The following is a 112,679-nucleotide window of genomic DNA, read 5'->3' on the forward strand; positions in this document are numbered from 1 at the left end:
GCGCTGATCCTGGGACCGATCGCGGTGCTGGCGATCTTCTACCTGATCCGCGGCACCATCCGTATCCAGGGCGGCCGGTCGGGGCGTCCGGTGCCGCGCTTCAGCGGCATGGACCGCTTCGCCCACTGGACGACGGCGGTCAGCTTCCTGCTGATGGCACTGACCGGGCTGATCCTGACCTTCGGGCGCATGCTGCTGATCCCGCTGATCGGCCACCCGAACTTCACGATGCTGGCCGAGGCCAGCAAGTACATGCACAATTTCTTCAGCGTGCCCTTCGTCCTCGGCCTGCTGATGATCTTCGTGCTGTGGGTGCGCGACAACATTCCGGAGAAGGCCGACCTCGTCTGGCTGAAGACGCTCGGCGGCGTGCTGAGCAAGTCCGGCGAGCATCCGGAGGCCGGGCGGTTCAACGCCGGTCAGAAGGGCGTCTTCTGGGCGGTGGTGTTCGGCGGCTTCGCGCTGTCGCTCACCGGCTTCCTGCTGATGATGCCCTTCGCCGTCACCGGGATCGGCGGCATGCAGATCCTGCATGTGGCGCACGGGGTGGTGGCCGCGCTGATGATCGCGCTGATCATCGGGCACATCTACATCGGCACCATAGGCATGGAGGGCGCCTTCGACGCCATGGGAAGCGGTGTCGTGGACGAGAACTGGGCCAAGGACCATCACCGCCGCTGGTACGAGGAGCAGCTCCGCAACGGGCAGGCCAATCAGGACGGGCGGCTGCGGCATCATGCGGCGGAGTGAGGCGCGGAACCTCTCGACAGGCGCGCCAGCATGACCGATCCTTCCGCGCAACGAAGTGTGCGTAGGGGGGAGGCATGCCGCTCGACCACCGGGAGTCGCTGTTCCGCCGCATCGCGGCGCGGCGCGACGAGCTTGTCGCGCTGACCCGCGACCTGATCCGCATTCCGACCGTGAACCCGCCCGGCGACGTCTATACCGACTGCGCGGAGTTCCTCGGGCGGCGGCTGGCCGGGCGCGGCTTCGCCGTTGAGTATGTGCGGGCCGACGGGGCGCCGGGCGACAGCGACCGCTACCCGCGCACCAACGTCATCGCCCGCGTCGAGGGGCGTGAGCCCGGCCCCTGCGTGCACTTCAACGGCCACATCGACGTGGTGCCCGCCGGCCAGGGCTGGACGGTCGATCCCTTCGAAGGCGTCGTAAAGGACGGGCGCGTCTATGGCCGCGGCGCCTGCGACATGAAGGGCGGCATCGCCGCGTCGATCATCGCCGTTGAGGCGATCCTGGAGGCGGGCATCCCCTTTCCCGGCGCGCTGGAAATCTCCGGCACGGTGGACGAGGAGTCCGGCGGCTACGGCGGGGTCGGGCATCTCGCCACGCTCGGCTATTTCTCCCGCCCGCGAGTCGATCACGTCATCATTCCGGAGCCGCTGAACGTCGACCGCGTGTGCATCGGCCACCGCGGCGTCTGGTGGGCGGAGATCGAGACGAAGGGTCGGGTCGCCCACGGTTCCATGCCCTTCCTCGGCAACTGCGCGGTGCGCCACATGGGCGCCGTGCTGCACCGGATCGAGACGGAGCTGATCCCCCGCTTGGCCGCCAAGCGCACCGCCATGCCGGTGGTCCCGGAAGGGGCGCGGCAATCCACCCTGAACATCAACGCCATCCACGGCGGCCAGCCGGAGGACCATGGCGGCTTGCCCAGCCCGATGGTGCCCGACCGCTGCCGCATGGTCATCGACCGCCGCTACCTGATCGAGGAGGACCCGGAGGAGGTGCGGGCGGAGATCGTCGGCATCCTGGAGGATCTGCGCCGCGAGCGCCCCGGCTTCGACTATGAGCTGCGCGAGGTGCTGGCCTTCCTGCCCACCCTGACCGACGCCGACGCGCCGGTGGTTCGGGCGGTGGGGGCGGCCATCGAGACGGTGCTGGGCCGCCCGGCGGCGCAGGTGGTGTCCCCCGGCACCTACGACCAGAAGCACATCGCGCGGGTCGGGCATCTCAAGGACTGCATCGCCTACGGCCCCGGCATCCTCGACCTCGCCCACCAGCCAGACGAGTATGTGGGCATCGATGACATGGTCCATTCCGCCCAGGTGATGGCGATGGCCGCCCTGTCTTTGCTGCGGCGGGAGGTGTAGGGGAAAGAGCGCCGGCTACTTCCAGGTGACCCGGCCGCCGACCTCCTCGGCGATGAAGTCCGCCCAGCGTTCGCGTTCGCCCAGGAGGTTCGCCGGGAAATAGTCGTTCAGCTCCACGGACTGCCAGCGGTAGCCGGGACGGTGGAAGAGGTCGCTGCCCTCCGCGAGGAAGCGGGGCACGTCGATGCCGTCGAGGATGTCGTCGCGGTTCAGCTCCTGGTGCGAGAAGCTCTGGATCTTGTGCCGGATGGCGTCGTCGTCGCCGATGTAGGAGAAATGCCAGCCCGCGTGGGGCAGGATGTCCACGTAGGGCGGACGCGTCTCGGGGGTGTAGCGGTCCAGCGTGCCGCGGCTCTCCCGGATCTGCTGCGGCGTGGTCATCCGGGCCATCAGCCCGCGGACGGCGACGGGGAAGACCGAAAAGTTCTCGCCCTCCACGTTCATGAAATTGACCTTGAAGTAGAACAGCGGCACGCGGAACCCCGCGATCATCGCCGAACTGTCGCGCAGCGACGCGACCGAGCGGGCGCGCAAAATCTCGTCCACGTCTGAAACGATGACGATGTCGTCCGGCTCCACCTTGTCCAGCCCGAGCGCGATGGCGTTCCGCTGCGCCCGCTCGCGCACCCAGGGATTGTCGGTTTCCGGGAAGTCGGGGGCGACGACCAGCTTCACCTTGTCCAGGAAGGGCAGGAAGCGATCGCGCTCCTCCATGAAATGCAGCGGCTTGGGCGCGCCGGTGAAGGTCTGCTTGGCCTCGACGATCACGAACTGGTCGACCGTGTCGTACAGCTCGCGGAAGCGCAGCTCCAGAAGGTCGAGTTCGTTGTGGAAGGTGAAGCAGTCGTAGATCTTCGGCTGGCGTCGCTGCGGCGCGGCCACCGCCGGCCAGCGCGACCCCGGCGCCGCCGTCGTCTGCACCGCATCGGCCAGGGCCAGCACATAGTCCCGCTGCACGCCGCTCGTCCATTCGGTGATCTGGGAGCGCAGGAACGTCTCGTCCCGCCGCGCCACCAGCTTGCGGACCATGGAGGCGAAGGGGGCCTTGCGTCCGGACAGCGCGAGGCTGGTCATCAGGTCGGTGTAGTCGCGCCGGTCGAGAAGCGGGCCGTCCATCACCTCGATCCGTTCCTCCAGCGCGCGGTCCCCCAGCACCTTGCCGAAGTTGAACAGGCCGTGGAAGCCGAAGGCCGGTCCCGGCACCGGCGTGCGCTCGAAGGCGAAGCGGTCGGCCACGGCCTCCGGGGCGAAGCGGATGCCGGCCTTCTCCAGCGCCGGGCGCTCGGTCCGGCAGATGACGTGGTCCTCGGGGATGCCGGCTTCGAAGGGCAGGTCGCGCAGCCGGTCGAGCAGGGCGGCGGAGCGCAGGGAGAAGCCGCCGTTCCCCACCGTCATGCCGTCGTCGTACCAGCCCCAGCGGGCGCCGATGTAGTCGAAGGCGCGGAACTCCTCCGTCCATGCCTGTGGGTCGGCGACGAAGCCGTCCCACTGCGCGATCAGGACATGGCCCGTCGTCACCAGCCGGCGCAGGCGGACGTTGATCGTGTCCGAATAGTCGTCGATGTCGTTGATCGGGGCGATGCGGTGGAAATCGACGCCGGGGATCTTCGGATCGCGGTCGGACAGCAGCAGGACGCTGGAGAAGCGGCAGGCGGCGATGCTGTCCCGGATGGCCATCTCGACCAGGGCGTGGTTCGCCGTGTCGGCGAACACCAGCGTGCAGTCCTCGATCCTCACCATCCCGTTCCCCGTTCTGCCGCCGGCGTCGGCCGCCCGCGGGCGCGGATCCTATCACGGCGGTTGTGGGGCTGCCACGGGCGGAGCGCCGTGCGTCTCAGAGCCCGACCTCCTTGACGGGCGGGGGCCGGTCCCTTAGCTTGCGAATGTTCCCTGGGGGGCCTCGCTAGGAGGCTGAGACTCCGCCGGTCCGGCGCTTTCATCCGGACAACGCGGTGACCCATCGAACCTGATCCGGGTCATACCGGCGTAGGGACGGGACTGAAGGGCGGCACGGCGTACCCCCATTCCATCCAGACACCGCTTGTCCCGGCAACAGTTTGTTGGCGTTGCAAAAGGTGTGCGGACGTGACCGAAGCCCGACTTGTCGAAGAGCTGCTGGCCTTCATCGCCGCCGGAGAGGCGGACGAGGAGGCGTTCAACCGCATGGCGCTGGCCGTCTTCGCCCACCAGTTCGAGACCAACGCCCCCTACCGCCGCTTCGCCACCCAGCGGGCGCGCACCCTGCGCACGGTGAAGAGCTGGCGCGACGTGCCCGCCGTGCCGATCAGCGCCTTCAAGGACCTGACGCTGAGCGGCCGCCCGCCGGAGGAATGCCCGCACGTCTTCATGACCAGCGGCACCACCAAGGGCGTGCGGGGCAAGAGCCATCACCCGACGCTGGCGGTCTACGACCGCTCGATGACCGTCAACTTCCGCCGCCGCTTTATGGGTGAGCATGATCGGCTGCGCATGGGCATCCTGTTCCCGACCGAGCAGGCGATGCCCAACTCCTCGCTCGCCCATTATCTGGCGCTGGCCAAGAGCGAATTCGGGACGGCGGAGAGCCGGTATTTCGTCTCCGACGCCGGGCTGGACGTGGACGGGGCCATCGCCGAGCTGTCCCGTGCCGAGGCCACCGGCGAACCCTACGCCCTGCTGGGGGCGAGCTTCAGCGTCGTGCATCTGATGGACGCGCTGGCCGAGCGGGGGCGGAGCTTCGCCCTGCCGGCGGGCAGCCGCATCCTCGACACCGGCGGCTTCAAGGGCCAGTCGCGCGAGATGGCGGCGGAGGAGTTCTACAGCCGCCTGTCCGCGACCTTCGGTGTGCCGCGCCGGCTGTGCATCAACATGTACGGCATGACCGAGCTGAGCACCCAGTTCTACGACGACGGCAACGAGGCCTGCCCGTCGGTGAAGTCCGGCCCGCACTGGATCCGCAGCCGGGTCATCAACCCGCTGACCGGGCAGGAGGTGCCGCGCGGCAGCGTCGGCGTGCTCGTCCATCACGATCTGGCCCATTTCAACTGCGCGTCGGCCATCCTGACCGAGGATGCGGGGGTGGAGGTGGACGGCGGCTTCCAGCTTCTCGGCCGGGCCGACGGGGCGGACGCCAAGGGCTGCTCCATGGCGGTCGAGGACTTCCTCAAAGCGGCACGGGCTTCCTGATGGAGCGCGCCGGGCATTTGCCGGGGCTGTCCGCCGACGCGGTGGACTGGCGGACGCTGACCTTCCGGCGCGGCGCCGAGACGCTCGACGTGGCGGTGCCGGTGCTGACCGAGCCACAGGTCGCTGAATTGGCAACGCGGGTGCGGACGAACGCGCGGACTTACCTGAGACGCCGCACCGTCGCGGAGATCGCCGCCACCATCGACCGCGCCGTCGCCCGGCTGCTCGACCGCGACGACCCGTGGCGGCGGAAGGCGGAACGGCTGCTGCCGCTGGTCACCGGCTACGACGCCGAGATGGTCCGGCTGGGGCTGACCGGCTATCTGAAGACCTTCCGCGGGCCGGAGCTGCGGAAATTCATCGCCGAGGATTTCGCCAACCCGGCGGTGCTCGACGATTTCCAGCCGATGCCCAAGGGCGGCTTCGCCCGCGCCTTCGGGCCGGAACTGCTGCTGCATGTCTGGGCGGGCAACGTGCCGGGCCTGCCGCTGTGGAGCCTGATCTCCGGCCTGCTGGTGAAGGCCGGCACGGTCGGCAAGCTGCCGAGCGCCGAGCCGCTGTTCGCCGGCTGGTTCGCGCAAATCCTGGGGGAGATCGACCCGGAGCTGGCCGATTGCATCGCCATCGTCTGGTGGAAGGGCGGCGACGAGGCGGCGGAGCGCGCGTGGCTGGGCCGCGCCGACACGGTGGTCGCCTATGGCGGCAACGACGCGCTGGAGGCCATCCGGGCGCGGGTGCCGATCACCGCGCGCTTCCTGCCCTACGGCCACAAGATCAGCTTCGGCATGGTCGCCCGCTCCGCGCTCGACGCCGGGAAGGCGGGGGCGGTGGCGCGGCAGGCGGCCTACGACGTGGCGCGCTACGACCAGCAGGGCTGCTACTCGCCCCAGACCTTTTTCGTGGAGCGCGCCGGGCGGGTGTCGCCGCGGGAGTTCGCCGGCTATCTGGCGCACGAGCTCGACGCGCTGGGCAGCAAATTCCCGCGCCGTCCCCTGTCGATGAGCGAGGCGGGAAGCGTCGCGTCCTGGCGCAACGCGGAAGAGACGAAGGGCTTTGCCGACCCCAGCCGCGCCCTGCTGGGCGATCCGGCGGGAAGCTGGGCCGTCGCCTACACCGACGCGGCGGACGGCCTGAGCCCTTGCGGGCTGAACCGCACGGTGACGGTGGTGGCGGTGGACCGGCTGGCCGACGCGGTGCCGGGGCTGGCGCCCTACCGCGCCTTCCTCCAGACCGTGGGCATCGCCGCCGCGCCGGAGGAGCTGTTCGCGCTCGCCGGAGCGCTGGGGGCCGTGGGTGTGACGCGCCTCTGCGCGCTCGGCCGCATGACCGCGCCGGAGGCGGGATGGCACCATGACGGGCGGTTCAACCTGCTGGACCTCGTCACCATGACCGAGATCGAAGGATCGGCGGAACGGGCGGCGGACACCTTCGCCCCCTACACGGATTGAGGCGCCCGGCCATGCCCTTCGTCAGCATCGAACAGGCCGGCTACGGCGTCCCGAGCGGCGGCACCATCCTGGACCGCATCGACTGGGCCATCGGGGAGGGCGAGTTCCACGCGCTGGTCGGGCGCAGCGGCTGCGGCAAGACGACCCTGCTGAAGCTGGTCGCCGGGCTGCTGGCCCCCTCGACCGGAGCCGTCCGCATCCAGGGGCAGCCGGTGCAGGGGCCGGGCGCCCAGGTCGGTTTCGTCTTCCAGGCGCCGACGCTGCTGGAGTGGCGGACGGTGCTCGACAACCTGCTGCTTCCGGTGTCGCTGACGCGTCGTCCGCAGCCGGCGGACCGCCGCAAGGCGGAGGAGCTGCTGGACCTCGTCGGCCTGACCGGGCTCGAAGGACGCTACCCCAGCCAACTGTCGGGCGGGCAGCAGAGCCGTGTCGCGCTGGCCCGCGCGCTGGTCACCGAGCCGCCGCTGCTCCTGCTCGACGAGCCCTTCGCCGCGCTCGACGCCATCACGCGCGAGGAGTTGCAGGACGACCTGCTGAATCTCTGCGCCCGGCACCGCACCACCGTGCTGTTCGTCACCCACGACATCGCGGAGGCGGTCTATCTGGCCGACCGGGTGGCGGTGATGGAGGGCGGGCACCTGCGCCACGCCCTGCCGGTGCCGCTGGCCCGCCCGCGCGGGCGCGACGTCCGCTACAGCCCGCGCTTCAACGCCTTGTGCCTGGAGCTGCGCCACGCCATGGACGGCTCTAAGTCCGACGTGGCGCTGGAGCGCGCGTCGTGATGGTGCGCCTCGCCTCCGCCCTGCTGCTCGTCCTGCTGCTGGCGGGGTGGGAGGCCTATTGCCGGGTGGCGGGGGTGTCGGCGCTGGTCGTGCCGCTGCCGTCGGCGGTTCTGCGCACGCTGTGGGACGGGCTGGCCGGCGGCTATCTGCTGCCGCACCTCTGGGTCACCACGGCGGAGATGGCGATGGGCCTCGCCGCCGGCTGCACCGTCGGCTTCCTCGCCGGGGTGCTGCTGGCCGAGGTGCCGGTGCTGCGCCGCCTGTTCTACCCCTACATCCTGGCCAGCCAGGTGGTGCCGAAGCTGGCGCTGGGGCCGCTGTTCATCGTCTGGTTCGGCTTCGGCATGACCTCCACCGTGGTCATCACGGCGCTGATCTGCTTCTTCCCGCTGCTGGAAAACACCATGACCGGCCTTCAGCAGGTCGATCCCAACAAGCGGGAGCTGTTCCGGATGCTGCGGGCGACGCGCCTGCAGACCCTGCTGCGCCTGAAGATTCCCTCCGGCCTGCCGGTGATCCTGGCGGGCTTGCGCGTCGCCGTGGTGCTGGCGCTGGTCGGCGCCGTCGTCGGCGAGTTCATCGGCGGCCGGCAGGGGCTGGGCGCCTCGATCATCGCGGCGCAGGGGATGATGGATTCGACCATGATGTTCGCCCTGTTCATCGTCATCACGGTGCTGGGCATGATCGTTTATCAGGCCGCCGCCGGGCTTGAGCGGTGGCTGCTGCGCCGTCCGTGGAAAGGATAATCACACGATGTTCGGGTTCCTGCGCACTTTGGGTGCCGTCGCCGTTTCCGCCCTGCTCCTGTCTTCCCCCGCGCTGGCGCTCGACAAGGTGACCGTGGCGGGCTGGAGCCAGCCGATCAGCGAGATCACCAACCTGCTGGCCGAGCCGGACAAGGGCTTCTTCAAGGCCAAGGGGATCGATCTCGGCTATATGCCGGGGACCGGCGGCGGCTCGGCCATCCAGAACATGCTGACCGGTCAGGCCGACGTGGCCTTCACCGACCCGGCCTCCTTCTACCTCGCGCTCGACAAGGGCGAGAAGCTGATCGCCATCTACAACATCTACCCGCAGAACGTCTTCAACGTGGTGTCGCCGAAGGAGCGCAACATCACCAAGCCCGAAGACCTCAAGGGCAAGCGCATCGGCGTCTACAGCCTGTCCAGCGGCACGCGCCAGAACCTCCAGGTGCTTCTGCATCAGGTCGGGCTGAGCGAGAAGGACGTGACCATCGAGGTGACCGGCCTGCTGAACTTCGCCCCCGTCATCCAGGGTCAGGTGGACGCCACCGCGGCGACCGACACCGGCCTCCATGTGGGCATGCAGAAGGGGCTGAAGGACATCAACGTCATCGAGGTCAAGGACACGCTGAACCTGCCCTCCGACATCTTCGTGGTGACGGAGGAGACCTACCGGACGAAGAAGGACGTGCTGAAGCGCTTCCTCGCCGCCTACCGCGACAGCGCCGCCTGGATGATCGCCGAGCCGGAGGAGGCCGCCCGCCTCGCCGTGACCCGCGCCATCAACGGCCGCGACGAGGCCACCAACCTCGCCATCATCAAGCTGCGCAACGCCTCCAGCGTGTCGGAGACGACCAAGGCCAAGGGCCTCGGCCACTTTGATCCGGAACTGATGCAGAAGGGGGCGGACACCTTCAAGCAACTCGGCCTGATCGGGGCGGACCTCGACATGGGCACGCTGGTCCGGTCCGACCTGATCCCCGAGTAAGGAAGGCTTGGCCCGCCATGGATTTCCGCGACAAGACCGTCCTCGTCACCGGCGCCAGCCGCGGCATCGGTGCGGCCATCGCCAAGGCCTTCGCGGCGGAGGGGGCGGCGGTCGCCGTCAACTACCTTCAGAATGCCGAGGCCGCCGAGGCGGTGGCGGCAGCCTGCCGCGATTTGGGCCGCGAGGCGGGCGGCGACGCCTGGGCGGTGCAGGCCGACGTGACCGACGCCGAGGCGGTGAACCGCATGGTGGAGCGCACGGCGGAGGAGTTCGGCAAGATCGACGTGGTGGTCAACAACGCCTTCCGCCCCTACGCCTTCGACCCGGAGAAGCGCAAGCTGTTCTGGGACACCGACTGGGCGGACTACCGGGGGCAGGTGGATGGGGCGCTGCTCGGCACCTACAACGTCTGCCGGGCGGTGCTGCCGGTGATGCGTCGTAGGCCCGGCGGCAGCATCGTGAACATGGCGACCGACCTCGTCGCCCGGCCGACCGTGCCCTATCACGACTACACGACGGCCAAGGCGGCGCTGGTCGGGTTCAGCCGCAATCTGGCGGCGGAGCTGGGGCCGCTGGGCATCCGCGTCAACTGCGTGGCGCCGGGGCTGGTCTACCCCACCGACGCCAGCCGGGCGACGAAGGAGGACGTGAAGGACGCCATCGTCGCCCAGACCCCGCTGCGCCGCATCGCCACGCCGGAGGACGTGACCGGTCCCGTGCTGTTCCTGGCGTCGGGCTGGAGCCGGTTCATGACGGGGCAGGTGCTGTATGTGGATGGCGGGTTGGTGATGGGGTGACCCTTGCCCCCACCCCAGCCCTCCCCCGCTGCGCAGGGGAGGGGGATTCTGGCCCTCCCCTGCGCAGCGGGGGAGGGAGGGACCCGCGAAGCGGGAGGGTGGGGGCAACCGGTGCCGACGCCTACTCCAACGCGATCTCCCCCTTGATCTCATGCTCCAGCCCGATGCCCTCGACGGTCAGCACGACGCGGGCCTGGAGCGTTTCGTTGCCCTTCAGCTTGCCGGCCTCCATCGCTTCGGTCACGGCGCGCTCGATCTCGCGCTGCGAGGTGACGCCGACGACCTTCAGGTACTTCCGGATGCCCATGTTGAAGGTGTCGTGGTCCATGATGCTCCTCCCTCTCTGATCGCTCCCGAAGACAACCGTCGCGGCAACGCTTTGTCCCGTATCCCTTTGCCCCCCGCGGCCCATTCAGGTGCCGTTCAGCCGGCTTTGTGCTAACTGGGAACGTCCATTCGCCCGCCGGTTCCGACCATGAACGCCGTCCCCACCGTCCTGCTGTCCCTGGCACTTCTCGCCGCCACTCTGCCGGCGGGGGCCGACGACGACCGCGACCATGAGCGGGCGCGGGAGGCCTTCCGGTCGGGCCGGGCGATGCCGCTGGAGGCCATCGTGGCCCGCGCGCAGGCCGATTTCCCCGGCGACATCCTGGACGTCGAGTTCGAGGATGAGGACGGGCAGATCGTCTACGAGATCAAGACCATCACCGCCGAAGGCCGTGTCCTGAAGTTGAAATACGACGCCGCCACCGGCGACCTGCTGCGGGTGCGCGGGCGCAATGGGAAAGGCGAGGGCGGCCATCATGGGAAGAGGTGAGCGCCATGCGCCTGCTCGTCGTCGAGGATGATCCGGCGCTCGCCCGCCAGCTTGCCGAGCGGCTGGAGGGCGAGGGCTACGCCGTGGACCGCGCCGCCGACGGCGAGGAGGGGCAGTTCCTCGGCGAGACCGAACCCTACGACGCCATCGTCCTCGACCTCGGCCTGCCGCGGGTCGACGGGCTGACGGTGCTGCGCTCCTGGCGCGCGGGGGGAATCGCCACGCCGGTCATCATCCTGACCGCCCGCGGCGCCTGGACGGAGAAGGTCCAGGGCATCGACGCCGGGGCCGACGACTATCTGGCGAAGCCCTTCAGCATGGAGGAGTTGCTGGCCCGCATCCGGGCGCTGATCCGCCGCTCCAAGGGCCACGCCTCGGCGGAGATCGCCTGCGGCGGGGTGGTGCTGGACACCCGCTCGGGCCGGGTCACGCTGGACGGGCAGACGGTGGATCTGACCGGGCACGAGTTCCGCGTGCTCGATTACCTGATGCATCGCAAGGGGCAGCTCGTCTCCCGCACGGAGCTGACCGAGCACATCTACGCCCAGGATTTCGACCGGGATTCCAACACCATCGAGGTCTTCGTCGGCCGCCTGCGCCGCAAGCTGGGCGCCGACCTGATCAAGACCGTGCGCGGGCTCGGCTACAAGCTGGAGGCGCCGTGAGCGGGGGGGCGCGGCGGCTGACCGGGTCGCTGCGCTTCCGCCTGCTGGCCGGGGCGGCGGTGTGGATCGCGCTGGCCCTGGCGCTGGCCGGGCTGGTGCTGTCCGGCCTGTTCCGGGACCATGTGGCCCGCCGCTTTGAGGCGGAGCTGACCAACCATCTGGACCAGCTCGCCGCGCTGACCGAGCTGGGGGCGGACGGCGCGCCGCTGCTGCGCCAGCCGCTCAGCGACCCGCGCTTCCGCCGGCCGCTGTCGGGACTCTACTGGCAGGTGGGGCCGGGGGACGCGCCGGTTCTCCGCTCCCGCTCCCTGTGGGACGAGGCGCTGACCCTGCCGCCGGACGAGGTGGCCGACGGCGACATCCACCGCCACAGCGTCATCGGCCCCGCCGGGCGCCATCTGTCGGTGCTGGAGCGCGCCGTGACCCTCCCCAACGGGACGGCGCCCCTGCGCATGGCGGTGGCGCAGGACGAGTCGGAGCTGCGGGCGGTGGTGGCCGACTTCAACCGGGTGCTCTGGCTGTCGCTGGGGGCGCTGGCGCTGGCGCTGATCGCCGCGGCGGTGGTCCAGGTGTCGGTGGGGCTGCGCCCGCTGGTGCGGCTGCGCGCTGAGCTGGCCGCGGTGCGGGCCGGGCGCCGGAAGCGCTTCGGCGGCGACTCCCCGCGCGAGGTGCAGCCGCTGCTCGACGACCTGAACGCCCTGCTGGACCATTCGGAGGAGGTGGTGGTCCGGGCGCGGCTCCAGGCCGGCAACCTCGCCCACGCGCTGAAGACGAACCTCGCCGTGCTGGCGAACGAGGCGGAGGGGGAGGCGGCCGCCCGGCGGGTGGCGGAGATGCGCCGCCACATCGACCATCACATGGCCCGTGCCCGCGCCGCCGCTGCCCGCGGTCTGCCCGGCGTCGCCACCCCGGTGGCCGACAGCGCCGGGGCGCTGGCGCGGGTCCTGGAAAAGCTTCAGGGTGGGGGCAGGGGCGGAGGACGGGTGACGGTCACCGTCCGCGTCCCGCGCGAGCATGTCTTCGCCGGAGAGCGCGAGGACCTCGACGAGATGCTGGGCAACCTGCTGGACAACGCCATGAAGTGGGCGGGGTCGCGGGTGGAGGTCGCGTCGCGGCTGGAGGCGGGCGGGATGCTGGCGGTGGTGGTCGAGGACGACGGGCCGGGCCTGCCCGCCGACCGGCGCGACGCCGTGCTGGCCCCCGGCGTGCGGCTGGACGAGAGCACGCCGGGCAGCGGCCTCGGCCTTGCCGTCGTGCGCGACGTGGCGCGGCTCTACGGCGGCGACCTGCGGCTGGGCGATTCGCCGCTCGGCGGGTTGCGGGTGGAGCTGGTGCTGCCGGCGGCGGCGCCCTCCTGACCGGCACAACATTACCGTCACATCTCCGCGCTGGCGGCGGACCGTCCCTTGTGGTCTGAATGGTGCCCCTTCGCGTGCTCCGGAGACGACGGATGACCCAGGCGGACAGCGCCAACGCACCCGGTGTGGACACCGCCGGCCACGGGGTGAGCCTCGGCGAGGCCACGCGGGTTTGGGCGCGGATCGCGGCGCTGAGCTTCGGCGGCCCGGCCGGCCAGATCGCCATGATGCACCGCGTGGTGGTGGACGAGAAGAAGTGGATCGGGGAGGAGCGGTTCCTCCACGCCTTGAACTACTGCATGCTGCTGCCAGGGCCGGAGGCGCAGCAGCTGGCCGTCTACATCGGCTGGCTGATGCACCGGACGGTGGGCGGGCTGATCGCCGGCGTCCTGTTCGTCCTGCCCGGCGCGCTGGCCATCATGGTGCTCAGCCTGCTCTACGCGACGCTGGGAAACACCGGGCCGGTGCAGGGGCTGTTCTTCGGGCTGAAGGCGGCGGTGCTCGCCGTCGTGCTGGAAGCGGTGGTCCGCGTCGGGCGGCGCACGCTGAAGAACGGGGCGATGGTCGCCCTGTCGGCGGCGGCCTTCCTGGCGATCTTCGCCTTCAATGTCCCGTTCCCCCTGATCATCCTGACCGCCGCCCTGATCGGGCTGGGTGGGGCGCGGCTGGGCGTCTCCGCCTTCCGGCCGATGCCGCACGGGCCGGCTGCGTCCACGCACGGGAGCAGCCTTCTGGGCGAGGAGACGCCGGACCACGCGCGCCCCTCCACCGCTTGGTCGCTGCGGGTCGGGGCGGTCTGCCTCGCTTTGTGGCTGGGGCCGGTGCTGGCGCTGCTGCTGACGCTGGGGCCGGACAACACGTTCACCGGCATCGCCGTCTTCTTCTCCAAGATGGCGGTGGTGACCTTCGGCGGCGCCTACGCCGTGCTGGCCTATGTGGCGCAGCAGGCGGTGGAGACCTACGGCTGGCTCCATCCCGGCGAGATGCTCGACGGGCTGGGCATGGCGGAGACGACGCCGGGGCCGCTGATCATGGTGGTGCAGTTCGTCGGCTTTCTCGGCGCGCTGCGCGATCCGGGGGCGCTGCCGCCGCTGCTGGCCGGGGTGCTGGGCGGGCTGCTGACCACCTGGGTCACCTTCGTACCCTGCTTCCTGTGGATCTTCCTCGGCGCGCCCTATGTGGAGGCGCTGCGCGGCAACCGGATGCTCGGCGCCGCCCTGTCGGCGATCACCGCGGCGGTGGTCGGGGTGATCCTGAATCTGGCGGTGTGGTTCGCCCTGCACACGCTGTTCGCCCGCCTGGAACCGGTGTCCGTCGCCGGCATGGCGCTGGACCTGCCCGTTCTCGCCAGCGTCAACCTGCCCGCCCTGGCGCTGACCGTGGCGGCGGTGCTGGCGGTGTTCCGCTTCAAGGCGGGGATGCTGCCCACCCTGGGCGCCTGCGCGCTGGCCGGCGTGGCGCTGCGCATGGCGGGGGTGGCGTAGGGCGCGGGCAGCCTGTCGCCGCAGGCCGCGCCGGGGACGGCGCGGCCCGGGCCCGGCTCAATGCATCTCCTGAACCTGGGCGATGCGTTCGGTGATTCCTTCGAGGCGGCGGGACAACTGGTCCTCGTCCTCCGGCGCGATCTGGCCCTTGCGTTGGGCAAGCCGCAGGGCCGCTTGCGCCTCCTCCAGGCAATCGAGCGTGTGACGCACGTAGTCGTGTTGGGCCATGCCCCCATCCTCCTCAGCCGTTCTGCTACAAAAGCGAAACAGACCGGTACGGATGGGGTTCCCTCCTTTGGCGGGGCCTATCCCGGTCGGACAGATCGGATCGGGAGAGATCGGGCCGGAATTTTCCCGCAAGGATGGTGTGGAAATTCAGAAATCCAGGTCGGCGTAATGGCGGGGCGGCGGGCAGCCGGGGATGCTGTCGGTCAGCAGGCCGCGGAAGCTGGGGCGCGATTTGATGCGGGCGTACCAGTCCTTGGCCTCCGGCACCTTGTCCCACGGCACGTTGTCCACGTAATCGACGCAGGACAGCGCCGCCGCCGCCGCGATGTCGGCCACCGTGAAGCTGGAGCCGGCCAGCCAGGGGCGACGCTCCGACAGGAAGGCGATGTATTCCATGTGGTACTGGATGTTCGCCAGACCGGCGCGGATCGCCGGGGCGTAGGGGTGGCCCTGGCCGGACAGCCGCTTGATCAGCTTCTCGCCGACCAGATTCTCGGTCACCTCGCGGTCGAAGGTCCGGGTGAACCAGTCGACGATCCGGCGTACCTCGGCGCGGGCCGCCACCTCCCGCGGCATCAGGGCCACGTCGGGATAGGCCTCCTCCAGATACTCCAGCACGGGCAGCCCGCCGGCCACGACGGTTCCGTCCTCCTCCACCAGCACCGGCGGCTCGCCGGCGGGGTTGAGCATCAGGAAATCCTCGCGCCGTTCCCACGGCTTCTCGATGACCGTGTCGAAGGGAAGACCCTTCTCGGCCAGCATCACCCGCGCGACGCGGGACAAGGGATGGAGGGGATGGTGATGGAGTGTCCGCATGCCGGGCCGGACTGTAGCGTATGGGGAGCGTGGAAAACAGTCTGCGCTTTGGCCTGTGACGCCGCTCCTTCGGCTTATGGATTAACCGTGCCGAGGGGGTGTCAAAGGGCGGATTTGCGGTAGACCACCAGGGGGTCCGCATCCCCGCCGCCTTCGGCGCCGGGAACCGGGGTCCAGCCGTTGTGCTCGTAGAAGGCGCGGGCCGCCGCGTTGCGCGAGGCGCAGGCCAGTTCGGCGGAGCCGCGCAGCAGGGTCAGCGCCTCGCGCAGCAGCGCGCTGCCGATGCCCCGCCCGCGCCACAGCGGGTCGATGAACAGGGTGTGGATGAAGCGGTCGCCGGCATCGACGGAGACGAAGCCGACGACCAGCCGGGTCGTCGCCCAGGCACCGGCTCCGGCACCGTCCAGTTCGGCCACCAGCACCTCTTCCCCGTCCACGCAGTCGTAATAGTCGTCCAGGCCGAAGCGGTCCTCGGGTTGCCAGGAAAAGGCGGCGCGGCGCCCGTGCAGGAAGATATCGGCGCAGCGCGGCCCGTCGGCCACGGTGGCGAAGCGAATGTTGATGCGCAAGCCGTCCTCTGCCGGCATGACGCCCTCCCGTGTGGTTGCGGATGCCCCCAGGCGGTCCTAACAACCCATTCCGCACCAGATTATTCCAAGAACCGGCGCCATGAAAAGGACGCCCGTGCGACGGCGGGCGTGAAAAACGGCGGCCCGGTTACCCCGGACCGCCGTTCGCGTATGCGCAATCGACCTGAGACTTATTGCTTGGGTCTTACTCCGCCGAGATGGCCTTCGGCAGATGGACCGGGACTTCCAGGCGGTTCAGCATTTCCTTCGGAACGACTTGCCAGAACTTGGTCACCTCACGCGCCCAGTCGTTGAGGATCTCGGCGGCGAAGCGGCTCTGCGTCTCCGCCACATGCTCCTCGATCAGGTGCTTGAGCTGGCTTTCGTAGTGGCCGACCTCGATGCGCTGGAAGATCACGCTCTCGTCGTTGATGTAGAGGGGCAGGCTGTCGTCCAGGTCGTAGACGTAGGCCATGCCGCCCGTCATGCCGGCGGCGAAGTTGTCGCCGACCCGGCCGAGGATGACCGCCGTGCCGCCCGTCATGTACTCGCAGCCGTTGGAGCCGCAGCCCTCGACCACCACGGTGGCGCCGGAGTTGCGGACGGCGAACCGCTCGCCGGCCTGGCCCGCGGCGAACAGCTTGCCCGCCGTCGCGCCGTAGAGGACCGTGTTGCCGATGATCGTGTTCTTGTTGGTCTCCAGCGGGCTGGAGGTCGTCGGACGGACGACGATGGTGCCGCCCGACAGGCCCTTGCCGACATAGTCGTTGGCGTCGCCCATCACCTCCAGCTTGATGCCCTGCACCGCGAAGGCGCCGAGCGACTGGCCGGCGGTGCCGCGCAGGCGGATGGTGATGTGGCCGGGCTGCAGCCCGAACATGCCGAACTTGCGCGTCACCATCGAGGACAGCCGCGTGCCGATGGCGCGCTGCGTGTTGCGGGCGTTGTAGGCGAGCTGCATCTTCTCGCCCTCCTCGAACAGCGGGCGGGCGTCGGCGACGATGCGGGCGTCCAGCGTGTCCGGCACCTCGTTGCGGCCCTGCAGCGTGCAGTAGCGGGCGTTCTCGCCGGGATCGACCTGGGCCAGCAGCGGGTTCAGGTCGAGGTCGTCGAGATGCTCGGCGCCGCGGCTGACCTGATGCAGCAGGTCGGTGCGGCCGATCACCTCGTTCAGCGAGCGGAAGCCCAGGCCGGCCAGGATCTCGCGCACTTCCTCGGCGAGGAAGGTGAAGAGGTTGACGACCTTCTCCGGCGTGCCGACGAACTTCTGGCGCAGCTTGTCGTCCTGCACGCAGACGCCGACCGGGCAGGTGTTGCTGTGGCACTGGCGGACCATGATGCAGCCCATGGCGATCAGGCTGGCCGTGCCGATGCCGAACTCCTCAGCGCCCAGCATGGCGGCGATCACGATGTCGCGGCCGGTCTTCAGGCCGCCGTCGGTGCGCAGCCGCACGCGGTGGCGCAGGCGGTTCAGCGTCAGGACCTGATGGACCTCCGACAGGCCCATCTCCCAGGGCAGGCCGGCGAACTTGATCGAGGTCTGCGGGGAAGCGCCCGTGCCGCCGCTGTTGCCGGAGATCAGGATGATGTCGGCGTTGGCCTTGGCGACGCCCGCGGCAATCGTTCCGATGCCGGAACGGCTGACCAGCTTCACCGTCACTTTCGCATCCGGATTGATCTGCTTCAGGTCATAGATGAGCTGGGCCAGATCCTCGATCGAGTAGATGTCGTGGTGCGGCGGCGGGCTGATGAGCATCACGCCCGGCGTCGAGTGACGCAGCCGCGCGATCATCTCGGTCACCTTGAAGCCGGGGAGCTGGCCGCCCTCGCCGGGCTTGGCGCCCTGGGCGACCTTGATCTCCAGCTCGCGGCACTGGTTCAGGTACTCGGCGGTGACACCGAAGCGGCCCGAGGCCACCTGCTTGATGGCGCTGTTCCAGTTGTCGCCGTTCTTGTCCGGGCGGAAGCGCGCCGGGTCCTCGCCGCCCTCGCCGCTGTCGGACTTGGCGCCGATGCGGTTCATGGCGACGTTCAGCGTGCCGTGGGCTTCGGGCGAGAGGGCGCCCATGGACATGCCCGGCGTGATGAAGCGCTTGCGGATCGCGGTGATGCTCTCGACCTCGTCCACCGGCACCGGGGCCTTGGTGGAGCGCAGCTCCAGCAGGTCGCGGAGCTGCATCGGCGGGCGCTTGTTCACCTGCTCGCTGTACTTCTTGAAGGTGGTGTAGCTGTCGTTGGTCACCGCCTGCTGCAGCGTGTGGATCACGCCGCCTTCCCAGCCGTGGCGGTCGCCCGACTTGCGGAAGCGGTAGAAGCCGCCGACCGGCAGGGCCACGACCTCCTCGTTGTAGGCGGTGGCGTGCTGCTCCAGCACCTTCTTCTGGATGCCGTTCAGGCCGATGCCGGAGATGCGGCTGACCATCGCCGGGAAATGCTCGGCGACCAGCGCGCGGGACAGGCCGATGGCCTCGAAGTTGCCGCCGCCGCGGTAGCTGCTGATGACCGAGATGCCCATCTTGGACATGATCTTCAGCAGGCCGTCGTCGATGGCCTTCTTGTAGTTGGCCATGCCCTTTTCCAGCGGCATGGAGCCGAACAGGCCGCGGCGGTGACGCTCGGCGATGGCCTCCTGCGCGAGGTAGGCGTTGACCGTGGTGGCGCCGACGCCGATCAGCACGGCGAAGTAGTGGGTGTCCAGCCCCTCCGCCGTGCGCACGTTCAGCGAGGTGAAGGTGCGCAGGTTGGAGCGGATCAGGTGCGTGTGCACCGCACCGGTGGCGAGGATCGCCGGGATGGCGGCGCGCGCCGGGCCCATCGCCTCGTCGGTCAGGATGACGTGGGTGGCGCCGCCGCGAACGGCGTCCTCCGTCTCCTGGCGGATGCGGCGCAGCGCGTCGCGCAGGGCTTCCGGGCCGCCGTCGACCGGGAAGGTCGCGTCGATCTCGGCCGCCGTGTCGCCCATGTAGTCGCGCATGGCGCGGAACTCGGCGGTCGTCAGGACCGGCGATTCGAGCTGCAGCAGGCGGGTCTGCGTCTCGTCCTCGTCCAGGATGTTGCCGAGGTTGCCGAGCCGCGTCTTCAGGCTCATCACCCGGCGCTCACGCAAGCTGTCGATGGGCGGGTTGGTGACCTGGGAGAAGTTCTGGCGGAAGAAGTGGTGCAGGCCACGGTACTTGTCGGACAGCACGGCGATGGGGCTGTCGTCGCCCATCGAGCCGATGGCCTCCTTACCGTCCTCCACCATCGGGTGCAGGATCAGCTCCATGTCTTCCATGGTCAGGCCGAAGGCCTGCTGGCGGCGGCGCAGCTCGGCCTTGTCCATGTCCGACGGCTCGCCCTTCAGCGAGGCGGTCTTGACCAGCTCGTCCAGGTGGGTGGTGTTCTGCACCCACTTGTCCCACGGCTTCAGCGTGGCGAGATGGTCCTTCAGCTCGCGGTCGCGGTAGAGCTTGCCGGACTGCAGGTCGACGGCGATCATCTCGCCCGGGCCGAGGCGGCCCTTCTCGATGACCTGGGTCTCGTCGATCTTCACCATGCCCGTCTCGGACCCGCCGATGATCAGGCCGTCGGTGGTGATCGTGTAACGCATCGGGCGCAGGCCGTTGCGGTCCATGCCGCCGACGACCCAGCGGCCGTCGGTCATGGCCAGCGCCGCCGGGCCGTCCCACGGCTCCATGACGGAGTTGCAGTACTGGATCAGCGCCTTGTGGTTGTCCGGCGTGGTCTGCGAGCTGGTCAGCGCCTGCGGCACCAGCATCATCTTGACCATCGGGGCGGTGCGGCCGGCGCGGACCATCACCTCGAACACGGTGTCGAGCGAGCCGGAGTCCGACAGGCCGACGCCGATCACCGGCTTCAGGTCCTGCATGTGGGTGCCGAAGGCCGGATGCTCCATCCGGGTCTCGTGCGCCTTCATCCAGTTGACGTTGCCCTTGACCGTGTTGATCTCGCCGTTGTGGGCGAGCATGCGGAAGGGCTGGGCCAGAGGCCAGGTCGGGAAGGTGTTGGTCGAATAGCGCTGGTGGTAGATGGCGAAGTCGGACTCGAAGCGCTCGTCCAGCAGGTCCGGGTAGAAGGTGGTCAGCTGCTCCGCCAGGAACATGCCCTTGTAGATGATCGAGCGGGCCGACAGCGAGCAGATGTAAAAGTCGTTGATCTGCTCACCTTTCACCGCCTTTTCGATGCGGCGGCGGATGATGTAGAGATCCAGCTCGAACTGCTCGTCGGACACGCCCTTGTTGTTGCCGACGATGATCTGCTCGATCTCCGGGCGGGTCGCGTTGGCCTTCTCGCCGATGATGTCGACGTTGATCGGCACCTGGCGCCAGCCGTAGATGTAGTAGCCGAAGGCCAGGATCTCGGTCTCGACGATGCAGCGGCAGGCTTCCTGCGCGTCCAGGCTGATGCGCGGCAGGAAGACCTGGCCAACGGCCAGCTTGTTGTCCGGCGCGCGGTGGCCGATGACCTTCACATGGTCCTTGAAGAACTTCTGCGGCACGGCGACGTGGATGCCGGCACCGTCGCCCGTCTTGCCGTCGGCGTCCACGGCGCCGCGGTGCCAGACGGCCTTCAGCGCCTCGATGCCTTTCTCGACCACCGAGCGGCGGGGCTTGCCGTCGATCGCGGCGATGAAGCCGACGCCGCAGGCGTCGTGCTCATCCTCCGGGTTGTAGGCGTTGGCAGTGGTCAGCGCCGCGGCGTTGGCGCGGAAGTCAGCGACGAACTGCTCACCCTGGTTCAACTCGGTGGTCATCGGTGGACCCTTTCAGTCAGTCTGTTCGGAAAGGGGACTTCGCCCCTTCACCCCCGCCAGGGGCCGAAATGGACCCCTGGAACCCGCGGAATTATGGATTGGTCGGCTTGGCCCGGCCGTTATTCGGCCGCCTGGGCCAGCGGCGCTTCAGCCTTCGCCCTGGCGTAGGCGTGGATGCCCTCCGCCGCGTCGCGGCCGTCGCGGATGGCCCACACCACCAGCGAGGCGCCGCGCACGATGTCGCCGGCGGCGAACACGCCCTCCAGGTTGGTCATCTTGCTGCGGTGGTCGACCAGCAGCGTGCCCCAGCGGGTGACCTTCAGCTCCGCCTCGCCGAACAGGGCGGGCAGATCCTCCGGCTCGAAGCCGAGCGCCTTGATGACCAGATCGGCCTGGACGGTGAACTCCGACCCCTCGATCACCTGCGGGGTTTGGCGGCCGGTGGCGTCGGCCACGCCCAGATGGATGCGCACGGCGCGCACGCCGGTGACCACGCTGTCGCCGGTGAAGCCTTCCGGGGCGGCCTGCCAGATGAACTCCACGCCCTCTTCCTCGGCGTGGGCGACCTCGCGCTGCGAGCCCGGCATGTTCTTGCGGTCGCGGCGGTACAGACACTTGACCGACGTGGCGCCCTGGCGGATGGCCGTGCGCACGCAGTCCATGGCGGTGTCGCCGCCGCCCAGAACCACCACATGCTTGCCCGCGGCGTTCAGGGAGCCGTTCTCGTACGCCTCCACCGTGTCGCCCAGGCTGACCTTGTTGGAGGTGGTCAGATAGTCCAGCGCCGCCACGATGTTGCCCAGGCCCGAGCCCGGCGCCTTGATGTCGCGCGCCTTGTAGACGCCGGTGGCGACCAGGACGGCGACGTGCTTGCGGCGCAGCTCCGGCAGGGAGGCGTCGCGGCCGACCTCGAAGTTCGGGTGGTAGATCACCCCGGCGTCGGCCAGAAGCTGGACGCGGCGCTCGACCACCGACTTCTCCAGCTTGAAGCCGGGGATGCCGTAGACCAGCAGGCCGCCCATGCGGTCGTAGCGGTCGTAGACGTGCACCTCGTAGCCCTTGGCGCGCAGCTCCTCGGCGGCGGCGAGGCCGGCGGGACCGGCGCCGATGACGCCGACCGAGACGCCAAGCTCACGCGACGGCTTGCGCGGCTTCACCCAGCCCTGATCCCAGGCGGTGTCGTTGATGTACTTCTCGACCGAGCCGATGGTGACGGCGCCGTGGGTGGACTGCTCGATGACGCAGTTGCCCTCGCACAGGCGGTCCTGCGGGCAGATGCGGCCGCAGATCTCCGGGAAGTTGTTGGTGGCCTGGGAGACCTCGTACGCCTCCTCCAGCCGGCCTTCGGAAGTCAGCTTCAGCCAGTCGGGGATGTTGTTGGAGACCGGGCAGTGCACCTGGCAGAAGGGAACGCCGCACTGTGAGCAGCGGTTGGCCTGCTCGTTGGCGCGCTCGTCGCTGAAACGGGCGTAGATCTCGGCGAAATCCTGGCGGCGCTCCGTGGCCGGGCGTTTGTCGGGCATCCGCTGCGCGGTGTGCACGAAGCCCAACATCCTCTGGTTCGCCATAACGCCTGCTCCTTCTTCCCGTGTCCCGTGCATGGGGACGGCGCCGGCGGCCGGGCGGCCCTTTTCGTGCCGGTGGGGCATGGCGAGGGGCGTGGCCGCAGTGAAAACGAAAGCCCGCGGTCACGCGGTCTGAACGTCATATACCGCAAGAGAAGGCGCCGCGCGAGCATATTTTCGCCGTTAGGACAGCATGGCTGACCAAACCGTGACTCGATGTCGCGGACGCCTCCGGGAACGGCCGGAGTGCCCGAAAAACAAGCAAGAAAATTAGGTCCGATCCGGGACTATCGCCCAATTCGGGGTATCGCCCCATGGGTCGTCGCCTTCGCCATGTTGCACTGCTATAAGCCGGACATTGCCCCCCGCAATCTTGTCAGAGGCCCCGCGCCGCATGTTGATCGACCAATATCTGGACGCCGCTCTGCTCGGCCTGATCGAAGGGCTGACCGAATTCCTGCCGGTCTCGTCCACCGGCCACCTGATCATTTTCGACACCCTGCTGGGCTTTGAAGGCCCGCCGGGCAAGGTGTTCGAGGTGGTGATCCAGCTCGGTGCGATCCTGGCGATCTGCACGGTCTATTTCGCCCGGCTGTGGAAGGTGGTCACCGGATTGAAGGACGATCCGGGCGCCCGCCACTTCGCGATGGCGGTGATCCTGGCCTTCCTGCCGGCGATGGTGCTGGGGGCGGCGCTGCACGGCGTCATCAAGGCGGTGCTGTTCAACCCGACGGTGGTCAGCATCGCGCTGATCCTGGGCGGCGTGGCGATCCTGATGGCGGAGCGGCTGGTGCCCGCCCCGCGCTACCACCAGATCGAACGCTTTCCGGCGCCGCTCGCCCTGAAGATCGGCCTGTGCCAGTGCCTGGCGCTGGTGCCGGGCGTGTCGCGCTCGGGCGCGACGATCCTCGGCTCGCTGCTGATGGGGGTGGACCGGCGGACCGCCGCGGAATTCTCCTTCTTCCTGGCGATCCCGACCATGGCCGGCGCCACGGTCTACGACCTCTACAAGAATTGGAGCCTGATGACCGTCGACTCCGCGCTGCTGATCGGGGTCGGCTTCGTCACCGCCTTCATCGCGGCGGCGCTGGTGGTCAAGGTGCTGGTGGACTTCGTCGGGCGCTACGGCTTCGCGCCCTTCGCCTGGTACCGCATCGCCATCGGGTCGGGGATGCTGGCGTTCCTCTATCTGTAAAAAGCCGGCCGTAAAAAGCCGGTTTCCCGCGCGCCTCAGCCCTGTTGGGCGACGGCGCGCGAGGAGGCCGCGGCGATGACCAGGGCCAGCGCGGCGACCAGGGCGAAGGAAAAGCCCACCGTGCTGGCCTCCGCCACGAAGCCGAGCAGGGCCGGGCCGGTCAGCACGCCGGCGTAGCCGAGGGTCGCCACCGCGGCGATGGCCTGGCCGGCCTCTCCCTCCGCCTTGGCGCCGGCGGCGCTGAACAGCACCGGCACCACGTTCGACAGGCCGAGCCCGGTCAGCCCGAACCCGGCGACCGCCACCACCGGCCCGCCGCCGGTCAGCGCGACGGCCAGCCCGGCGAAGGCCAGCACGGCGCCGGCGCGGACCAGCACCGGCCCGCCGAAACGCTGGCGCAGCCGGTCGCCGCAGAAGCGGCCCACCGCCATGGCGCCGGAAAAGACGGCGAAGCCCAGCGCCGCGATCGACGCCGCACCCCCCAGATCCTCGCGCAGATAGACGGCGCTCCAGTCCAGGATCGCGCCCTCGCTCATGAAGGCCAGGAAGGTCAGCGCGCCCAGCAGCAGCGTGCCGCGGTCGGGCAGGGCGAGGCCCGTCGGCTCCGCCTGCTGATCGGCACTTCCGGGCAGGAAGCGGCGGTGCAGCGCGAAGAACAGGGCGAGCAGCGCCGCCGCGAGGATGGACGCCTGGACCGGCGGCGGCAGGACTTGCAGCAGCAGACCGCCCACCCCCGCGCCGAACAGGCCGCCCAGGCTCCACATGCCGTGCAGCGACGACATGATCGGCCGCCCGAGATGGCGCTCCACCAAAGCGCCGTGGGCGTTCATCGCCACGTCCATGGTGCCGCCCGCCGCCCCGAACAGGAACAGCACCGCGCACAGCGACAACAGGTCCGGCATCAGCGCCGGCAGCGGCAGGATCAGGGCGAAGGCCACGGCGGTGAGCCGGATCACCGGGGCGCTGCCGACGCGGCCGAGCAGGGGGCCCGTGCCGACCATGGCGGTCAGCGCCCCGGCGGCGAGGCAGAGCAGGGCGACGCCGAGCACGCCGGGGCTGAGGTCCAGGTGATCCTTGATCGCCGGGATCTGGGTGGCCCAGACGCCGAAGACCGACCCGTTGACGAAGAAGGCCACCAGGGAGGCCAGCCGGGCGCCCGGGGCGCGGTCGGCGAATTCCCGTATGGTGAAATCCTGCGTTGCGGTCTGCATGAGTCCCCACGCTCCTTCCGTCGCCCCGATGAAGGGGCCAGATGCGGCAGGACGGCGCGGGAATCAAGGCCGTGCGCCGCAGGGCACCCTTGCGCGGCTCTTTCGTACGGGATGGCAGGCCCGCGAAACGGCGAAAGCCCCGGCGGCGGGCCGGGGCTTTCGTGTCGATGACGCCAGACCGTTGTAGGCCAGACCGTTGTAGGCCAAGCCGTTGGGGATCAGTGCGCGCCGGAATGGTTGCCGGCGTCGCGCGGCATCGTGTTGGAGCGGCCGCCAACGATGAAGCGCGACAGGTAGGTCGGCAGGATCACCTCGCAGCTCGACAGGTTGGTGATGCCCAGCTCCTTGAAGCCCGGCGCGCCGGCGGCGGCGACGTTGTCGGTCCGCAGCATCTCCACCTGATCGCGGGTCAGCGGCGGGGCGACGATCGGCGGCACCTTCTCCAGCAGGCCGCCCAGCGTCTCCGCGATGTTCCAGGGAACCGGGACGAGGAAGCGCTTGCGGCGGATCTCCCGCAGCATGAGCTGCATCAGCTCCTTGAAGCTGTAGACGCGCGGACCGCCCAGCTCGAAAGTCCGGCCGACCGCCGAGTCCAGCGTCGCGGCGGCAGCGATGGCGTCGGCCAGATCGCCGACATAGACCGGCTGAAACTTCGTCGATCCGCCGATCAGCGGCAGCGCCGGGGAGACCTGCGCCATGGCGGCGAACTTGTTGAAGAAGCCGTCCTCCGGTCCGAAGACGATGCTCGGGCGGACGATGGTGGCGCCGGGGAAGGCCTGCGCCACCGCCTGCTCGCCCGCCGCCTTGGACTTGGCGTAGGCCGAGGCCGACTTGGCGTCGGCGCCGATGGCCGAGACATGGACCAGACGGCGCACGCCGCTGGCCTTGGCGATGCGGGCGATGCGCGCCGGGGCGTCGACATGCACGGTCTGGAAATTCCAGGCCCCGCGCTCATAGAGCGTGCCGATCAGGTTGATGACGGTGTCCGCACCCTGGATGGCCCGTGCGACGGACTGGTCGTCCTTCACGTCGGCGGCCATCGGCACGATCTGGCCGACCGAGCCGGCGGTCTTCAGGAAATTGGCCTTGTTCGGATGGCGCGACACCACGCGCACGATGGCGCCGGTCTTGGCGAGGCGGCGAATGAGATGGCGGCCGACGAATCCCGAACCGCCGAACACCGTGACCACTTCAGAGCGATAGGACATCGACCTTCTCCCGTGCCGTTGGGCCCGCAAATTCTTCCCTGCCGGGCCGCCCGCCAGCGGGGCGGGGCGACCGGATCGGGGGTTGCTTATATAGAAACCTCCTAGAAGAGGCTAGGGCCTGACGCGCCGCCCGCGACCCATTTCGCGCCCGGCAGGGCTTTCGGCGCGAAAGTGAAAAAAAGCTGTTGACGGGTCTCCGCCAGCCGGCTACATAAGCGGCCCACACCGAGCCCAGGTGGCGGAATTGGTAGACGCGCAGGTTTCAGGTACCTGTGGCAGAAATGTCGTGGAAGTTCGAGTCTTCTCCTGGGCACCATATCTACCCGGCTGCGCCGCATGCTACGGACCTCCCCCAGCGGGACGGAAAGGTAGCAGAGCGGCGTTCGTCGTTTCTGGGGTCCGTGGCCGGGGGCCGTCCTATTGAGCGGGAAGCCACCCAATGCCCATCGACCTCCATGACGGCGACCTGCCGGACGGTCTCGACCTGAAGTCCTTCGCCCGCGGCGGCGCCGTCGCCATCGACACCGAGACCATGGGGCTGAACCCCCACCGCGACCGGCTGTGCCTGGTCCAGCTTTCCCCCGGCGACGGCACGGTGCATCTGGTCCAGTTCCGCAAGGGCCAGTACGAGGCGCCCAATCTGAAGCGCCTGCTCACCGACCCCGAGGTCATCAAGCTGTTCCACTTCGCCCGCTTCGACGTGGCGGTGATGCAGGCCTATCTGGGCATCGTCTGCCAGCCGGTCTACTGCACCAAGGTCGCGTCCAAGCTGGTCCGCACCTTCACCGACAAGCACGGGCTGAAGGATCTGGTGAAGGACCTGCTGGGGGTGGAACTGTCCAAGCAGCAGCAGTCCTCCGACTGGGGCGCCGCGGAGCTGACGCCGGAGCAGATGAAATACGCCGCCTCCGACGTGCTGCACCTGCACGACCTGAAGGAGAAGCTGGACGTCATGCTGGCGCGCGAAGGGCGGACGCACCTCGCCAAGGCCTGTTTCGACTTCCTGCCGGTCCGCGGGGAACTGGACCTCGGCGGCTGGGAGCAGCCCGATATTCTGGCGCATTGACGGCTGGCGTCCTGAACAGCGAACCGGTGGAATAGGCCGGGCCTTCCGGACGTTGATTTGACCGGACGCGCGCGGGTGGGCATACTGCCCGCGCGGCGGCTGGCCCGTTGTCGCGGATACGCGCGTCGCCAGTCGGAGTACTCATTTCGGCCTCATGGGCCAACCAGAAGAGGCAAGCACCGCCTTGACGAGCCTGACCGTATCCAGCTTGGCATCCAGCCTGACCGATTGCCCGTCCGGCGCCGCTGCCGACTCCGCGGCCGACCGCGACGTCGCGAGCGCCCGGCGCGTCCTGCGGATGGAAGCCGACGCCCTGACCGCGCTGGCGGACGGGCTGGACGGCGCCTTCGTGCGCGCTCTGGACCGGCTGGCCGGAATCGCGGGGCGCGTCGTCGTCTCCGGCATGGGCAAGTCCGGCCATGTGGCGCGCAAGATCGCCGCGACCCTGGCCTCCACCGGCACGCCGGCCTTCTTCGTCCATCCCGGCGAGGCGAGCCACGGCGACCTCGGCATGATCGCCCGGCAGGACGCGGTCATCGCCCTGTCCAACTCCGGCGAGACTCACGAGCTGTCGGACATCGTCGCCTACACCCGCCGCTTCGACATCCCGCTGGTCGGCATCACCCGGCGCGCCGGCTCCTCCCTGGCCGAGCAGTCGGACGTGGCGCTGGTGCTGCCGCCGGCCCCGGAGGCCTGCCCGCTGGGTCTGGCCCCGACCACGTCGAGCACGATGATGCTGGCGCTGGGCGACGCCCTGGCGGTGGCGCTGCTGGAGCGGCGCGGCTTCACGGCGGCGGATTTCAAGCAGTTCCACCCCGGCGGCCAGCTCGGCCGCGCGCTGCTGAAGGTGACCGACGTGATGCACAAGGGCGAGGATATGCCCCTGTGCGCCTTGGATACGCCGCTTTCCACCGTCATATTCGAGATGACGGCCAAGCGGCTGGGCTGCGTCGGCGTGGTGGATGCCACGGGCGCGCTGGCCGGGGTCATCACGGACGGCGACCTCCGCCGCCATCTGACCCCGGAGCTGTGGGCCGAGCGCGCCGACAGCATCATGTCGCCGCGGCCCAAGACGATCCGCCCCAAGGCGCTGGTCGAGGAGGCGCTGCGGGAAATGAACGCGAAGCAGATCACCAGCCTGTTCGTGGTGGAGGCGGACCGGCCGCTCGGTGTTGTGCACATTCACGATTGCCTGCGCGCCGGGGCGGCGTGACGGGCAGCCGGAGGACGGTTGACGCCATGGACAGCGACCTGAAGGATCGGACGGTGAACACGAAGGAGCGGCGCGCCGATGCGCCTTCCCTCGCGGCGCAGCTCATGGGCATGCCGGGGGCGGTGCCGGACGGCGAGGCGGCCAAGCGCATCCACCGGCGCCGGGAAATCCGCCCGGTCAGCCGGGTCTACAGCCGCTTCGTCACCGGAATGAAGTTCGCGCTTCCGGCGCTGGCTCTGGCGGTGATGGCGCTGATCGCCGTGTGGCCGTCGCTGACCGAACTGCCGACCCTGCGCATTTCCGCCGACAAGGGCCAGCTTGAGATGATCAAGCCGCGCTATGTCGCGGTGGACGAGGACAACCAGCCCTTCTCGCTGGTGGCGGCCAAGGCCGACCGCATCGCCGACCAGCCGGACATCGTCCTGCTGGACCAGCCGGAGGCGGAGATGACCCAGACCGACGGCACCTGGGTGACCATGCGGTCGGACAAGGGCTGGTACAATCAGGTCACCGGCATCCTGAAGATGCGGGGCCATGTCCGCGTCATGCGCGACGACGGCAACGAATTCACCACCGAGGAAGCGGACTCCGACATCCGCAAGGGCACCGCCTGGGGCGATGTCCATGTCGTGGGCCAGGGGCCGCAGGGCGTGATCAACGCCGAAGGCTTCCGCCTGTCCGACCGTGGCAAGACGATGGTGTTCCTGAACCAGTCCAAGGCCGACGTCCAGGCCGCCGAAAGCCCGGGAGGAAAGACGCGTTGAGTGCAGCCACCCTTGCGGCCCCGCTGATGGCCGCGTTCCTCCTGCTGTCGGGGGCCGCCATCCCGGCGGCGGCCCAGGGGCTGCCCGGCCTCGGCGGCGGCCCGAACCCGGTCGAGGTCAACGCCGATCAGGCCATCGAATGGCATCAGGACGTGCGCGCCTATGTGGCGCGCGGCAACGCCTCGGCCAAGCGCAGCGACAGCACCGTCTACGCCGACGTGCTGACCGCCTACTACCGCGAGGTGCCCGGCAAGGGGAATGAGGTGTTCCAGCTTCTCGCCGAAGGCAACGTGCGCATCGTCAGCCCGACCCAGGAGGTCTTCGGCGAGCGGGGCGTCTACGACGTGGACAAGCAGGTGGCGGTGGTCACCGGGCGCAACCTGAAGCTGGTCACCCGCACCGACATCGTGACGGCGCGCGACACGCTGGAATATTACGAAGCCAGGAACATGACGGTGGCCCGCGGCGACGCCGTGGCCGTCCGCATCGCCAACGGCGACCGGCTGCGCGCCGACATCCTGATCGGCCAGCTCAAGAAGATGCCGGACGGTTCGACCCAGATGGAGCGCATCGACGGCGCCGGCAGCGTGGTGGTGACCACCGCGACCGACGTGGCGCTGTCGGACAAGCTGGTCTATTCGGTGGCCGACGAGACGGCGGTGCTGCTGGGCAACGTCAAGATCACCCGCAACGACAACCAGCTCAATGGCGACGCCGCCGAGATGAACATGAAGACCAAGGTCAACCGGGTGATCGCCGGCCCCGCCACCGGCGGGCGCGTGATGGGCCTTCTGATTCCCGGCCAGGAGCCGGGCGCGCCGGGTGGCCGGACCACCGCGCAGACGGGCGCCAAGCCCGCCGCGCAGACGGGCGGCACGCCCGCCGCGAAGCCCTGACGGACCCGGCAGCGAATCAATGGCCATGGACATCGAAGACCGGAACCTCGGCGGTCCGACCCTTTCCGCCCCGAACGCGTCGGGTCACCCGGCGGACCACCCCGCCACCGACGTGCGTCCGACCGAAGGGCTGGTGGCCCTGCATCTGGGCAAGGCCTACAAGAAGCGCCCGGTCGTCCGCGACGTGACCGTGACGGTCCAGCGCGGCGAGGCGGTCGGCCTCCTCGGCCCCAACGGGGCGGGCAAGACGACCTGCTTCTACATGATCACCGGGCTGATCGCCGCCGACTCCGGCACCATCCTGCTCGACGGGCAGGACATCACGGCGCTGCCCATGTATCGCCGGGCGCGGCTGGGCATCGGCTACCTGCCGCAGGAGGCGTCGATCTTCCGCGGCATGTCGGTGGAGAACAACATCCGCTCCGTGCTGGAGGTGGTGGAGCCCAACCGCGACACCCGCGAGCAGATGCTGGACGAGCTGCTGGCCGAGTTCTCGATCACCCACCTGCGCCGCGCCCCGGCGCTGGCGCTGTCCGGCGGCGAGCGGCGGCGCGTCGAGATCGCCCGCGCGCTGGCCTCCCAGCCGCATTTCATCCTGCTCGACGAGCCGCTGGCCGGCATCGACCCGATCGCGGTGAACGACATCCGCGAGCTGGTCAGCCACCTGCGCGACCGCGGCATCGGCGTGCTCATCACCGACCACAACGTGCGTGAAACGCTCGATCTCGTCGATCGGGCATACATCTTGCACGATGGTGTGGTACTAATGGAGGGAGAGCCGGCCGAGATCGTGGCGCACGAGGACGTGCGCCGGGTCTACCTCGGGGACCGGTTCAGCCTCTAGTGCGGTTTCCCTGCCCATGGCGCTCAGCCAACGCCTTGATCTTCGTCAGACCCAGTCCCTGGTGATGACTCCGCAGCTGCAGCAGGCCATCAAGCTGCTGCAGCTGTCGAACATCGAACTGTCGGACTTCGTGGACCGCGAGATCGAGCAGAATCCCCTGCTGGAGCGCGATGGTGGCCCCGGCGAGGGCGGCGGCGAGCCCGGGGGAGACGGTGCCGGTGACGGCGGGGGCGAGCCCGGAGCGGTGGACCTCGCCGCGCCGGAGGAGCGCCAGCCGCCGATGACCGACGGGCGCACCCGCGACACGGTGGAGATGACGTCGTCGGAGACGATGGGGTCGGCCTCCGACGCGCCGCTCGACACCGATTTCGAGAATGTCTATTCCGACGACCGTTTCTCCGACGGGACGGACGGCTCCAGCGACGTCTACGGCTCCTGGCAGGAGCGCGGCGGCCGCGGTGGCTTCGAGGACGACGAGTCCAACCTGGAAGCCACGCTGACCGGCCAGAAGAGCCTGCGCGACCATCTGACCGAGCAGCTGAAGATCGACCTGCCGGACCTCGGCGACCAGCTCATCGGTCTGGCGCTGATCGACATGCTGGACGAGGCCGGCTGGATCACCGGGCTGGAGGTGGAGAGCCTCGCGGGGCAGCTCGGCTGCGCGCCGGAACGGGTGGAGCGGGTGCTCGCCGCCTGCCAGCGCTTCGACCCGCCGGGCATCTTCGCGCGGTCGCTGAAGGAATGCCTGGCGATCCAACTGCGCGAGAAGAACCGCTTCGACCCGGCGATGGAGGCCCTGCTCGACCATCTGGAGCTGCTGGCGGCGCGCAACCTGCCGGCGCTGATGAAGGTCTGCGGCGTGGACGCCGAGGACGTCGCCGACATGGTGGCGGAGATCCGCAAGCTGAACCCCAAGCCGGCGCTCAGCTTCGACCACACGCCCGCCCAGCTCGTCACCCCCGACATCCTGATGCGCGCCAACCCCGGCGGCGGCTGGCTGATCGACCTGAACCCGGACACTTTGCCGCGGGTGCTGGTCAACCACCGCTATTTCGCGCGCATTTCCGGCACCGCCCGCAACAAGGCGGACAAGGAATACATCACCGAGCGTTTCCAGTCGGCCAACTGGCTGGTCAAGTCGCTGCACCAGCGCGCCACCACGATTTTGAAGGTGGCCAGCGAGATCATCCGGCAGCAGGACGCCTTTTTCATCCACGGCGTCTCGCATCTGAAGCCGCTGATCCTGCGCGACATCGCCGAGGCGATCGGCATGCACGAGAGCACGGTCAGCCGCGTCACAACCAACAAGTTCATGGCGACGCCACGCGGCGTGTTCGAGTTGAAATATTTCTTCACCTCCGCCATCCAGGGGGCTGACGGGCAGGCGGCCCACTCGGCGGAGGCCGTGCGCTACCGCATCAAGGCGATGATCGACGCCGAGAAGCCGGACGACGTGCTGTCGGACGATAAAATCGTCGAAATCCTTCGTGGTGAAGGGATCGACATTGCGCGCCGGACGGTCGCGAAGTATCGTGAAGCGATGCGCATTCCGTCATCGGTGCAGCGACGCCGTGCCAAGATGTCACGCATGTAACCGGGCCGGGAGGGGGTCGTCCTTGATTGACAGCCCATACCGCCGTCACTATGGTCCCCGTCCGCACGTGGCGGCCTTCCGTCGTCCTATGTCTATCGCGGACCAGATTGGAAACATCCCAAAATGCAACTGACCGTCAAAGGCAAGCAGCTTGACGTTGGCGACGCTCTGCGCACCCACGTCGCGGACAGCCTGAACACCATCGTCGGCAAGTATTTCAACAAGCCGATCGAGGCCAACGTCGTCCTGACGCGCGAAGCGCATCTGTTCAAGGCCGACATCCAGGTGCACGTCGGTCGTGGGATCGTCCTTCAGAGCGCGTCCGACGCCACCGAGCCGTATCCCGCCTTCGACACCGCGTGCGAGAAGCTGGCCAAGCGCCTGCGCCGCTACAAGCGCCGCCTGCGCGACCACCACAGCGTCGAAGCCCCCGCGCAGGAAGCCTTCCCGGCCCGCTACCAGATCCTGGAAGCGGAGAAGGACGAGGCCCATGTGGAGAGCGAAGAGGCCGCTGCCGAAGAGGCGCAGCCCATCGTGATCGCCGAGATGGAAACCAACATCGCGACCCTGGCGGTCAGCGAGGCGGTGATGCGCATGGAACTCGCCGATGCTCCGGCCCTTATGTTCCGCAACGGCGCCCATGGCCGCCTGAACCTGGTCTACCGCCGCGCCGATGGCAACATCGGTTGGGTCGACCCGGCGGAGAAGGCCGGCGCCTGAGTCCGGTCTCTGTTCCAACCACACCCAAAGCGTCATGCTCGATCTCATCACGCCGCACGCCATTCTTCCGAACCTGAAGGCCGGCAGCAAAAAGCAGGCCCTGCAGGACTTGGCGCGCAAGGCGTCCGAGCTGACCGGCCAGCACGAACGGGCGATCTTCGACGTCCTTCTGGAGCGCGAGCGGTTGGGCACCACCGGCGTGGGGCATGGCATCGCCATCCCGCACGGCAAGCTGCCCAACCTCGACCGTGTCCACGGCGTCTTCGCCCGGCTGGAGCGGCCCATCGACTTCGATGCGATCGATGAGCAACCGGTCGATCTGATTTTCCTGCTGTTGGCTCCGGATCATGCCGGCGCCGACCATCTGAAGGCGCTGGCCCGTGTGTCGCGCCTGCTGCGTGACCAGTCCATGTGCGAGAAGCTGCGCGGTTCGGACTCGGCGGACGCGATCTACGCGTTGCTGACCCAGCACGAAGCCAGCCACGCGGCGTAAGGCGCGTTTCCTTGCGAACATGAAAACGGGCGAACATGAAAACGGGAGAGCCGGCGGCTCTCCCGTTTTCGTTTTCCGGCACCCTGTGCCGCCGTCATTCCAGGCCGGGGCGGCAGGACGTACGCATGTACGTCCGTACGCATCGCCGATCCCCTGTACGTTCAGGCCCGCTCCGCCCAGCCCATGTAGTTCACGTCGAGATCGCGTGGGTTCAGCCGGAACTCGTCGGACAGCGGGTTGTAGGTGATGCCGGTCAGGTCGCGGATCGCCATCCCCTCGGCGCGCACGGCGGCGGCCAACTCGCCTGGGCGCAGGAACTGGCGCCAGTTGTGGGTGCCGCGGGGCAGCCAGCGCAAGATGTACTCCGCCCCGACGATGGCCAGCGCGAAGGACTTCGGCGTGCGGTTCAGCGTCGCCAGGAACAGCGCGCCGCCCGGCGCGGTCAGCGCCGCGCAGGACTTCACGAACAGCGGCACGTCGGCGACATGCTCGATCACCTCCATCGCCAGCACGGCGTCGAAGCGCTCGCCGCTGGCGGCCAGGGCCTCGGCGGTGGTGGCGCGGTAATCGACGGGGGTGCCGGTTTCCGCGGCGTGGGCGGCGGCGGTGCGGACGTTGCGCTCGGCCGCGTCAACGCCGACCACGGTGGCGCCCATGCGGGCGACGGGCTCCGAGAGCAGGCCGCCGCCGCAGCCGATGTCGACGATGCGCAGGCCCTTCAGCGGCTCGGCCGCCAGCGGGTCGCGGCCGAAGCGGCGGCACAGCGTGTCGCGGATGTAGGCCAGCCGCAGCGGGTTCAGCCGGTGCAGGGGCCGGAACTTGCCGGTGGGGTCCCACCATTCCGCGGCGATGGCCGAAAAGCGGGCGATGTCCTGGGGGTCGACAGTGCCTGCGGTGCCTGCGGTTCCGGCGGTCGCGGTCATGAAAGAAATCCCGTATGCTTGGATTGCGAGAACAATTGCGGGGCGAACTTGCCTCGCTGTGAGCGACAGAGTATGGATACGCCGCCCCGCGCCGGCAACGGTAGAGCGGGGGCGCGGACTGCCGGCTTTTTTGCCGGCCCAGACATGGTGTGAGGTATGGCGCGGATCGTCCTCAAGTTCGGCGGCACGTCGGTCGGCGACATCGACCGCATCAAGAACGTGGCCCGAAAGGTCGAGCAGGAAGTCAAGGCGGGGCATCAGGTCGCCGTCGTCGTGTCGGCGATGTCCGGCGTGACCAACCAGCTCGTGAAATACTGCAACGACATCGACAAGCTGCACGACGCGCGCGAGTACGACGCCATCGTCGCTTCGGGCGAGCAGGTGACCTCCGGTCTCCTCGCCATCGCGCTGCAGTCGCTCGGCATCCAGGCGCGGTCCTGGCTCGGCTGGCAGATTCCGATCTACAGCGACGAGACGCACGGCAAGGCGCGCATCGTGTCCATCGACACGGCGGAGCTGGACAAGCGGATGAACACCGGCGAGGTCGCCGTGGTCGCCGGCTTCCAGGGCGTGACCGAAACCGGCCGCATCACCACGCTGGGCCGCGGCGGCTCCGACACCTCGGCGGTTGCCCTCGCGGCGGCGCTGAAGGCCGACCGCTGCGACATCTACACCGATGTGGACGGCGTCTACACCACCGACCCGCGCATCGTCACCAAGGCGCGCAAGCTCTCCAAGATCACCTACGAGGAGATGCTGGAGCTGGCGTCGCAGGGGGCGAAGGTCCTGCAGACCCGCTCGGTCGAGATGGCAATGAACCACCGCGTGCGCGTGCAGGTTCTGTCGAGCTTCGAGGAGGCCGCCGGCAGCGCGCTTCCCGGTACCCTTGTTGTTGACGAGGACGAGATCGTGGAAAAGGAAGTTGTGAGCGGCATCGCCTACAGCCGCGACGAGGCGAAGATCACCCTCATCGGCGTCGCCGACCGTCCGGGCGTGGCGGCCAGCATCTTCGGTCCGCTGACCGACGCCGCCGTCAATGTCGACATGATCGTCCAGAACGTGTCGGAAGACGGCAAGTCCACCGACATGACCTTCACGGTCGGCAAGGCTGACATCGCCCGCGCCGTCAAGGTGCTGGAGGACGCCCAGGCCGAGCTGAACTACAAGCGCATCGTCTCCGACGCCAACGTGGTGAAGGTGTCGGTGATCGGCGTCGGCATGCGCAGCCACGCCGGCGTCGCCCAGCGCATGTTCAAGGCGCTGGCCGACAAGGGCATCAACATCCAGGTCATCTCCACCTCCGAGATCAAGATCTCCGTCCTGATCGCCGAGGAGTATGCGGAGCTGGCGCTGCGCGCGCTGCACACCGCCTACGGGCTGGACGCGGCCTGAGCCGGGTGAAGGGGGAGGGGCGGCGATGACCGACGCCAGGTCCGACGCGGTCGCAGGCGCCCGACTCGACCGGCTGTGGGAGCGTGGCTGCGCCTTCCTCGGCACGCGCACCGCCATCATGGGCGGTGCGATGAGCTGGGTGTCGGAGCGCCACCTCGTCTCCGCCATCTCCAACGCCGGGGGGTTCGGCGTGCTGGCCTGCGGCTCGATGCCGCCGGACCTGCTGGCGGCGGAGATCGCCGCCACGCGGGCGCTGACCGCGAAGCCCTTCGGCGTCAACCTCATCAACATGCACCCGGACCTCGACCGTCTGATCGACGTCTGCCGGGAGCTGGCGGTGAGCCATGTGGTGATCGCCGGGGGCTTCCCCAGCGGCGCCACCATCAAGCGGATCAAGGACGGCGGCGCCCGCGCCATGGCCTTTGCCCCGACGCTGGTCAGCGGCCGGCGGATGGTCAAGATCGGCATCGACGCCCTGGTGATCGAGGGCACGGAGGCCGGCGGCCACATCGGCCCCGTCTCCACCACCGTCCTGGCGCAGGAGATCCTGCCCGACCTGCGCGAGGTCCCGGTCTTCGTGGCCGGCGGCATCGGGCGCGGCGAGGCCATCCTGTCCTATCTGGAGCAGGGGGCGGCGGGCGTGCAGATCGGCACCCGTTTCGTCTGCGCCACCGAATCCATCGCGCACCAGCGCTTCAAGCAGGTCTTCATCAAGGCCTCGGCGCGCGACGCCCAGGCGTCGGTGCAGATCGACCCGCGCTTCCCGGTGATCCCGGTGCGGGCGCTGGCCAACGCCGGGTCCAAGCGGTTCATGGAGCTTCAGCGCGAGGTCATCGCGCGCGTCGACCGCGGCGAGACGACGCGCGACGCGGGCATCCTGGAGATCGAGCATTTCTGGGCCGGCGCGCTGCGCCGGGCGGTGATCGACGGCGACGTGGAAAGCGGTTCGCTGATGGCCGGGCAGAGCGTCGGGCTGGTCACGCGCGAGCAGCCGGTGGCCGAGATCATCGGCGACCTGATCGTCCAGGCCGAAGCGGCGCTGGCCGCCCGCTGCGCGCGCATCGACGCCGAGGAGCCGCCGGTCATCGGTCAATCGGCCGCCGGTCAATCGGCCATCCTGGGGGCGGCATGAGATGAACGGCGTCGTGGGCGACATCCCCGCCGGTTCGCCGGGCTTCGACGGCGCCGCCTCGCGCCGCCTGCTGGCGCGGCTGCGCGACGTCATGGCGGGCTCCGGCTCCGGCCAGGAGCGGCTGGACAAGATCGTCACCCTGATCGGCATGGAGATGGGGGCGGACGTCTGCTCCTGCTACGTCATGCGGGCGGGCGAGGTGCTGGAGCTGTTTTCCACGCTCGGTCTGAACCAGGACGCCGTGCACAACACCCGCCTGCGCGTGGGCGAGGGCATCGTCGGCGACATCGCCGGCCACGCGCGGCCCATCGCGCTGGACAACGCGCCGTCGCACCCCAGCTTCGCCTACCGCCCGGAAACCGGGGAGGACCCCTTCCTGTCGCTGGCCGGCGTGCCGATCCTGCGCGGCGGCAAGGTCCGCGGCGTCCTGGTCATCCAGCACAAGGACCGCCGCCGCTACACCGAGGTCGAGGTCGAGACGCTCCAGACCATCGCCATGGTGGTGGCCGAGCTGGTCGCCCAGGGCGAGCTGGTCAACCCGCAGGAGGTCGCCTCCACCGGCGATCCGGCGCTGCTGCCGGCCCGCCTGTCGGGCACCTCGCTGGCCAGCGGCCTGGCGATGGGGCTGGCGGTGATCCACCGCCCGCAGCTGACCATCCGGCAGATGGTGTCCGAGGACGCGGAGAGCGAACTGGCGCGGCTGAACGCGGCCATCGCCACCATGCACAGCGCCATCGACGACCTGCTGAACGCGGCGGCGCTGGCGGGCTTGAGCGAGCCCAAGGACATCCTGGAAACCTACCGCATGTTTGCGGAGGACCGCGGGTGGCTGTCGCGCATCCGCGAGGCGATCCGCATGGGTCTGACGGCGGAAGGGGCGGTGCAGCAGGTGCAGAACGACACCCGCGCCCGCATGAGCCACCTGACCGACCCCTACATCCGCGAACGGCTGCTCGATCTGGAGGACCTGACCAACCGGCTGCTCCAGCACCTTGCCGGGCGCAAGTCGGAGGCCGACGGCGGCACGCTGCCGGAGGACATCGTCCTGGTCGCGCGCTCCATGGGACCGGCGGAGCTTCTCGACTACGACCAGCGCCGCCTGCGCGGGGTGATCCTGGAGGAGGGCTCGCCGTCCAGCCACGTCTGCATCGTGGCCCGCGCGTTGAACATCCCGGTGGTGCAGGCGCCCGACGCGCTGAACCGGATCGAGCCGCTGGACCCGGTGATCGTCGACGGCGACCACGGGCAGGCCTTCGTCCGCCCGGCCGAGGACATCCAGATGGCCTTCGCGGAGGCCGTCGCCCTGCGCGCCCGCAAGGAGCAGATGTACGAGGCGATCCGCGCGCAACCCTCGGTGACGCGGGACGGCGTGCCGATCTCCATCCAGCTCAACTGCGGCCTGCTGATCGACCTGCCGCACCTGAAGGCCAGCGGGGCGGAGGGCATCGGCCTCTACCGCACCGAGATCCCCTTCATGGTGCGCTCGACCTACCCGGACGTCCACGCGCAGACCGACCTCTATTCGCGCATCCTCGACCAGACCGACGACAAGCCGGTGGTCTTCCGCACGCTCGACGTCGGCGGCGACAAGATGCTGCCCTACATCGCGGCCAGCGAGGGGGAGGAGAATCCGGCGCTCGGCTGGCGGGCCATCCGCATCGGGCTGGACCATCCGTCGCTGCTGCGTCAGCAGCTGCGCGCCCTGCTGCGGGCGTCCGCCGGGCGTCCGCTGTCGGTGATGTTCCCGATGATCGCCGAGGTGGCGGAGTTCGACGCCGCCCGCCGCCTGCTCGATCTGGAGATCAACCGGCTGAAGGGTCAGGGCGGCGAGCCGCCCAGCCGCGTGCGCGTCGGCACGATGATCGAGGTGCCGGCGCTGCTCTGGCAGTTGCCCGCCCTGCTGCCGCGGGTGGACTTCCTGTCGGTCGGCTCCAACGACCTGACCCAGTACATCTTCGCCAGTGACCGCGGCAACCCGCGCACCTCCGGCCGCTACGACCCGCTGTCGCCGGCCATGATGAGCCTGCTGCGGCGGCTGGTCGAGGCCTGCGGCGACGCCGGTGTTCCGGTCAGCATCTGCGGTGAGATGGCCGGCCGGCCGCTGGACGCCATGGCGCTGATCGGCATCGGCTTCCGCACCCTGTCGATGTCGCCGCCCTCGGTCGGGCCGGTGAAGACGATGCTGCGCTCACTCGACGTGGCGGTGCTGCGCCAGTACATGAACGGGCTCTATCTGCGCGGCGACCACAGCCTGCGCGACAAGCTGCGCAGCTTCGCCAAGGACCACGGCGTCATCATCTGAGGCCACGCCCAAGGCCGCTTCGTCCACCCTGGAGCCATATCCCACTCTGGCGCTCGCCGCGGCGGCGTTTTGTTACAGCGGTTTGGACGAAGGGCGTATACAAGATGGCAGGATCACGGTCGTTCCCGGTTGCGCCGATCCCGCGGCTGGCGTACCCATGCCGGGGCTGCGACCATAAGTCATCCGAGGCGACGGTACGGTTGAGATGATGGGCAAGCGCAAGGTTTTCGGCTCCTACGACCCCACGCAGGACGGCCCGGCGCAGACCGGCCCTAGCGTGTCCGACACCCTGCGCGAGACGCGCGAGAGCCTCGGCTACGACCTGCGCGAGGTCGCGACGATGCTGCGCATCCGCTACCCCTACCTGCAGGCCATCGAGGCGGGCCGGTTCGAGGATCTGCCGGGCACCACCTACGCCGCCGGTTTCCTGCGCTCCTACGCGGAATGCCTGGGGCTCGACCCGGACACCATCCTCACCCGCTACAAGGACGAGGCGGCGGGCCGCACGCGCAGCCAGCAGCTTTATTTCCCGACCCCGGTGCCGGAAGGCCGCATCCCCGGCGGCACGGTCCTGCTCGGCACGATGGTGCTGGCCGGCATCGTCTATGGCGGCTGGTACTATCTGTCGGCGACCGACCGGTCGATGGTCGATCTGGTTCCAACCCTGCCCGACCGGCTGGTCTCGCTGCTCGACACGCTGCCCTTCAACGCCAGCCAGAATGGGGGTGGCCAGAACGGTGGCGGCCAGAACGTCGGGGCGCCGGTCCCCGTCGGCTCGCCCACCGCCCCGGCGTCCGTCCCGACCGTGATGGCGGAGGCTCCGCCCGCTCCGGCGGCTTCCCCAGCGGCTTCTCCGGTGGCCGCCCCGCCCGCGGCCGGTGGTGGGTCCACGGCGGCTCCCGCTCCGGTGACACCGGCTCCCGCCGCTCCGGCCTCCACCGGCCAAGCCCCCACCGTCCAGGCCCCTGCGACCGCGGCTCCGGCGAAGCCCACTCCGGCTCCCGCGGCGGTGGTTGCCCAGCCGGCGCCGGCCGTTCCCGCCAAGCCGAACGCTCCCGCGGCGGTTCCGGCTCCCGCTCCATCGGCCATGGTGAACGTCCCGCCGCCCCCGGCCGAGGACGACGAGTCCGAGGGGGCCACGCAGGAACCGACCCCGCTCACGCCCGCCGCCCCGGCCATCGCCAGCCTGCCGCCCACGGCTCCGACGGCGCCGCCGCCCGCCGTGGACGGGGCGCTGCCGTCGAAGGTCTATGGCACGCAGAACGCGGCCTCGCGCATCCAGCTCCGCGCCACACAGGACAGCTGGATCCAAGTGCGCGACAACAGCGGCGAGATCATCTTCACCCGCGTGCTGAAGCCGGGCGACGTCTACCGCGTGCCCGACCGCTCCGGCATCCGCGTCCGCACCGGCAACGCCGGCGGGCTCATCGTCGTCACCGACGGGGTGGACGGCGCGCCGATGGGCGCGGTCGGGCAGGTGCTGCGCGACGTGTCGCTGGACCAGCACGCCCCGACCCTGCGCGGCGCCGCCCCCGTCCATTGAGGACGGGCCGCCAAAGACAAGCCGGTGACGGCTTTTTCCCTTGAATCCGGCGCGGCGGACCGCACTTCAGGCGTAACGCCGGCTGCGCTATAAGACCGCGCCGGACCCGATTCATGCCCCGAGGCCACAGCCCATGAGCAGCGTGCGCGCCTACCGCCAGATCCTTCGCCGCAAGTCCCGCCAGATCCGGGTGGGCAATGTGCTCGTCGGCGGCGATGCGCCGATCTCGGTGCAGACGATGACCAACACGCCGACCGCCGACGTGGCGGCGACGGTGGCGCAGATCCAGGCGGCGGAACGGGTGGGCGCCGACATCGTGCGCGTCTCCTGCCCCGACCAGGAATCGGCGCTGGCCCTGAAGCAGATCGTGCCGCAGGTCTCGGTGCCGATCGTCGCGGACATCCATTTCCACTACAAGCGCGCCATCGAGGCGGCGCAGAGCGGGGCGGCCTGCCTGCGCATCAACCCCGGCAACATCGGCTCGGCGGAGCGGGTGCGCGAGGTGGTGAAGGCGGCCAAGGATTACGGCTGCTCCATGCGCATCGGCGTCAACGCCGGCTCTCTGGAGCAGGACCTGCTGGAGAAGTACGGCGAGCCCTGCCCGGAGGCGCTGGTCGAGAGCGCCCTGAATCACGCCAAGATCCTGGAGGACCACGACTTCACCGAGTTCAAGATTTCGGTGAAGGCGTCCGACGTGTTCCTGGCCGTCGCCGCCTACCAGGGGCTGGCCGAGGCCTGCGACTATCCGCTGCACATCGGCATCACCGAGGCCGGCGGCCTGCGCGCCGGGACGGTGAAGTCGTCCATCGGGCTCGGCATGCTGCTGTGGTCGGGCATCGGCGACACCATCCGCGTGTCCCTGTCGGCCGAGCCGGCGGAGGAGGTCCAGGTCGGCTACGAGATGCTGAAGTCGCTGGGCCTGCGGCGGCGCGGTGTCACGGTCATCTCCTGCCCGAGCTGCGCGCGGCAGAACTTCAACGTCATCAAGACGGTGGAGACGCTGGAGGCGCGGCTGGCCCACATCACCACGCCGCTGACCCTGTCGGTCATCGGCTGCGTGGTCAACGGCCCCGGCGAGGCGCGCGAGACCGACATCGGGCTGACCGGCGGCGGCAACAACACCCATCAGGTCTATCTGTCCGGCGTCACCGACCACCGGCTGAAGGACCAGAACATCGTCGATCACCTCGTCGGGCTGGTCGAGAAGAAGGCCGCCGAGATCGAGGCGGCCAAGGCCGCCGAAAAGGCAGCGGAAAACGCCGCCGAATGACGGAACCGGCGCGGGCGGCAATTGAGTTAAGGACGCTCCGCGCCATCCGTGCTTAAATCCGCGGCAATCCCGTCATCCTTGTCGGCCGTGCCGCGGCCTGGGCCAGAGTCAGAGTGACCGCTTCCTACTTCGTCATCGGCGCCAGCCATCGGTCCTGCTCCGGCGCGATCCGCGACCGTCTGACGACGGAGGAGGCGGAGGTGCCGGCGATGCTGGAGCGGCTGAGCGCCGCCGGCATCACCCAGGCGATGTGGCTCAGCACCTGCGACCGGGTCGAGGTCCAGGCGGTGCACGAGCGCCCGAACGAGGCCGCTCTCACCATCGCCGGGATCATGGCGGAACGGGTGGGGCTGAGCGAGCCCGACCTCGCCGGGCAGCTCTACACCCTGACCGGGCCGGCGGCGGTGCGCCACGTCTTCGCCGTCGCCTGCTCGCTCGACAGCCAGATCGTCGGCGAACCGCACATCCTGGGGCAGGTCAAGGCCGCCCACCGCCACGCCGCCGCCGCCGGCCTGTCCGGGCCGGAGCTGGAGGGGCTTCTCCAGGCCGCCTACGGCGCCGCCAAGCGGGTGCGCCGCGAGACGCCGATCGCCGAGGGCGCCACCTCGCTGGTCGCCGCGGCGGTCCAGGTGGCGCGCGACCTGCACGGCGACCTGAGGCGCTGCACCGGCCTGCTGATGGGGCTGGGCGACATGGGCGCCCTGGTGCTGGAGGGGCTGCGCGAGGCGGGACTGGGCCGGCTGATCGTCGCCGCCCCGGTGGACCGCCGGGCCGAAGCGGCGGCGCGGCGCATGGACAGCCACTTCGCGCCCTGGGCCGATCTCGATTCGGCGCTGACCAGCGCGGATATCGTGGTGACCGCGGCGGGCCTGGGGCGCTATATCCTCTCCGCACAGCAGTTGGGGGCGGCGTTGAAGCGCCGCCGCCGGCGCCCGGTGTTCGTGGTGGACGCGGCGATCCCCGCCGACGTCGATCCGGACGTTGCCGGGCTGGACGAGGCCTTCGTCTACGACCTCGCCGATCTGGAGCGCGTGGCGCTGCAGGGGCGGGTGGGGCGGGAGGCGGCGACCCAGGCGGCCTGGACCATCGTGGACGACGCCTTGGCGGCCTTCGCCCGCCACCGGGCCGAGCGCGCCGCGGTGCCCGCCGTGGCGGCGCTGCGGACGCATTTCGAGACGGAGCGGCGGCGCCTGCTGGACGAGCAGCGGGGGCTGGACGCGGCGTCGGCGACGCGGCTGCTGGTCAACCGGCTGCTGCACGGCCCGTCGGAGGCGCTGCGCGCCATGGCGGCGGACCCGGACGGCGCCGGGCTGGCGGAGCGGGCGGCGGCGGAACGGCTGCTGTTCCGGCTGTTCCGGCTGGACGAGCCTGCCGGAGCCGGTATGGGCGCCGGGAGCGATTTGGATAAGGACGAGCGACGTGAGCCTGGACGAGAAGTTCAATAGGGTCGTGGCCCGCCATGACGAGCTGCGGGACGCGATGGCGGCGGGGACGGTGGACCCGGCGGACTTCGCCCGGCTGTCGAAGGAATACGCCGACCTGACCCCGGTGGCCGAGGCCATCGCCGAGTTGAAGAAGGCGAAGGCGGAGGCCGCCGACCTCGCCGGCATGATCGCCGACCCGGCGGGCGACGCCGACATGAAGGCGCTGGCCGAGGAGGAGTTCGGCGATCTCACCCGCCGCATCCCCGCCCTGGAGCGCCGGGTGCAGATTTCCCTGCTGCCCAAGGACGAGGCGGACGAGAAGAACGCCATCCTGGAGGTGCGCGCCGGCACCGGCGGCGACGAGGCGGCGCTGTTCGCCGCGGAGCTGTTCGAGATGTACCGCCGCTACGCCGGGCTCCAGGGCTGGCGGTTCGAGACGATGGAGGTCAGCGAGACCGGCATCGGCGGCTACAAGGAGGCCATCGCCAACATTACCGGCCGCAACGTCTTCGCCCGGCTGAAGTTCGAATCGGGCGTCCACCGCGTGCAGCGCGTTCCGGCGACCGAGACGCAGGGGCGCATCCACACCTCCGCCGCGACCGTCGCGGTGCTGCCCGAGGCGGAGGAGGTGGACATCCACATCGATGAGAAGGACCTGCGCATCGACGTGTTCCGCTCCAGCGGCCCCGGCGGCCAGTCGGTGAACACGACGGACAGCGCGGTGCGCATCACCCACCTGCCGACCGGCCTCGTGGTCAGCCAGCAGGACGAGAAGAGCCAGCACAAGAACAAGGCCAAGGCCCTGAAGGTGCTGCGCGCCCGCCTCTACGAGCGGGAGCGCGCCGAGAAGGACAAGGCCCGCGCCGCCGACCGCAAGAGCCAGGTGGGCTCCGGCGACCGGTCGGAGCGCATCCGCACCTACAACTTCCCGCAAGGGCGGGTGACCGACCACCGCATCAACCTGACGCTCTACAAGATCGAGAAGGTGATGGCCGGCGAGGCGCTGGACGAACTGATCGACGCGCTGACGGCCGAGGACGAGGCGGCGCGGCTGTCGGAATTGCAATAGGGCGGTTTGGTCAATCTTCCTCCGGGCGTTTCTGCCCGCCGATGGCGGCGAGGATCATCGCCGCCACGCCCTCCGGGTTGTTCAGCACGTCGTTGTTCCAGAAGCGCAGGATTCGCCAGCCGTGATGCCGCAGATGCTCGTCCCGCGTGGAGTCGTAGGCGGAGTCGGCGTGCTGGCTGCCGTCGACTTCGACAACCAGCTTTGCCTGGATGCAGGCGAAATCAGCGATGTAGGGGGGAATGGGGTGCTGACGGCGAAACTTCCATCCGCTGAGCTGCTCACTGCGCAATTGGCGCCAAAGCGCTCGTTCGGCGTCGGTGGGCTGAGTGCGCAGGTCACGAGCGCGGTATTTCAGCTTGGAGTTCCGCATAGGCGCTCGTGTGGCAACACGGGCCCCCACCCTAACCCTCCCCCGCTGCGCAGGGGAGGGAACAGGACGTCGCATCCTTGTCCCTCCCCTGCGCAGCGGGGGAGGGAGGGGACCCATGCAGAGCATGGGGAGGGTGGGGGCAATTCATGACCATCACGCTTCACCAACTCCGCCGCACCGCCGAGGCCCGCCTGCGCGAGGCCGGCGTGGACACTCCCGACCTCGACGCGCGCCTGCTCGTCGAGCACGCGCTGGGCCTCACCCGCCACGACCTGTTCACCCGGGCCAACGACCCCGTCCCCGAACCGGACGCCGCGCGCCTCTTCGCCCTGGTCGAGCGGAGGGCGGCGCGGGAACCGGTGGGGCGCATCCTCGGCCATCGCGAGTTCTGGACGATCGACCTCTCCCTCAACCCCGACACGCTGGAGCCGCGGGCCGACACCGAGACGCTGGTCGAGGCGGTGCTGAAGGCCCTGCCGGACCGGAGCGCCCCGCTGCGGCTGCTCGACCTCGGCACCGGGACCGGCTGCATCCTGCTCGCCCTGCTGGCGGAACTGCCCAACGCCAGCGGCCTCGGTGTCGACCTCAGCCCCGGCGCGGTGGCCGCCGCCACCGAGAACGCGGCGCGCAACGGGCTGGCCGAGCGGGCGCGCTTCCAGACCGGCAACTGGGGCGCCGGGCTGGCCGAGCGGTTCGACGTCGTCGTTTCCAACCCGCCCTACATCCCCAGCGCCGACATCGCCGCGCTCGATCCGGAGGTGCGGGAGCACGACCCGCTGCGCGCGCTGGACGGCGGCGCCGATGGGCTGGACGCCTACCGGATCATCGCCGCGCAGACGCCGGATTTGCTTCAGCCGGGCGGTCTGGCCGGGCTGGAGGTCGGGCAGGGGCAGGCGGCGGACGTGGCGGGGCTGCTGGCCGGCGCCGGGCTGGAGCCGGCGGGCGTCTTCCGCGATCTGGGCGGCGTGGAACGCTGCGTCCTGGGGCGGGGGCGGACGTGATTTCGCCCCATCCCCCCAAAAAAAAGGTTGGATTGACGCGCGGTCCCCAGTAGGGTGCAAGGACGACGATGGCCCGGGGACGATCATCCCAGGGCGTACCCATGGCCTCCGGAAACCCCGCGCGGTTGGGCGGACGTCCGAGAAGGCAGACCGGTTGATCGGTTGGGCGCGTCGATTTGATCCCTGCGACCCATCCGCGGTTGGTTCCGCGGCGGGCCCGGCGACCGGATGGTCAGCCAGGGCGTTTGCGGGATTGCACTTCTCTTACATGGGGCCATAAGAGCCAAATGAGACAAGGACCGAACTCCAGGCGCTCGCGCGGTCGTGGCAACGGCGGCGGTGGTGGCGGAGGTGGCGGCGGCGGAGGTGGCGGTGGCAACCGCCGGCAGAACGTTCCGCTGCGTCACCAGACCTTCGACAGCAATGGTCCGGACGTGCGCATCCGCGGCAACGCGTGGCAGGTCCATGAAAAGTATCTGGCGCTGGCCCGCGACGCCTCCTCGTCCGGCGACCGCGTCCAGGCGGAAAACTACCTTCAGCATGCGGAACACTATTTCCGCATCATCAACCAGATCCAGGAATCCGAGAACCGCCAGCGCGGCAACGTCGGCGCCGCGGGCCTTGGCCCGCAGCCCAGCCTGGGCGGTTCGGCGGAGGACGAGGACGGCGGCGAGATGGGCGACGAGTCCGAGGCGGCCGCCGACGAACGCACCCCGATGAGCGCCTGACCATTCGTTTGATGACCGTTGGTCCTGAGGCCGGGGAGTTCCGGCTTCAGGCCCGACGGGTTTCAGGGCTGACGGTGTTCAGGATTGCGCGTTTTTCAGGACGGCAGGTCGTCGGCCAGCGCCACCGGGTCGCCCACCGCGATCCGGCCCCCATGCACCACCCGGGCATAGACGCCGCACTGCGTGTGGTCGTAACCGCGCTCCAGAATGGGGAGCGTGTTGAGGTCGCGCGCACCGGTCGCCGGGTTGACCTCGCTGGACGGCCGGCAATCCTTGTGGTCGCAGATGCGCAGCGTGACCTCGCCGACGATCAGCAGCGCGCCGATCCATTGGCGTTCCACCCAGGGCTCCAGCCCGTCGATCATCAGGTTGGCGCGGAAGCGCCGCGGGTCGACCGGCTGCTTGGCCACCCGCTCCTCCAGATCGCGCACGCTGGCGAGATTGAGGATGGAGACCGCGGCCTCCTCCCGGTCGGTGAAGGAAAAACCGCCACCCTGCGCCGGGTTCCTGGCCTCGGCCAGCTTGGGCAGGCCGGGGGCCGCACCGGCCAGATAGGCGGCGAAGAACTGCTCCACCAGCATCCGGCCCATCGGTTGGTCCAGACGCCCGCGCGACACCTGCTTGCCGCCGCGCCGGATGATCAGCGACTGGGTGGCCTCGTCGAACTCGGAATCGAGCAGCGCCAGCTTCTCGTTCCGGTCGAGCGTGAAGAAATCCTCGTTCGGTCGCCAGCCCTCGACATCCGGGGTCAGGGCGGCCGGGCCGTGCAGCAGGCCGAAGCGCCGGTCAAAGGGAATGGGTTGGCCGGTGACGAGGTCAACGGCGGGAAGATCCTGGCCGCTCAGCCCCTTCACGGGGTAGCGGCGTATGGCGGCGACGGTCGCGGGCATTGCATCGCACAATGGTGGGACCGGTTCGCTTCTGTCAACCGTCGCAATCGAAAACCGTCACCAGCGCTCGGCCAAAGGCTCCCGACCCTGGAACTCGGCGATTCGCCGCCGTGTCGCGGGTGAGGTGTCCTCCGGCAGCCGGTCCAGCGGGAAGAAGCGCGCCTCCAGGATCTCCACCCCGTCGGCCTGGAGCGTTCCCGACCATCCGCGCGCGACGAAGACCGCCACATGGTCGCTCGCCCCGTGCCGGAAGCGGGCGTAGACGCCGAAGGGCTGCGGGCCGCTCTCCACGGTCAACCCGACCTCCTCGCGCACCTCGCGGCGCATGGCCTCCACCAGGGACTCCCCTTTTCCGACTCCGCCGCCCGGAAAATGCCAGCCGCCGACGTAGCTGTGGCGGATCAGCAGGACCGAGCCCGCACCGCCCCCAGGGTCCGAGTCGTCCAGGATGATCCCCCGCACCCCCATGGTCAGCGGCCGCGCCACCCAATGCCACATGTTGCGGCCGTGCCAGGCCAGCCGCATCAGGGGGGTGGTCAGGGCGGGCCGCAGGGCCGTGGGCGAGGGGTTGCGCGGGGTGCTGGTGGGCGTCGCCGTCATGAAAAAAGCATTCCGTGGCTTTGAATGAAAACCCTAGCCCCTTCCGGCGGGCCGCGGAAAGCCACCCTTTCGGCGCGGGTCCGACAAAAGCAATAACCACGCGTACCGGGGGGTCTTGCATACGGATGGGCCTCTCCCACATCTACGGCGACGCATGCATCCTTGCGGATCGCACTGGTAACGTGGATCGGACTGACCGGGCTGCCTCGCGGACGGTCGGCGATGAAGGGAGCACATCATGGATTTCGAGAAATACACCGAGCGCAGCCGTGGCTTCGTGCAGGCGGCGCAGACCCTGGCCCTGCGGCGCGGCCACCAGCGGCTGACGCCGGAACATCTGCTGAAGACCCTTCTGGACGACAAGGAAGGCTTGGCCGCCAACCTGATCCGGGCGGCCGGCGGCGACCCCGCCCTGGCGCTGTCGGGTGTGGACGCCGAGCTGGACAAGCAGCCCAAGGTGGAAGGCGCCGGGGCCGGTCAGGTGTATCTGACGCCGGAACTCTCCCGCGTGTTCGAGCAGGCCGAGGCGGTCGCCAAGAAGGCCGGCGACAGCTACGTCACGGCGGAGCGCATCCTGCTGGCGCTCGCCATGGCCGACGGCACGCCGTCCGCCGCGGTGCTGAAGCGCGCGGGCGTCACCCCGCAGGCGCTGAACACCGCGATCAACGAGGTGCGCAAGGGCCGCACCGCCGACACCGCCAGCGCCGAGCAGGGCTACGACGCGCTGAAGAAGTACGCCCGCGACCTGACCGAGTCGGCGCGCGAGGGCAAGCTCGACCCCGTCATCGGGCGCGACGAGGAAATCCGCCGCACCATCCAGGTGCTGGCCCGCCGCACCAAGAACAACCCCGTCCTGATCGGCGAGCCGGGCGTCGGCAAGACCGCCATCGTCGAGGGCCTCGCCCAGCGCATCGTCAAGGGCGACGTGCCGGAAGGGCTGAAGAACAAGAAGCTGCTGTCGCTCGACCTCGCCGGCATGGTGGCCGGCGCCAAGTACCGCGGCGAGTTCGAGGAGCGGCTGAAGGCCGTGCTCCAGGAGATCCAGGCGGCGGCGGGCGAGATCATCGTCTTCATCGACGAGCTGCACACGCTGGTTGGCGCCGGCAAGGCGGACGGCGCCATGGACGCCTCCAACATGCTGAAGCCGGCGCTGGCGCGCGGCGAGCTGCACTGCGTCGGCGCGACCACCCTGGACGAGTACCGCAAGCACATCGAGAAGGACGCGGCGCTGGCCCGGCGCTTCCAGCCCGTCTTCGTGCCCGAGCCGACGGTGGAGGACACCATCTCCATCCTGCGCGGCCTGAAGGAGCGCTACGAGGTGCACCACGGCGTGCGCATCACCGACGCGGCCATCGTGTCGGCGGCGACCCTGTCGAACCGCTACATCACCGACCGCTTCCTGCCCGACAAGGCCATCGACCTGATCGACGAGGCGGCGAGCCGCCTGCGCATGGCCGTGGACAGCAAGCCGGAGAACATCGACGAGTTGGACCGCCGCATCATCCAGCTCAAGATCGAGCGGGAGGCGCTGAAGCGCGAGTCCGACGACGCCTCGCGCGCCCGGCTCGCCAATCTGGAAGGCGAGCTGGCCGACCTGGAGCAGGAATCCGCCGAGCTGACCGCCAAGTGGCAGGCCGAGAAGGACCAGCTCCAGGGCGCCCAGAAGATCAAGGAAGACCTGGAGAAGGCCCGCACCGAGCTGGAGCAGGCCCAGCGCGACGGCAATTGGGGCCGGGCCGGCGAGCTGGCCTACGGCGTCATCCCCGACCTGGAGAAGCGTCTGAAGGAGGCGGAGGCCCACGCCGCCAACCGCATGCTGAACGAGGAGGTGCGCGACAGCGACATCGCCGCCGTGGTCAGCCGCTGGACCGGCGTGCCGGTGGACAAGATGCTGGCCGGCGAGCGGGAGAAGCTGCTGGCGATGGAGACCCGCCTGAAGACGCGCGTGATCGGCCAGGACGAGGCCATCGTGGCGGTCTCCAACGCGGTGCGCCGCGCCCGCGCCGGCCTGCAGGACCCCAACCGGCCGATCGGCTCCTTCCTGTTCCTTGGCCCGACCGGCGTCGGCAAGACCGAGCTGACCAAGGCGCTGGCCGAATTCCTGTTCGACGACGAGACGGCGATGGTCCGGCTCGACATGTCGGAATACATGGAGAAGCACTCGGTCGCCCGCATGATCGGCGCGCCTCCGGGCTATGTCGGCTATGAGGAGGGCGGGGCGCTGACCGAGGCGGTGCGGCGCCGGCCCTATCAGGTGGTCCTGTTCGACGAGGTGGAGAAGGCCCATCCGGACGTCTTCAACGTGCTGCTCCAGGTGCTCGACGACGGGCGCCTGACCGACGGGCAGGGGCGGACGGTGGATTTCCGCAACGTGGTCATCATCATGACCTCGAACCTCGGCTCCGAGGTGCTGGCGGCCCAGCCGGAAGGCCAGGACAGCGGCGCCGTGCGCGACGAGGTGATGGAGGTGGTGCGCGCCCACTTCCGGCCGGAGTTCCTGAACCGGCTGGACGAGATCCTGCTGTTCCACCGCCTGGACCGCAGCCATATGGGCGGGATCGTGACGATCCAGCTCGGCCGGCTGATCCGCATGCTGGCCGACCGCGACATCACGCTGGAGGTGGACGAGGCGGCGACGCAATGGCTGGCCGAGGCCGGCTACGACCCGGTCTATGGCGCGCGTCCGCTGAAGCGGGTGATCCAGCGGGAGCTTCAGAACCCGCTGGCCACCATGATCCTGGAGGGCCGCGTCGCCGACGGCCAGACGGTCAAGGTGGGGGCGGAAGGCGGCGAGCTGACCATCAACGGCCTGCCCGTCTCCGCCCAGGTGCGCAGCGCGGCGACACAGCCGGTGACGACGGTTCATTGATGGGCATCCACGGATGATGCGGGAGAGGGGCCTGTCGCGAGGCCCCTCGTTCGTCACGTCACCGCGAACTCCCGAGCCACCGCGGCGAAGTGGCAGGAGGCCGCCACGATGACCAGCGCGTGCCAGACCGGGATGTTGTAGGGCAGGCGGTCCAGCGTGTGGATGAAGGCCCCCACCGTGTAGACCACCCCGCCGACCGCCAGCAGAAGCAGCGTCGTCGGCGACAGCGATCGCCACAGCGGTTCGGCCACCGACAGGATGGCCCAGCCGAGCCCTAGATAGAGCACGAAGCCCAGCCGTTCGTACCGCCAGGAGGCGAACAGCTTCAGGGCCACCCCGCCCAGCGCCACCACCCACACCGCGACGCCCAGCGGGATTCCCGCGGCGCCGTCCAGACGGTTCAAGGTGAAGGGGGTGTAGCTGCCGGCGATCATCACATAGATCATCGCGTGGTCGACCCGCCGCAGCACCGCCTTGCGCCGCCCCGGCGGGGACATGTTGTAGGCGGCCGACGCGCTCAGCATGCCGACCAGCCCGGCGCCGTAGGCGGCCAGCGACACCATCTCGGTCGCGGAGGCGTGGCCCGCCGTCACGGCCAGCAGCCAGGATGCGCCGATCAGGCCGGCGATCACGCCGATGGCGTGGATGACCGCGTCCGCCACACGCTCCCCCGCCGTGTGGACGGGAAACTCGAAGCAGGAATCGGGTTTCATGGGATCAGCGTGCCGGAAAGGCGGGCGGATGGAAAGCCCTCCCCCCGGCACACCAGCCCCATCGGAATCGTTAACTCCGCAGATAGACCCGGTTGATGTAGGGGTCGTAACGGCGGTCCGGATTCGGCAGGACCGGCTGGAGCGGGCCGAAGCGGTTGCGCAGCAGCGTGTATTCGGTGACCACGATCAGCCGGTCGCTGTGCGTCGGCTGGAGAGCCTTGTGCATCCCGATGTTGTCGGCCAGGAAGCAGTCGCCCGCCCGTCCGGTCAGCGCGACGGGCGCCGACGCGCCATAGACCGCCTCGACCTCGGCGTCGGAATGATTGCGCCGCTCCAGAAGCTCCTGCCCGTGCTGGGAAGCCGGGACGTAGATGTGCGGCCCGCCGCCCATGTCGGTGTCGGTCAGGTACAGGAACATCTTGAAATGACGGACCTGGTTGTAGTCCCGGTGGTAGTTCTGGGTGCTGATCCGCGGGTTGGGCCGGGCCAGCGACCACCAGACCGACATGCCGTCGATGGTCGGCTTGCAGCCGTGGAACGCCTCCGCGACCTCCAGGACGAGCGGGTGGTTGATGGTGTCCAGCAGGTGGGGCGCGGCCAGGAACTGTTCCTCCACATAGCGGGCCATCTGGATGTCCGGTGACGGCACCTTGTCGATGGTGAAGGAGCCATACTGCCGGTGGCCGCCGTCGAAGCAGGGCTGTTCCTCGAAATAGCGCCGCATCGCCGCGACCTGCTCGTCGGTCATCAGGCGGAAGGCGTCGGTGTAGCCGCGCGTCTCCAACTGGGTTTTGAGGCTCAGCGCCTGTTCGGACGGCGTGAAGCCGGGCGTGCGGGGCCGGAAGGGCGCGACCAGCGACGCGGCGAGCTTGCGCCGCGGCTCGATCTTCAGGCGCGGGATTTGATGCCAGATGACGTCGTCGATCCAACGGGCCTTGTTGTTGAACGGTACCTTCACGCGAACGGGCTCCCCGGCAGGTGCGGTGGGTGCGAGAACTTCGAAAAAATACTCTAAATACGGGAATTTTTCATTGCTCGTTCGCATGCGGCATTTTGCGCGGGGCGGGGTGGATGGACTTGTCTCCCGGACAATAAAAGGCGGGCGGCGCACTCGTCGCAGCGCTATGGTCCGCAACCCGACGCTGTTCCAAGGAACGGTTCAAGAAGACGCATCAGAACGATCATGACCAGACGATCCAGCTTCGCCGCCGGCGCCCGCGACACCCTGCCGATGGTCATCGGCGCGGCGCCCTTCGGGGTGATCTTCGGCACGCTGGTGGCCGCCGGGCCCCTGGCGGCGTGGCAGGGGCAGCTCATGTCCCTGTCGGTCTATGCGGGGTCCAGCCAGTTCATCGCGCTGGGTCTGGTGGCCGGGCACGCCGGGCTGGCGGTGATCTGGCTGACCACCCTGATCGTGAACCTGCGCCATGCCCTGTATGCCGCCACGCTGCTGCCGCACGTCGCCCATCTGCCGGCGCGCTGGCGCTGGACGCTGGGCTTCTTCCTGACGGACGAGACCTTCGCGGTGATGGCCGGCTACTACGCCCGGCAGCCGCGCGCGCCGCTCGGGCACTGGTACTTCCTGGGCTCCTGCCTGTCGATGTACGCGAACTGGCAGTTCTGGACCCTGGTCGGCCTGCTGTTCGGCGCGGCCTTCCCGCAGCTCCAGTCGCTGGGGCTGGACTTCGCCATGGTCGCCACCTTCATCGCCATCGTCGTGCCGCAGCTTGCCAGCCTGCCCAACTTCGCGGCGGCGGTGGCGGCAGGGGGCGTGGCCTATCTGGGGCAGGACGTGCCCTACAAGCTGGGGCTGATGGCCGCCGTGGTGGCCGGGGTGGCCGTGGGGATGGCCCTGCAGCGCTGGCGCTCCGGCGGGCTGGAGGCCGGACGGCGGGAGGAGGAAGCGGCATGACCGGGACCGTCCTGACCAACACCGTGATGATCCTGGGCATGGCGGCGGTCACCGTCTTCGTGAAGGCGGCGCTGTTCGTGCTGGGCGACCGGGTGGTCTTCCCGCCGCTGCTGAAGCAGGCGCTGGGCTTCGTCCCGGTGACGGTGCTGACCGCCATCATCGTGCCGATGATCCTGTCGCCGAACGGCGAGGGGCTGGAGCTGACCTGGACGAACCCGCAACTGGTCGGCGCGCTGGCCGCCGTGCTGGCCTGCGTGGTGACGGGCAAGCAGCTCCTCACCATCGCCGTGGCGCTGGGCGTCTTCTTCACCTGGCAGCTGGGCGTCCTCGCCTAGGCGTTGGGCGTAAGGGCCGGCGCCACTTTCCTGCCACAAACAGTGCATAGCCGTTCTGCCGCGGCGCGGTGGCGCGGGTGGGGGCGCATCCTGTATGGTCGCCCGATCGAAAGGGCTACCCAACAGAGTCCGTGATGACCAGACGCCTGCGCCTCGTTCCCGTCTCCCTCGCCGTGGCCTGCGCGGTGATGCTGACCGCCTGCCAGACGGGCGAGCGGACCAACCGCGCGCCCGTGGTGCAGGGGACCGCCAGCGCCTCCCCGGCCGGGCTCGACACCGTCTCCGGCGAGTGGGAAACCGACAAGACCACCGCGCTGCGCTCGCAGCCGAGCAACGGCGCGCCCATCGTCGCCACCTTCCCGCCCGGCCAGCCTTTGAAGGTCCTGGGCCGTGCCCGCGGCACCGACTGGGTGGCGGTGCAGGCGGTGGGGTCGACCGCCTATGTGCGGATGCATCTGCTGCGCCTGCGCGGCAGCGCGCCCGTCCAGACCGCCCGCGGGACGAGCACCACCGTCGCCAAGCCGGAGGACAACGCCGGCCCCTCGATCAAGGCCGCCCCGCGCCGCAAAATCGAGGCGACGCCGATCGCGAATTGAGGCGGGTACGGCTTGCCCCCACCCCGGCCCTCCCCCGCTGGGCGGGGGAGGGAGAAAAGTCCCCTCCCCTGCGTCAGCGGGGGAGGGTTAGGGTGGGGGCAATGATGATTTTGGCCCTTAAAACTCCTTCCAATCGTCATCCTCGCTGACGTTGCGCTTGAGCGCGGCGCCCGAATGGGCCGCCGCACGAGCCGCCGGCTTGGCCGCGGCGCGGGTCGGGCGGGGCGCCGGAGCGGCCGTACGGGCCACCGGTGCGACGTGCCGGGGGCTCGCAACCGCGACCGGCACGGCCCGCGGGTCCAGCTTGAAGAAGCCGATCAGCCCCTTCAGGTCGTTGGCCTGACCGGCCATGGCCTGGGCGGCGGCGGTGGTTTCCTCGACGAGCGCGGCGTTCTTCTGGGTCATCTCGTCCATCTGCGAGACGGTGGCGTTGATCTCGTCGAGCGCCGCCGCCTGCTCCGAGGAGGCCGAGGCCATCTCGGCGATCAGCCCGGCGACCTGCTGGACGCCCGACACGATGCCCTCCAGCGCGTCGCCGGCCTTCTTGACCAGTTCCACCCCGTCCTTCACCTGGCTGTCGCTGTCCAGGATCAGCCCCTTGATCTCCTTGGACGCCTGGGCGGAGCGCTGGGCGAGGTTGCGCACCTCCTGCGCCACCACCGCGAAGCCGCGCCCGGCGTCGCCGGCCCGCGCCGCCTCCACCGCCGCGTTCAGCGCCAGCAGGTTGGTCTGGAAGGCGATCTCGTCGATCACCCCGATGATGTCGGTGATCTTGCGGCTCGACGCCTCGATGCGCTTCATCGCGTCGATGGCCGAGCCCGCCACCGTGCCGCCGGACTCCGCGGCGGTGCGGGCGTCGGCGGCCATGCCGTTGGCGCGCTGGGCGTTGTCGGCGTTGGAGCGCACCGTGGCGCCCAACTCCTCCATGCTCGCCGCCGTCTCCTCCAGCGAGGAGGCCTGCTGCTCCGTCCGCTCCGCAAGGTCGGAGGAGCCGATGGAGACCTCGCCTGCCGCCGAGGCGATGGTGTCCGCCGACTGGGTGATCTGGCCGACGATCTCCGACAGCTTGGCGGAGGTGGCGTTGACGTCGGTCTTCAGCGTCTGGAAGGCCCCCTCGTAATCGCGTTGCACCCGCTTGTTGAGGTCGCCCTGGGCGAGCGCGCTGAGCACCGCGCCGAGATCGGCGATGACCGCCTCCACCGTGTCGGTCAGACGATTGATGCCCGCCGACATGGTCTTGTAGAAGCCGTCCTTGCCGGCCAGGTCGAGGCGGCGCGACAGGTCGCCCTTCGACACGCCGTCGATCAGCGCGGCGATCTCCTCGCCGATCGCCGCCTCGCGGGCGCGCTGCGCCTCGTCGGCGCGGCGTTCGGCCTCCAGGCGGGCGCGCTCGGCCTCGTCCATCGCCTTCTTCTGGATGGCGTTGTCCTTGAACACCTGCACCGCCTGGGCCATCTGGCCGATCTCGTCGCCGCGGTCGAGGCCGGGAACGGCGACGTCCAGCTTGTCGGCGGCGAGGTCGTGCATGGTCGCGCTCATCGCCCGCACCGCGCCCATCTGGCGGCGGACCAGGAAGAAGCTGACCAGACCGAAGGCCAGCGTGACCAGCGGCGCCACCACCAGGATGGTGCGCTCCACCTCGTCCACCACCCTCATCACGTCGGCCCGCTTCAGCCCGACGAACAGCACGCCGACCACCGAGCCGGAGGCGTCGAGCAGCGGGTCGTAGGAGGTGAAGTAGCGCTCGCCCAGGATGTCGGCCTCGCCGCGGTAGGGCTTGCGCTGGGTGATGACGCTGTCGAAGACCGGCCCGGCGCCCAGCTTCGTGCCGTTGGCCCGGCTGCCGTCGGGGTTCTGCACGGTGGTGGCGACGCGGGTGTCGCCGCGGAACACCGTGGCCGCACCGCCGGTCAGCTCGCGGATCTGGTCGACCATGCGGATGTCGCCGTCGATCCGCACCGATCCGACGTAAAGCGCGCCGTCGCGCAGGCTGTAGTCGGCGCCGTTCTGCTTCAGCAGCATGTGCGCCAGCGCCATGCTGCGTTCCCGCTGCTCCTGCGCGGAGGCGGCGCTGCGGTCGCTCAGCACATGGCTGGAGGCCAGAGTCAGCACGATGGCCAGGATGAACAGCCCCAGCACGTTCAGCAGGGACAGTTTGGCGGTCAGGGAGAGGTTTTTCAGCACGTTCGGCCCTATGCGGCAATCGCTCCGCAGCCCTCGCCAACGGAGATAGACAATAAGTCTAATACGGTTTTATCCATTCGTCCGCGTGCAATTTTCCAGAGACCGATTCCCGTCAACCGTGTGGAAACCTTCCGGCGGACCGCCATGCAGCCGGCGCACGGCCCGTCTTCCTTGGTTGGCGCGGCAACTGGCCCTAGGTTAGGGCAGCCGCCTTCGGCAACCGACCCCTTTCCCGGACCCTTCCATGCGCCGCCGCACCAGCAACCCCAGCCCGGCCCCGTCCTATGCGGAGGCGGCGTCCAGCACCGGCGACATGGCGGCGCTGCGTTCGCTCGTGCCCTATCTGTGGCCGCATGATTCCTTCGAGACGAAGCTGCGCGTGGTGGTGGCGCTGGTCCTGCTGGTCGGCGCCAAGGTGGCGAACGTCTGGGTGCCGCTCTTCTACAAGCGGGCGGTCGACGCGCTGTCGCCGGGCGACGCCGGGGCGTTGGTGACGATTCCGCTGGGGCTGATCGTCGCCTACGGTCTGGCGCGCGTGATGTCGCTGGTCTTCGCCGAGCTGCGCGACGCGGTGTTCGCCAACGTCGCCCAGCGGACGATCCGCAAGGTCGCCCTGTCGGTCTTCCAGCATCTGCACGCCCTGTCGCTGCGCTTCCATCTGGAGCGGCAGACCGGCGGCCTGACCCGCTCGCTGGAGCGCGGCACCCGCGCCATCGAGACGCTGCTGCGCTACGCCCTGTTCTCCATCGTGCCGACGCTGGTCGAGATCACGCTGGTCTGCGTGATCCTGTGGCGGATGTTCGACGGCTGGTTCGCGCTGGCGACCTTCGCCACGGTGGGAAGCTACATCGCCTACACCTTCTTCGTGTCGGAATGGCGCATCCAGTTCCGCCGCGCCATGAACGAGACCGACAACAAGGCCAATACCAAGGCGGTGGACAGCCTGCTGAACTACGAGACCGTCAAGTATTTCGGCAACGAGGGGCACGAGGCCCGGCGCTACGACCAGGCGCTGGCCTCCTACGAGCAGGCGGCGGTGAAGAGCCAGCGCAGCCTGTCGCTGCTGAACATCGGCCAGTCGGCGATCATCTCGCTGGGGCTGGCGGTGGTCATGGGCATGGCGGCGCGCGGCATCGTCAACGGCACGATGACGCTGGGCGACTTCGTGCTGGTGAACACCTACCTGCTGCAGCTCTACCAGCCGCTGAACTTCTTCGGGGTGGTGTACCGCGAGATCAAGCAGGCGCTGATCGACGTGGAATCCATGGTGACGCTGTTGTCGGTGGACCGCGAGGTTGCCGACCGGCCGGGCGCTCCCCCGCTGGCCATCACGGGGGGCGAGCTGCGCTTCGACGGGGTGGAGTTCGGCTACGACCCGCGGCGGCCGATCCTCAAGGGGGTGAGCTTCACCGTGCCCGCCGGGCGGACGGTGGCCATCGTCGGGCCGTCCGGGGCGGGCAAATCGACCATCGGGCGGCTGCTGTTCCGCTTCTACGACGTGTCGGGCGGCGGCATCCTGATCGACGGGCAGGACATCCGTGCGGTGACCCAGCAATCGCTGCGCGGCGCCATCGGCATCGTCCCGCAGGACACGGTGCTGTTCAACGACACGGTCTACTACAACATCGCCTACGGCCGCCCCGGCGCCAGCCCGGCGGAGGTCGAGCAGGCGGCCCGGCTGGCCCACATCCACAACTTCATCATGGCGCTGCCCGACGGTTACGAGACCACGGTGGGGGAGCGCGGGCTGAAGCTGTCCGGCGGCGAGAAGCAGCGCGTCGCCATCGCCCGCACCATCCTGAAGAACCCGGCGATTCTGCTGTTCGACGAGGCGACCTCGGCGCTCGACACCCACACCGAACGGGAGATCCAGGCGAACCTGCGCGAGGTCAGCCGGGGCCGGACCACGCTGGTCATCGCGCACCGCCTGTCCACCGTGATCGACGCCGACGAGATCCTGGTGATGGAGGCCGGGCGTGTGATCGAACGGGGACGCCACATGGAACTGCTGTCGCGCGGCGGCGCCTATGCCGCATTGTGGGCGCGGCAGCAGGAATCCTCACAAGGGCCGGAACCGGTTCCGGAAGTCCTCGCCCCCACTTAACCTCATCATCACGACGGAGCATCCCTTTGGGACCGGTACGGCAGGCGCTGCGCGAGGCGACCCGCGACATTCATGAACGGCTGGACCGGGCGGCGGTCCTGCGCCCGCTGACCAGCCCGACGATCACCGTGGACGAATACCGCGACGCCCTGATCGCCCTGCACGGCTTCAACGCCCCCATCGAGCGGGCGCTGGGCGAGGGGGCCGAGCGGCTGGACCTGCTGCGCGCCGATCTGGCCGAGCTGGGGGTGGACGCGGACTCATTGCCGGTGGCCGGGTCGCTGCCGGCGCTGGACGGCCTGCCGGCGCGGCTGGCGGCGCGCTACGTGCTGGACGGCTCCGCCCATGGCGGGCGGGCGATGCTGCCCAACGTCACCCGCGCGCTGGGCTTCGACGCCACGCGCGGGGCGCGCTTCCTGGCCTCGGCCGGGATCGACATGGCCGGCCGGTGGAAGGCGCTGCTCGCCCGGCTGGAGAGCGATCTGGAGGCGCCCGAGTCGGTGCAGGCGGCCTGCGCCACGGCGGTCGCCCTGTTCGCCGCGCTGGAGGTCTGGCTGGACGGGCTGGCGGCGAAGGCGGCGTGACGCTTACAGGGGCCGGCGGATCGACGCAGCGGATCGACCCAGTGTTCGACGAGGGGCTTCACCGCGCCCGCCGCGCCCGCTAGGTTCCCTGCATGACCACCGCTCCCGCCCTCAACACCCCCGCCGCGCTCGCCGACGCGGTGCTGCGGGGTGACCGCCGCGCGCTCGCCCGCGCCATCACGCTGATCGAATCGACCCGGCGCGACCACCGTGCCCAGGCCGACGCCCTGCTGGAGACTTTGCTGCCCCACACCGGCAATTCGGTGCGGGTGGGCATTTCCGGCGTGCCGGGGGTGGGCAAGTCGACCTTCATTGAGGCGTTCGGGCAGCACGTCATCGCGCGGGGGCACAAGGTGGCGGTGCTGGCCATCGACCCGTCGTCGCAGCGCACCGGCGGCTCCATCCTGGGCGACAAGACCCGCATGGTGGACCTGTCGCGCGAGCCGAACGCCTTCATCCGCCCCTCGCCCGCCGGCGCCACGCTGGGCGGCGTGGCCCGCCGCACGCGCGAGGCCATGCTGATCTGCGAGGCGGCGGGCTTCGACGTGATCGTCGTGGAGACGGTGGGCGTCGGCCAGTCGGAGACGGCGGTGGCCGACATGGTCGACCTGTTCATGCTGTTGCTGCTGCCCGCCGGGGGCGACGAGCTTCAGGGCATCAAGAAGGGCATCGTCGAGCTGGCCGACCTCGTGGTCGTCAACAAGGCGGACGGCGACCTCGCCAACACGGCGCGGCATACCGTCGCGGACTACCGCCACGCCCTGACCCTGCTGCGCCACGGCGACTGGCGCGTGCCGGTGCTGAGCTGCTCGGCCATCACCAGGGCCGGCATCGATTCGGTGTGGGACACCATCGGGGAGCACAAGGCGATCACCGAAGCGTCCGGAGTCCGCGCCACGCGCCGCGCCGAGCAGGCCCGCGCCTGGCTGTGGAGCGAGATCCGCGAGACGCTGGTGGACGCCTTCAAGGCGCATCCCGCCGTGCGCGCCGACCTGTCCGCGCTGGAGTCCCGCGTGACCGGCGGCGCCATCACCCCCACCGCCGCTGCACGCGTTTTGCTTGAAAAGTTCCTCGGGCGCGCGGTGGAGTAGGTCCTTTCGGGTATGCTGCACCGCAACATTTCCGTTGCGCCGCGATTCTCCCGTGCATAAGGTGGCCTGGGCGGGAAAGGAGCGCCTCCGTGGCGCTTGGGCGAGAGGTTTGCCCGCAGTCTCCTGGGGTATGAGCCGGAGTTGACTTGTCCGACACCGCCTCCGCGTCGAGTCGTCAACGGGAGACCTTAGGACATGGCCGCCAATTTTCTGGATCTTTTCGAGCGCTTCAATCCCCTGACCAATGGGCCTCTCGCCCTGTCGCCGCTGGGCAAGGCGAATGCCGAGACCTACGCCGCCCGCGGCACGCGCGTCGCCGGCGTGATGCAGGACGGCTGCCGGCGCCTGCTCGACGGCGTGACCGCCGGCATCGGCGAAACGACCCACCTCGCCAGCGAATTCGCCAAGGTGCGCAGCCCGGCGGACCTCGTCGCCGTGCAGCGCGAATGGGCGACCGTCGCCCAGGCCCGCGTCGTCAACCAAGTGCAGACCGTCCTCGACGTCTCCTCGAAGATCGCCGCCGAACTGGGCGTCAGCCCGCTGGCCCTGTCGCCGGCCGCCCCGTCGCCCAAGGCCGCTCCGGTCGCCGCTCCGGTTCCGAAGGCCGCCGCGAAGGCGGACGCTCCGAAGGTCGAGGCGCCCAAGGTCGAAGAGAAGAAGGCCGAGGTGAAGGCGGAAGCGAAGGCCGAGCCGGCTCCCGCCCCGGCGCCGAAGAAGGCTCCGGCGGCCCGCAAGGCCTCTCCGGCCAAGGCCGCCGCTCCGAAGGTCGAGGCGCCCAAGGCTGAAGAGAAGAAGGCCGAGGCGCCCGTTGCGAAGGCGGAGCCGGTGAAGGCCGAAACGCCGAAGGTCGAGGCGGCTCCCGCCCCGGCGCCCAAGGCGGAGGCCCCGAAGGCCGAGGTGAAGGCTGACGTGAAGGCCGCCCCGAAGGTCGAGGAGAAGAAGGCGGAGGCCCCCAAGGCCGAGGCCGCCAAGGCGGACGCGCCGAAGCCGGAAGCGCCCAAGGCCGCCCCGAAGGCTGAGGAGAAGAAGGCCGCCGCTCCCGCCGCCGAGTGATTCCACCGGATCGCGGTCCCCGCCGGCCCGGGGACCGTCGATCGGCGCGCGCCCGTCTCTTCCTTCCTTGACGGGCGCGCGCTTGTTCGACTATAACGCCGCCTCCTTCGGGCGGTATGCTGCCCGGGACCGGGTTTCATTTGCTAAAATAAAGGATCACTCCGATGGCACGTCGGTGCTCCGTGACCGGCAAGGGCACGCAGTTTGGCAACAACGTCAGCCACGCCAACAACAAGACCCGCCGCCGTTTCCAGCCGAACCTGCAGGAAACCGCGCTGCTGAGCGACGCTCTGGGTCAGATGGTGCGCCTGCGTATCTCCACCAACGCGATCCGTTCGATCGAGCACAAGGGCGGCCTCGACGCCTTCCTGCTCGACGCGAAGGACGACGTCCTCAGCCTGGAAGCGCGCCGCCTGAAGCGCCGCATCGCCAAGGCCCAGGACAAGCAGCAGGCCGTCGCGGCCTGAGGCTGACCGCCTGGAGGCGCCGGAGCGCATCCAGGCGATTCTGGTGATGTTACCGCGGAGCGGCAAACTCCGCGGTCGGGTGCTGAGCCCCACACCAGGACGACTCCGACTCTCGGTTGCACCGAACCCCGGTTGAGAGTGCCGCGCGCATCGCCGAAAGGCTTTGCGCGCGTTTTGTCGTTTCCGGACAACGAGTCTAGAACGATCGCTGCACGCCGAGCAGGAGGCGGTAGCGCGGCGAATCGGGGCCGAACCCGACGCCGACACCGGCACCCACGGCGAGGTCTTCGCCGACAAGATGCCGGACGCCGGCTTCCACGAAATTGTCGGCCTTGCCGCGCTCCTGCGACTGCTCGCGGACCACGTCGAAGGCCACGGCGGTGGCCGGGCCGACCGGGGCGTTCATCCCGGCGGCCATGATGAAGCGGTTGTCGCGCTCGTCCGAAGCCGGATCGAACAGATGCCGCCAGGACAGGTTGGCGTGCAGGCGCGGCGCGCCGGCGGCGGTGCCGAGCGGCTGGGTCAGGCGCCCGGTGATCCCGGCTTCGGTCGTCTTGCTTCCCCATCCGTAGGGGATGCTGACCAGCGGCTCCACCGAGAGGCCCAGCCGACCCTGCGACGGTTCGCGGATGTTGTATTCGGCGGACAGCTTGACGTCGCCCTGCTGCGCGTCGTCGGCGTTGCCCACGCGGTAGCCGGGATTGACCTTCAGCGCCAAGCCGTTGGCCACGCCGACCTGGAGTTCCGGGTCGAAGGTCAGGCGGTTGCGCCCGCCGTCCCCCTTCAGCCGGTCGAAGAAGGCGCGGACCTTCACGTCGACGCTGCCCTTCTCGATGGCGGCGGCGTCCTCGACGGTGATCGGCAGCTCCGACGACAGCGCCATGCGCTCGTCGTCCTGCGCGCGGGCGGCCGAGGCGGCGGCGAGAAGCCCGGCGGCGAGGGTGAGGCCCGCGAGGGCGGCGTGGCGCATGTCTGCTTTCCCGAACCGGTGGCGTTTGCCGAACAACAGCCGGACGGGGCGAACGGGCTGCGGCGGGGACGGGGTTACTCCACCGAGTCGGGGTCTTCGGCGTCCACCACCCGCCGGGCGATGTCGTAGGCGAAGCCGGCGCGGCCCAGCGCCGCCAGATCCTTGTCGCGGAACTCCGCGCGCTTCTCCGGCAGGCGGTAGGGGCCGAGCCGGCGGCGGCGGGCCAGCGCCAGAGCGGCGGTCAGGTTCAGGTCGCCCTCGACCTCCTCATCCAGCGACTCCAGCGCGCGGTCGGCCTCGTCGCGGCCGATGCCCTTGGCGGACAGCTTCTCGCGGATGGCGCGGGTCGAGGTGCCGCGGCGGTGCAGGCTGGCGGCGCGCATCTCCGCATAGGCCGTGTCGTTCAGCAGGCCGCTGCGCAGGTAGCGGGCGATCAGGTCCTCGATCCAGCGCGCCCCCTCCGCCGGGTCGGTGCCGTGGGCCTGGGCGGAGCGGTCGACCTTGCGCATCAGCACGCGGCGCAGGCTGGCCGAGGAACTGGCGAAGCGCTGGAGATAGTGCAGGGCCGCGTTCTCCAGATACTGGGCGGTGACGAGGCGCGGCGGCTTGCGGGCCGGCGGCTGGTCGCGGGTCATGGCTGTCTCCCGTCCGGGGGCGGTTGCCGGAACGGGCGGCGCGCCCTAAAGTCCGGTCCATTCCTGTGATTCGTGGTGCGATGACTCATCCTCTCCCTCCCATGCCCCGCCAGGTCGGCGCCGTCAACTGGGTCGGCCTGTGGACCCTCTACGCGCGCGAGGTGCGCCGGTTCCTGAAGGTGCACCAGCAGACCGTCTGGGCGCCCGTGGTCACCACCCTGCTGTTCTACGCCGTCTTCGCGCTGGCGCTGGGCGGTGCGGTGCGGATGATCGGCACGGTGCCCTATCTGGAGTTCCTGGCCCCCGGCCTGATCATGATGGCGATGGCCCAGAACGCCTTCGCCAACACCTCCTCCTCCGTGGTGATCGCCAAGGTCCAGGGCAACATCGTCGACATCCTGATGCCGCCGATGGCCCCGCTGGAGCTGGTCTTCGGCTTCGTCATGGGCGGCGTGACGCGCGGCCTCATCGTCGGGCTGGTCACCGGGCTGGCGATCTGGGCCTTCGTCCCGGTGCGCATCGCCCACCCGGAGTTCGTGATCTTCCACGCCCTGATGGCGTCCATGCTGCTGTCGCTGCTCGGGCTGGTCGGCGGCATCTGGTCGGAGAAGTTCGACAACATCGCGGCGGTGACCAACTTCGTGGTGACGCCGCTGTCCTTCCTGTCCGGCACTTTCTATTCGGTGGAGACGCTGCCGCCGGTCTTCTGGTGGATCGCCCATTTCGACCCGTTCTTCTACATGATCGACGGCTTCCGCTACGGCTTCATCGGGCGGTCGGACGGTACGCTGGGGATCGGGATTCTCGTCATGCTGGCCGTCAACGGCGGCCTGTGGTGGCTGGCCTGGCGCATGCTGAAGACGGGTTACAAGCTGAAGGCGTAAATCCGCCGGAATCCGGCCGAATTCAGCCGGTCGGCGTAGCCAATCCGTTGACAGGCTGAAGTGACATCTTGATATTCGACGGTTCCCGGCGGGCGAGGGTGCCCGCCGGGCTTTCCTCATTTGGAGGCTTTCGCTGTGATTCCGGTCGTCATGCCCACATATGCCCGCGCCGACATCGTGTTCGAGCGCGGCGAAGGTCCGTATCTGTACGCGACCGACGGGCGACGATTCCTCGACTTCGCCGCCGGTGTGGCGGTGAACGTCCTCGGCCACGCGAATCCCTATCTGGTCGAGGCGCTGACCGCCCAGGCCCACAAGCTCTGGCACACCTCCAACCTGTTCCGGGTCGCCGGTCAGGAGAGCCTCGCCAAGCGGCTGACCGAGGCCACCTTCGCCGACACCGTGTTCTTCACGAACTCGGGCGCCGAGGCGTGGGAGTGCGGCGCCAAGCTGATCCGCAAGTACCATTACGAGAAGGGCGACAAGGCCCGCACCCGCATCATCACCTTCGAGCAGGCCTTCCACGGCCGCACGCTGGCCGCGGTGTCGGCGGCGCAGCAGGAGAAGCTGATCAAGGGCTTCGGCCCGCTGCTCGACGGCTTCGACCTCGTGCCCTTCGGCGACCTGGAGGCGGTGCGCAACGCCGTGACCGACGAGACCGCCGGCATCTGCCTGGAGCCGATCCAGGGCGAGGGCGGCATCCGCGCCGGCTCGGTGGAGTTCCTGCGCGGCCTGCGGGAAATCTGCGACGAGCACGGGCTGCTGCTGTTCCTGGACGAGATCCAATGCGGCATGGGCCGCACCGGCAAGCTGTTCGCCCATGAATGGGCCGGCATCACGCCGGACGTCATGGCGGTGGCCAAGGGCATCGGCGGCGGCTTCCCGCTGGGCGCTTGCCTCGCCACGGAAAAGGCGGCGTCGGGCATGACCGCCGGCACCCACGGCTCGACCTACGGCGGCAACCCGTTGGCCACCGCGGTCGGCAACGCCGTGCTGGACAAGGTGCTGGAGCCCGGCTTCCTCGACCATGTGCAGCGCATCGGCGGCCTGCTCCAGGACCGGCTGGCCGGGCTGGTGGCCGAGAATCCGGCGGTCTTCAAGGGCGTGCGCGGCAAGGGGCTGATGCTCGGCCTCGCCTGCGGCCCGGCGGTCGGCGACGTGGTGGTGGCGCTGCGCGCCAACGGCCTGCTGTCCGTTCCGGCCGGCGACAACGTGGTCCGGCTGCTGCCGCCGCTGAACATCGGCGAAGCCGAGGTGGAGGAGGCCGTGGCCATCCTCGCCAAGACCGCCAAGGAGCTGGTGTGATGTCCGCCGTTCGTCATTTCCTCGACATCGACCGGCTGGACAAGGCGACCCTGCGCCAGATCCTCGCCATGGCCGCGACCATCAAGAAGGACATCCCGGCCTACCGCTCGCTGTTCGCGGGCCGCACGCTGGCGATGATCTTCGAGAAGCCGTCGACCCGCACCCGCGTCTCCTTCGAGGTGGGCATGCGCCAGCTCGGCGGCGACGTGGTGGTGCTGAAGCCCGACGACATGCAGCTCGGCCGCGGCGAGACCATCGGCGACACCGCCCGCGTGCTGTCCCGCTACGTGGACGCGGTGATGGTCCGCACCATGGGCGAGGAGCGCGTGCACGAACTGGCCGAGTTCGCCTCGGTGCCGATCATCAACGGCCTGACCGACCAGTCGCACCCCTGCCAGATCATGGCCGACGTGATGACCTTCGAGGAGCATCGCGGCCCCATCGAAGGGCGCACGGTGGCCTGGATCGGCGACGTCAACAACGTGGCGGTGAGCTGGGTCCATGTGGCGGTGCGCCTCGGCGTGGAAATCCGCCTCGGCTGCCCGGAGATCTACGGCCCGGCACCGGAACTGCTCGACTGGGTCAAGCGCGAGGGCGGGCGGATCACCGTCACCACCTCGCCGGAGGAGGCCGTGCGCGGCGCCGACTGCGTGGTCACCGACGCCTGGGCCTCGATGCACAACACCGACGTGGACGAGCGGGCGGCGGTCCTGGGTCCCTATCAGGTCAACGAGGCGCTGATGGCCCTGGCCGCCCCCGACGCCCTGTTCATGCACTGCCTGCCCGCCCACCGCGGGGAGGAAGTGACCGACGGGGTGATCGACGGCCGCCACTCAGTTGTCTGGGACGAGGCGGAAAATCGCCTGCACGCCCAGAAGGCCATACTGGCATGGTGCCTCGGCGCCACTATTTAAGAGCACTTGGGGCTAAGAGCCCTTGGAATTGGAGCCATGGCCCGGCGCCGCCCCCCGCGATGAGCGGGATGGCGGCGCCGGGCCATGGCCTGTCGTAACTTCGAGGACATCATGGACGATCCTTCCGTCCAACCGATCACCGACGATCTCGTTCTGCCTTTCCAGATCGAGGCGTCGCGCCTGCGCGGCCGCATGGTGAAGCTGGGCCCCGCGCTGGACGAAATCCTGACCCGCCACGCCTATCCGGAGCCGGTCGCCCGCTTCCTGGCCGAGACAATGACGCTCGCCATGCTGCTGTCCAGCATGCTGAAGTACGACGGCATCTTCACGCTCCAGACCAAGGGCGACGGGCCGGTCCGGCTGATGGTGGCGGACATCACCTCGGTCGGCGACATCCGCGCCTACGCCCAGTTCGACGAAGAGGCGCTGGCCAAGGCCGCCGACGACGTGGCGATCGCTCCGGCGCCGGCCCTGCTCGGCAAGGGCCACATCGCCTTCACCGTGGACCAGGGGCCGAACACCGAGCGCTACCAGGGCATCGTCGAGCTGTACGGCAAGACGCTGGCCGACTGCGTGCAGCACTATTTCCGCCAGTCGGAGCAGATCGACACCGGCCTGACCGTGTCGGTGGACCAGGAAACCCTGCCGGACGGCAGCAAGGGTGCCTGGCGGGCCGGCGGCATCATGATCCAGCGCCTGCCGCAGGACGCCACGGAGAAGGTGCTCGGCTCCGGCGACGAGGACGCGTGGCGCCGCGCCATGGTCCTGCTGTCCAGCACCACCGGCGACGAGCTTCTCGACCCCGATCTGGCGGCCCGCGACCTGCTGTTCCGCCTGTTCCACGAGGACGGCGTGCGGGTGTGGCAGCCCAAGGCCCTGCGCTTCGGCTGCCGCTGCTCGCGCGAGCGGGTGTCGGACATGCTGTCCAGCCTGCCGCGGGACGAGGTGCAGAGCCTGAAGATCGACGACGGGCGAGTCGAGGTGGTCTGCCAGTTCTGCTCCACCGCCTACCACTTCGACGACGCGGACCTCGACCGGGTCTACGGGACGGCGAAGTAGGGGGCTCCAGGTTCCGGATGCGCTTGGGAAACGGCGCGGCTATAGTGCCGCGCCGTTTTTCCGTCTCACCGGAGCGATCATGCCCACCCGCCGTTTGGTTCTCGCCGCCGCTCTCGCCACCGTGGCCCTGACGGCCTGCCAGAGCACGCCGCCGCGTCCGGCGGCCCGGCCCATCGACTATTCCAACTTCGGCCCGATCGTCCTGAACGCGGGCGGCGTCGACGTGGTGGACGCCCACCGGCCGGCCGGCACCGCCGTCGACCAGCGCATCCCCCTGCCGCCCGCCGAGGCGGTGCGTCGCTGGGCCAACGAGCGGCTCCAGGCCGCGGGCGGGCCGGGCCGCGTCCGCGTCACCATCCGCGACGCCAGCATCGTCGAGGTCCAGCTTCCCAAGACCGGCGGGGTGAAGGGCTATTTCACCAACGATCAGGCCCAGCGCTACGACGGCCGGATCGAGGTCGAGATCGGCGGCGATCTGCCCGGCGAGACGACCTTCCGCGGCATGACCAAGGCGACGGTGACCCAGTCGACCACGGTGCCGGAAAACATCTCGCTGGCCGACCGCGAGGCGACGCTGCAGGACCTCGTCCGCCGCATGATGGACGACCTGAACGCCCGGCTGGACGCCGGCATCCGCAAGGACTTGGCGCCGATGGTGCGGCGGTAGGGTTTGGCGGCAGGGGAGGTCTTGCCCCCTCCCTAGCCCTCCCCCGCTTTCGCAGGGGAGGGGATTATCCTCCCTCTCCTGCGAAGCGGGGGAGGGAAGGGGCCCACGGCAAAGCCGTGGGAAGGGTGGGGGCAACAGCGCATTCCAAACGCAAAAAGGGCCGCCCCGTGGGGCGGCCCTTTCCGTTCCGATCCGTTTGGATCCGGTCCACTTTGGCCCGCTTAGTAGCGGTAGTGGTCCGGCTTGAACGGGCCCTCGACCTTCACGCCGATGTACTCGGCCTGCTTGGCGGAGAGCGTGGTCAGCTTGGCGCCGATCTTGTCCAGATGCAGGCGGGCGACCTTCTCGTCCAGGTGCTTCGGCAGGACGTAGACCTTGTTCTCGTAGCTGGCGGCGTTGGTCCACAGCTCGATCTGGGCCAGCACCTGGTTGGTGAAGCTGGCGCTCATCACGAAGCTCGGGTGGCCGGTGGCGCAGCCCAGGTTCACCAGGCGGCCCTGGGCCAGGACGATCAGGCGCTTGCCGTCGGGGAAGACGACCTCGTCAACCTGCGGCTTGACCTCTTCCCACTTGTAGTTGCGCAGAGCCTCGATCTGGATCTCGCTGTCGAAGTGGCCGATGTTGCAGACGATGGCGCGGTCCTTCATCTGGCGCATGTGGTCCAGCGTGATGACGTCGACGTTGCCGGTCGCGGTGACGAAGATGTCGCCCTGCGGGGCGGCCTCGTCCATCGTGACGACCTGATAGCCTTCCATGGCGGCCTGGAGCGCGGTGATCGGGTCGATCTCCGTCACCAGGACGCGCGCTCCCTGCGAGCGCAGCGAGGCGGCCGAGCCCTTGCCCACGTCGCCGTAGCCGGCGACCACGGCGACCTTGCCGGCCACCATCACGTCGGTGGCGCGCTTGATGCCGTCGACCAGCGACTCGCGGCAGCCGTAGAGGTTGTCGAACTTCGACTTGGTGACGCTGTCGTTCACGTTGATGGCCGGAACCTTCAGCGTGCCCTTCTTCATCATCTCATAGAGACGGTGGACGCCGGTGGTCGTCTCCTCCGACAGGCCGCGGACCTCGGCCAGCATCTCCGGATACTTGTCGTGCATGATCTGGGTGACGTCGCCGCCGTCGTCCAGGATCATGTTCGGGGTCCAGCCGGCATACTCACCGGTGGCCGGACCGCGCAGCGTCTGCTCGATGCACCACCAGAACTCCTCCTCCGTCTCGCCCTTCCAGGCGAAGACCGGGATGCCGGCGGCGGCGATGGCGGCGGCGGCCTGGTCCTGGGTCGAGAAGATGTTGCAGGACGACCAGCGGACGGTCGCGCCGAGAGCGGTCAGCGTCTCGATCAGCACGGCGGTCTGGATGGTCATGTGCAGGCAGCCGACGATGCGGGCGCCGGCCAGCGGCTTGGACTCGCCGAACTCCGCGCGCAGCGCCATCAGGCCGGGCATCTCGGTCTCGGCGATGGTGATTTCCTTGCGGCCCCACTCGGCGAGGCTGATGTCCTTGACCTTGAAGTCGGTGAAGTTGGCGGGCGCGGCCATCGGGGGGTCTCCTGGGCGGCTGTTTGCGGGACAGCAATGGTTCGGGGCGGGCGCACCGGCCCGCTTGTGGGGCTGGTGTAGCAGCGCCATCCGGCCCCCGCAAGCATAAAGATATCTTTATGTTTGTGGGATCGACCATTCGGCGGCGTCCGCTTCGCCCCGGCGGACCTTTTTCCCGGAGGCCGGCGTTCCCATAACCGGTCTGTGGCGGACGGGAGGCATGGGACGGGCGATGGCGCTGGCAGGATTGAGGGCACCCGGCTTCTGGACGAGGCTCGGCCGGCACGAATTGCGGCTTCTCGTCGGCATGGCGGTCAGCGCCGGGCTGATCCTGACCTTCGCCCTGCTGGCCGGCGAGGTGATCGAGGGCGAGACGGCGGCCTTCGACCGCGCGGTGCTGATGGCGCTGCGGGTGGCTGGTGATCCGGCGATGCCGCTTGGCCCGCCCTGGCTTCACAACGCGGCGCGCGACGTCACGGCGCTGGGCAGCATCACGGTGCTGTCTCTGATCACCGCGGTGACGCTGGGTTTCCTGCTGCTTCGGGGGAAGCGCGGGGCGTCGCTTCTGGTGCTGCTCTCGGTCGGCGGCGGCATGGCGATCAGCAGTCTGCTGAAAAACCAGATCGGGCGGGAGCGCCCGGACATCGTTCCCCACGGCGACATCGTCTTCACCGCCAGCTTCCCCAGCGGCCATTCGCTGCTGTCGGCGGTTGTCTTCCTGACGCTGGGCGCCATGCTGGCCCGCTTCGTCGAGGGGCGGCGGCAGAAGGCCTATGTGCTCGTCGTGGCGATGGCGGTGACGCTGCTGGTCGGGTGCAGCCGGGTCTATCTGGGAGTCCATTGGCCAACCGACGTCCTGGCGGGCTGGTGCGTCGGGGCGGGTTGGGCCGCGCTGTGCTGGCTCGTCGCCCTGTGGCTGCAAAGACGCGGTGCGGTCGAACCGGAGGGTGAAGCCGGACCGGTGCCGGATCGCACTTGACCCCGCCGGTCCTCAGCCGATATTTCGGGTGATCCCGCCGATCAACCCACAGCATGTCGATGCCCGAAGGCACTTTGGACCGTGAAACCCTGCAAGCCGTCGGCGTGCTGAAGCGCGCCGTGGACGAGGCGCGGGTGCCGGGCGTGCTGGAGTTCCGGCTGCTCTCCAGCGCGCTGGACCGCACTCTGGAAACCGAAGACCTGCATGAACTGAACGAGGCCAAGCGCGTTTACGAAACGCTGGACGGCGAATGCCGGACGCTGGTCGTGGAGCGTGCCACCAGCCTCGCCCATGCCGAGGCCGCCGAACGGCGGGCGCCGCATGAGGAGGTGGAGGCCGTGATCGTCCCCGTCGCTGCGGCGAAGCCGCAACCTCCGGCGTCGTCGCCTTCGGCGCCACCGGCCGGGCCCCCGCCGCGCCTGCGCGGCGGCAGGACGATGCGTCCGGCCACCGGTTTCCTGGCGGCGCTGAACGGCGTGCGCTCCGCCTCGCGGAGCCAGCCGCCGGGCCAACGGAAGGAGGACGCCGCGCCGGACAGCCGCGCCACCGCGAAGTCGCGGCTGATGGCGGCGGTGGAGGAGCGGCGCGAGAGCGACCACGGCGCGCGGTTCCATTCCGGCGGTCCAGTGTCGGACAGCGACTGATTGAGAGAGGATGATCACACAATGACAGCGTTCAGGGTCGGGGATCAGGTGACGATCCACAACAGCCAGACCGGCCCGGAGAGGATCGCCATGGTCGACGCCTTCACCGAGGGCAACCGCTGCATGGTGCTGTCCGACGGCACCAAATGGCGGGCGGACGGACAGCGCCAATGGCGTGTCGGCAGCGGCTACTACAAGGGGCCGGTGGTCGAGCGGACGCGGCCCGGTGACGTCGACATCGTGACCCGGCGCCGCGCCATCGGCGTGATCCGCAAGTTCGCCCAGGACCTGAACATGGAAAGCCCGTTCGACGCGGCGGCGCTGACCCGCATCGTCGAGCGGATCCAGGCGGAGCAGGCCGCGGCCCCCAAGCCCGCGGACTCCGAGGACTGAGGGGCACAAGCCTCCGGCCCCGTCCGTCGCGGGGCCGGAGGGCGGACCAGCCGTGTTGCGTTGGCATGCAAATGCGTATCATTATCATGGTATGCAGCCGTGAACCGGCTAGGCAACCGCATTCGGGCTGAACGCACATGATGGACAAGAGGAAGGGCGCGGCGCCTCGTCCAGCGCCGGTGCCGGAGGCGTCCGCTCCGGGCAAGGCTGCCCTCGGCGGCCAGGAGAACCGGCTGTCGCGTGGCCGTCTGATCGTCGCGCTGGACGCGCTGCTGTCGAAACGGAACGTCACGCTGGCCGCCCGCGACCTCGGTCTGCAAACCTCGGCGCTCAGCCGGCTTCTGGCGCAGATGCGCGAGGAGTTCGGCGATCCCCTGTTCATCCGCTCGGGCCGCGGTCTGGTGCCGACGCCCTTCGCCGAAGCGCTGCGCCCGCGCGTGCAGGCGCTGGCCCGCGGGATCGACGCCCTGTTCGAACCGTCGATGGAACGCCCGGCGCCCGACGAAACCTTCGATCCCCGCTGGAACGTGCCGACCGGTATCGACGCGCCGCCGCTTCAGGTCCGGCCCGCCGGCCTGCTGGAGGGGCAGCCGTCCCCAGCCCAGATCGACGCAAAGCTGGACAAGATCGGGCCGGACGCCTCCGCACAGGACCGGCTGGCCCGCCACATCGGCGTGCTGGGCGTCGCCGGCGGCGGCCACGGACGCCCGCTGACCGCCGAGGAGGCGGAGGAGGCGATGACCATCATCCTGGAGGGCGAGGCCGATCCGGTCCAGGTCGGCGCGCTTCTCGGCATGATGCGGATGCGCGGCTCCACCGCGCCGGAACTGGCCGGACTGGTGCGGGCGATGCGGGCGCATGTCGCCGCCGGGCTGGGCCGGACGATCCAGGCGGACATCGACTGGCCCTGCTTCACCTCGCCCAACTACCACAACCCGCCCTGGTTCTTCCACGCGGCGCGGCTGGTCGCTCAAGCCGGCCACCGGGTGCTGCTGCACGGCGGTACGGGCTGCAGCGCAGCGTCCGGCCGTTACGAGTTCATCGCGCCCACCGTGGGCATCCCCGTCTGCGCCAACGCGCGGGAGATCGCGGCGGCTCTGGCGGCGCAGCGGATCGCCTACGCGCCGCTCGCCGCCCTGTCCCCGCAGATCTACCGGCTGATCGGGCTGCACCGGCTGACCCAGACCCGCTCCGCCGTGTTCGAGGCCGTGCATCTGCTGAAGCCGGCTAAGGCCAAGACCTCCCTGCTGGGCGCGGCGAAGCCGACCTACCGGGAGCTGCACCGCGACGCCGCCCGCATCCTCGGCTGGAAGCACATGGCCGTGCTGGGCAGCGTGCGCGACGTCGCCCAGTTCACGCCCTTCCGTCCCTCCTCCATCCACCGTCTGGTCAACGGCGAGGCGGAGGACCTCATTCTCCCCGCCTGCATGGAGGAGCCGCCCCCCACGCCGCGCCCGCGCGGCACCAGCCTGGAGTACTGGCAGGGGGTGTGGACCGGTGCCGTGCGCGACGCGCGGGCCGAGCGCATCATCGTCGGCACCGCGGCCTTCGCCCTGTTCGCCCTTCCCGGCGCCACCGGGCCGGCCTTCGCCGACGCCCTGCGGCTGGCCGAACAGCTCTGGAAGGCCCGTCTCGGGCAGGGCGCGATGGCCGTGCAGAGTCCGCCCTGACGTAGAAAAGACGTTCGGCCGGCGGCGCTTCTGCATATTGCGAATAATTCTTATTATCGGCGTTGCTGCTTTGCAACAGTTGGGGTTCGTCCAGCCCCGCATGATCCTCTGAAAATCTCTGAACAGACACTTTAAATCATTGGAATGCATGCGAAAAACGGGTGTCTGGCCGCGCCGGTGCAAACCGCCGGTGAGCCCGCCATGAGCCTCCGACAAACAGCATATCCCTGCATGCGCTGGGGCTGAAGGGCGGTGATTTTGCAATTTAGAATTATTCTGAATGATCGCCGTTGAAGGGGCTGCCTCCCCGCTTGGTAGATACCCGCCGCTGATCGGCGCATCCGCCACGACGATTTTTCGGGAGAGCCTCATGTTGCAATCGAATGTCCCCGACCGCCTCCGACCCATCATCGCCGGCGCCGCCGCGACGGCGGGGCTGGCGATGTCCTTCTCCACCCTGGCGACGGTGGCCGAGGCTCAGACGGCCGGAACGGGGGCCGGGTCTGGCGCGGGGACCGCGCCGGGCACCGCGGCCGGCGCCGCCACTGTCCTCGACCCGGTTCGGGTGGGCGCCGACCGTCCGGCCGACACCGGGAACGTGAACGCCAAGCCCACCGGCATCTCCCGCCTGCCCGACACCGTCAAGGACACGCCCCGCGTCGTCAACGTCGTTCCGGAAGAGATCATCGAGCAGCAGCGCGCCACGACCCTGGAGCAGGTCCTGCGCAACGTCCCCGGCATCACCATCTCGACCGGCGAGGGCAACGGCGGCCAGAACGGCGACCAGTTCCGCATCCGCGGCCTGACCGCCCGCGGCGACATCTACACCGACGGCCTGAAGGACTTCGGCGTCTACACCCACGACGTCTTCAACACCGAGACGGTGCAGGTCTTCAAGGGCCCGTCGGGCAACGGTTTCGGCGTCGGCAACTCCGGCGGCGTCATCAACCAGGGCACCAAGAAGGCCGGGCTTGAGAAGCGCTACAACGTCGAGCAGTCGGTGGGCACCGGCCCCGTCTACCGCACCACGGTGGACGTGAACCAGCCGATCAACGAAACGACCGCGTTGCGCTTCAACGGCCTGTACCACGACCAGGACGTCGCCGACCGCGACGAGGTCGAGGCCAAGCGCAAGGGCTTCGCCGCCGACCTCGGCGTCGGGCTGGGCACCCCGACGACCTGGCATCTGAACTACTCCTACCTGAACGGCGAGAAGACGCCGGACATGGGTCAGCCCATGATCCGCGGCCGCGACGGCATCCTGCGTCCGGCGCCGGAGTTCGGGCTCGACCGCTCGACCTCCTACGTCCGCAACCTGGATCGTGACGACACCGACAACCACATCGTCACCTCGACCCTGGCCCACGAGGTCAGCAAGAATCTGTCCTTCTACAACGACAGCCGCTACAGCCATTACGAGCGCGATTTCGTCTCGACGGCCCCGGCGGCGCTGACCGCCGCGGCCAACACCGCCTTCCTGAACGGCGGCAACCCGGTGATCTCCTACGGGGCCGGCGGCGGCATGGCCTTCAAGCAGAAGGGCTGGGGCGTCCAGAACGTCGCGGGCGTGAAGGCGGAGGGCAATTTCCTCGGCCTCTACCACAAGGTGAACGGCGGCCTGGACCTGAATTACCAGAAGGACGAGCGGCGCGGCGGCACCTGGGTCAACCGCACCAACACCCAGACCATCCGCAACCCCAGCCACAACTACCCGGCCAACGCCTTCCTCACCTACCCGGCGACCGGTCTGCGTGAATCCAGCGTCGCCAACACCGGCCTGTTCGTCACCGACCGGGTGTGGCTGTTCGACCAGCTTTCGGTGCAGGGCGGCCTGCGCTGGGATTACTTCCGCACCACCTTCAAGTCCGCCGATCCGGCGGTGATCGGTGGCAACGACACCACCCGCACGCTCAGCCCGTCGGCCAGCCTGATCTACGAGCCGACGAAGGACGTGTCGCTGTACTTCTCCTACGCGCGCTCCAACAAGCCGATCGGCGTGGACATCGCCGCGCAGGTCACCAACGGCACGGCGGAGACGCCGCGCGCCGGGCGTGACTTCGATCCGGAAAAGACCGACCTGTACGAGATCGGCGGCAAGGCCGACTTCCTCGGCGGGCGGCTGGGTCTGAACGGCGCCCTGTTCCAGATCGAGAAGAGCAACACCTACTCGGTCGATCCGGCCACCGGCACGGTCACCGACGGCTTCTCCGAGGCCGGTCTCGGCACCCGCATCCGCGGCTTCGAGGCCGGGGTGAGCGGCAAGGTGGTCGAGGGCTGGAGCGTTTACGCCAGCTACGCCTACCTCGACGGCGAGATCAAGGAGTCGCGGACCAACGCCGCGGTCGTCGGCAACGAGGCCCCGAACGTGCCGAAGCACAACGCCAGCCTGTGGTCGACCTACGAGTTCGCCCCCGGCGTCGTGCCCGGCAAGGTCATGGTCGGTGGCGGCGTCCAGTACGCCTCGGAATACTGGGCCGACAGCGCCAACACGGGCCGCGTGCCGGAGACGGTCTCGCTGGACAGCGTGGTGTCCTACGAGATCAAGAACCTGTCCCTGGCGCTCAACGCCTACAACCTGACCGACCACCGCAACTACGCCTCGGCCTTCAACGCCTCGCGCGCGGTGCCGGCCTCGGGCCGCACCTTCATGCTGACCGCCGGCGTCACCTTCTGATTCCGGCCAGGCCGGACCGTTTCCCGGACCATCCTCCGGGGGCCGGTCCGGCCTTCTTCCATGTATAGGGCTTTTGCCGCCTAACCCTCTCCCCTCCGGGGAGAGGGTGGCCCGAAGGGCCGGTGAGGGGGGTGCGCTTTTGCCGGACGCACCGCCAAGCGCAACCCCCTCACCCTAACCCTCTCCCCAGAGGGGAGAGGGGACAAGCGGTGGGGTCGCCCTGTCTTCTTCTGCAAAAGGATTCCTCCCCGTGCTTCTGCAAATCCCCGACGTTCTGACCGCCGACGAGGTCGCCCATTGCCGCGCCGTGCTGGAGGCGTCGCCCTGGGTCGACGGCCGCGTCACCGCGGGCTCCCAGGCGGTGCTGGCCAAGAACAACCTGCAGATCCCGGAGGAGAGCAACACCGCCCGCGAGCTGGGCGTGGTCATCCTGAAGGCGCTGGGCCGCAACCCGGCCTTCAATTCCGCGGCCCTGCCGCTGCGCGTCCTGCCGCCCATGTTCAACCGCTACGACCTGGACATGACCTACGGCAACCATGTGGACAACGCCATCCGGGCCATTCCGGGCACCGGCGGCATGCGCATGCGGGCCGACGTCTCCACCACGATCTTCCTCAGCGATCCCGGCGAGTATGACGGCGGCGATCTCGTCGTCGAGGACACCTACGGCACCAAGGGCGTGAAGCTGCCGGCGGGGCACGCGGTGGTCTATCCGTCCAGCAGCCTGCACCGGGTGACCCCGGTGACGCGCGGCTCGCGCTGGGCCTCCTTCTTCTTCACGCAGTCGCTGGTCAAGGACGACGGGCTGCGGGCGATGCTCTACGACCTCGACGTGGCGATCATCGACCTGCGCCGGGAGTTGGGCGACCAGCACCCGTCCGTGCTGGCCCTGGTGAACCACTATCACAACCTGCTGCGGCGCTGGGCGGAGGTGTGATGGACGGGAGAGTGACCGCCGCCGTCACGGCGGCGGGGCCGGGCATCATCGACGTGCAACTCGCCCTGGGGCAGCAATGCCTCGACCGGGGCGGGGCCGAGCGGGCGCAGGCGGTGGAGTGGTTCCGCATCGCCGCGCGCAGCGGCGACCCCCGCGCCGTCAACATGCTGGGGCGCTGCCACGAGCACGGTTGGGGCGTGCCCGCGGACCCCGTCCTGGCCGCCGCTTACTACCGCCGGGCCGCCGAGTTGGGCGACGCCTGGGCGCTGTTCAATCTGGCCGACCTGCATTGCCGCGGCCTGGGCGTTCCGGCGGACGACGCCGAAGCCTACCGCCTCTACGCCGCCGCGGCGCGCGGGGGGAACGTGAAGGCGCTGAACATGCTGGGCCTGTTCCACGAGGCCGGGCGCGCGGTGGCCGAGGACGGTGCGGGCGCCCGCCAACTCTTCCAGGCCGCCGCCGAGGGCGGGGACTGCTGGGGCCGCTTCAACCACGCCCGGCTGCTGCTCCAGGACGGGCGGACGGAGGAGGCGCTGGCGTGGTTCGCGCGGGCGTTGGAAACCGGTTTCCCCGACTTTTACTTCGGCATGGCCGCCGCCCTGGCCGGCCAGCCCGACCCGCGCCTGCGTGCGTTGGCGCGACGGGCGGGGGATTTGGCGGAGGGCCGGTGAGGGGGATGCGCATGGTGGGACGTCCAGCAAAAGCGCAACCCCCTCACCCTAACCCTCTCCCCGGAGGGGAGAGGGGACAATCCATGAGGACACCCGCGATGAGCGTTCCCGCCGACACCGTCTCGCTCTACGACTACGAGCGCCACTTCACCGCCCGCGTCGATGCGGCGACCCGCGCCTACATCGCCGGGACCGGGGCGGACGGCATCACCCGGCAGGCCAACCGCGACGCCTACGACCGGATGCGCCTGATGCCGCGGGCGTTGCGCGACCTGTCGGGGGCCAGCGCGGCGACGAGCCTGTTCGGGCAGGCGATGCCCTATCCCATCCTGATCGCGCCGATGGCCTTCCACCGGCTGGTCCATCGCGACGGGGAGCGGGCCACCGCGCAGGCGGCGGGGCTGACCGGCACCTGGATGACCGTCAGCACCCAGTCCAGCGTGACGCTGGAGGAGGTCGCGGCGGCGGCCGGAGGGCCGCTGTGGTTCCAGATCTACACCCAGCCGCGGCCGGAGGATACGTTGGCCCTGGTGCGGCGGGCGGAGGCCGCGGGCTACCGCGCTCTGGTGCTGACGGTGGACGCGCCGGTCAGCGGCCTGCGCAACATCGAACAGCGCGCCGGCTTCCGCCTGCCGGACGGCATCGCCCCGGTCAATCTGGCCGGGCTGGCGCCGGACAGCTTCACTCCGACGCGGCCCGGCAGCCCGGTCTTCCAGGGCATGCTGCACGCCGCGGCCAGCTGGGACACGGTGCGCTGGCTGTGCGCCGAGACGCGGCTGCCGGTGCTGTTGAAGGGGATCATGAACCCCGACGACGTCGACCTCGCCGTCGAGGCCGGGGCGGCGGGGATCATCGTGTCGAACCATGGCGGGCGGACGCTCGACACGCTGCCTGCGGTGGCGGAGGTGCTGCCGCTGGTCGCCACCCGCGCGGCGGGCCGCCTGCCCATCCTGGCGGACGGCGGCATCCGGCGCGGCACCGACATCCTGAAGGCGCTGGCGCTGGGCGCCGACGCGGTGCTGGTGGGCCAGCCGGTGCTGCACGCCCTGGCGGTCGGCGGCATGGCGGGGGTGGCCCACATGCTGACCATCCTGCAGACCGAGCTGGAGGTCGCCATGGCGCTGAGCGGGCGGGCGCGGCTGGCCGACATCGACCGGTCGGTGATCTTCGACCCGCCGCGTTGGTGACTGGATTTCCCTCTCCCGCCCCGGGAGAGGGAAGGGGCCCGCGCGAAGCGCGGGAAGGGTGAGGGTTCCGGCAACGGGTTAGTGCTTCGATCCTCGTGCGACCCTCACCCGCCCGCTTTGCGGGCACCCTCTCCCGGGGCGGGAGAGGGGAGTGGATGCTCTTACTGATAGTACAGCGCGATGCGCTGGCCGGCGTTCTCCATCACCTGGGCCTCGACGCCGTAGACGTCGCGGATGACGTCGGGCGTGATGATGGCCTCCGGCGGTCCCTGGTGCACGACACGGCCATCGCGCATCGCGACGATGCGGTCGGAGTAGCAGGAGGCGAAGTTGATGTCGTGCAGCACCAGCACGACGGTCTTGCCGAACTCGTCGGCGGTGCGGCGGAACAGCTTCATCATCGCCACCGCGTGCTTGACGTCGAGGTTGTTCAGCGGCTCGTCGAGCAGGATGTATTCGGTGTCCTGGCACAGCACCATGGCGATGAAGGCGCGCTGGCGTTGACCGCCCGACAGCTCGTCCAGGAAGCGGCCGGCCAGCGGCTCCAGGTCCAGATAGCGCAGCGCCTTGGCGATGTGCTTGCGGTCCTCGTCGGTCAGGCGGCCCTTGCTGTGCGGGTATCGGCCGAAGGCGACGAGGTCTTCCACCGTCAGGCGGGACATGATCTGGTTGTCCTGGCGCAGGATGGACAGGCGGCGGGCCAGCACCTCGCCCGGCGTGGTGGTCACGTCCAGCCCGTCGATTTCCACCGTGCCCGAGGACATCGGCAGCAGGCGGCTGATGATCGACAGCAGGGTCGACTTGCCCGCCCCGTTCGCCCCGATCAGCGAGATCACCCCGCCCGCGGGAAGAGACAGGGACACCCCGTCGAGGACGACGGTGCCGTTGTAGCGCTTCGTGATGTTCTTGACGTCGATCATCGGGCCGAACCCCGCACCAGGATGAACAGGAAGGCGAGACCGCCCACGAACTCGATGACGATGCTGAGCGCGGCGTTGTAGCCGAACACCCGCTCCAGCACGAGTTGGCCGGCGACCAGCGTCAGCACGGCGAGGAGCACCGCGGCGGGCAGGATCAGCGCGTGCCGGTGCGAGCGGACCACCAGATAGGCGAGGTTGGCGACCAGCAGCCCGAAGAAGGTGATCGGCCCGACCAGAGCCGTGGACACCGACACCAGGATGGACACCATCACCAGCACCGCCATCACCGCGCGCCGGTGCTCCACGCCGAGGTTGATCGCGGCGTCGCGCCCCAGCGCCAGCACGTCGAAGGTGCGCCGCCACCGCCAGCCGACCAGCGACACCGCCAGCACGACCAGCGCCGACACCGTCAGCAGTTCGACGTCCACCCGGTTGAAGTTGGCGAACAGCCGGTCCTGCACCGTCAGGAACTCGTTGGGGTCGATGATGCGCTGAAGGAAGCTGGTCAGGCTGCGGAACAGCACGCCGAACACGATGCCGACGAGGAGCAGCAGATGCAGGCTGCGCCGGTTGTCGCCCCGCCCCGCGCCGTTGAACAGCCACCAGTAGAGCAAGCCGGAGAAGACGACCATCGACGCCACCTCGATGCCGAAGCGCAGCCGCGGGTCGAGCGACGCCACCAGCCCGCTGCCGAACTGAAAGACCAGCAGCGTCTGGATCATCCGGTAGAGATGGTCGAAGCCCATCACCGAGGGGGTGAGGATGCGGTTGTTGGTGATCGTCTGGAACAGGACGGTCGACACGGCGACGGCGTAGCCGACCAGCACCATGGCGGCGATCTTGGTGCCGCGGAAGGCCAGGATGAAGTCCCACTTGCCCCGCGCGCCCAGCGTCATGAACAGCGCGATCGACAGCAGGGTCAGCGCCGACAGGCCGCCCAGGACGACCATCGGCGAGAGGATGCGGCGGTCAGCCGGCATGGCCGTTCCTCCGCAGCAGGAGATAGAGGAACAGGGCGCTGCCGATCACCCCCATCATCGTCCCGATCGGGATCTCGTAGGGATGGATCACCAGCCGCCCGGCGATGTCGCAGGCCAGCACCAGCCCGGCCCCCATCAGCGCGACCCAGGGCAGGGACCCGCGCATGTTGTCGCCGCGGACGAGGCTGACGACGTTGGGAACGATCAGCCCCAGGAAGGGGATCATGCCGCAGGTGGCGATCACCGCCGCGGTGGTCATCGACACGATGACCAGCCCCAGCGCCATCACCTTGCGGTGGTCGATGCCCAGGTTGGTGGCGACGTCCCGCCCCATCCCGGCGACGGTGAAGCGGTCCGCCGCCAGATAGGCGACGCCGGTCAGGGCGGCGCTCAGCCACAGCAGCTCGTAGCGGCCGAGCAGGATGGCGGAGAAGTCCCCGGTCTCCCAGCCGCGCACCGACTGGATCAGGTCCTGGCGGTAGGCGACGAACTCAGTCATCGCCGTGATGACCCCGCCCAGCATGATGCCGACAAGCGGCACCACCAGCGGCGAGCGCAGCGGCACCTGCCGCAGGATCGCCAGGAACAGCCCCGTCCCGGCCAGCGCGCACAGGCTGGCGACGGCCATGCGCCCGAACACCGGCATCTCCGGCGCCAGCAGCGAGACCATCATCATGCCGAAGATGGCCGATTCCGCGGTGCCGGCGGTGGAGGGCTCCACGAAGCGGTTGCGCACCAGCATCTGGAGGAGCAGGCCCGACACCGCCATGGCGGCGCCGGCCAGGATCAGGGCCAGCGTCCGGGGCAGCCGGCTGACCAGCAGCACCTGGGTGGCCTGATCCGGGGCGCCACCCGGAGTGCCACCGAACAGCGTCGCGAGGCTCACGTCGCTGACGCCGACGAACAGGCTCCAGACGGCCAGCAGGCCGATGCCCACGGTCGCCAGCGGGAGCGTGGCGATTGGCAGGGTCTTCACGGGTCAGGACTTCTTGGACAGCGCCGCCAGAAGATCGTCCACATCCTGCTGGAGCGCCGACAGCCCGCCGCCGACGATGTACCAGTTGCCGCCGTTCAGATAGACGACCTGATTCTTCTGCCAGGCGGTGGTGCGGCGGACGATGTCGTTGTCGAGGAACTGCCGAGCCGGCTTGCCGTCCTGCCCGATGGCGGCGTCGCGGTCGATCACGAACAGCCAGTCCGGGTTGGTCTCCAGGATGAATTCGAAGGAGATGGCCTGCCCGTGGTTGGCGACCTTCAGGTCGGGGGCGGCCGGCTGGATGCCGAACTCCGAGTGCAGGATGCCGAAGCGCGATCCCGGCCCGTAGGCGCTCATCTTGCCGCCGGTGGTCAGGACCAGCAGGCCCTTGCCGGCGTTGCCCGCCACCGCCTTCAGCTCGGCGATGGAGGCGCGCAGCCGGTCCAGCTTCTGCTTGACCTCGGCGGTCTTGCCGAAGATGCGGCCCAGCGTCTCGGCGTTTGCAATCGAGCTGTTCAGGAAGTCTTTCTGGTCGGTCGTCATGTCGAGCGTCGGCGCGATGCGCGACAGCTCGGCGTATTTCGGGGCGGAGCGGCCGCCGGCGATGATCAGGCCGGGCTCGGCGGCGTTCACCGCCTCGTAGTCGGGCTCGAACATGGTGCCGATCTTCGCATAGGACGGCCCGTCATACTTGGCGAGGTGCGGCGGCTTCAGCCCCGTGGGCACCCCGGCGATCGCGACGCCCAGCGCGTCGAGCGTGTCCAGCGCGGTCATGTCGAAGACCAGGACGGGGTCGAGCTTGGCGGGAAGCCGGGTCTCGCCCTGCGCGTGCCGCACCGTCATGTCCTGGGCGTAACCCGGGATGGGCGCCAGGGCGGCGAGGCCGACCACGGCGGCGGTCATGGCGAGGGCGTGGCGTCGGGTCAGCTTCATCCTTGACTCTCCTTCAACTTTGCCGGGACGGCCTATGCCGGAAGGGCGGGCGCACTGTGGTCCGGATTCCTGCGGAACGTCAATGCGAATTCCTCGCATTCGCAGTATGTTGGCTGGGCGTGGCTGAGGACGGCTGCGTCCCCTCTCCCGGGGCGGGAGAGGGAATAAGCGTCTCGGGGACTTGTGTTTCGACATGTCACGATATATCTTTGACCTATCAAAACGCAGTGGAGCCTCTGTCATGAGGTTTTTCCCGAATCCCTTCTGCGGCCGGATGCGCCGCCATCATCCCGGCCCGCACGGCGATGGCCCCCATGGCGGCGGTCCCCGTCACGGCGGCGGCCGTCACGCCGCGGAAGGAGGCTGGGGTCATGAGCGTCACGAGCGGCGCGGTGGGCGCGGCGGCCGGCGCGGCGTCTTCGAGGCGTCGGAACTGCGGCTGGTCCTGCTGCGGCTGATCGCTGACGAGCCGCGGCACGGCTACGACCTGATCCGCGCCGTCGAGGAGCTGACCGGTGGCGGCTATGTGCCCAGCCCCGGCGTGATCTACCCGACCCTGTCGCTGCTGGAGGAGATGGGTCACATCGCCAAGGCCGACGCCGAAGGCGCGCGCAAGCCCTTCGCCGTGACCCCGGAGGGCACCGCCCAGCTCGCCCAGGACGCGGCCACCGTCGACGCCCTGTTCGCCCGCCTCGCCGCCCTGGCGACCCGGCGGGCCCACACCGACGGCGCCCCGATCCGCCGCGCCATGGAGAATCTGAAGGCCGTGCTGATGCACCGGCTGGGGCGCGAGGGCGTCGACGCGGACACGGTGCACGCCGCCGTTTCCATCCTCGACGAGGCGGCCCAGCGCATCGAACGTCTTCCCTGAATCACCGGCCTGAATCACCGTTGCCAAACAGAAGGATCATCATGAGACACGCCAGCAGCGTCCGCGTCCCGACCCCGAACGGCAGCCGCTACCTCCAGCAGCTCTGCAAGCACTGGGCGCACAATCTGACGGTGGAGTACACGCCGGAGGCGGGGAGCGTCGTTTTCCCGCGCAACGCCCGCGGCGCCGATTGGCCGGGCGACGCCATCCTGACGCTCCAGGCCCGGCCGGACGCGCTGGACTGCCGGCTGGACACCAGCTCCGCCGAGCATCTCGCCGCCCTGAAGGGTGCGCTGGAACGCCATCTCGACCGCTTCGCCTTCCGCGAGGTTCCGCTGTCCTACCCCTGGCAGGACGAGGCGGCCTGACCCGGCCGCTCTCCTTGTCCTTGTTGCGGCAGGGGATTTTGTCACCGGAATGTTCCCCGGCATGCATGGATATGCCTTGAACTCCCCTGCCCGAATACGGGAAGAACCATTTTGAAGGAACAGGGATGGCAGGAGGGGGCAACCATGCCGAATCGCGGCAATGGTGGGGTGGGGCGTTTTTCCGGCTGGCGTGCCGTCCTGGCCGCCTGCGCCGTCGCGGCGCTCGGCGCCGTCGCGCCGGCCGCGTCGGCGGCGGAGCTGTCGATCGTCTTCACCTCGACGATGGCCGACATCGAGCCGGTGGAGGGCGAGGGCGGCCTCGCCAACCTCGCCACGCTGCTGCGCACCAAGCGGGCGGAGGGCAACACGCTGTTCCTGCACGGCGGCGCGTCGCTGACCGCGGGCGTCCTGTCCACCTTCGACCGCGGCGCCCACATGATCGACCTGCTGAACGAGCTTCAGCCCGACATGATGGCGGTGACCAAGCGCGACCTCGGCTTCGGCAAGGACGAGCTGACCCTGCGCAGCTACGAGGCGCGCTTCCCCTTCGTCAGCGCCACCACCATCGACCGCAACACCGGCAAGGTGATGGAGGGGCTGGAGCCGTCGGCGCTGCTCGACACGCCGGTGGGCAGGATCGGCGTGGTCTCGGCGATCTCGCCGGACCTGACGGTCCAGTACATCGTGCCGGACATCGAGGTGCGCCCGCCCGCCATGATCGCGGCGGAGGCCCGCGCCCTGCGCGCGCAGGGGGCCGACTATGTGGTCGCCATCCTGGACAACGCCCCGGAGGCGGTGGAGGCTCTGCGCGGCGAGCCCGCCATCGACGCGCTGCTCCAGCTCTCCGCCACCGGCAAGGACGTCTTGGAGGCCGATAAGGGCAAGCTCTTCGGCGTCCATGTCAACGTGAAGGGATCGGCCTTCGTCCTGCGGCTGGACGGCGACGGCAAGGCGCCGCCCGCGCTGGCCGGCGCCGCCATCGTGCCGCTCGCGGGGCTGCCGCCGGACCCGGCGATGGAAAAGCGGGTCGGCGTCTATTTGGCCCGTCTGTCGGAGCTGCTGGACATCACCATCGGGACGACGGCGACCCCGCTCGACACCCGCCGCGCCGCGGTGCGCACCGGCGAGAACGCCTTCGCCTCGCTGATCGCCGACGCCATGCGCGGCCATTTCAACACCGACGCGGCCTTCATCAACGGCGGCAACATCCGCGGCAACCGCCAGTACGAGGCGGGGACGGTGCTGACCCGCCGCGACATCCAGCGCGAACTGCCCTTCCGCGACACCATCATCGCCGTCACCCTTCCCGGCAAGGCCCTGCGCGAGGCGCTGGAGGTCAGCGCCGCCGGGGTGGAGAACCAGAAGGGCAGCTTCCTCCACCCGTCCAACATGGCGGTGGTCTACGACCTGAAGCAGCCGGCGGGCAGCCGCGTCGTCTCCGTCACGGTGGGCGGCAAGCCGCTCGACCCGGACGCCCGCTATTCGGTCGCCCTGCCCAACTATCTGGCCCAGGGCGGCGACGGCTACGGCATGCTGAAGTCGCCCGGCGCTTCCTCAGGAGCCAGCGGCAAGCTGCTGTGGGAGATCATGGCCCAACATCTGACCGACCGCGGGACGGTGTCGCCCCGCATCGACGGCCGCATCACCGAGCGTTGATGACGACGGAGCCCGCCACGACCGCGCCGGTCCCGCGCGCGCCCTTCCGGGGCGGCGTCGGGCGGCGCGTCGGGCTGGGCCTGCTGGTGATGGTGGGTGTGCTGCTGGGCGTGTCGGGTGCCGCGCTCTACGACCTCGCGCAGTTCCGCCACGCCCTGTCGGACCTGTCCAACGGGGCGCTGCCGCGCATCACCACCGGGGCGGTGCTGAACGGCGGCCTGCAGCAGGTGCTGTCGCAGGCAACCCGGCTGGGCGGTGCGACCAGCCACCCCGAACGGCGGGTCACCCTGGCCGAGCTGACGGCCAACCTGACGGCGGTCACCCGGTCGGCCCAGGCCCTGTCGGACATCGAGGGCGGCGCCACGCTGGCCGGCGTCCTGGGGACGCTCGTCCCGACGCTGGCGGACCTCGACCGGCTGGTCGCCGAGCGCATCGACGCGGCGGCGCGCAGCGACGACGCGCTGGACGAGACCCGCCGCCTGTCGGCGGAGGCCGGCGCGCTGGTCGCCGCCGTGCTGCCGACCCTGCCGCCGGACCGGCTGGGGCCGCTGACCGCCTGGACCAACACGGTCAACCGTGTCCTGAACGAAAGCACCCACGCCGGCAACAGCCGCTTCCAGCGCGAGATCGCGCGCGCCCAGCGGGACGCGGCGGCGGCGCTGTCGGCCCTGCCGGCGCTCCACGCCGGGCTGCCGCCCGAACAGGCGGAACGCTTCGCCGCCCTGCACCGCCGGCTGGAGACGGCTCTGCTCGGCCCCTCCGGCCTGCTGCCCAGCCTGATGGAGCGGCAGGCGGCCATCGCCCGCAGCAAGGCGCTGACCAACCAAGTGCTGGTGATGGTCGAGGAGGTCGTGAAGATCGCCCACGCGCTGTTCGAACGGATCAACGCGGCGGCGGCGGACGAGGCGGACGGCCTGTCCGAACTGGCCGCGACGCAGAACCGCATCCTGGTCGGGCTGGGGGCGCTGGGCTTCCTGGTGGCGCTCGGTGTGTATCTGTACCTGCGCCGCTTCCTGACCCTGCGTCTGGTCCGGCTGAACGACGCGGTGCTCGACCGGGTGGAGGGGCGGGAGACGCCGCTGCCCGATGGCGGCACCGATGAGATCGCCACCATCTCCCGCTCGATCCGCCACTTCCTCGACGAGATCGCGCGCCGCCAGCAGCAGGTGGAGGAGGCCCGCCGCCGCGCCGAGGAGGCGTCGCGCGCCAAGGGCGATTTCCTGGCGAACATGAGCCACGAGATCCGCACGCCGATGAACGCCATCCTCGGCCTCAGCCACCTCGCCCTGCGCGCCGGGCCGCCGCCGCGCCAGCGCGGCTACCTGACGCGGATCCGCGCCTCGGCAACCGCGCTGCTGGGGATCATCAACGACATCCTCGACGTCTCGAAGATCGAGGCGGGGATGCTGACGCTGGAGCGCGTGCCCTTCGACCTGTCCGCCGTGCTCGACATGGTGGCCGGCACCGCCGCCCTGTCCGCCGAGGAGAAGGGGCTGGTGCTGCGGCTGGAGGTCGCCCCGGACGTGCCCACCGCCCTGCTGGGCGACCCGCTGCGGCTGGGGCAGGTGCTCCTCAACCTCGTCAACAACGCGGTGAAGTTCACCGAGAGCGGCAGCGTGGTACTCGGCGTGGCCGCCGCGCCGCGCGGGACGGAGGATGCGGAGACCGAGCTGCGCTTCGCCGTGCGCGACACCGGCATCGGCATGACGGCGGAGCAGGTGGCCCGCCTGTTCCAGCCCTTCGCCCAGGCCGACAGCTCGACCACCCGCCGCTACGGCGGGACCGGGCTGGGGTTGGCGATCAGCCGGCGGCTGGCCGTCATGATGGGCGGCGGCATCGCCGTGGACAGCGCCCCCGGCCTGGGCAGCACCTTCCGCTTCACGGTCACGGTCGGCGTGCAGGACGGCGCCGCGACGGCGCTGCCCGCCGCTTTGGCCGATCCGGGGCTTGCTGCGGGCTTGCGGGTGGACGAGCCGCTGCGCGGCCTGCGCGTGCTGGTCGCCGACGACAACGCTGTGAACCGGCTGGTCGCGCGCGAGCTGCTGGAGGACGCCGGGCTGGTCGTCACCGCGGTCGGCAGCGGCGGGGAGGCGGTGCGGCTGGCGCTGGAGCCGGGGGCGGGCTACGCCGCGCTGCTCACCGACGTCCAGATGCCGGACATGGACGGCTTCGCGGTGGCGCGGGCGATCCGCCGCCAGTGCGGCCCCGACCGCCTGCCGATCATCGCCATGACCGCCCACGCCTTGGAGGAGGAGCGGCGGCGCTGTCTGGACGCCGGCATGGACGACCACATCGCCAAGCCGGTGGAGCCGCACCGCCTCGTCGCCGTGCTGAATCGCTGGCTGAAGCCGTTCGGGCGGCGGGAGGCCTTGCTGGTTGCCAAGGCCGCGGAGATGGATGCCGTGCTTCCTGACGGCTTGGAGGGGTTCGACCTCGCCCCGGCGCTGGCGCGGATGAACGGGCGGGCGCGCACGCTGCGCCGGGCGATCCTCGACTTTCTCGACCGCTACGGCGACGCGCCGGTCCGGCTGGAGCATCTGCGCAGCGCGGGAGACGGACCGGCGCTGGAACGCTTCGCCCATGGGGTGCGCGGCAGCGCCGGAACGGTCGGCGCGATGGCCGCCAGCGCCGCCGCCGCGGCGCTGGAGCTGGCGGCGCGCGAGGAGCGGTGGGAGGTGATCCCAGGGCTCGTGGCCGATCTGTCCGCCGCCCTCGGTCCCGCGCTGGCTTCGGCGGAAACGCTGCGCGCCGCGGAGATCGCCGTGGAGGTCGTGCCGGAAATCCCGGCGGTTCCTCTCGTCGACCCGGACACGCTGGACGAGGCGCTGCGCGCGCTGGAGGAGGCGTTGCGCAGCGGCAGCCTGTCGGCGGCGGCCCGCTTCGACGCTCTGCGTGGCCTGCTGGCCGGGCGCGGCCATGACGAGGCGATGGACAAGATGGGGCGGGCCGTGGAAGCGTTGGATTTCGCTGCGGCCCGCGCGGCGCTGGAACGGCTCACCGCCGCATGGATCAGGGAACGGGACCGGGAGACGACGCCGTGAGCGGTGGTCACATTCTGATCGTCGATGACGACACGGCCAACATCCGCGCGCTGGCCAGCGTGCTGGAGGACCGGCACGAGGTGCGTTTCGCGACCTCCGGCCGCCGCGCGCTGGAGCTGGCCTCCGCCGACCCGCCGGAGCTGGTGCTGCTCGACGTGATGATGCCGGGGCTGGACGGCTACGCGGTGTGCCGGCTGCTGAAGACCGACCCGGCCACCGCCGACGTCCCGGTGATCTTCATCACCTCGCTGTCCAGCCCGGAGGAGGAGGCCTTCGGGCTGGAGACCGGAGCCGTCGATTACGTGACCAAGCCCTTCAGCCCGGCCATCGTGCGCGCCCGCGTCGCCACCCACCTGTCGCTGCGCCGGGCCAACCGCAGCCTGAAGGACGAGAACGAGCATCTGGAGGCGCTGGTCCGCGAGCGCACGCGCAAGCTGGCCCAGGCCCAGCGCGAGAAGATGGCGGCGCTGCGCCAGATGGTCGCCGGCGTGGCCCACGAGATCAACACGCCCATCGGCGTGGCGCTGGGCAGCGCGTCGCACCTCGGCGACCGGGTCGCCGCGATGACGGAGCGGCTGGCCGCCAACCAGCTCCGCCGCGCCGAGCTGGAGCGCTTCCTGGCGAGCGCCGGGGAGCTGGCCGCCCTGCTGTCCGGCACCATCGCCCGCGCCGGGGAGATCGTGCGCTGCTTCAAGGGGGTGGCGGCGGACCACGGCGGGCTGCGCCAGACCATCGCGCTGAGGCCCTTCCTGGAGCAGGTGACGGAGAGCCTGCGTCCGCAGTGGGAGCCGCTGGGGCATCGCATGGCCGTGGACTGCCCCGCCGACCTGCGCATGGTCAGCAACCCGGCGATCCTGTCCGCGGTCCTGGAGCAGCTCGTCCGCAACGCGCTGGAGCACGCCTTCCCGGGTGGGCGGAACGGGCTGGTGACGGTCGGGGCCGCGGCGTCGGGGCCGGAGACGGTTTTGCTGTCCGTCGCCGATGACGGGGCCGGCATCGCGGAGGGGACCGCCGGGCGCATCCTGGAGCCCTTCTTCACCACCCGCCGCGGCACCGGCTCGGTCGGGCTCGGCCTGAACATCGTGGACAATCTGGCGTCGGACCGGCTGGGCGGGTCCTTCACCATCGCCTCGCGCACCGGCGGCGGTACCCTGGCGACCCTGCACCTGCCCGCCCGCACCCCGCCGGATCTGTGAGCCGGGGTGCGGCGGCGGGATTTCAGCCCCCAAGACCCTCCCACGCAGCAAAGGACCCGGCGGGCGGGGACAGGTACAGGCTGGGCACCCAGCCGTCGGGAATCGGGACGGTCGCCGCGTGGGTCCGGCCGTGGGCCAGCAGCTTCGGCAGGACGTGGGTGTGCGGACCCTCCGGGCTGCGGCCGTCGGGCGGCGGGATCGGCTGGCTGACCTCGATCCGGCCGAACGGGCCGATGAAGACGCGGTCGGGGCTGAGCGCCGGCAGGTCGGGCGGCAGGGGATTGCCCGGCGCCAGAAGCTCCGTCCCGACCACCGCGCGCAGGCGGGCGATGGTGGCGGGGTCGGCGCTGCGCACGCAGACGTCGGTCTGGAAGACGTTCAGCCCGAGGTCGAACAGCCGGGCGTCGCGGTCCGCCCCGGCGATCGCCTCGCGGTCGGGACCCAGCTCGGTCACCACGCGGCGCCGGTTCATCGCGGCGACGTGACGGGGCAGGCAGAGGGCCACGGCGAGGCTGCCGTTGCGTGTTCGGTAGGGCACCGCGCGGATGGCCGGTGTGGGGCGCAGGCGCAGCCCGCCGCGGGCGGTCCGCGCCTCCAGCTCCGGGCCGTCGTCGCGCAGGGCGACGGGTTCGTCCGGGTCGCGGACGAACTCCGCGATGGCGCCGAACGCGCCGAGGCTCCAGCCGGTGGCCGGGTCGTTCAGCGCGTCGCGCAGCAGGGAAGACAGGTCGCTCATCAAGGCGTCTCCGGTTGGCGAGTCGGGGATGGCAGGGCGTGCCAGGGAAGCAGGAAGGGTTCGCCGCCGGCCTCGCCCCGGTGGACGGCGATGCCGTAGGCGGCGCGCAGGTGGGCGTCGGTGAGCACCCGCGCGGGCGGTCCGTCGGCCAGCACGCCGCCGCCCGACAGCAGGATCAGCCGGTCGCAGAAGCGGGCGGCCAGAGTCAGGTCGTGCAACACCGCCACCACGCCGCTCCCCCGGCGGGCGGTGTCGCGCAGCAGCGCCATGCAGGCGAGCTGGTGGCCGGGATCGAGCGCGGCGACCGGCTCGTCGGCCAACAGGACGGGCGCTTCGGTCGCCAGGGCGCGGGCGAGCAGGACGCGCATCCGCTCGCCCCCCGACAGGGTGCCGACGATCCGCCCGCGCAGGTGGGCGGCGTCGGCGGTGGCGAGCGCCCGCTCCACCGCCGCGCGGTCCGCCGCGGTGATTCCGCCCAGCGCGCCGCGGTGGGGCAGCCGACCCAGCAGGACCAGTGCCTCGGCGCGCAGCGGCCAATGCACCGGGCCGCTCTGCGGCAGATAGGCGATGCCGCGGGCGAGCGCCCGGCGTCCGACTTGTGCCGCGGACTTTCCATCGAAGGTGACGCGGCCCGCCGCCGGCTCGGCGAGACCGGCGAGGAGGCGCAGCAGGGTGGTCTTGCCGGCGCCGTTCGGGCCGATCAGCCCGGTGAAGGCGCCGGGCTCGATGGCGAGGCTGACGTCGGTCAGGATGGTCCGCCCGCCGGCTTTGGCCGAGAGGCCGTGGGTTTCGATGCGCATCACGTCTCCTCCCGCCGCAGCCGGGCGATCAGGACGATCAGGAAGGGCGCCCCGATCAGGGCGGTAACCACGCCCAGCTTCAGTTCGGGCCGCGTCGGCAGCAGCCGGACCGCGATGTCCGCGGCCAGGGTCAGGCACGCCCCGGCGAGGCCCGCCAGCAGCAGCAGCCGTCCCGGCCGCGCCCCGGCCAGCGGGCGCATCAGGTGCGGCGCCACCAGCCCGACGAAGCCCACGGCGCCGGTGACCGACACCGCGCTGCCCACCGCCAGCGCCGCCCCGGCGATCAGCCGGACGCGCAGCCCGGTGAGGTCGAAGCCCAGGCTGCGCGCCGCGTCCTCTCCCAGGGTCAGCGCGTCGAGCGCGCGGGCGCCGGACAGGCAGAGCGCCCAGCCCGCCAGCATCGGCGGCAGGACGAGCCAGAGCTGGTCGGTGCCGCGGTCGGCCAGCGACCCCATCAGCCAGAACACGATCTCCAGCGCCGCGTAGGGGTTGGGGGCGAGGTTGAGGGCCAGCGCGGTCAGCGACCCGGCGAGGCTGTTGATGGCGATGCCGCCGATGACCAGCGCCGTCGTTCCGGCCCCCCGCGCCGCCATCAGGTTCAGCAGCACCGCGGCGGTGGCCGCTCCGGCCATGCCGCCGAGCGGCAGGGCCAGCGACAGCGCGGCGGACAGGCCGCTGTAGAAGACGATCACCGCGCCCAGCGCCGCGGCGCTCGACACGCCGACCAGCCCCGGTTCGGCCAGCGGGTTGCGCAGCCAGCCCTGCATCGCCGCCCCGGTCAGCCCCAGGCTGAAGCCGACCAGCAGGCCGATCAGGGCGCGCGGCAGGCGCAATTCGGCCAGCACCAGCGCCCCCAGGGTGGGGCGCCCGGCGAGCCAGTCGGACAGGGCGACGCCCAGGTCGAACGGCACATAGCCGACCGCCGCCGACACCGCGCAGAGCGCCAGTGCCAGACCCGTCAGCCCGGCGACCAGGGCGGGGTAGGGGATGCGGGACTCCCACGTTGCGGCAGCCGTCATGGCAGGGCCTCCCGCGCGGCAGCCAGCCGTTCCGCGGCCTCGGCGATCTGCGGGCCGGGGCAGGTCCACAGGCGGGAGGGCAGCGACACGGTGCGGACCTGACGTTTCAAGGCCTTCAGGGCCGGGTGGTGCAGCAGGGCGCCGGCCAGCGACGGCGGCGCGTCGGGTGCGGCGTCGACGATCAGCACGTCCGCCCCGCCCAGAATGATGGCCTCAAGCGGCAGGGCGCCCTGGCTGCCCAGCGGCAGGCGGTCGGCCATGTTCTCCAGCCCGGCGCGGGTCAGGAGTTCGTCGACCAGCGACCCGGACCCGGCGACGAAACCGTTGGGGCGCAGCACCACCGCGGTCGGGCGCGGACCCGGCGCCGCGGCGGGCAGGGCGTCGAGGCGGGAGAGCAGGTCGGCGACCAGCGCCTCCCCCCGGTCCGGCTCGCCGACGGCGCGGGCGAGGCCGCGGATCTGCTCCGCCACCCCCGCCACGCTCTGCGGGACGTCCAGCTCCAGCAGCGGGGCGTCCAGCCGCGTCAGCAGCCCGACCGCGACCCGCGTGGTGTAGCGCCCGGCGACGATCAGGTCGGGGTTGAGCGGCAGGATCTGCTCCGCCGTCCCGTGGTTGACCGGCACCCGCAACGCCAGCGCCGCGACGGTGGAGGCGCGGGGATCGCGCGCCAGCCACGTCACCGCGGCGAGGCGCTCCGGCCCGACCAGCCGCAACAGCAGCTCGTCGGCGCAGAGATTTAGGGAGACGATGCGCTGTGGTTTGCTGGGCGGCTTTGCGGGCGGCGCCTCCCACGCCGCCGCCGGCCCTCCCGCGATCAGCAGGAGGGCGGCGGCCAGCCCGACAAAGGTGGGCCTCACAGCGACAGCCGCAGCCCGAGATACCCGGCCCGTCCCGGCGCGCCGTAGGTCCAGACCTCCTGATACCGGCGGTCGAACAGGTTCTCCACGCGCCCGAAGAGTTCGACTCCTTCGGACAGCGCGTAGGAGCCGGCCATGTTGACCAGCGTGTAGGGCGCGAGATTCACGACCTGCCGGTTGTAGAAGGGATCGTAGGCCCAGTCGCTGGACCGCCCGTTGTAGACGACGCCGAGGTTGGCGTTCGCCCGGTCCTCCAGGAAGCGGTGGTTGACGGTCAGGCTGGCGAGCTGCTTGGGCCGGCGCACCAGTTCCACCCCCGTGGAATCCTCGCCGTCGGTCCAGGTGTAGGAACCGCGGATGGTCAGCCGGTCGACCGGCTCCACCGACAGGCCAAGTTCGAAGCCGCGGATGTGGGACTCGCCCGGCATGTTGACGGAGGTCCGCCCGGTGCCGGTGATGAGGTCGCGGATGCGCTGGTCGAACCACGTGCCGTCCACGGAGGCCCGCGTGCCCCACAGCGCCTGATCGAAGCCGGCGTCCCAGCCGCGCGCCCGTTCCGGCTTCAGGTTCGGGTTGCCGGCGTAGGTGGCGGTGTAGCCGTACAGCTCGAACAGGGTCGGATTCTTGACGCCGGTGCCGTAGGAGGCGCGCAGCTTCGTCCCGCTCTCTTCGATCAGATAGGCCGCCGTGGTGCGCCATGTGGTGGCGTCGCGGAACAGGTCGTTCGCGTCGTGGCGGACGCTGCCGGTCAGGGTCAGCCGGTCGAACAGCCCCAGCTTGTACTGGCCCACCAGCCCGGTGGAGCCGATGGAGCGGTCGAAGCTGGAGAAGCTGCTGCGGCTGATCGCCTTGTCCTCCTCATGCTCCACGGCGGCGGTCAGCACATGGTCGGCGGGGCCGCTGTTCAGAGCGAGGTTGGTCTGATAGTCGGCCTTGGTCTTGCGCCCGTCGTAGCGGCTGGTCACCGTCTTGGCGTCGTCGCGGTAGTCGCGCTGCTGGCGGCCATGGGTCAGGCCGACGATGTGCTCCCACTTTCCGTCGAGAAGGGCGATCTTGCCCTGGAGGCGCCCGAAATACTGCTCTCCGGCGGTGCTGGTCCCGTCATCGACGGCGCCGCGCCCGCCGACGAAGCCGTCGGTGTCGGTGCGGAAGCGGGTGTAGCGGCCGGTCACCGCGATCTCGCTGTGCTCGGTCGGGCGGACGGCGGCGTTTCCGGTCAGCGTGCCGTTGCGGTAGCCGTCCTTCTCCGGGTTGCCGAGCCGCTTGTCGGCGACCGACACACCGTCGCTGGTGACGCCCTGGCCGCTGAGGAACAGGTCGTAACGGTCGGTCCCGGTGCCGAAGGAGGCCCGCCCGGCGGCGGTGCCGAAGGACCCGCCCTCGACGGCGGCGCCGAACCGGGGGGCGCCGGCGCCGCGGCGGGTCACGATGTTGACGACGCCGCCGACCGCGTCGGAGCCGTAAAGCGCGCTCTGCGGGCCGCGCAGCACCTCGACGCGTTCCACGTCGCCGGCCAGCAGGTTGGCGAAATCATATTCGGAACCGGCGGCGGGATCGTTCACCTCGATCCCGTCGATCAGGACGAGCGTCTGGTTGCCCTCCGACCCGCGGATGCGGAGCTGGGTCAGGGTGCCCATAGGGCCGGTGCGGTTGACGGCGACGCCGGGCACCGCGCGCAGCGCGTCGGACAGCAGCTGGGTCTGGCGCTGCTCCAGTTCCTCGCGGGTGATGACGGTCAGGGCGCTGCCGGTTTCCTCGGCGGCGGTGGGGACGCGGTTGGCGGTCACCGAGACCGGCGGAAGCGTCGTGATGGTGGTGGAATCGGCGAAGGCCGACGTGGGGAGGGCCGACACGGGAAGGGCAAGGCTTCCCAGAAGGGCGGCGAAGGACGCCGTCCGGTGAAGGCGGGGAACGCGGACACTCATTGAGACCTCGGGCGGGACGCCGGTGGCACGTCACCGCGAACGAAGTCCCCCCGGACGCTCCGCGAACGGACTCCCGGTTCGACGACCTTCGGTGCACCCCGCCCGAACGTGTTCGCGTGTGACCACGACTGACGGCAGGTCTCCTGGCTCGCGGGTTATCGTCTGCCCATCGCCTTCCCAGGATCACGATCCCAGTGGCATTCCGATGGACGACTCGCCGCTTACAGTTGCGGGGGCAGCCTCGGCGTAGAACCCCCGCACGGCCAATCGCCGCGGGGTCCGCACCGTGTTCCCATTTTCAGCCCTTTCGGGCAACCGTCGGGTGCGAAGCTACGCGGGCGGAACGGCTCCGGTCAAGCCGCAATCCGCCCATCCTCGCCCGACCGGTGTCAGAGCGTGGTTCTCGGCCCGACCGCGGACCCATCCGGCACGGGGGGATTCATCTCCTTGCAATTGCCGACGCAATAGGTCTGCGCTTCGATCCGGCCGCCGCAGGATTTGTAGCAATCGTTGTAATCGGAGGAGCAGGTGAGGTTGCTGTAGCAGCTGGGGTTCCGGTCGAAATCGCTGAACGTCTTGATCTTCTTCTTGTCCGCATCCTTGGGCAAGGAACGGAGATAGGCCTGATATTCGCCCTGGGCGCGGGTCGTCGCCTCGGCCCGGCAGGTCTGAACGGCCAGCTCCTTTGCGGATTGGCAGATTGTCTGTGCCTGCTTGCACTGGGCGACACAGAGCTTTCCCGCCTCGCTGACGGGTGGAAAATAGCTTGCGACCGTCTCGAAACGCGGGCCGCAACCAGCCAATCCGGCCGCCAGCAGGCAGCCGAGCAAAATGGAACGCCGCATCATTGTGGGTGTCCTGCCGTGAATTACCGTCAATCGCTACGAACAACCCACCGGTGCGGAATCATCCATGGGCGACACGGAATTCGCAAAGCCGGCTCCCGGACCGGAACGCCGGCAACCCATGGGCGATCAACCGACTGGTGTCGTTGCCTGCGGCCATCGCGCCGATCATGGTCCGGAAAGGACGCGCACCCCTCTTGTCGCCGCGCGGGGGCCTGACTACATGACGGGTGAGGTCCGGGCCCCTCTGGCAGCGTCGCCCGGCGCTGTGATGTCGGACTTCCCATAGAGCCGTCGCTTTGGCGCGGCCTTGCGGAAGCTGGCCCTATCCTCCCCCCTGGGTCCCGCTCCACCACAAGGTCCACCGCCGGACGACGGTCCCCGACGGGCCTTTGGGAGACATCGGCATGGACCGCAGCGAACCAACTTCCTGAACGACCGCCACGCCTCCACGGCAAACGATGGAGGCGGGCGCTCTGGCGCGCCGCGGCAAAGCCGTCGCGCGCGCTTGTCCGTTGACCGCAGACCTTGCGGTCACGATTCCAGTCCGGGCCCCTCTGGCCGATGCGTCCCGCCGTGGCGCATCGGTGATGTCGGACTGCTCATGTGACGATCGACGTCTCCGCTTGCGGGAGCGGAGTGCATGAAGCAAGGGACAGTTCCATGGATCAGATCGTTTTAATGTGGGCCGGCTTCGCCGTCTTCGTTGGCGTGCTTTTGGCCTTTGATCTTGGTGTATTTTCCAAGAAATCCCATGTGATCTCCGGCCGCGAGGCGCTGATGCGCTGCGCGGCCTATTCCACGCTGGCGATGATTTTCGCCGCCGGCGTCTTTCATTTCCAAGGGTCGCAGAAGGGGCTGGAGTTCCTGACCGGCTACCTGATCGAATACAGCCTGAGCGTCGACAACATCTTCGTCATCGCGCTGATCTTCACGCATTTCGCGGTGCCGCCGCAGTACCAGCACCGGGTGCTGTTCTGGGGCATCCTGGGCGCGTTGGTGATGCGCGGCGTGCTGATCGTGGCGGGTACGGCGCTGATCCAGGAATTCCACTGGATCATCTACATCTTCGGTGCCTTCCTGATCTTCAGCGGCATCAAGATGCTGATGTCGGTGGACGACGAGCCGGACATGGAGAACAACCGGATCGTCAAATTCGTCCGCTCCCGCTTCCGCATGACCGACGGCTACGAGGGGCAGAAGTTCTTCGTGATGCGCGACGGCGTGCGGATGATGACGCCGCTGTTCCTCGTGCTGATCCTGATCGAGTTCACCGATCTGGTTTTCGCTGTGGACTCCATCCCGGCGGTCTTCTCGGTGACCACCGACCCGTTCATCGTCTGGACCTCCAACGTCTTCGCCATCCTCGGCCTGCGCGCCCTCTACTTCGCGCTGGCCTCGATCATCCACCGCTTCCATTACCTGAAGTACGGCCTGTCGCTGGTTCTGGTGGTGGTCGGTGCGAAGATGCTGATGATCGACATCTACAAGATGCCGACGGCGGTGGCGCTGGGCATCACGGCCTTCCTGGTCGGCGGTTCCATCGTCTTCTCGATGCTGAAGACCCGCGCCGATGCGGCTCCGGAAGCCGCGGACGGCGAGGCCCGCCGCTGGTGGGTGCCCGGCAGTCCGGCGAAGGGTGCCGGCGGTTCCACGCCGGCCTCCTCCAGCGAGACGGCCGCGGTGTCCTCGGACGGCAAGGGTCAGTAAGGCCTCCGGGCAAAGGGCATCAGGGAAAAGTCGGGGCGTCCGGTCCGGTGGATCGGGCGCCCCGTGCGTTTCCGGGCAAGGGCATCCGCAAAAGTAGTAATACCGGCTGGGCAGCGACGATGATGTGGATGTGCGGGGCGGATCGCGCCCCGCTTGGCGGTTGACGCCAATCCTTTCCAACCCACGGAAGAGACATCCATGTTTGCCAGCACGCGGTTTATCGGCACGCAACCGGCCTCCATCGCCCTTTCCGCTCTCCCCGTCCCGTCGGGACCTTTGTCCGGCCTGCTCCAGGCCGCCCGCGACGAACTCGTCGGTTTGGCGGCCGGCCGGGGAGTGGCGCTCTCCGTCGAGTTCGACATGCCGGCGCTGGTGCGCGTCAACGAGGCGGCGGTGGCCGCGGGCTCCTGGGAGCCGATGCTTCCGGCGGCCCATCCGGCCTGCCGTTCCCTGACGCCGGCCAACGCCTTCTGGATCTGCGGGAGAGCCCCCTCCGGCGACGTGGTCACCGCCCAGGCCGGGCTGCTCTACGATTGCACGACGCAGTCCATCGGCGACCGCTTCAACGCCATGACGGTGTTCTACGACGAGCCCGCCGTGCAGGCTCCGGAGGGCGAATGGTGCACCTGCACGTCCGACACCGCCAACGGCACGCGGGGGCAGGTGGTGTGGACGAACGCGGGATGGACGCGCCCCGATTTCCAGGGCCGCGGCCTGTTCCCGATTTGCCAGCGGGTGAACAAGCTGGCGGCGTGGCTGCTGTGGTCGCCGACCTGGTTCATCTCGGTCGTCGATCCGGACATCGTCCCGGTCTGGGCGGAACGGAAGATGGGGCCGCGCCACATCGACGACGAGCCGGCCATCACCTACAACCAGATCGGCCTGAAGACGCTGCCGATGCACCTCGTGCGCTTCAGCCGCGCGCAGTTCCTGGGCGATCTGGCGCAACTCGCCGCGGACCTCGCCCAGGCGGCCTGAAGGACCGGTCCATCCGGCTCAGGAATCGATCAGCGCCAGCAGGGCCTGACGGCGATGGCCCAGTGACCAGCCGAACAGGAGGTGCCGGTAATTGACGGGCGGCCGGGGAAGTCCGGTGATCACCAGATGGTTGTACACCGGCTCCCCGCCCTCCACCGCCTCCCGGTATTGCGCGTCGATGGCCTGGGCGTAGGCGCCGTGCACGTCTTCGAGATGGGGCTTGCCGATGTTCTGGTCGGCCCAGCGGTCGCCGAAGACCCGGCGGGTCGGCTCGCCGATGTAGCGGAAGCACAGCGGTCCGCCGTCCCGCGCCGTCAGGATGACGCAGCGCGGCAGCAGACCCGTGCTTTTCAGGTCGTCGTGCAGGCCCGGGCCGAAGGTTGGGTGCCGCCTCCACAAGGCGACCATGTCCTGGTGCCAGTCCAGCGCCGTTCGCAAGGGCTGGCGGTGGATGTCGACCTGGGTCTCCGCCGGTTGCTGGGGCGGCGGGCCGCCGCGGCCGCCGCGCAGGATGTTCACCAAGCCACGGGCAAACGGCCAAGCCCCGCGGTGCTTGCCGCTGCGATTCTTCAAGGGAGCGGCCAGTGACGGCGTGATGGGCAAGGCGTCCGTCACTCCCCGACCCCTTTCCTCGGCGACAGAAACTCCGACGCCATCGCCTGATAGATCCGCCGCGCCGCGTCCAGGGCCACGCTCCCCGCCTTGGCCCCGGCGGCGAGCATCCGCTCGGTCGGCTTGCTCGGCAGGGCCTTCGGCATCGCCGCCTCGAAGGCGTCGGCCGCGCTGTCGAAGCGGGCGACGGCTTCCCGCAGCGCCATACGCTCCAGGACCGCCACGGCATCGTTCAGCAGAGGAGCCACCCTGTCGGCGCGGTTCCCCTGGTCGGCCATCGCGGTGCGGCACGCCCGCAATTTGGCGAGAACACCCTCCAAGCCTTGCGCAGGGGTCGCCGCCATGGCGTCCAGGGCCTGATGGAGGTCGACATCCCGTGCGCCGTGCCGGGCCTGCGCCATCGTTTGCACATGCCGTTCCAGGCGGATCAACGCGTGATCGCGGTCAGACGCGGGGAGCGCGGCTGGACCGATGCCCGCATGATCGGCGGCGGATTGAAGCCGGTCGAGGAACAACGCCACGCCCTCCCCGAGGGCCAGGGCCTTGGTGTCCTCGACGATCCCCTCCTGGCAGAGGGCGTGGGCAAGGCGCGCCTCGCGCGCCGTCGTCAAGGGCAGCTGCCGGATCATCAGGCTCGACAATTCGCGGATGCCGCCGTTCAGGAGGTCGAAGGCGTGGGGGCCGCTCGGCGGGTTGGCGACGATGTCGGACATCTGCTCCGCGGCCCGGGTGAACAGAGTGTCGCGCCGATCGAACGCCGTGTTCAGATCAAGAGCGGCGTCCGGCCCGCGGCCGCCGTTCGGTCGTCCAGAGCGCATCCTGCCTGCCTTTCCGTGATCCTGAAGACGATGGCCCGCCAATTCTGGTCTGTCCGCCGCAGGGCACGCCTCAACGGATGGGCGTGGCAGTATTTCACAATGGGGAGTTGTCAACAACCCGTGCGATCCATTGTTCGAGATGGGTGCGTTGAATGAATGCGCATCAAAGCTGCGACCGGGATCGTCGGGACCGGTGTGCCGGTCCGTTGCCTCGCCGCCGACCGAGCATGCCGACGGGGCGTGGACATTTCGTCATCCTGACGATGCTCTCCCCCTTGTTCGGTGCGTCGTCCCCTCCATATACCATCCTAGTGGATGGTGGAAGGATGGTAGTGGGATGTCTGAAAACGCCCGCGATCAAAAGCCGAAGGCTGGGGACAGCGAGAAGATCACGATCAATCTCGGCTATGTCGATCTCGGCCACATCGATCTGCTGGTGCAGGAAGGGTTCTACGCGAACCGCACGGACCTCATCCGCACCGCCATCCGCAACCAGATCGACCGCCATGGCGACGCCTTGCGGCAGGCGGTGACGCGCAAACGCGTCGATCTCGGCCTGCGCCATTACAGCCGCGGTGATCTGGAGGCGGCACGGGATGCCGGGGAGATGCTCGACATCCGTGTCCTCGGGCTGGCCACGATCGCCCAGGACGTCACCCCGGACCTCGCCCGCGCCACCATCGCTTCGATCGCCGTGCTGGGGGCGCTGCACGCCAGCAGCGCCGTCAAGGCGGCCCTTGCGGACCGCATGCGCTGAAGGCGCAAGGCCGCATTTCCGAAAGACGATTTCTGAAAGACGACGGGCGGGGCTGCCCCGCACGCCCCCGTCCGAGCACAGAAAGCACCCGACATGACCGACCGCGTCCCTGCCGGAATGGCCGAGGCGTTGCGCCTCACCCGGGCCGGCGACCTCACCGGCGCAACCGCCCTCATTCAACGCCTGCTGCGTGGGACGTCCGGGACACCCGACGCGCCTCCCGGTGCCGGCCCGACCGTCATCGACGTCGAGCCGCTGCGGGTGGACACCCCGCCGGACCTTCCGGACGCACCACCGCGCCGCGCCGCGGCCTTCAAGCCCGCCGGTGCCTTTGCCGGCCGGCTCCATCCCGGACCGCGGGTTGGCCTGGGCGAGACCCTGCGCGGCCTCGCCGCCCGCGCCATGCCGGCGGGACTCGACCTTGGGATGGGCGGCATTGCCCGTCCGGCCGCCGATCCGTTGCCGGACGGCGCCTCCTTCACCGCGGCGTCCTATGGCAACACGGCCGGGACGCGCTCCTACAAGCTTTACGTTCCGGCCAACCGCCGCGGCGGCCAACCGCTTCCACTGGTGGTGATGCTGCACGGCTGCACCCAGTCGCCGGACGACTTCGCCACGGGCACCCGGATGAACCAACTGGCGGAAGAGCATGGCTGTCTGGTCGTCTATCCGGAGCAGCCGTCCTCGGCCAACGCCCAACGGTGCTGGAACTGGTTCAACCCCGCCGACCAGCGGCGTGGCGACGGCGAGCCCTCGCTGATCGCGGGGATCACCAGGCGGGTCATGAGCGACCATGCCGTCGATGCCGACCGCGTCTTCGTCGCCGGGCTCTCGGCCGGCGGTGCGGCGGCGGCCATCCTGGGAGCGGCCTATCCCGATCTCTACGCCGCCATCGGGGTGCATTCCGGCCTTCCCCAGGGCGCCGCTCATGACCTTCCCTCCGCTTTTGCGGCCATGCGTCAGGGTGGTGGAGCGACGGGACGGCCGTTCGCCCGGCCGGTGCCGACCATCGTCTTTCACGGCGACCGCGACAGCACGGTTCATCCGCGCAACGCCGACGACGTGATCGCGCAATCCGGGGCGAGTGCTGCGGGGGCGCCGACGACGGTGGAGCATGGCCGGATGCCCGGCGGGCACGGCTACACCCGTCGCCTCCTCATGGACGCCTCCGGTCATGCGCTGTGCGAGCAGTGGACGATCCAGGGCGCCGGACACGCCTGGGCGGGAGGCAGCCCAGCCGGCTCCTACACCGATCCGCGGGGGCCGGACGCTTCACGGGAGATGCTGCGATTCTTCCTCGAAAACCCGCGACGCCGGTCATCCGCGCCATAGTTCGGTCGTTCAGGGTGTTTGCCGGCCGTGCGTCCGGAAGAACCCGTTGAGCGCATCGAACGGTTCGGCCTCGCCGAGGGCGTCGAAGCGCCCGTGGTCGGCCAGCATCCGGGCCGCCCGCAGGAAGCCGCCCCAGGCGGCACGGTTGAGGCCGCTGCCCAGGCTGATGCGCCGGACGCCCAGGGCGGCGATCTGCTCCACCGACAGGCCGATCGGGGACGAGACCAGCAGGTTGAGCGGCTTCGGGTGGACGGCGTCGACCGCCGCCTTGATGACGTCCGGCGTCCGCAAGCCCGGCGCGTAGAGGACATCGGCTCCCGCCGCGGCGTAGGCCGGCAAGCGACGCAACGCCTCCTCGACGGTCGCCGGGTGATCCACCAGCAGGGACTCGCAACGTGCGGTCAGGAGGACGCCGGTTCCCCGCAACGCCTCCGCCGCCGCGGCCACCCGCTCGACGGCGTGATGGAACTCGTACAGCGGCTTCGCCGGGTCGCCCGTGGCGTCCTCAATGGACAGGCCCGCCACGCCGGTGTCGGCGCACAGGCGCACATTGCGTGCCAGCCCCTCGCAGTCATGGGCGTAGCCGGACTCGAAGTCGGCGTTCACCGCCAGGTCGGTCGCCCGGACCATGTCGGCGATGTGGGACAGCATGTCGCCGCGCGGCACCGCCCAATCGGTGTCGGGAAGCCCCCGCGCGAAGGCGAAGCCCGCCGAGGTGGTGGCCAAGGCGCGGAATCCCAGATGCTTCAGCATCACGGCGCTTCCGACATCCCACGGATTGGGAATGACGAAGCAGCCGGCCTGGTGAAGGTCGGCGAAAGCAGCACGGGCTTGGTCGTGGTCAGCCATCACAGGCTCCCTCCAGGGTGACGGATCAACCTCGGCGGGCTGACGATGGGAGAATACGCTTCCGCTCCGACGTCGTCCAATTGCGGGGCGAGGGTGTCGCCTCGTTTCCCTTTGGCTTCGGCGGCAGCAGAATCCTTGATGGGTGACTCTTTGCGTCGCGAGAACCGCCTTCGACTCCTGTTGCAGGATGGTGGCCGAGCTATTCCAGCCATCGGCGGCACCATCATCCCACGGGGAAGGCGTTCATGTCGGAACAAGCACTGAAGGAACTCTTCATCAAGGAACTGCAGGACACCTACAGCTCGGAAACGCAGATCATCGAAGCCCTGCCGGCAATGGTCGAAGCCGCCTCGTCGCCCCAGCTCAAGCAGGCTTTTGAAACCCATCTGCGCGAGACCGACGGTCAGGTCAGACGCCTGGAGCAGATATTCCAGATCCTCCAGGCCGAACCGGGCGGGAACACATGCGAGGCGACCCAGGGCCTGATCGAGGAGGCCGAGGAGATCATCGGCGAGGGTCTCCCGGCGGAAGTGCTCGATGTCGCTCTCATCATGGCGGCGCAAAAGGTCGAGCATTATGAGATTGCCAGCTACGGCTCGCTGAGGACATTGGCCGAGACCTGCGGCATGACCGACATCGCCCGTCTGCTCGAACAGACCCTCGAAGAGGAAAAGGCAACCGATCAGAAACTCAACCAACTCGCCGAGGGCGACATCAACATGCGTGCCTTCAGGGCGGCGTAGGACGCGGCCGCAGTTTCCGGTGTGGAACTGCGGCCCCCTCCCCGGGCGACACGGGCGAACCGACCGCCAGACCGGTCTCCGGACCGGTCTGTTGTCACTCTCCGCAGGAAGGGTGGGTCATGAGCGGCATTGCAGGCTTCGCCGGCTCGATCCGGGCGGTTGTGATCGGGGCGAGCGGCGGCATTGGCGCCGCCGTGACGCACCGATTGCTCGCCGATCCCGGGGTGACGGACGTGCTGGCCTTGTCCCGCCGCCCGGTCGCGCCGGCGGGCAAGCTGCGCACCGGCTTCCTCGATCTTGCCGATGAGTCCTCCATCATCGATGCGGCGGCTTTGGCCGAAGCGGTCGATCTCGTTTTCATCGCCAGCGGCCTGCTGCACCAGGATGCGGTGCAACCGGAGAAGAGTTGGCGCACGCTGGATCCGATGGCCATGGCGCAACTGTTCCAGGTCAACGCCATCGGCCCGGCGCTGGTCGCCAAGCACTTCCTGCCACGGATGCCGCGGTACGGACGGGCGGTTTTCGCGGCTCTCTCCGCGAAAGTCGGCAGCATTACCGACAACCGGCTTGGCGGTTGGTATGGCTACCGGGCATCCAAGGCGGCGCTCAATCAGATCATTCGCACCACAGCCATCGAACTGGCGCGTTCGCGACCGGACGCGATCTGCGTCACGCTGCATCCGGGCACCGTCGACACCCCCCTATCGCAACCGTTCCAAGCCGCCGTGGCCCGGGACCGGCTGTTCACCCCTGCGGTTGCCGCCGCCCACCTGCTCGGCGTCCTTGGTGGGTTGACGCCGATGGACAGCGGCGGACTGTTCGCATGGGACGGTCGGCGGCTGCCCTACTGAACGATCGCCATGACAGCCACCCCACTATGACCAACCGGCCCACTATGACCAACCGGCTTGCCGACAGGTCCAAGGGTGCTCCGGCGGGCCGGGTTCTCCACAGCTCCTGAACCATGCCCTGGAGTGAACCATGCCAGTTCGGGGGGCGTCTTGCGCTTTCGTCGATGGCAGGGTGAAGCAGATGACAGAGGGCACGAGCGCGGAAGGACTGAGTCCAAGCTCAAGCTGAACCAGAAAACGGCATGTTCTGTTGATACGAAGACTTTCTTTTTAATGCGAACGCATTTTTGCTCGACTGCAAATAGCCTGTTTATGTCACAGGAATCAGCGTCGTTAGTAAAATATTTACCACGATTCTTATTTTTCCGTTAAGCGAACCACCTCAACCTTTGGGCTAAGACATTGGTCTAGAGTTCCATGAGGTCCGAGATGGCTGCCGAAACTACCGAACTGATGGACGTCACCTTCACGGTGAACGCCTGGGGCGCTCCCGCCGGCGGAAAGTGGCCGCATTTCGTGCTGCGGCTGGATGGGGTTGAGATCGGGCAGGCGACCGTCGCGTCGGCGTCGCTGGGCCGCTACACCTTCAACGCCCGCGTTCCGGCCGACAAGGCCCACAAGCTTCAGCTTCAGTACGACAACGACGGCTTCGTGAACGGGGAGGACCGCAACCTCTTCGTCAAATCGTTCGAGGTGAACGGGAAACCGATCCTCAGCATCGACCCGCTGGTGACCTACGACACCGGCGACATCGACGGCAAGAACGTCATCGCCGGGCAGACCGAGATGTACTGGCGCGGCGCGCTGAACGTCGATCTGCCCAAGACGCTGTTCGCCAGCGCGCAGGAGCCGGAGCCCGAGGCGCCGGCCACCATGACGACCGAGATCGTCGTGAAGGCCTGGGGCGCCGCCGCCAACGGCACGCCGCCCCACTTCAAGCTGCTGGTGGACGACAAGGTGGTCGGCGACGCCTGGGTCAGCGCGACCAGCCCGACCGGCTACACCTTCAAGGTCGATGTGGACCCCAACGAGGCCCACAAGATCCAGATCCATTACGACAACGACGCCACCGTCAACGGCCAGGACCGCAACCTGTTCGTCCAGGGCATCACCATCGACGGGCAGGAGATCAAATCGACCTCCCCGATGGCCTCCTACGACAAGGGGCCGGTGGACGGCAAGTTCGTGGTCGCGGGCCAGGAAGGGCTGTTCTGGGGCGGCGCCCTGACCTTCGGCGTGCCGGAGGAGTATTTCGACGGCCCCTACGTCCCGCCGCCGCCCCCGCCGCCGCCGGTCAAGCTGACGCCGACGGACATCGTCGTCAACGCCTGGGGCCAGTCGGCCGGTGGGGTGGCGCCGCACTTCAAGCTGCTGGTCGACGGCAAGGTGATCGGCGAGGGCCGCGCCACCTCCGGCGACCCGCAGCCCTTCCGTTTCACCGTCGATCTGGACGCCAAGGAAGCCCACAGGATCCAGATCCACTACGACAACGATTCCGTGGTCAACGGCCAGGACCGCAACCTGTACGTCAAGTCGGTATCCATCAACGGCCACACGGTCGCGGCGACCGACTCCATCGTCACCTACGACAAGGGCGCGGTGGACGGAAAGGACGTGGTGAAGGGTCAGGAGGGGCTGTTCTGGGGCGGCGCTCTGAACGTGGACGCCCCGGCGTCGCTGTTCCAGCCCGCGGCCGAGCCGCCCCCGCCGCCGCCGACCGGTCCGGCCTTCTACGTCGCGGCCAACGGCAAGGACAGCTGGTCGGGCAAGCTGTCCGCGCCGAACGCCGACGGCACCGACGGTCCCTTCGCCTCGCTGGAGCGCGCCCGCGACGCCATGCGCGACAGCGACGTCGACACGACCTATGTGCGCGAGGGCACCTACCGCCTGACCAAGACGCTGGAGCTGACCGGCGCCGACAACGGCCACAGCTTCCGCAACTATCCCGGCGAGACGCCGGTGCTGAACGGGGCGGAGAAGGTCACGAACTTCGTCAGCGAGGGCAACGGGATCTATTCCGCGAAGCTGTCGCAGGCCACCGACCTCGACCTGACCATCGGCGGCGTGCGCCAGACGCTGGCCAGCAAGGGCATCGTCGACGCCGACAACCCCACCACCACCGGCTGGTACTTCGCCGACGCGGCCAACGGCGGCCCCAGCGGCTGGTCGGTGCGCTACCACACCGGCGACATGTCGTCGGGCGACATCGTCGCCGGCATGAAGATCCAGCTGATGGACGCCGAGCGGCTGTCCGACACGCTGACCGAGATCGCCAGCGTCAACGACGCCACCCGCACCATCACGCTGAAGAACGGCACCTCGCTGCCCTTCGCCGAGGGGACGACCTACAAGCTGCTGAACAACCCGTCCTTCGTCGATCAGGCGGGCGAGTTCGCGTGGCGCGCCTCGGACAAGTCGCTGGTGTTCAAGCCGGAGCATCCCGCCACCCTGGCGCAGGACGGCGTCGAGGTGGCGCGGCTGGGCACGCTGATCCGCCTGACCGGCAGCAGCGACGTGACCATCGAGGGGCTGGGCTTCACCAACACCACCACCTGGGGCTACGCGGTGGAGCTGAAGGGGGCGTCGGGCAACAGCATCGGCAACAACAGCTTCCTCAACGTCGGCACGGCGATCAAGCTGACCGCGGCCTCCTCCAACAACCTGGTGGGCGGCAACACGCTGGAGCATCTGGCGGTCAACGGCATCGAGCTGGACGGCCGCAGCAACGGCAACACCGTCTACGCCAACGACATCTCCCACGTCGGCGAGGTGCGCAAGGGTGTGGCCGGGATCATCGGCACCGGGGTCGACAACAACCTGATCGCCCACAACGACGTGGACTCCAGCGCGCGCTATGGCATCTCGTTGAAGAACTGGGACTCCAGCAACATCAACCGCAACAACGTCATCGAGTACAACCGCGTCACCAACACCAACCTGGAGACGGCGGACGGCGGCGGCATCGAGGTGCTGGGGCGGTCCAGCGTCGACACCGGCACGATCATCCGGGGCAACTGGGTGGAGCATGTCGGCGGGCTGGCGACCAGCAACACCGACCAGTGGCTGACCAATCACAAGGGCTTCGGCATCTATCTGGACGACATGGCCGGCGGCGTCACGGTGACCGGCAACTTCCTGAAGGACACCGGGCTGGCCGGGGTGCACATCCACGGCGGCGACAACAACCTCGTCACCAACAACTTCTCGATCATCGCCAGCAACGTGGAGGAGTTCATCCGCGTCGGCTGGGCGCCCAAGCACGGCGATCCCGGCCTGCCGCGCAACAACACCATCACCGGCAACCTCATCAGCGGGACCCTGCCGCTGGACGACTACATGGAGCTGCTGACCGCCGGGAACCCGGTGATCGACCGCAACCTCGTCTACAACGTGCCGCGCTACGGCGACAACGACGTGACGGGCAAGCCGCTGTTCAACAACCCCTACTGGGGCGACTACTCGCTGCAGCCGAACTCCCCGGCGCTGGCCATGGGCATCCATGACCTGGACTGGGCGATGATCGGCCAGAGCGGCTATACGGCGTCGGACGGAATGCCGCATTTCTGGGACGCCTGATCCCCGGCCCGGACCGGGAGAAAGCGGGATCAAAAGCGGGCGGAGGCTTGTTCTTCCGGGACAGGTCCCCGGGGAAGGAGGCTCCGCCCGTGCTCCCGCGTCCACACGCCTTGCGGCGGTCCGTTGCCGTCCTTCTGCTCGTCGCGGCCGGGGGGCTGGCGGGCTGCGCCGATCCCCGGGCCGACGTCGCGCTGGCCGCCCAGAGCGCGCTGGTCGGCCTGCCCAAGGGAACGTTGCTGTCCTGCGCCGGGGTGCCGCACCGGCAGGCGGCCAGCGGCGCCCTGGAGTTCTTCACCTACCGCGCGGGCTCCATCGACTACTACGCCCCGCCCCCGCCGCCGGTGGGCTACGGATGGGGGTATCCGTGGGGCTATCCCGGCTGGCGCCATCGCGGGCTCGACTACGACCCGTGGGACTACTATCCTCCGCGGGCTGGCGACGTGGTGGACAACCGGTGCGAAGCGACCTTCACCTTGAGGAGCGGGGCCGTCGAGCAGCTGGTCTACCGGGCGTCGTCGTTGGGCGCCTGCGCCGCGGTCGTGCAGAACTGCATGGCGCTCGTGCCGCAGAGCCTTCCGCCAAGGCCCACCCCGTCCGGCTAGAGCCGGCAGAGGCATCGACCGTGACACCATTGAGGAAAACGCCGGTGATGAAGGCACCGTTCCGCTCGGCTCTGTTGGCCCTGTTGACCGTCGCGTGTCTGGCCGGCCCCCCCGCCGCGGCGCAGGACGCGCAGAGCGAGACCAAGCCGAAGTTCGGCCCGGACGCCGTGCCGATGACCGATGACCGCGACTATCTGCGCAGGGGCGGGGCGCCGGACTTCTGGGCGATGATGCCTTATTACACGGCCCAGCAAACGGGCAGCGCCTGTTCGGTCGCCAGCGTGGCGATGATGATCAACGCGCTGCGCGGCCTGCCGCCGCTCTCGTCCAACCGGCTGGTCACCCAGGCGCGGGTGCTGAACGAGGTGGACGACGACGGATGGAAGGCGGGCACGGCGGAGAACGGGGACGGTGTGTCCTTCGCCGATTTCGCCGGGCTGGTCCAGAGGTCGGTGGACGCCTTCGGGCTGGACGCTACGGTGGAGGTCTTCCGGCCCAAGGACACCTCGCCGGAGACGCTGGACGAGCTGCGGCGCATCCTCGATGAGAACGAGCGCGACGACAGCGACATCATCCTGCTGGCCTACGACCAGGGCACGCTGACCGGCGATGCCACGGTGGGCCACATCGCGCCGCTCGGCGCCTACGACGCGGAGACCCACCGGGTGCTGGTCATGGACGTGGACCGGCTGTGGTACGTGCCCTACTGGTCGAGCGACGAGAAGCTGCTGGAGGCGATGGTCAAGCCCGACCGTTCCGACCCCACGGGCAGCGGCTTGATCCATGTCCGGCTGAAGGATGCCCGGCCGAAGGGGCGGACGGCCGGATAACAGCGTTGCCTCATGTTGCGCCGCAGCGCGACCCGTTGTCGCATTCCGCGCATCGAGATCAACCGTTTCTTGGCTAATGATCAACCGTTATCCGGTTAAACGGAAGCGGATCCGAGCGAATCTTTCGTCATTTCGTGTCATAAGAAATTTAATTTCGCTTTTTGCTGTCATGCGCCCAGAGTATTGCTGCGATGCGCAATGCCTGGGCTTCAAGAAAAAAGCGATAAAAACCATGTCCGACGAGATTTACGAGCGGGTGCTGTCCAACCCGAAGTTCGCCGCGATGACGGCGAGCCGCGCGCGCTTCAGCTGGCGGCTGGCGCTGATCGTTCTGGCGGTCTACTACGCCTTCGTGTTCGCCTCGGCGCTGGCGCCCGACCTGATGGCGCGCCCGCTGGCCGAGGGCATGACTTTCCCGGTCGGGCTGGCCGCCGGCATCGTCATCACCGTCTTCTGCTCGCTGATGACCGGCGTCTACGTCCTGCGCGCCAACAGCCGCTACGACGCGATGAACCGCGACCTGCTGAACGAGGTGGGCCGATGAGCGCCGCGCGTCTTCTGGCTGCCGCCTCCGCCGCGCTGCTGCCGGTTCTGGTCGCCGGGCCTGTCCACGCCGCCGCCATCGACGGCGCGGTGGAGCGCCAGCCGGTCAATGTGACGGCCATCGCCATGTTCCTGCTGTTCGTCGCGGGCACGCTGGGCATCACCTACTGGGCGTCCAAGCGCACCCGCTCGGCGTCGGACTTCTACACCGCGGGCGGCGGCATCAGCGGCTTTCAGAACGGGCTGGCCATCGCGGGTGACTACATGTCGGCGGCGGCCTTCCTCGGCCTGTCGGGCATGGTCTTCGCCAAGGGCTTCGACGGGGTGATCTACACCATCGGCTTCCTGGTCGGCTGGCCGCTGATGCTGTTCCTGATCGCCGAGCGGCTGCGCAACCTGGGCCGCTTCACCTTCGCCGACGTGGCCTCCTACCGGCTGGGCCAGACGCCGATCCGCTCGCTGGCCGCGGTCGGGTCGCTGACCGTGGTCTGCTTCTACCTGATCGCGCAGATGGTCGGGGCGGGCAAGCTGATCCAGCTCCTGTTCGGGCTGGACTACACCTACGCCGTGGTGATGGTCGGCGTGCTGATGATCCTGTACGTGACCTTCGGCGGCATGCTCGCCACGACCTGGGTGCAGATCATCAAGGCGGTGATGCTGCTCGGCGGCTGCACCGTGCTGGTCGGGCTGGCGCTGGCGCAGTTCGGCTTCAACCCGGAGCGGCTGCTCCAGCAGGCCGTCGCCGCCCACGCCGCGAACGCCGCCATCCTGCGCCCCAGCGCCGCCATGGCCGATCCCATCGCCGCGGTGTCGCTCAGCCTCGCGCTGATGTGCGGACCGGCGGGGCTGCCGCACATCCTGATGCGCTTCTTCACCGTTCCCGACGCGAAGGAGGCGCGCAAGTCGGTCGTCTACGCCACCGGCTTCATCGGCTACTTCTTCATCCTGACGGTGACCATCGGCTTCCTCGCCATCGTGATCGTCGGCACCAACCCGGCCTATCTGGACGCGGCGGGCAAGATCCTGGGCGGCGGCAACATGGCGGCCATCCACCTGTCCAAGGCCATCGGCGGCAACCTCTTCCTGGGCTTCATCTCGGCGGTCGCCTTCGCCACCATCCTGGCGGTGGTCGCCGGCCTGACCCTGGCCGGCGCGTCGGCGGTCAGCCACGACCTCTACGCCCGCGTCCTCAAGAAGGGCAACGCCACCGAGGCGTCGGAGATGCGGGTGTCGCGCCTCGCCACGCTGGCGCTGGGCGTCATCGCCATCACGCTGGGCCTGCTGTTCGAGAACCAGAACATCGCCTTCATGGTCGGGCTGGCCTTCGGTCTGGCGGCCTCGGTCAACTTCCCGGTGCTGATCCTGTCGATCTTCTGGAAGGGGCTGACCACGCGCGGCGCCTTCATCGGCGGTTTCGCCGGTCTGGTGAGCTGCGTCGCCTTCGTGGTGCTGGGGCCGACCGTGTGGGTCAGCGTCTTCAAGTTCCCGGCGCCGATCTTCCCCTACGAGCATCCGGCGCTGTTCTCGATGGTCATCGCCTTCGCGACGACCTGGCTCTTCTCGGTCACCGACCGCAGCGCGCGGGCGGCGGCGGAGGCGAAGGCCTACGAGTACCAGTACATCCGCTCGGAAACCGGCCTGGGCGCGGCCAGCGCGGCCTCGCACTGACCTTGTGAAGAAAACGGCCCCTCTCCTTCGCCAGGAAGGGGAGGGGCCGTGTCTCTTTCAGGGCCTTGCTTTCCTCAGCGGCGCTGCGCCGACTGGGAGTAGACGTAGGAGTCGAAGCTGTTCTCGGCGACGCGGAACCACAGCCGCTCCTCGTCGCGGAAGGGCTTCCACGCCTCGTAGACCTTCTTGAAGCGCGGGTTCTTCGCCGACAGCTCGTCGTACAGCTCGTTGGCGATTTTCTCGCAGGCCATCATGACGTCGCGCGGGAAGGCGCGGAGCTGGGCTCCGCCGGCCACCAGACGCTTCAGCGCCGCGGCGTTGACGGCGTCGTACTTGGCGATCATCCAGGTGTTGGCCTCCCAGCAGGCCTGCTCCAGGATCGTCTTGTAGGACTCCGGAAGCTGCTCCCACGCGGTGATGTTGATCATCAGCGGGATCTGGGCGGAGCCTTCCCACCAGCCTGGCGAGTAGTAGTATTTGGCGACCTTGTGGAAGCCCAGCTTCTCGTCGTCGTA

The 112,679-nt window shown here is 69.5% G+C and carries 101 protein-coding genes, 1 tRNA gene and 2 riboswitches (2 of these 104 running past the window's edge); of the genes, 69 read left to right on the forward strand and 33 right to left on the reverse strand.

Going from position 1 to position 112,679, the window contains the following annotated elements; all coding sequences use genetic code 11:
* Both Sp245p_RS20045 and Sp245p_RS20050 read left to right on the forward strand, forming a co-directional pair.
* Positions 1-750 carry the 3' portion of a formate dehydrogenase subunit gamma gene (locus Sp245p_RS20045; protein WP_014198024.1) on the forward strand. The gene continues 255 nt to the left of window position 1, outside the view, so 750 of the gene's 1,005 nt are visible here — the last part of the coding sequence; its start codon lies off the left edge, out of view; its stop codon occupies positions 748-750.
* A 74-nt stretch (positions 751-824) separates the two neighbouring features.
* Positions 825-2,108, forward strand: a complete 1,284-nt coding sequence (locus Sp245p_RS20050) for an acetylornithine deacetylase/succinyl-diaminopimelate desuccinylase family protein (protein ID WP_014198025.1) — start codon at positions 825-827, stop codon at positions 2,106-2,108.
* Between the two features lie 15 nt (positions 2,109-2,123).
* On the opposite strand, the gene Sp245p_RS20055 is transcribed toward Sp245p_RS20050, so the two are convergent.
* Entirely contained in the window at positions 2,124-3,848 is a 1,725-nt protein-coding gene (locus tag Sp245p_RS20055; protein WP_014198026.1) for a DUF5672 family protein, read from the reverse strand.
* A gap of 141 nt (positions 3,849-3,989) precedes the next feature.
* Positions 3,990-4,119, forward strand: a riboswitch (TPP riboswitch).
* A 74-nt stretch (positions 4,120-4,193) separates the two neighbouring features.
* Here Sp245p_RS20055 and Sp245p_RS20060 point away from each other — a divergent pair.
* The 6 genes from Sp245p_RS20060 to Sp245p_RS20085 are packed head-to-tail and all read left to right on the forward strand — an operon-like array spanning position 4,194 to position 10,031.
* The gene (locus Sp245p_RS20060; protein ID WP_014198028.1) at positions 4,194-5,273 is read left to right on the forward strand and encodes a LuxE/PaaK family acyltransferase; all 1,080 of its coding nucleotides are present in this window, start codon (positions 4,194-4,196) and stop codon (positions 5,271-5,273) included.
* Positions 5,273-6,721, forward strand: a complete 1,449-nt coding sequence (locus tag Sp245p_RS20065) for an acyl-CoA reductase (RefSeq protein ID WP_014198029.1) — start codon at positions 5,273-5,275, stop codon at positions 6,719-6,721. The genes Sp245p_RS20060 and Sp245p_RS20065 overlap by 1 nt, the downstream gene beginning before the upstream one ends.
* 11 nt (positions 6,722-6,732) lie before the next feature.
* A complete protein-coding gene (locus Sp245p_RS20070) occupies positions 6,733-7,503 on the forward strand; it encodes an ABC transporter ATP-binding protein (protein ID WP_041812375.1) in 771 nt (256 codons plus the stop codon).
* Positions 7,503-8,249, forward strand: a complete 747-nt coding sequence (locus tag Sp245p_RS20075) for an ABC transporter permease (RefSeq protein WP_109138797.1) — start codon at positions 7,503-7,505, stop codon at positions 8,247-8,249. The genes Sp245p_RS20070 and Sp245p_RS20075 overlap by 1 nt, the downstream gene beginning before the upstream one ends.
* A gap of 7 nt (positions 8,250-8,256) precedes the next feature.
* Entirely contained in the window at positions 8,257-9,234 is a 978-nt protein-coding gene (locus tag Sp245p_RS20080; RefSeq protein WP_014198033.1) for an ABC transporter substrate-binding protein, read from the forward strand.
* Between the two features lie 17 nt (positions 9,235-9,251).
* A complete protein-coding gene (locus Sp245p_RS20085) occupies positions 9,252-10,031 on the forward strand; it encodes a 3-oxoacyl-ACP reductase (RefSeq protein ID WP_014198034.1) in 780 nt (259 codons plus the stop codon).
* 121 nt (positions 10,032-10,152) lie between these two features.
* On the opposite strand, the gene Sp245p_RS20090 is transcribed toward Sp245p_RS20085, so the two are convergent.
* Entirely contained in the window at positions 10,153-10,359 is a 207-nt protein-coding gene (locus tag Sp245p_RS20090; protein ID WP_014198035.1) for a DUF6494 family protein, read from the reverse strand.
* A gap of 147 nt (positions 10,360-10,506) precedes the next feature.
* Here Sp245p_RS20090 and Sp245p_RS20095 point away from each other — a divergent pair, with 147 nt between their 5' ends.
* From Sp245p_RS20095 to chrA, 4 genes are all read left to right on the forward strand, one after another.
* Positions 10,507-10,848: a PepSY domain-containing protein gene (locus Sp245p_RS20095; protein ID WP_014198036.1), complete on the forward strand. Its 342-nt coding sequence runs from the start codon at positions 10,507-10,509 to the stop codon at positions 10,846-10,848.
* Between the two features lie 5 nt (positions 10,849-10,853).
* Positions 10,854-11,513 carry a response regulator gene (locus Sp245p_RS20100; RefSeq protein WP_041812377.1) on the forward strand — a complete coding sequence of 220 codons (660 nt, stop codon included), beginning with the start codon at positions 10,854-10,856 and terminating at the stop codon, positions 11,511-11,513.
* A complete protein-coding gene (locus Sp245p_RS20105) occupies positions 11,510-12,871 on the forward strand; it encodes a sensor histidine kinase (protein WP_109138798.1) in 1,362 nt (453 codons plus the stop codon). Before Sp245p_RS20100 ends, Sp245p_RS20105 begins: the two co-directional genes overlap by 4 nt.
* A gap of 92 nt (positions 12,872-12,963) precedes the next feature.
* Positions 12,964-14,355, forward strand: a complete 1,392-nt coding sequence (gene chrA / locus Sp245p_RS20110; RefSeq protein WP_014198040.1) for a chromate efflux transporter — start codon at positions 12,964-12,966, stop codon at positions 14,353-14,355.
* Positions 14,356-14,412: 57 nt separating this feature from the next.
* Here chrA and Sp245p_RS35030 read toward each other — a convergent pair whose 3' ends face one another.
* From Sp245p_RS35030 to Sp245p_RS20130, 5 genes are all read right to left on the reverse strand, one after another.
* Positions 14,413-14,583, reverse strand: a complete 171-nt coding sequence (locus tag Sp245p_RS35030) for a hypothetical protein (protein WP_014198041.1) — start codon at positions 14,581-14,583, stop codon at positions 14,413-14,415.
* A gap of 147 nt (positions 14,584-14,730) precedes the next feature.
* Positions 14,731-15,399: a glutathione S-transferase family protein gene (locus Sp245p_RS20115; RefSeq protein ID WP_014198042.1), complete on the reverse strand. Its 669-nt coding sequence runs from the start codon at positions 15,397-15,399 to the stop codon at positions 14,731-14,733.
* A gap of 101 nt (positions 15,400-15,500) precedes the next feature.
* Positions 15,501-15,986 carry a GNAT family N-acetyltransferase gene (locus Sp245p_RS20120; protein ID WP_014198043.1) on the reverse strand — a complete coding sequence of 162 codons (486 nt, stop codon included), beginning with the start codon at positions 15,984-15,986 and terminating at the stop codon, positions 15,501-15,503.
* A gap of 187 nt (positions 15,987-16,173) precedes the next feature.
* Positions 16,174-20,721 carry a glutamate synthase large subunit gene (gene gltB / locus Sp245p_RS20125; protein ID WP_109138799.1) on the reverse strand — a complete coding sequence of 1,516 codons (4,548 nt, stop codon included), beginning with the start codon at positions 20,719-20,721 and terminating at the stop codon, positions 16,174-16,176.
* Positions 20,722-20,840: 119 nt separating this feature from the next.
* The gene (locus Sp245p_RS20130) at positions 20,841-22,289 is read right to left on the reverse strand and encodes an NAD(P)-dependent oxidoreductase (protein ID WP_109138800.1); all 1,449 of its coding nucleotides are present in this window, start codon (positions 22,287-22,289) and stop codon (positions 20,841-20,843) included.
* A 391-nt stretch (positions 22,290-22,680) separates the two neighbouring features.
* On the opposite strand from Sp245p_RS20130, the gene Sp245p_RS20135 reads away from it, so the two are divergent.
* Positions 22,681-23,481 carry an undecaprenyl-diphosphate phosphatase gene (locus Sp245p_RS20135; RefSeq protein ID WP_109138801.1) on the forward strand — a complete coding sequence of 267 codons (801 nt, stop codon included), beginning with the start codon at positions 22,681-22,683 and terminating at the stop codon, positions 23,479-23,481.
* 35 nt (positions 23,482-23,516) lie between these two features.
* Here Sp245p_RS20135 and Sp245p_RS20140 read toward each other — a convergent pair whose 3' ends face one another.
* Both Sp245p_RS20140 and Sp245p_RS20145 read right to left on the reverse strand, forming a co-directional pair.
* On the reverse strand, positions 23,517-24,692 hold the full coding sequence (locus Sp245p_RS20140) for an MFS transporter (protein WP_014198046.1): 1,176 nt from the start codon (positions 24,690-24,692) through the stop codon (positions 23,517-23,519).
* A 218-nt stretch (positions 24,693-24,910) separates the two neighbouring features.
* Positions 24,911-25,900, reverse strand: a complete 990-nt coding sequence (locus tag Sp245p_RS20145) for a complex I NDUFA9 subunit family protein (protein WP_014198047.1) — start codon at positions 25,898-25,900, stop codon at positions 24,911-24,913.
* A 229-nt stretch (positions 25,901-26,129) separates the two neighbouring features.
* Here Sp245p_RS20145 and Sp245p_RS20150 point away from each other — a divergent pair.
* The 9 genes from Sp245p_RS20150 (at position 26,130) to ptsN (ending at position 33,490) form a co-directional block, all read left to right on the forward strand.
* Positions 26,130-26,216: transfer RNA gene (locus tag Sp245p_RS20150), tRNA-Leu, on the forward strand.
* 123 nt (positions 26,217-26,339) lie between these two features.
* A complete protein-coding gene (locus tag Sp245p_RS20155) occupies positions 26,340-26,966 on the forward strand; it encodes a ribonuclease D (protein ID WP_014198048.1) in 627 nt (208 codons plus the stop codon).
* A 184-nt stretch (positions 26,967-27,150) separates the two neighbouring features.
* Positions 27,151-28,179 (forward strand): KpsF/GutQ family sugar-phosphate isomerase, encoded by a 1,029-nt coding sequence (locus Sp245p_RS20160; RefSeq protein WP_014198049.1) that lies wholly within the window; start codon positions 27,151-27,153, stop codon positions 28,177-28,179.
* Positions 28,180-28,205: 26 nt separating this feature from the next.
* A complete protein-coding gene (lptC, locus tag Sp245p_RS20165) occupies positions 28,206-28,943 on the forward strand; it encodes an LPS export ABC transporter periplasmic protein LptC (protein WP_014198050.1) in 738 nt (245 codons plus the stop codon).
* Positions 28,940-29,839, forward strand: a complete 900-nt coding sequence (locus tag Sp245p_RS20170; protein ID WP_014198051.1) for an LptA/OstA family protein — start codon at positions 28,940-28,942, stop codon at positions 29,837-29,839. The genes lptC and Sp245p_RS20170 overlap by 4 nt, the downstream gene beginning before the upstream one ends.
* Before the next feature lie 19 nt (positions 29,840-29,858).
* Complete coding sequence (lptB, locus tag Sp245p_RS20175; protein WP_014198052.1) at positions 29,859-30,683, forward strand: LPS export ABC transporter ATP-binding protein; 825 nt, start codon at positions 29,859-29,861, stop codon at positions 30,681-30,683.
* A 16-nt stretch (positions 30,684-30,699) separates the two neighbouring features.
* On the forward strand, positions 30,700-32,277 hold the full coding sequence (gene rpoN / locus Sp245p_RS20180; protein WP_014198053.1) for an RNA polymerase factor sigma-54: 1,578 nt from the start codon (positions 30,700-30,702) through the stop codon (positions 32,275-32,277).
* A gap of 123 nt (positions 32,278-32,400) precedes the next feature.
* Positions 32,401-32,997 (forward strand): ribosome hibernation-promoting factor, HPF/YfiA family, encoded by a 597-nt coding sequence (gene hpf, locus Sp245p_RS20185; protein WP_014198054.1) that lies wholly within the window; start codon positions 32,401-32,403, stop codon positions 32,995-32,997.
* A gap of 34 nt (positions 32,998-33,031) precedes the next feature.
* The gene (ptsN, locus tag Sp245p_RS20190; protein WP_014198055.1) at positions 33,032-33,490 is read left to right on the forward strand and encodes a PTS IIA-like nitrogen regulatory protein PtsN; all 459 of its coding nucleotides are present in this window, start codon (positions 33,032-33,034) and stop codon (positions 33,488-33,490) included.
* 161 nt (positions 33,491-33,651) lie between these two features.
* Here the strand turns inward: ptsN and ubiG are convergent, their stop codons facing one another.
* Positions 33,652-34,413: a bifunctional 2-polyprenyl-6-hydroxyphenol methylase/3-demethylubiquinol 3-O-methyltransferase UbiG gene (ubiG, locus tag Sp245p_RS20195; RefSeq protein WP_014198056.1), complete on the reverse strand. Its 762-nt coding sequence runs from the start codon at positions 34,411-34,413 to the stop codon at positions 33,652-33,654.
* 156 nt (positions 34,414-34,569) lie between these two features.
* On the opposite strand from ubiG, the gene Sp245p_RS20200 reads away from it, so the two are divergent.
* The 7 genes from Sp245p_RS20200 to prfA all read left to right on the forward strand — a co-directional run bounded on the left by Sp245p_RS20200 (position 34,570) and on the right by prfA (position 44,545).
* Positions 34,570-35,805, forward strand: coding sequence for an aspartate kinase (locus tag Sp245p_RS20200; protein ID WP_014198057.1), 1,236 nt, complete (start codon positions 34,570-34,572; stop codon positions 35,803-35,805).
* 25 nt (positions 35,806-35,830) lie between these two features.
* Positions 35,831-36,937: an NAD(P)H-dependent flavin oxidoreductase gene (locus tag Sp245p_RS20205; RefSeq protein ID WP_014198058.1), complete on the forward strand. Its 1,107-nt coding sequence runs from the start codon at positions 35,831-35,833 to the stop codon at positions 36,935-36,937.
* A 1-nt stretch (position 36,938) separates the two neighbouring features.
* Positions 36,939-39,239 (forward strand): phosphoenolpyruvate--protein phosphotransferase, encoded by a 2,301-nt coding sequence (gene ptsP / locus Sp245p_RS20210; RefSeq protein ID WP_014198059.1) that lies wholly within the window; start codon positions 36,939-36,941, stop codon positions 39,237-39,239.
* 205 nt (positions 39,240-39,444) lie between these two features.
* Positions 39,445-40,782, forward strand: a complete 1,338-nt coding sequence (locus Sp245p_RS20215) for a helix-turn-helix domain-containing protein (protein WP_246119799.1) — start codon at positions 39,445-39,447, stop codon at positions 40,780-40,782.
* Positions 40,783-40,915: 133 nt separating this feature from the next.
* Entirely contained in the window at positions 40,916-42,052 is a 1,137-nt protein-coding gene (gene ispG, locus Sp245p_RS20220; RefSeq protein ID WP_014198060.1) for a flavodoxin-dependent (E)-4-hydroxy-3-methylbut-2-enyl-diphosphate synthase, read from the forward strand.
* Between the two features lie 113 nt (positions 42,053-42,165).
* Positions 42,166-43,497 carry a glutamyl-tRNA reductase gene (hemA, locus tag Sp245p_RS20225; RefSeq protein WP_014198061.1) on the forward strand — a complete coding sequence of 444 codons (1,332 nt, stop codon included), beginning with the start codon at positions 42,166-42,168 and terminating at the stop codon, positions 43,495-43,497.
* Positions 43,472-44,545, forward strand: a complete 1,074-nt coding sequence (gene prfA / locus Sp245p_RS20230) for a peptide chain release factor 1 (protein WP_014198062.1) — start codon at positions 43,472-43,474, stop codon at positions 44,543-44,545. The genes hemA and prfA overlap by 26 nt, the downstream gene beginning before the upstream one ends.
* Positions 44,546-44,555: 10 nt before the next feature.
* Here the strand turns inward: prfA and Sp245p_RS20235 are convergent, their stop codons facing one another.
* Entirely contained in the window at positions 44,556-44,915 is a 360-nt protein-coding gene (locus tag Sp245p_RS20235; protein ID WP_014198063.1) for an endonuclease domain-containing protein, read from the reverse strand.
* 146 nt (positions 44,916-45,061) lie between these two features.
* Between Sp245p_RS20235 and prmC the strand changes: the two genes are divergently transcribed.
* Positions 45,062-45,916 carry a peptide chain release factor N(5)-glutamine methyltransferase gene (gene prmC / locus Sp245p_RS20240; protein ID WP_014198064.1) on the forward strand — a complete coding sequence of 285 codons (855 nt, stop codon included), beginning with the start codon at positions 45,062-45,064 and terminating at the stop codon, positions 45,914-45,916.
* 287 nt (positions 45,917-46,203) lie between these two features.
* Positions 46,204-46,644, forward strand: a complete 441-nt coding sequence (locus tag Sp245p_RS20245; protein ID WP_014198065.1) for a DUF4167 domain-containing protein — start codon at positions 46,204-46,206, stop codon at positions 46,642-46,644.
* Between the two features lie 95 nt (positions 46,645-46,739).
* Here the strand turns inward: Sp245p_RS20245 and Sp245p_RS20250 are convergent, their stop codons facing one another.
* Positions 46,740-47,534 carry an MOSC domain-containing protein gene (locus tag Sp245p_RS20250; RefSeq protein WP_014198066.1) on the reverse strand — a complete coding sequence of 265 codons (795 nt, stop codon included), beginning with the start codon at positions 47,532-47,534 and terminating at the stop codon, positions 46,740-46,742.
* 57 nt (positions 47,535-47,591) lie between these two features.
* On the reverse strand, positions 47,592-48,134 hold the full coding sequence (locus Sp245p_RS20255; RefSeq protein ID WP_014198067.1) for an NUDIX domain-containing protein: 543 nt from the start codon (positions 48,132-48,134) through the stop codon (positions 47,592-47,594).
* Between the two features lie 238 nt (positions 48,135-48,372).
* Between Sp245p_RS20255 and clpB the strand changes: the two genes are divergently transcribed.
* A complete protein-coding gene (gene clpB / locus Sp245p_RS20260) occupies positions 48,373-51,003 on the forward strand; it encodes an ATP-dependent chaperone ClpB (RefSeq protein WP_014198069.1) in 2,631 nt (876 codons plus the stop codon).
* Positions 51,004-51,056: 53 nt separating this feature from the next.
* Here the strand turns inward: clpB and trhA are convergent, their stop codons facing one another.
* The gene (trhA, locus tag Sp245p_RS20265; RefSeq protein WP_014198070.1) at positions 51,057-51,716 is read right to left on the reverse strand and encodes a PAQR family membrane homeostasis protein TrhA; all 660 of its coding nucleotides are present in this window, start codon (positions 51,714-51,716) and stop codon (positions 51,057-51,059) included.
* Positions 51,717-51,786: 70 nt separating this feature from the next.
* A complete protein-coding gene (locus Sp245p_RS20270; RefSeq protein WP_014198071.1) occupies positions 51,787-52,674 on the reverse strand; it encodes a phytanoyl-CoA dioxygenase family protein in 888 nt (295 codons plus the stop codon).
* 225 nt (positions 52,675-52,899) lie between these two features.
* Between Sp245p_RS20270 and Sp245p_RS20275 the strand changes: the two genes are divergently transcribed.
* From Sp245p_RS20275 to Sp245p_RS20285, 3 genes are all read left to right on the forward strand, one after another.
* Positions 52,900-53,628: an AzlC family ABC transporter permease gene (locus Sp245p_RS20275; protein ID WP_014198072.1), complete on the forward strand. Its 729-nt coding sequence runs from the start codon at positions 52,900-52,902 to the stop codon at positions 53,626-53,628.
* Positions 53,629-53,639: 11 nt separating this feature from the next.
* A complete protein-coding gene (locus tag Sp245p_RS20280) occupies positions 53,640-53,963 on the forward strand; it encodes an AzlD domain-containing protein (RefSeq protein ID WP_088123940.1) in 324 nt (107 codons plus the stop codon).
* 134 nt (positions 53,964-54,097) lie between these two features.
* Complete coding sequence (locus tag Sp245p_RS20285; protein ID WP_014198074.1) at positions 54,098-54,559, forward strand: SH3 domain-containing protein; 462 nt, start codon at positions 54,098-54,100, stop codon at positions 54,557-54,559.
* Positions 54,560-54,676: 117 nt separating this feature from the next.
* On the opposite strand, the gene Sp245p_RS20290 is transcribed toward Sp245p_RS20285, so the two are convergent.
* A complete protein-coding gene (locus Sp245p_RS20290) occupies positions 54,677-56,743 on the reverse strand; it encodes a methyl-accepting chemotaxis protein (RefSeq protein ID WP_109138804.1) in 2,067 nt (688 codons plus the stop codon).
* Between the two features lie 244 nt (positions 56,744-56,987).
* On the opposite strand from Sp245p_RS20290, the gene Sp245p_RS20295 reads away from it, so the two are divergent.
* The 5 genes from Sp245p_RS20295 to rpmB all read left to right on the forward strand — a co-directional run bounded on the left by Sp245p_RS20295 (position 56,988) and on the right by rpmB (position 62,042).
* A complete protein-coding gene (locus tag Sp245p_RS20295; protein ID WP_014198077.1) occupies positions 56,988-58,847 on the forward strand; it encodes an ABCB family ABC transporter ATP-binding protein/permease in 1,860 nt (619 codons plus the stop codon).
* A 26-nt stretch (positions 58,848-58,873) separates the two neighbouring features.
* Complete coding sequence (locus tag Sp245p_RS20300) at positions 58,874-59,431, forward strand: biliverdin-producing heme oxygenase (RefSeq protein WP_014198078.1); 558 nt, start codon at positions 58,874-58,876, stop codon at positions 59,429-59,431.
* 92 nt (positions 59,432-59,523) lie between these two features.
* On the forward strand, positions 59,524-60,522 hold the full coding sequence (meaB, locus tag Sp245p_RS20305; protein ID WP_014198080.1) for a methylmalonyl Co-A mutase-associated GTPase MeaB: 999 nt from the start codon (positions 59,524-59,526) through the stop codon (positions 60,520-60,522).
* 195 nt (positions 60,523-60,717) lie between these two features.
* Positions 60,718-61,575 (forward strand): phasin family protein, encoded by an 858-nt coding sequence (locus Sp245p_RS20310; RefSeq protein WP_014198081.1) that lies wholly within the window; start codon positions 60,718-60,720, stop codon positions 61,573-61,575.
* A 164-nt stretch (positions 61,576-61,739) separates the two neighbouring features.
* On the forward strand, positions 61,740-62,042 hold the full coding sequence (gene rpmB / locus Sp245p_RS20315) for a 50S ribosomal protein L28 (protein ID WP_014198082.1): 303 nt from the start codon (positions 61,740-61,742) through the stop codon (positions 62,040-62,042).
* Between the two features lie 196 nt (positions 62,043-62,238).
* Here the strand turns inward: rpmB and Sp245p_RS20320 are convergent, their stop codons facing one another.
* Together Sp245p_RS20320 and Sp245p_RS20325 are read right to left on the reverse strand one after the other, a co-directional pair.
* Positions 62,239-63,012 carry a hypothetical protein gene (locus tag Sp245p_RS20320; protein WP_109138805.1) on the reverse strand — a complete coding sequence of 258 codons (774 nt, stop codon included), beginning with the start codon at positions 63,010-63,012 and terminating at the stop codon, positions 62,239-62,241.
* Between the two features lie 74 nt (positions 63,013-63,086).
* Positions 63,087-63,647 carry a regulatory protein RecX gene (locus tag Sp245p_RS20325; protein WP_014198084.1) on the reverse strand — a complete coding sequence of 187 codons (561 nt, stop codon included), beginning with the start codon at positions 63,645-63,647 and terminating at the stop codon, positions 63,087-63,089.
* An 80-nt stretch (positions 63,648-63,727) separates the two neighbouring features.
* Between Sp245p_RS20325 and Sp245p_RS20330 the strand changes: the two genes are divergently transcribed.
* The 5 genes from Sp245p_RS20330 (at position 63,728) to Sp245p_RS20350 (ending at position 68,476) form a co-directional block, all read left to right on the forward strand.
* Positions 63,728-64,531: an ABC transporter permease gene (locus tag Sp245p_RS20330; protein ID WP_041812383.1), complete on the forward strand. Its 804-nt coding sequence runs from the start codon at positions 63,728-63,730 to the stop codon at positions 64,529-64,531.
* 150 nt (positions 64,532-64,681) lie between these two features.
* Positions 64,682-65,836, forward strand: coding sequence for an aspartate aminotransferase family protein (locus Sp245p_RS20335; protein ID WP_014198086.1), 1,155 nt, complete (start codon positions 64,682-64,684; stop codon positions 65,834-65,836).
* Positions 65,836-66,750, forward strand: coding sequence for an ornithine carbamoyltransferase (gene argF / locus Sp245p_RS20340; RefSeq protein WP_014198087.1), 915 nt, complete (start codon positions 65,836-65,838; stop codon positions 66,748-66,750). The genes Sp245p_RS20335 and argF overlap by 1 nt, the downstream gene beginning before the upstream one ends.
* A gap of 111 nt (positions 66,751-66,861) precedes the next feature.
* Complete coding sequence (locus Sp245p_RS20345) at positions 66,862-67,809, forward strand: Hsp33 family molecular chaperone (protein WP_041812823.1); 948 nt, start codon at positions 66,862-66,864, stop codon at positions 67,807-67,809.
* A gap of 79 nt (positions 67,810-67,888) precedes the next feature.
* Positions 67,889-68,476 carry a hypothetical protein gene (locus Sp245p_RS20350; protein ID WP_014198089.1) on the forward strand — a complete coding sequence of 196 codons (588 nt, stop codon included), beginning with the start codon at positions 67,889-67,891 and terminating at the stop codon, positions 68,474-68,476.
* Between the two features lie 221 nt (positions 68,477-68,697).
* Here the strand turns inward: Sp245p_RS20350 and ahcY are convergent, their stop codons facing one another.
* Positions 68,698-70,017: an adenosylhomocysteinase gene (ahcY, locus tag Sp245p_RS20355; RefSeq protein WP_014198090.1), complete on the reverse strand. Its 1,320-nt coding sequence runs from the start codon at positions 70,015-70,017 to the stop codon at positions 68,698-68,700.
* A gap of 220 nt (positions 70,018-70,237) precedes the next feature.
* Between ahcY and Sp245p_RS20360 the strand changes: the two genes are divergently transcribed.
* The 8 genes from Sp245p_RS20360 (at position 70,238) to Sp245p_RS20395 (ending at position 79,172) form a co-directional block, all read left to right on the forward strand.
* On the forward strand, positions 70,238-70,996 hold the full coding sequence (locus tag Sp245p_RS20360) for a phosphatase PAP2 family protein (protein ID WP_014198091.1): 759 nt from the start codon (positions 70,238-70,240) through the stop codon (positions 70,994-70,996).
* A gap of 53 nt (positions 70,997-71,049) precedes the next feature.
* Positions 71,050-71,640, forward strand: coding sequence for a hypothetical protein (locus tag Sp245p_RS20365; protein WP_246119800.1), 591 nt, complete (start codon positions 71,050-71,052; stop codon positions 71,638-71,640).
* A 21-nt stretch (positions 71,641-71,661) separates the two neighbouring features.
* The gene (locus tag Sp245p_RS20370) at positions 71,662-72,033 is read left to right on the forward strand and encodes a hypothetical protein (protein WP_014198093.1); all 372 of its coding nucleotides are present in this window, start codon (positions 71,662-71,664) and stop codon (positions 72,031-72,033) included.
* Between the two features lie 137 nt (positions 72,034-72,170).
* On the forward strand, positions 72,171-73,703 hold the full coding sequence (locus Sp245p_RS20375) for a glycosyl transferase family protein (protein ID WP_014198095.1): 1,533 nt from the start codon (positions 72,171-72,173) through the stop codon (positions 73,701-73,703).
* 370 nt (positions 73,704-74,073) lie between these two features.
* Positions 74,074-76,377, forward strand: coding sequence for a TonB-dependent receptor (locus tag Sp245p_RS20380; RefSeq protein WP_014198096.1), 2,304 nt, complete (start codon positions 74,074-74,076; stop codon positions 76,375-76,377).
* Between the two features lie 250 nt (positions 76,378-76,627).
* On the forward strand, positions 76,628-77,314 hold the full coding sequence (locus Sp245p_RS20385; protein WP_014198097.1) for a Fe2+-dependent dioxygenase: 687 nt from the start codon (positions 76,628-76,630) through the stop codon (positions 77,312-77,314).
* Positions 77,314-77,985, forward strand: coding sequence for a tetratricopeptide repeat protein (locus tag Sp245p_RS20390; protein ID WP_041812388.1), 672 nt, complete (start codon positions 77,314-77,316; stop codon positions 77,983-77,985). Before Sp245p_RS20385 ends, Sp245p_RS20390 begins: the two co-directional genes overlap by 1 nt.
* A gap of 98 nt (positions 77,986-78,083) precedes the next feature.
* Positions 78,084-79,172 carry an alpha-hydroxy acid oxidase gene (locus Sp245p_RS20395; protein ID WP_041812390.1) on the forward strand — a complete coding sequence of 363 codons (1,089 nt, stop codon included), beginning with the start codon at positions 78,084-78,086 and terminating at the stop codon, positions 79,170-79,172.
* Between the two features lie 161 nt (positions 79,173-79,333).
* On the opposite strand, the gene Sp245p_RS20400 is transcribed toward Sp245p_RS20395, so the two are convergent.
* The 4 genes from Sp245p_RS20400 to Sp245p_RS20415 are packed head-to-tail and all read right to left on the reverse strand — an operon-like array spanning position 79,334 to position 82,981.
* Positions 79,334-80,092 carry an iron ABC transporter ATP-binding protein gene (locus Sp245p_RS20400; protein WP_014198100.1) on the reverse strand — a complete coding sequence of 253 codons (759 nt, stop codon included), beginning with the start codon at positions 80,090-80,092 and terminating at the stop codon, positions 79,334-79,336.
* Complete coding sequence (locus Sp245p_RS20405; RefSeq protein ID WP_041812393.1) at positions 80,089-81,072, reverse strand: iron chelate uptake ABC transporter family permease subunit; 984 nt, start codon at positions 81,070-81,072, stop codon at positions 80,089-80,091. Before Sp245p_RS20405 ends, Sp245p_RS20400 begins: the two co-directional genes overlap by 4 nt.
* Entirely contained in the window at positions 81,062-82,039 is a 978-nt protein-coding gene (locus Sp245p_RS20410) for an ABC transporter permease (protein ID WP_420867246.1), read from the reverse strand. Before Sp245p_RS20410 ends, Sp245p_RS20405 begins: the two co-directional genes overlap by 11 nt.
* A 12-nt stretch (positions 82,040-82,051) precedes the next feature.
* On the reverse strand, positions 82,052-82,981 hold the full coding sequence (locus Sp245p_RS20415; protein ID WP_014198103.1) for a siderophore ABC transporter substrate-binding protein: 930 nt from the start codon (positions 82,979-82,981) through the stop codon (positions 82,052-82,054).
* A 274-nt stretch (positions 82,982-83,255) separates the two neighbouring features.
* On the opposite strand from Sp245p_RS20415, the gene Sp245p_RS20420 reads away from it, so the two are divergent.
* The 5 genes from Sp245p_RS20420 (at position 83,256) to Sp245p_RS20440 (ending at position 90,113) form a co-directional block, all read left to right on the forward strand.
* Complete coding sequence (locus Sp245p_RS20420) at positions 83,256-83,852, forward strand: PadR family transcriptional regulator (protein WP_109138889.1); 597 nt, start codon at positions 83,256-83,258, stop codon at positions 83,850-83,852.
* Positions 83,853-83,893: 41 nt separating this feature from the next.
* Complete coding sequence (locus Sp245p_RS20425) at positions 83,894-84,220, forward strand: DUF2218 domain-containing protein (RefSeq protein WP_014198105.1); 327 nt, start codon at positions 83,894-83,896, stop codon at positions 84,218-84,220.
* A 144-nt stretch (positions 84,221-84,364) separates the two neighbouring features.
* Positions 84,365-85,876 (forward strand): bifunctional metallophosphatase/5'-nucleotidase, encoded by a 1,512-nt coding sequence (locus Sp245p_RS20430; protein ID WP_014198106.1) that lies wholly within the window; start codon positions 84,365-84,367, stop codon positions 85,874-85,876.
* Complete coding sequence (locus Sp245p_RS20435) at positions 85,876-88,917, forward strand: hybrid sensor histidine kinase/response regulator (RefSeq protein ID WP_246119802.1); 3,042 nt, start codon at positions 85,876-85,878, stop codon at positions 88,915-88,917. The genes Sp245p_RS20430 and Sp245p_RS20435 overlap by 1 nt, the downstream gene beginning before the upstream one ends.
* A complete protein-coding gene (locus Sp245p_RS20440) occupies positions 88,914-90,113 on the forward strand; it encodes a sensor histidine kinase (protein WP_165359987.1) in 1,200 nt (399 codons plus the stop codon). Before Sp245p_RS20435 ends, Sp245p_RS20440 begins: the two co-directional genes overlap by 4 nt.
* Positions 90,114-90,135: 22 nt before the next feature.
* Here Sp245p_RS20440 and Sp245p_RS20450 read toward each other — a convergent pair whose 3' ends face one another.
* From Sp245p_RS20450 to Sp245p_RS20475, 6 genes are all read right to left on the reverse strand, one after another.
* Positions 90,136-90,849: a DUF6925 family protein gene (locus tag Sp245p_RS20450; protein WP_014198110.1), complete on the reverse strand. Its 714-nt coding sequence runs from the start codon at positions 90,847-90,849 to the stop codon at positions 90,136-90,138.
* The gene (locus tag Sp245p_RS20455) at positions 90,849-91,649 is read right to left on the reverse strand and encodes an ABC transporter ATP-binding protein (RefSeq protein WP_052584393.1); all 801 of its coding nucleotides are present in this window, start codon (positions 91,647-91,649) and stop codon (positions 90,849-90,851) included. Before Sp245p_RS20455 ends, Sp245p_RS20450 begins: the two co-directional genes overlap by 1 nt.
* Positions 91,649-92,668 (reverse strand): FecCD family ABC transporter permease, encoded by a 1,020-nt coding sequence (locus Sp245p_RS20460; protein ID WP_014198112.1) that lies wholly within the window; start codon positions 92,666-92,668, stop codon positions 91,649-91,651. Before Sp245p_RS20460 ends, Sp245p_RS20455 begins: the two co-directional genes overlap by 1 nt.
* Complete coding sequence (locus Sp245p_RS20465; RefSeq protein ID WP_014198113.1) at positions 92,665-93,525, reverse strand: ABC transporter substrate-binding protein; 861 nt, start codon at positions 93,523-93,525, stop codon at positions 92,665-92,667. The genes Sp245p_RS20460 and Sp245p_RS20465 overlap by 4 nt, the downstream gene beginning before the upstream one ends.
* Positions 93,522-95,450 carry a TonB-dependent receptor plug domain-containing protein gene (locus tag Sp245p_RS20470; RefSeq protein ID WP_014198114.1) on the reverse strand — a complete coding sequence of 643 codons (1,929 nt, stop codon included), beginning with the start codon at positions 95,448-95,450 and terminating at the stop codon, positions 93,522-93,524. Before Sp245p_RS20470 ends, Sp245p_RS20465 begins: the two co-directional genes overlap by 4 nt.
* Positions 95,451-95,566: 116 nt before the next feature.
* A riboswitch (cobalamin riboswitch) is annotated at positions 95,567-95,785 on the reverse strand.
* Positions 95,786-95,839: 54 nt separating this feature from the next.
* Positions 95,840-96,298 carry a hypothetical protein gene (locus Sp245p_RS20475; protein WP_014198115.1) on the reverse strand — a complete coding sequence of 153 codons (459 nt, stop codon included), beginning with the start codon at positions 96,296-96,298 and terminating at the stop codon, positions 95,840-95,842.
* Between the two features lie 660 nt (positions 96,299-96,958).
* Here Sp245p_RS20475 and Sp245p_RS20480 point away from each other — a divergent pair.
* Positions 96,959-98,005, forward strand: a complete 1,047-nt coding sequence (locus tag Sp245p_RS20480) for a TerC family protein (RefSeq protein ID WP_014198116.1) — start codon at positions 96,959-96,961, stop codon at positions 98,003-98,005.
* Between the two features lie 198 nt (positions 98,006-98,203).
* The gene (locus Sp245p_RS20485; RefSeq protein ID WP_014198117.1) at positions 98,204-98,983 is read left to right on the forward strand and encodes a hypothetical protein; all 780 of its coding nucleotides are present in this window, start codon (positions 98,204-98,206) and stop codon (positions 98,981-98,983) included.
* Between the two features lie 18 nt (positions 98,984-99,001).
* Here the strand turns inward: Sp245p_RS20485 and Sp245p_RS20490 are convergent, their stop codons facing one another.
* Together Sp245p_RS20490 and Sp245p_RS20495 are read right to left on the reverse strand one after the other, a co-directional pair.
* Complete coding sequence (locus tag Sp245p_RS20490; protein WP_014198118.1) at positions 99,002-99,598, reverse strand: hypothetical protein; 597 nt, start codon at positions 99,596-99,598, stop codon at positions 99,002-99,004.
* On the reverse strand, positions 99,595-100,413 hold the full coding sequence (locus tag Sp245p_RS20495) for a hypothetical protein (RefSeq protein WP_014198119.1): 819 nt from the start codon (positions 100,411-100,413) through the stop codon (positions 99,595-99,597). The genes Sp245p_RS20490 and Sp245p_RS20495 overlap by 4 nt, the downstream gene beginning before the upstream one ends.
* A gap of 337 nt (positions 100,414-100,750) precedes the next feature.
* Between Sp245p_RS20495 and Sp245p_RS20500 the strand changes: the two genes are divergently transcribed.
* Together Sp245p_RS20500 and Sp245p_RS20505 are read left to right on the forward strand one after the other, a co-directional pair.
* The gene (locus tag Sp245p_RS20500) at positions 100,751-101,170 is read left to right on the forward strand and encodes a CopG family transcriptional regulator (protein ID WP_014198121.1); all 420 of its coding nucleotides are present in this window, start codon (positions 100,751-100,753) and stop codon (positions 101,168-101,170) included.
* 93 nt (positions 101,171-101,263) lie between these two features.
* A complete protein-coding gene (locus Sp245p_RS20505) occupies positions 101,264-102,502 on the forward strand; it encodes an extracellular catalytic domain type 1 short-chain-length polyhydroxyalkanoate depolymerase (protein ID WP_014198122.1) in 1,239 nt (412 codons plus the stop codon).
* A 9-nt stretch (positions 102,503-102,511) separates the two neighbouring features.
* On the opposite strand, the gene Sp245p_RS20510 is transcribed toward Sp245p_RS20505, so the two are convergent.
* The gene (locus tag Sp245p_RS20510) at positions 102,512-103,351 is read right to left on the reverse strand and encodes an isocitrate lyase/PEP mutase family protein (RefSeq protein ID WP_014198123.1); all 840 of its coding nucleotides are present in this window, start codon (positions 103,349-103,351) and stop codon (positions 102,512-102,514) included.
* Positions 103,352-103,596: 245 nt separating this feature from the next.
* Here Sp245p_RS20510 and Sp245p_RS20515 point away from each other — a divergent pair, with 245 nt between their 5' ends.
* The 7 genes from Sp245p_RS20515 to Sp245p_RS20545 all read left to right on the forward strand — a co-directional run bounded on the left by Sp245p_RS20515 (position 103,597) and on the right by Sp245p_RS20545 (position 112,164).
* Positions 103,597-104,094 carry a YciE/YciF ferroxidase family protein gene (locus Sp245p_RS20515; RefSeq protein WP_014198124.1) on the forward strand — a complete coding sequence of 166 codons (498 nt, stop codon included), beginning with the start codon at positions 103,597-103,599 and terminating at the stop codon, positions 104,092-104,094.
* A gap of 119 nt (positions 104,095-104,213) precedes the next feature.
* Positions 104,214-104,945: an SDR family NAD(P)-dependent oxidoreductase gene (locus Sp245p_RS20520; RefSeq protein WP_014198125.1), complete on the forward strand. Its 732-nt coding sequence runs from the start codon at positions 104,214-104,216 to the stop codon at positions 104,943-104,945.
* A 429-nt stretch (positions 104,946-105,374) separates the two neighbouring features.
* On the forward strand, positions 105,375-108,521 hold the full coding sequence (locus tag Sp245p_RS20525) for a carbohydrate-binding domain-containing protein (protein ID WP_014198126.1): 3,147 nt from the start codon (positions 105,375-105,377) through the stop codon (positions 108,519-108,521).
* An 89-nt stretch (positions 108,522-108,610) separates the two neighbouring features.
* Positions 108,611-109,123 carry a hypothetical protein gene (locus Sp245p_RS20530; RefSeq protein WP_014198127.1) on the forward strand — a complete coding sequence of 171 codons (513 nt, stop codon included), beginning with the start codon at positions 108,611-108,613 and terminating at the stop codon, positions 109,121-109,123.
* 47 nt (positions 109,124-109,170) lie between these two features.
* Positions 109,171-109,953, forward strand: a complete 783-nt coding sequence (locus Sp245p_RS20535; protein WP_014198128.1) for a phytochelatin synthase family protein — start codon at positions 109,171-109,173, stop codon at positions 109,951-109,953.
* A gap of 232 nt (positions 109,954-110,185) precedes the next feature.
* Positions 110,186-110,497 carry a DUF485 domain-containing protein gene (locus Sp245p_RS35035; protein WP_014198129.1) on the forward strand — a complete coding sequence of 104 codons (312 nt, stop codon included), beginning with the start codon at positions 110,186-110,188 and terminating at the stop codon, positions 110,495-110,497.
* Positions 110,494-112,164 (forward strand): cation acetate symporter, encoded by a 1,671-nt coding sequence (locus Sp245p_RS20545; RefSeq protein WP_014198130.1) that lies wholly within the window; start codon positions 110,494-110,496, stop codon positions 112,162-112,164. Before Sp245p_RS35035 ends, Sp245p_RS20545 begins: the two co-directional genes overlap by 4 nt.
* 74 nt (positions 112,165-112,238) lie before the next feature.
* On the opposite strand, the gene Sp245p_RS20550 is transcribed toward Sp245p_RS20545, so the two are convergent.
* Positions 112,239-112,679, reverse strand: the 3' portion of a protein-coding gene (locus Sp245p_RS20550) for a TRAP transporter substrate-binding protein (protein ID WP_014198132.1). Its footprint extends 654 nt past the window's final position; only the last 441 of its 1,095 coding nucleotides appear in the window; its start codon lies beyond the right edge, outside the window — the gene reads right to left on this strand; the stop codon is at positions 112,239-112,241.

This window comes from Azospirillum baldaniorum, from assembly GCF_003119195.2.
Lineage (GTDB): Bacteria > Pseudomonadota > Alphaproteobacteria > Azospirillales > Azospirillaceae > Azospirillum > Azospirillum baldaniorum.

What these genes read in the sequence shown, in the direction of transcription:
- Sp245p_RS20050 (WP_014198025.1), top strand. Translation starts at nt 825, where the DNA reads ATGCCGCTCGACCACCGGGAGTCGCTGTTCCGCCGCATCGCGGCGCGG.
- Sp245p_RS20055 (WP_014198026.1), bottom strand. Translation starts at nt 3,848, where the DNA reads ATGGTGAGGATCGAGGACTGCACGCTGGTGTTCGCCGACACGGCGAAC.
- Sp245p_RS20065 (WP_014198029.1), top strand. Translation starts at nt 5,273, where the DNA reads ATGGAGCGCGCCGGGCATTTGCCGGGGCTGTCCGCCGACGCGGTGGAC.
- Sp245p_RS20070 (WP_041812375.1), top strand. Translation starts at nt 6,733, where the DNA reads ATGCCCTTCGTCAGCATCGAACAGGCCGGCTACGGCGTCCCGAGCGGC.
- Sp245p_RS20075 (WP_109138797.1), top strand. Translation starts at nt 7,503, where the DNA reads ATGGTGCGCCTCGCCTCCGCCCTGCTGCTCGTCCTGCTGCTGGCGGGG.
- Sp245p_RS20080 (WP_014198033.1), top strand. Translation starts at nt 8,257, where the DNA reads ATGTTCGGGTTCCTGCGCACTTTGGGTGCCGTCGCCGTTTCCGCCCTG.
- Sp245p_RS20085 (WP_014198034.1), top strand. Translation starts at nt 9,252, where the DNA reads ATGGATTTCCGCGACAAGACCGTCCTCGTCACCGGCGCCAGCCGCGGC.
- Sp245p_RS20090 (WP_014198035.1), bottom strand. Translation starts at nt 10,359, where the DNA reads ATGGACCACGACACCTTCAACATGGGCATCCGGAAGTACCTGAAGGTC.
- Sp245p_RS20095 (WP_014198036.1), top strand. Translation starts at nt 10,507, where the DNA reads ATGAACGCCGTCCCCACCGTCCTGCTGTCCCTGGCACTTCTCGCCGCC.
- Sp245p_RS20100 (WP_041812377.1), top strand. Translation starts at nt 10,854, where the DNA reads ATGCGCCTGCTCGTCGTCGAGGATGATCCGGCGCTCGCCCGCCAGCTT.
- chrA (WP_014198040.1), top strand. Translation starts at nt 12,964, where the DNA reads ATGACCCAGGCGGACAGCGCCAACGCACCCGGTGTGGACACCGCCGGC.
- Sp245p_RS35030 (WP_014198041.1), bottom strand. Translation starts at nt 14,583, where the DNA reads ATGGCCCAACACGACTACGTGCGTCACACGCTCGATTGCCTGGAGGAG.
- Sp245p_RS20115 (WP_014198042.1), bottom strand. Translation starts at nt 15,399, where the DNA reads ATGCGGACACTCCATCACCATCCCCTCCATCCCTTGTCCCGCGTCGCG.
- Sp245p_RS20120 (WP_014198043.1), bottom strand. Translation starts at nt 15,986, where the DNA reads ATGCCGGCAGAGGACGGCTTGCGCATCAACATTCGCTTCGCCACCGTG.
- gltB (WP_109138799.1), bottom strand. Translation starts at nt 20,721, where the DNA reads ATGACCACCGAGTTGAACCAGGGTGAGCAGTTCGTCGCTGACTTCCGC.
- Sp245p_RS20130 (WP_109138800.1), bottom strand. Translation starts at nt 22,289, where the DNA reads ATGGCGAACCAGAGGATGTTGGGCTTCGTGCACACCGCGCAGCGGATG.
- Sp245p_RS20135 (WP_109138801.1), top strand. Translation starts at nt 22,681, where the DNA reads ATGTTGATCGACCAATATCTGGACGCCGCTCTGCTCGGCCTGATCGAA.
- Sp245p_RS20140 (WP_014198046.1), bottom strand. Translation starts at nt 24,692, where the DNA reads ATGCAGACCGCAACGCAGGATTTCACCATACGGGAATTCGCCGACCGC.
- Sp245p_RS20145 (WP_014198047.1), bottom strand. Translation starts at nt 25,900, where the DNA reads ATGTCCTATCGCTCTGAAGTGGTCACGGTGTTCGGCGGTTCGGGATTC.
- Sp245p_RS20155 (WP_014198048.1), top strand. Translation starts at nt 26,340, where the DNA reads ATGCCCATCGACCTCCATGACGGCGACCTGCCGGACGGTCTCGACCTG.
- lptC (WP_014198050.1), top strand. Translation starts at nt 28,206, where the DNA reads ATGGACAGCGACCTGAAGGATCGGACGGTGAACACGAAGGAGCGGCGC.
- lptB (WP_014198052.1), top strand. Translation starts at nt 29,859, where the DNA reads ATGGCCATGGACATCGAAGACCGGAACCTCGGCGGTCCGACCCTTTCC.
- rpoN (WP_014198053.1), top strand. Translation starts at nt 30,700, where the DNA reads ATGGCGCTCAGCCAACGCCTTGATCTTCGTCAGACCCAGTCCCTGGTG.
- hpf (WP_014198054.1), top strand. Translation starts at nt 32,401, where the DNA reads ATGCAACTGACCGTCAAAGGCAAGCAGCTTGACGTTGGCGACGCTCTG.
- ptsN (WP_014198055.1), top strand. Translation starts at nt 33,032, where the DNA reads ATGCTCGATCTCATCACGCCGCACGCCATTCTTCCGAACCTGAAGGCC.
- ubiG (WP_014198056.1), bottom strand. Translation starts at nt 34,413, where the DNA reads ATGACCGCGACCGCCGGAACCGCAGGCACCGCAGGCACTGTCGACCCC.
- Sp245p_RS20200 (WP_014198057.1), top strand. Translation starts at nt 34,570, where the DNA reads ATGGCGCGGATCGTCCTCAAGTTCGGCGGCACGTCGGTCGGCGACATC.
- Sp245p_RS20205 (WP_014198058.1), top strand. Translation starts at nt 35,831, where the DNA reads ATGACCGACGCCAGGTCCGACGCGGTCGCAGGCGCCCGACTCGACCGG.
- ptsP (WP_014198059.1), top strand. Translation starts at nt 36,939, where the DNA reads ATGAACGGCGTCGTGGGCGACATCCCCGCCGGTTCGCCGGGCTTCGAC.
- Sp245p_RS20215 (WP_246119799.1), top strand. Translation starts at nt 39,445, where the DNA reads ATGATGGGCAAGCGCAAGGTTTTCGGCTCCTACGACCCCACGCAGGAC.
- ispG (WP_014198060.1), top strand. Translation starts at nt 40,916, where the DNA reads ATGAGCAGCGTGCGCGCCTACCGCCAGATCCTTCGCCGCAAGTCCCGC.
- Sp245p_RS20235 (WP_014198063.1), bottom strand. Translation starts at nt 44,915, where the DNA reads ATGCGGAACTCCAAGCTGAAATACCGCGCTCGTGACCTGCGCACTCAG.
- prmC (WP_014198064.1), top strand. Translation starts at nt 45,062, where the DNA reads ATGACCATCACGCTTCACCAACTCCGCCGCACCGCCGAGGCCCGCCTG.
- Sp245p_RS20245 (WP_014198065.1), top strand. Translation starts at nt 46,204, where the DNA reads ATGAGACAAGGACCGAACTCCAGGCGCTCGCGCGGTCGTGGCAACGGC.
- Sp245p_RS20250 (WP_014198066.1), bottom strand. Translation starts at nt 47,534, where the DNA reads ATGCCCGCGACCGTCGCCGCCATACGCCGCTACCCCGTGAAGGGGCTG.
- Sp245p_RS20255 (WP_014198067.1), bottom strand. Translation starts at nt 48,134, where the DNA reads ATGACGGCGACGCCCACCAGCACCCCGCGCAACCCCTCGCCCACGGCC.
- clpB (WP_014198069.1), top strand. Translation starts at nt 48,373, where the DNA reads ATGGATTTCGAGAAATACACCGAGCGCAGCCGTGGCTTCGTGCAGGCG.
- trhA (WP_014198070.1), bottom strand. Translation starts at nt 51,716, where the DNA reads ATGAAACCCGATTCCTGCTTCGAGTTTCCCGTCCACACGGCGGGGGAG.
- Sp245p_RS20275 (WP_014198072.1), top strand. Translation starts at nt 52,900, where the DNA reads ATGACCAGACGATCCAGCTTCGCCGCCGGCGCCCGCGACACCCTGCCG.
- Sp245p_RS20285 (WP_014198074.1), top strand. Translation starts at nt 54,098, where the DNA reads ATGACCAGACGCCTGCGCCTCGTTCCCGTCTCCCTCGCCGTGGCCTGC.
- Sp245p_RS20295 (WP_014198077.1), top strand. Translation starts at nt 56,988, where the DNA reads ATGCGCCGCCGCACCAGCAACCCCAGCCCGGCCCCGTCCTATGCGGAG.
- meaB (WP_014198080.1), top strand. Translation starts at nt 59,524, where the DNA reads ATGACCACCGCTCCCGCCCTCAACACCCCCGCCGCGCTCGCCGACGCG.
- Sp245p_RS20310 (WP_014198081.1), top strand. Translation starts at nt 60,718, where the DNA reads ATGGCCGCCAATTTTCTGGATCTTTTCGAGCGCTTCAATCCCCTGACC.
- rpmB (WP_014198082.1), top strand. Translation starts at nt 61,740, where the DNA reads ATGGCACGTCGGTGCTCCGTGACCGGCAAGGGCACGCAGTTTGGCAAC.
- Sp245p_RS20320 (WP_109138805.1), bottom strand. Translation starts at nt 63,012, where the DNA reads ATGCGCCACGCCGCCCTCGCGGGCCTCACCCTCGCCGCCGGGCTTCTC.
- Sp245p_RS20325 (WP_014198084.1), bottom strand. Translation starts at nt 63,647, where the DNA reads ATGACCCGCGACCAGCCGCCGGCCCGCAAGCCGCCGCGCCTCGTCACC.
- Sp245p_RS20330 (WP_041812383.1), top strand. Translation starts at nt 63,728, where the DNA reads ATGACTCATCCTCTCCCTCCCATGCCCCGCCAGGTCGGCGCCGTCAAC.
- Sp245p_RS20335 (WP_014198086.1), top strand. Translation starts at nt 64,682, where the DNA reads ATGCCCACATATGCCCGCGCCGACATCGTGTTCGAGCGCGGCGAAGGT.
- argF (WP_014198087.1), top strand. Translation starts at nt 65,836, where the DNA reads ATGTCCGCCGTTCGTCATTTCCTCGACATCGACCGGCTGGACAAGGCG.
- Sp245p_RS20345 (WP_041812823.1), top strand. Translation starts at nt 66,862, where the DNA reads ATGGACGATCCTTCCGTCCAACCGATCACCGACGATCTCGTTCTGCCT.
- Sp245p_RS20350 (WP_014198089.1), top strand. Translation starts at nt 67,889, where the DNA reads ATGCCCACCCGCCGTTTGGTTCTCGCCGCCGCTCTCGCCACCGTGGCC.
- ahcY (WP_014198090.1), bottom strand. Translation starts at nt 70,017, where the DNA reads ATGGCCGCGCCCGCCAACTTCACCGACTTCAAGGTCAAGGACATCAGC.
- Sp245p_RS20360 (WP_014198091.1), top strand. Translation starts at nt 70,238, where the DNA reads ATGGGACGGGCGATGGCGCTGGCAGGATTGAGGGCACCCGGCTTCTGG.
- Sp245p_RS20365 (WP_246119800.1), top strand. Translation starts at nt 71,050, where the DNA reads ATGTCGATGCCCGAAGGCACTTTGGACCGTGAAACCCTGCAAGCCGTC.
- Sp245p_RS20370 (WP_014198093.1), top strand. Translation starts at nt 71,662, where the DNA reads ATGACAGCGTTCAGGGTCGGGGATCAGGTGACGATCCACAACAGCCAG.
- Sp245p_RS20375 (WP_014198095.1), top strand. Translation starts at nt 72,171, where the DNA reads ATGATGGACAAGAGGAAGGGCGCGGCGCCTCGTCCAGCGCCGGTGCCG.
- Sp245p_RS20380 (WP_014198096.1), top strand. Translation starts at nt 74,074, where the DNA reads ATGTTGCAATCGAATGTCCCCGACCGCCTCCGACCCATCATCGCCGGC.
- Sp245p_RS20390 (WP_041812388.1), top strand. Translation starts at nt 77,314, where the DNA reads ATGGACGGGAGAGTGACCGCCGCCGTCACGGCGGCGGGGCCGGGCATC.
- Sp245p_RS20395 (WP_041812390.1), top strand. Translation starts at nt 78,084, where the DNA reads ATGAGCGTTCCCGCCGACACCGTCTCGCTCTACGACTACGAGCGCCAC.
- Sp245p_RS20400 (WP_014198100.1), bottom strand. Translation starts at nt 80,092, where the DNA reads ATGATCGACGTCAAGAACATCACGAAGCGCTACAACGGCACCGTCGTC.
- Sp245p_RS20405 (WP_041812393.1), bottom strand. Translation starts at nt 81,072, where the DNA reads ATGCCGGCTGACCGCCGCATCCTCTCGCCGATGGTCGTCCTGGGCGGC.
- Sp245p_RS20415 (WP_014198103.1), bottom strand. Translation starts at nt 82,981, where the DNA reads ATGAAGCTGACCCGACGCCACGCCCTCGCCATGACCGCCGCCGTGGTC.
- Sp245p_RS20420 (WP_109138889.1), top strand. Translation starts at nt 83,256, where the DNA reads ATGCGCCGCCATCATCCCGGCCCGCACGGCGATGGCCCCCATGGCGGC.
- Sp245p_RS20425 (WP_014198105.1), top strand. Translation starts at nt 83,894, where the DNA reads ATGAGACACGCCAGCAGCGTCCGCGTCCCGACCCCGAACGGCAGCCGC.
- Sp245p_RS20430 (WP_014198106.1), top strand. Translation starts at nt 84,365, where the DNA reads ATGCCGAATCGCGGCAATGGTGGGGTGGGGCGTTTTTCCGGCTGGCGT.
- Sp245p_RS20435 (WP_246119802.1), top strand. Translation starts at nt 85,876, where the DNA reads ATGACGACGGAGCCCGCCACGACCGCGCCGGTCCCGCGCGCGCCCTTC.
- Sp245p_RS20450 (WP_014198110.1), bottom strand. Translation starts at nt 90,849, where the DNA reads ATGAGCGACCTGTCTTCCCTGCTGCGCGACGCGCTGAACGACCCGGCC.
- Sp245p_RS20455 (WP_052584393.1), bottom strand. Translation starts at nt 91,649, where the DNA reads ATGCGCATCGAAACCCACGGCCTCTCGGCCAAAGCCGGCGGGCGGACC.
- Sp245p_RS20460 (WP_014198112.1), bottom strand. Translation starts at nt 92,668, where the DNA reads ATGACGGCTGCCGCAACGTGGGAGTCCCGCATCCCCTACCCCGCCCTG.
- Sp245p_RS20470 (WP_014198114.1), bottom strand. Translation starts at nt 95,450, where the DNA reads ATGAGTGTCCGCGTTCCCCGCCTTCACCGGACGGCGTCCTTCGCCGCC.
- Sp245p_RS20475 (WP_014198115.1), bottom strand. Translation starts at nt 96,298, where the DNA reads ATGATGCGGCGTTCCATTTTGCTCGGCTGCCTGCTGGCGGCCGGATTG.
- Sp245p_RS20480 (WP_014198116.1), top strand. Translation starts at nt 96,959, where the DNA reads ATGGATCAGATCGTTTTAATGTGGGCCGGCTTCGCCGTCTTCGTTGGC.
- Sp245p_RS20485 (WP_014198117.1), top strand. Translation starts at nt 98,204, where the DNA reads ATGTTTGCCAGCACGCGGTTTATCGGCACGCAACCGGCCTCCATCGCC.
- Sp245p_RS20495 (WP_014198119.1), bottom strand. Translation starts at nt 100,413, where the DNA reads ATGCGCTCTGGACGACCGAACGGCGGCCGCGGGCCGGACGCCGCTCTT.
- Sp245p_RS20500 (WP_014198121.1), top strand. Translation starts at nt 100,751, where the DNA reads ATGTCTGAAAACGCCCGCGATCAAAAGCCGAAGGCTGGGGACAGCGAG.
- Sp245p_RS20505 (WP_014198122.1), top strand. Translation starts at nt 101,264, where the DNA reads ATGACCGACCGCGTCCCTGCCGGAATGGCCGAGGCGTTGCGCCTCACC.
- Sp245p_RS20510 (WP_014198123.1), bottom strand. Translation starts at nt 103,351, where the DNA reads ATGGCTGACCACGACCAAGCCCGTGCTGCTTTCGCCGACCTTCACCAG.
- Sp245p_RS20515 (WP_014198124.1), top strand. Translation starts at nt 103,597, where the DNA reads ATGTCGGAACAAGCACTGAAGGAACTCTTCATCAAGGAACTGCAGGAC.
- Sp245p_RS20520 (WP_014198125.1), top strand. Translation starts at nt 104,214, where the DNA reads ATGAGCGGCATTGCAGGCTTCGCCGGCTCGATCCGGGCGGTTGTGATC.
- Sp245p_RS20525 (WP_014198126.1), top strand. Translation starts at nt 105,375, where the DNA reads ATGGCTGCCGAAACTACCGAACTGATGGACGTCACCTTCACGGTGAAC.
- Sp245p_RS20535 (WP_014198128.1), top strand. Translation starts at nt 109,171, where the DNA reads ATGAAGGCACCGTTCCGCTCGGCTCTGTTGGCCCTGTTGACCGTCGCG.
- Sp245p_RS35035 (WP_014198129.1), top strand. Translation starts at nt 110,186, where the DNA reads ATGTCCGACGAGATTTACGAGCGGGTGCTGTCCAACCCGAAGTTCGCC.
- Sp245p_RS20545 (WP_014198130.1), top strand. Translation starts at nt 110,494, where the DNA reads ATGAGCGCCGCGCGTCTTCTGGCTGCCGCCTCCGCCGCGCTGCTGCCG.